The sequence below is a fragment of the Mesorhizobium sp. C264A genome (genome assembly GCF_040324515.1).
In the GTDB taxonomy this organism is placed as follows: domain Bacteria; phylum Pseudomonadota; class Alphaproteobacteria; order Rhizobiales; family Rhizobiaceae; genus Mesorhizobium.
The window spans coordinates 2,930,587-3,041,105 of sequence record NZ_JAMYVY010000001.1 but is presented as its reverse complement, the minus strand read 5'-3'; the positions used below and the strand labels follow the sequence as shown (position 1 = coordinate 3,041,105).

Sequence of the window (110,519 nt, the reverse complement as noted above, 5' to 3'; positions counted from 1 at the left end):
TCCGCGATCCCGAGCGTGTCACCCCGGTCGACGACCGGCTGGTGGTTAGTCCCGCCGACGGTGTCATCTCGGCGGTCGGCCCGGCCGTGCCGCCGCGCGAGCTTGGCCTCGGCAACACCGAGATGACCCGCATCTCGGTGTTCATGAACGTCTTTTCCTGCCATGTGAACCGCGCTCCGGTGCGCGGCCGCATCACCAAAATCGAGCACCGGCCGGGCAAGTTCCTCAATGCCGAACTCGACAAGGCAAGCTCGGAGAACGAGCGCAACGGGCTGGTCATAGACAGTCCCAACGGCATCGTTGTCGCCGTGCAGATTGCCGGCCTGGTGGCGCGCCGCATCGTCTGCTGGGCCGAGACGGGCGGCTCCATTGCCGTCGGCGAACGCTTTGGCCTGATCCGCTTCGGCTCGCGCGTCGACGTCTTCCTGCCGTCGACCGCGGTGCCGCGCGTCGCCGTCGGCCAGACGGCGGTCGGCGGCGAAACCGTGCTCGCCGAATTCGGCGGCGTCGCCGCAACCCCGCTCGTCAGGATTTCGTAAGCGGTGGGCGCGCCGTTCAAAAAGTTCGAGGCCCATGGCAGCGGCGGCCCGCGCATCCGCGAAATTCCGATGCGCATGGTGCTGCCCAATCTGGTCACCGTGCTTGCCATCTGCGCCGGCCTGTCCGGCATCCGCTTCGGCTTCGAGGGCCGTTTCGAGCCGGCCGTGGTGATGGTGCTGCTCGCCGCCTTCCTGGACGGCATAGACGGGCGCCTGGCGCGCATGTTGAAGGCGACATCCAAATTCGGCGCGCAGATGGATTCGCTGGCCGACATCGTCAATTTCGGCGTCGCACCGGCACTGGTGCTCTATGCCTTCCTGCTCGACCGCGCCGGCTCATTCGGCTGGATCGCAGCCCTTCTGTTCACCATCGCCTGTGGCCTGCGGCTGGCGCGCTTCAACGTGCTCGACGAAGACCATGACCGGCCGATCTGGCAGAGCGAATACTTCGTCGGCGTGCCGGCGCCGGCCGGCGCCGTGCTGGTCATGCTGCCGCTCTATCTGTCCTTCCTGCGGCTCGGTCTCGAGCCGGACCGCCTGACGGCATTCGTCGCCACCGGCTTCACTGTGCTGGTCGCTTTCCTGCTGGTCAGCCGGCTGCCGGTCTATTCCGGCAAAAGCCTGAAAGTGCCGGGCGACAAGGTGCTGCCGATCATCCTGGCGGTCGTTCTCTACGTCCTGCTGTTGATGACCTATCCCTGGTACACGCTGACCGCCTCTGTCGCAGGCTATCTCATCTTCCTGCCTTTCAGCGTGCGGGCGTATTCGAAGCGCGCCAAGCGCGAGGGCGAAAAAGTGCCGCCGTCGGATATTGGGTAGTTGTTATCTCCCCCCTTGAGGGGGAGATGTCGCCGAAGGCGACAGAGGGGGTCGGTACGCCCCGGACGCGACCTCGTTTGAGCGAAGAGGACGTCGGCGCTTCACGCGAGGCGACCCCCTCTGGCCTGCCGGCCATCTCCCCCTCAAGGAGGGAGATACGCTAAGCCGCCAGGCCCAGCCCCAGCTTCTCGATCGCCAGGTTCCGCGTCGAGACATAATCCGTCTTGCCGGAACCCAGCACCGGGATCTCCCCGACCTTGACGATGTCGTTGGGCACCATCAGTTCGGCCGCACCTGCCTTCTTGCCGAAGGCGCGCAGTTCTTCCGGATCGGCGTCGTCGGCGGTGGTGACCAGCACGATGCGCTCGCCGCGCCTCTTGTCCGGCACCGCCACCGCGGCGTGGCGCTCTTCCGGCCACAGCGACTGCACCAGCATCTCGACGGCGCCCAACGACACCATCTCGCCAGCGATCTTGGCGAAGCGTTTTGCCCGGCCGCGAATGGTGATGAAGCCTTCGCGGTCGACCGAGACGATGTCGCCGGTGTCGTGCCAGCCGTCCAGCGGCTGCAATTCGCCGGGCCGGTCAGCGGTCATGTAGCCCATCATCAAATTCGGCCCGTCGAGCCACAGGCGGCCGGCACCCTCGATACCCTCGACCGGTTCGAGCTTCATGCGCATCGCCGGCAACAGCCGTCCGACCGTGCCGTCGCGACCATGGATGGCGGTGTTGACGGCGACGACGGGAGCGGCCTCCGTCAGCCCGAACCCCTCGATGATCGAGGCATCGAAGCGCTCGCGATAAACGCGCCGCGTCTCCGGCTTCACCGCTTCCGCGCCGGCGACGACGAAGCGCAGGCTGGAGAAATCGCCATCCTTGGCGGTGCGGGCATAGTTGGCAAGGAAAGTGTCGGTGCCGAACATGATGGTCGGCTTCACCTTGCGGGCGATCTCCGGGATGATCTTGTAGTGCAGCGGTGACGGGTAGAGGAACAGTTTCACCCCGGTCACCAGCGGCAGGATGGTACCGCCGGTCAGGCCGAAAGAGTGAAAAACCGGCAGCACGTTGAGCAGGATGTCGGACGGCGAAATGGTAATGCGCGCCTCGGCCTGCATGGCGTTGGCGTGGAGATTGCGGTGCGACAGCACCACGGCCTTGGGCGTGCCTTCCGAGCCTGAGGTGAACAGGATTGCGGCGGGCTTGGCCGCATCCTGCCGCTGCAGCGGGAACCGCCACAGCACCGCTGCTGCGAGCTTTTCCAGCGTCGTGACGCTTGCGCGCACATCCTCCAGCCACAGCATTTTGGCGCCGCCGGCCTCGATGGCGGCGATGATGTCGGCAAGCGCCGCCTTCTCGACGAACGCGCGCGAGGAAACCACCGTTCGGATGACTGCCGCGCGCACCGCGGCGGTTACGCTGGCCGGCCCTGCCGTGTAGTTGATCATCGCCGCTACCCGGCCGGCCGAGAGCAGGCCGACGAAGGACAGCACCACGCCATTGGCGTTGGGCAGCAAAACCCCGACCGCTTCGCCGGGCGCCGCCACCGCCTCGAAACGGCGGCCGAGCACGCGCGCGCCGATGAACATTTTTCGATAGCTGAGCGAGCCGCTGATCACATCCTCGATGATCGGATGCGAGGCGCCGGTGCGATCCGCGGCATCGCGCATGGCCAGGAACAGGCCGCGATCGAGGTTGCTGCCATAAAGCCGCGCCTCGGCGATGCGGTCGAACAACGCATTGGTGTTGGAAGCCTGGTCGGGGTTGCGCGCCACCAGTTCGGCAATCGTCATTGGCTCCAGCACGCTGATCGAGAGTTTTGGGAACCAGTGGCGCGGCGCCCGGTTCTTTGGCGTCAAGGAAACCGGCAGGTCGCGCGAGCCGGTGACGAAGATCGGCACGATGCGGGCGTCGGCCTGCATGGCAATGCGGGTGACGGCGCGGAACAGGCGAAACGTCTTCACATCGGGCTCGACGTCATCGGGCAGGTAGACGGCAAGCCGGCCTTTACCCTTCAGCACCCTGACCAGCCGCCGGCTGACGAAGAGATGCTCGGCGTTGAAGGCGATGGTGCGGCCAAGCTCGCGCCAAGGCTCCATCCAGGGCGAGCGCGCCGAGGCCTCGTCGAGAATGTGCAGCGTGTCGTCGGGCAGCAGCGACAGCATCAGCGCCGGCTCGAAGCGTGACTGGTGCGAGACCACATAGATCACCGGCGTCGGCGCGTTGCGGGCAATGCGGATGCGCCGGTCCTCGATCCGGTAGGCAAGCTTGAACGGCACATAGAGCAGCGCCTGGGTAAAGCGCAGGTCGAGACGAAAGGTCTCGATCGCGCCAATCAGCAGCCAGGCCAGCACGAGGCCTGCAAGCAGCGCCAGTGTCAGGATCATGCCGCGTCTCTCCCAACGTTCCGGTATCGCGGCTCTTCGTCCGCTTCGCAGGAGAGGGTAACGCAATGGGGGGCAAGGTCAATGTAGAGCCTCTTCCTTCTCCCCGTTCACGGGGAGAAGGTGCCCCGAAGGGCGGATGAGGGGCGGCGCTGCGCTTTCACGTTGGCTCAAGCCGCCTTGATCCGCCCGCTGATGAACCGGAACTCCTGGCTCTTGCCGCCATACCCATAAGCTGCGGCCGGAACCTCGTGCACGAAGGCATAGCTCTCCTCATGCACGCCACCGAGCAGCTTACCAAAGGTGTCGAAGATCGCCTTCAGATAAGCCTCCAGTTCCAGCTTGGTGTTGGTGCCGTCGACCACCTTGATGTCGAGCCAGAACGTATTGGCGCCATGCTCTGCCAGCGACGTGCCGCCGGCGAACCAGTGCTGCGGGTCGATATAGGTGAGAGCGACGGCGGTGATCGTCGGGTCCTTGCGCAGATGGGTTGCGGTCAGGCCGGTGATTTCCTTGGCGATTGTGGCGGACAGCTTGGCGTCGGGCTTGCCGGTGACGCTGATGTTGATGATGGGCATTTTTCTCTCCTTCGTTTGAGCGGCGTCTGTTTGCCGTTGGAGAGACAATGCCATCATCTTTGAATCAAAAAAATCGAATTGTTTCGAACAAAAGGTTCTGTATTATCGAAGCATGCAAGCTCTCGATCCCGATCTGCTCAAAACCTTCCTTGCCTTTGTCGATGGCGGCTCGCTGGCTCAGGCTGCGTCTGCTGTCGGCCGCTCGCCCTCGGCGGTGACCGCGCAAATGCAGCGTCTGGAGGAGATCGTCGGCGAACCGCTGCTGGTGGCGCAGGGGCGCGGGCGCGGGCTGACGCCGGCCGGCGAGGATCTTGTCGGTCATGCCCGCCGCATTCTTGCCGTGCACAGCGAGGCCTGGCTGGCGCTCAAGGGCGCGCGTGCCGCTGGTCGCGTCGCCATCGGCACGACACAGGATTTCGCCGATAGCGGCCTGCCGGAGCTGCTGCGCGCCTTCGCGACCAGCCATCCGCGCGTCAGGGTCGAACTCCGCGTCGGCCGTTCGGCCGAGCTTGGCGAGGCGCTGCAGGCCGGGCAGCTCGATCTGGCCGTTGTCATGCGCAAGACGCCGGCCAATGACGAAGTCGGGCTGTTCAGTGAGCCGATGCTGTGGCTGTGCTCGCAAAAAGGGCTTGCCGTGCGGGAAGAGGAATTGCCGCTGGCGCTGCTCGACCCCTATTGCGGCTTTCGCGAAGCAGCACTCGCGGCCCTCGATGCTGCCGGCCGCCGCTACCGCATTGCCGCCGGCAGCGCCAGCCTTGCCGGCTTGCGCACGGCGGTCAATGCCGGCATCGCGCTGACCTTGCGCACCGCCCGCTTTGCCCATTCAGGCATTGCCGAAGCACCGCGCGAATTCGCCCTGCCGCCGGTGCCGACAGCGCAATTCGCGATAAAACTCGGCCAGGGCGCCGAGCGGCCGGCGCGCGATCTTGCCATCCTGCTCAGCGACAACCTCGCCTTGCCCGGCTTTGCCGGCTGATGTCCAAAGAAAAAGCCGACCTTCACGGTCGGCTTTGAGGAGGACGGGTCGAGGGGTTTGGGGGGACTTGGGGGGTGACCCGTCGCACATAAAACTGCCTGATCCGCATGATGGTTCCATGACTTGGAAAATAATTATTGGGTTGCCGCACTTTTTCTCGCGGCCAGCCAGTCGCGCCCCGCATGGGCGAAAACCGCGCAGAGTACTATGGCGCCGCCGATCAGGCTGGCGGCCGGCGCGATCTCGCCGAGGAACAGGAAGGCGAACAGGATCGCAAACGGCACTTCGGCGGCACCGAGAAGGCCGGACTCAGGCGCCGGGATCAGCCGCGAGCCTTCCGTCCACAGGATCGACGCCGCTGCGAACGATCCTCCGAAGGCGACGAGCAGCACGGCGTCGCGAGCAGAAATCGCCAGGGGGTCGGTGACGAACCAGCCGAGCACGAACAGCAGAAGCGCCGAGACTGCGCCCGCCCACACCACCGGCGTGTCGCGGAAGGCGCGCACCATGATCATGTAGAGCGCGCTGCCGGCGGTCATCAGCAGCGCGAGCCCATCGCCAAACAGATGACCGCTGCCGAAGCCGGAGCCGACCATCATCGCCACGCCGCACAGCGAAACGGCGGCGGCGGCAAGCGTCTGCGCCCGGAACGGCTCGCGCACCAGCACGAAGGCGAGCAGCGCGGTGATGAAGGGCGCGGTGGCGTAGATGACCGCGACATTGGCGACATAGGTGAATTTGAACGCCGAGATGAAGGCGATGCTGGCCGCGGCGCCCTCGAGGGCCAGCAACCAGCCGCGCCAGCCAAGCCGCAAGCTTTCCCGCCCGCCGGAGCGGCGCCGGCGCCACAGCACATAGAAGGTGATCAGGATCGCGCCGACAAAGCCGCGCCAGCAAGTGATGGTCAGCGGGTCGGCGTGGATCGATTTGGTCAGCACGCCGGTGAGGGCGAAGAAAGCCGCCGAGGCCGCCACCAGCATGATGCCGAGCGTACGCTCGGCAGCGGTATCTGTGGTGCCTGGGCCGTCGAGCGCTTCCGTCATCTCAGCAGTCTATCCGTCTTCTCCTGCCACCATGCTGTCAGCACGGGGTACTCATAGCCGCTTGCGGAAATGCTCGTTGCCGATGATCAGCAGGCCGGCGCCGACGATCAACGCCGCCCCCAGAAACACCTCGCGACGCGGCACGTCGCCCCAGATCGCAAAGCCGAGTCCGAAGGCCCAGACCAATGAGGTGTATTCGAACGGCGCCACGATCGACACCGGCGCCCGCTTCATGCCTTCGAACAGCATAAATTGCGCCACGCCGCCGAGCGCGCCGACGCTGGTCAAAAGCAGCAACTGGCGCCAGTCCGGCATCTGCCAGACCAACAGCGCCGGCACCGCGGAAAACACCAGGAAGTAGAAATTGTTGAGCACAAGCTGGATCAGCGTGCGCTCGGCCAGCGCCGTCTTGCGCAACAGCACCACGGCAATGCCCCACAGCACTGCCGCAGCCAGTACCAAGAGCATCGGCACGGACAAGCCGAGACGAGTGGGATCACAGGCGATGAAGACGCCGACGAAGCCGATGAACACCGCCAGCCAGCGCAACAGCGGCACCTTTTCGCCAAGCATCACCACCGACAGCACGGTGACGATGATCGGGGCGGCGTAATAGATGGTGGTGAGTTCGGCCAGCTGCAGGGAGCGGGCCGCGTTGTAGTAGCAGAGCCAGGCGCCGAGCGTGAAGGCGCTGCGCACCAGCATCGGCCGCACGATGGGCGAGCGCATTGTGTCGGCAAAGATGGGCGGTCCGCCGATTGCAGCACAGCCGATAAGCACAGCGATCGAGCGGAAGAACATGATCTGCCAGACGCTGATGCCGACGACCAGAAGCTTGATCGCGGCGTCCTGCGTCGAAAACAGGAAATAGGCGCAGCCGGTGAACAGGATGCCGGCAAGCACCCTTTCGCGGGTTTCCAGAATGGCAATATCGGCCATGCGGCGTGTCCGGCGCTGTCAAGAGGACGAAGAAGAAGCCTGCCCCAATCAGGCTCCCATTGCAGGCTACACGGGCGAAAGCCTGCAGGGCGCTACGCCAGTGGCAAGCTTGCGTTGGCGCAGCCTGGCCGACAGCGTGGGCACGCCGTTCACTGTGTTGCCTGGTAGAGCTCCGAAGCGGCCTCCTTCAGGGCGCGCCGGCCGCCCGGCCTGAGATACATCATGTGGCCGCCCTCGATGACGTCGAGACGGATGGGTTTTGCCCCGCCGAGCGTCGGGATTTGGCTCACCAGATAGCGTGAGGCCAGATAGGGAGTGACCAGATCGGTGTCGCCGTTGACGATCACCACGCCGAGCCCCGGGTTGAGCGAGCGCGCCCGCTGCAGATCGTCCATCACCCCGGCATAGCCTTGCCGCGAGCCGCCATAGTCCCAGGCGTGGGTCACATCGCCATTGAGCAACCTGTAGCTGACATCGGTGCGAAAATTCAGCTCGTCGCGCGCATAACCGACAAAGGCCGAGGTCAGCGCCGGCACGCTGCGGTCGAGCACCGGATCCGGGCCGGCGCTGCGGGCGCTCTCCGGGGCGATGTCGCTGGTGGCGATGGTGCCGTCATACGGGCTGAGCACTTTGCCACCGGCGCGCTGGAATTCGCGCGCGAACAGGCCGGTCGGGATGCGGGCGGAATTGCGCTGCACGAGGTCGAGCGGCAGGCCGGTGATCTCGGCCACGCGCTGGCTGGCCAGCCGCCCGCCCTGTTCCAGCCCGCCGGTCAGAGCCGTGAGGTAGTCGCCCAGCGCATACTTTTCGACCTCGGCGAGCTTTTCGCGCAGTGCTTCGCCGCTGAGGCCTTCGCTGCGCAGGCGCACCGCCGCCATCGAGGGCAGTTCCAGCGCCCAATGCAGCGGCTGGAATTCGTCGGGCAGCACCAGCGTGAACTCCAGTGCAGGCGAGATCAGCACGATGCCGTTGGGGCTCAGGCCGACATCTTCCTGCAGGGTCCTGGCGAGAAGTGCCGCGCGGAACCCGCCATAGCTTTCGCCGGCAAGGAAGAGCGGCGATCCGGTGCGGCCGTTCTGGGCGAGATAGAGCCGGATGAAAGCGCCGATCGAACTGGCGTCCTGGCTGACGCCCCAAAAATCTTTTGTGTCCTGGCCGGGGGCCTCGCGGCTGTAGCCGGTGCCGACCGGATCGACGAAGACGAGGTCGGTCATGTCGAGCCAGCTGTCGGGATTGTCGATCAGCTTTTGCGGCGGCGGCAGGAATTGGCCATCGGCGCCGGTCGCGACGACACGCGGGCCGAGTGCGCCGAGATGCAGATAGGCGGATGCCGCGCCCGGGCCGCCATTGAAGACGAAGGTGATGGGGCGAGCCTTCTCCGCGCCCGCCAGTTGCGGCAGCGTATAGGCGACATAGAAGATTTCCGCGGTGACCTCGCCCTTGCCGGATAGCAGTGACAGCGTGCCGGCCTTAGCCTGATAGTCCAGCTTACGCCCGGCAATGGTGATTGAATGGCTGGTCGTCTGCGGTGCCGGCAGCAGCGACAGCACGCCGCCTGCCGGTGCGGGGCGCTCGGGCGTTTCGGCGAGGACTGGCTGCGCGAAGGCTGCAAGCACCAACAGGGTAAGCGAGATCAGTTTCAGCTTGAACGGCATGATGTCTCCGCGGGAATGACTCTGCTTAGGTATGGCCGGGGCCGGTCGAAGTCAAAGTAACTCTTCGTGAGGTAGCATTCCTTCAGCCCCCTCTGTCCTGCCGGACATCTCCCCCCACAGGGCATAGGCGCTAAGATAGCTTTGGCATGGACTGAAATTTGCGCTTTCGTGGTGGTTCGCGCCAGCGATATCGCAAGGCATGGAGATTGTGGCGCAGGGCCGCCAAGGAAGGTTGAGTAAAGATGGTCGCGATCAGAGAGGCGACGATCTGGCGGGTTGCGCGCCACAGTAGCGGGCGCCCGTCGCTCAAGGGGGAGAGACACCCAACTCCTGCGAGAGGGGTTCGGTCACGAGCGCGATGAGGAAGTGGGCAAGGATCCAAGGCCTTGCGATCCTTGGGTCTTTGGCGGGAGGAGAGCGCAGCCCGATCAGGCTCTTCAGGCGCTTGAAGGCGAGTTCGATGCGCCAGCGCATGCGGTAGAGCTTGAGGACCGTATCGGCGGGAAACTCCTCCCGGTCAAGCGAGGTCACAAGCAGGACGAAGCCGGCCGCAATCAGCGTCTGCGGTTGAACCTTGTTGCCCTTGGCCCTGGCTTCCTTGTTGATTTTGCGCCGCGCTTCTTGTGCCGCGGCCTCGGATTTGCGCAAGGCGATCAGGCGCATCTTCACAGGCTCGCCCTTCTTGAGTGCCAGCCGGGCAGGCGTTTCGCAGACTTCCTCCCGGCAGTTCTCCAGGTAGCCGATGAGATCGAACGCCCTGCCGTTGGCGTCGAGCCATCGCGCGTTTTTCCACGACGCGCGCACAACAACATCGCCGCCTTGCGCCATCACCTTGGCGATCCGCTCGGCCTGCAGATAGGCGCGGTCACCGATGCGGATCTCGCCCGGCACCACCGGCACGCGGTCGATCAACTCGGCCTCGCTCTGGTCGGTGATCTCGATGAAGTCGAACTGCTCGCGCTCAAGCTCGAAGGCGCAGTGCATGCGCCAAAGACCATTGTTCTTCTTCTCATACGCACCGGCCTTGGCAACCGCTGTCGCATCGAGGATGCGAACCAGTCGGCCTTTGGCCAAACCTGCATCCTCGCGCTTCAAAAGGTGCCCAATCAACTGCTGCAGCCATGGTCCTGCATTGCGCAGCCGGCCAAGCAACGCCACGTCCGAAATGTCGGCTATCCCGCTCGCCGCCGCCCAGGCCACGACGCCCCGCATGCCAACCTTGCCAAGGCAGTAAGCCAGTGTCAGGCGCAACAGGTCGCTCGCCGACCTGACGCCGCGCGGGCGCAGGAACGCCTTCGTCTCGCGGGCACTTGCTGCGATCAACTCTTCGCCGCCCAGAAGCTCAATCGTCTCGGCCCAGCCGTCATCAACAAGCGATTCGTGTGTCATCGCAGTGTAGAATCACACCCGATTCCGCAGGGCAATACCTATCTTAGCGCCTATGCCCCACAGGGGTGGAGATTGGATGTCGCGACCGCCTTCGCTAATCGCCGGCGTAGAAAGCGCCATCGGCGAAGCTGCAGATCTCCCCCCTGTGGGGAGGTGGCCGGGCCAGAGGGGGGCGCTGTCTCGCTGGCATATCAGTGCTATCAAAGCGCGACGGACTCGAAAAGGAATGCAACATGGACGCCACCGCACTCAAGGCCATGCAGGCACCGATCAAGGAGGCTTATCGCGACGATTCCTCGCGAGCGCTGATCACGCTTCGCGCCAAAGGCTCCATCGACGACCAGTCGATTGCCTGCAAGGTCGAGACGGGCAGGGCGCTGGCGGTCGCCGGCCTGCATCCGGCGACCGGCGGTTCCGGGCTCGAATTGTGTTCGGGCGACATGCTGCTCGAGGCGCTGGTGGCGTGCGCCGGGGTGACGCTGAAGGCGGTGGCCACCGCACTAGAGTTCAAACTCGGCGCAGCCACCGTCGAGGCCGAAGGCGATCTCGACTTTCGCGGCACGCTGGGCGTGGCCAAGGACGCCCCCGTGGGCTTTCGCGCCATCCGGTTGAATTTCAACCTCGACACGGATGAGCCGCAGGATCGCATCGACGCGCTGATCAAGCTGACGGAACGCTATTGCGTGGTCTTCCAGACCATCAACAGCAAGCCGGAGCTGACGGTGAAGGCGCGCGCCTGATCTCCCCCCTTGAGGGGAGATGTCGCCGAAGGCGACAGAGGGGGTCGGGCCGACTGGACGCGACGCCCTTTGTGCGGAAGGAGGTTGGCACTCTACGCGAGGCGACCCCCTCTGGCCTGCCGGCCATCTCCCCTCGAGGGGCATAGGCGCTAAGATAGGTATTGCCCTGCGGAATCGGGTGTGATTCTACACTGCGATGACACACGAATCGCTTGTTGATGACGGCTGGGCCGAGACGATTGAGCTTCTGGGCGGCGAAGAGTTGATCGCAGCAAGTGCCCGCGAGACGAAGGCGTTCCTGCGCCCGCGCGGCGTCAGGTCGGCGAGCGACCTGTTGCGCCTGACACTGGCTTACTGCCTTGGCAAGGTTGGCATGCGGGGCGTCGTGGCCTGGGCGGCGGCGAGCGGGATAGCCGACATTTCGGACGTGGCGTTGCTTGGCCGGCTGCGCAATGCAGGACCATGGCTGCAGCAGTTGATTGGGCACCTTTTGAAGCGCGAGGATGCAGGTTTGGCCAAAGGCCGACTGGTTCGCATCCTCGATGCGACAGCGGTTGCCAAGGCCGGTGCGTATGAGAAGAAGAACAATGGTCTTTGGCGCATGCACTGCGCCTTCGAGCTTGAGCGCGAGCAGTTCGACTTCATCGAGATCACCGACCAGAGCGAGGCCGAGTTGATCGACCGCGTGCCGGTGGTGCCGGGCGAGATCCGCATCGGTGACCGCGCCTATCTGCAGGCCGAGCGGATCGCCAAGGTGATGGCGCAAGGCGGCGATGTTGTTGTGCGCGCGTCGTGGAAAAACGCGCGATGGCTCGACGCCAACGGCAGGGCGTTCGATCTCATCGGCTACCTGGAGAACTGCCGGGAGGAAGTCTGCGAAACGCCTGCCCGGCTGGCACTCAAGAAGGGCGAGCCTGTGAAGATGCGCCTGATCGCCTTGCGCAAATCCGAGGCCGCGGCACAAGAAGCGCGGCGCAAAATCAACAAGGAAGCCAGGGCCAAGGGCAACAAGGTTCAACCGCAGACGCTGATTGCGGCCGGCTTCGTCCTGCTTGTGACCTCGCTTGACCGGGAGGAGTTTCCCGCCGATACGGTCCTCAAGCTCTACCGCATGCGCTGGCGCATCGAACTCGCCTTCAAGCGCCTGAAGAGCCTGATCGGGCTGCGCTCTCCTCCCGCCAAAGACCCAAGGATCGCAAGGCCTTGGATCCTTGCCCACTTCCTCATCGCGCTCGTGACCGAACCCCTCTCGCAGGAGTTGGGTGTCTCTCCCCCTTGAGCGACGGGCGCCCGCTACTGTGGCGCGCAACCCGCCAGATCGTCGCCTCTCTGATCGCGACCATCTTTACTCAACCTTCCTTGGCGGCCCTGCGCCACAATCTCCATGCCTTGCGATATCGCTGGCGCGAACCACCACGAAAGCGCAAATTTCAGTCCATGCCAAAGCTATCTTAGCGCCTATGCCTCGAGGGGGGAGATTGCGCTACTGCGCCGCCGGCTCTTCCGCATCACCCTCATCGGTGAAAGGCGAGGCGCTCGGCACGCAGTTCACCGCCCAGCCGGCCGGCGTCGGCTGCTTCTGATATTCGGTGATGGCGTTGGTGCACTGTTCGCGGGTGTCGAAGGTGCTGGGCAGCACCACCATGCCGCCTTGCGGGCCGGCGATCACCAGGTACCAGACCAATGCTACGCTGGGAGCAGCCATGGGAATTCCTCGCTTTGCTGGGTGTCGGAGTCGGGTCGACCCTAGCAACTCCCGGCTGATGGCGAAAGCAGGGCGATGGGGGAGCGGCTCGCCGGACCATCACAGACCCGTGAACAGAACCGCTCCCGAGCCCGCTTAGTTCGCGGCAAAGCAGTAGAACAGGCCGTCGCCGCCGGTGCCTTTCAGCGCCTCCTGGCTGCAGCCGCCGCGCGAGGCATGCGAGGAGTTCCAGGATTTCGCCGCCGCCGACTCGTCAAGGCCGGTGCGGTCGTGGTGGCCCATCATCGCCGCGCCCTCCGCCCCGCTCAAGGTCCAGTCGCCGCAGGTCTGGTCGGCGAGCTTGGTGCCGTCGGGCTTCGAGCCGGTCAATATGTCGTGCCGGTTCGGCTTGTCGCCGCGGCCGTTGACCACCTCGCCCTTTTCGTTGAGCGCCGTCTGCTTGGTGATGGCGTTGGCGTCGCTGTGCAGCGAGGCGACGTCATCGGCAATCTTCTCGCCCTTGGCGTTGACCCAGGGACCCTTGCCGATACGGTCGCGCGCATCGACATTGGCGCTCGAGAGATAGGCGTGCCATTCCTTGCCGGTAACCCCAGCCGCTTCCGCCAGCGAGGCGCAATGCGCGTCGGCACCCTTGAGACCGCCGAGATCGGCGCCTTTGCCGGAACCGACGCTGGTGACGAAGAAACTCATCTTGGCGTCTTGCGCCAGCGCCACGCCAGCTGTGGCGGCAATCGCGGCGGCGGCAACGAGAAGAAGTCTACGCATGTCGGTCCTCCGGTTTCGAATGTCCTACATTCGAAGAAACGTAACTGGAGGCCTGTTTAATCCCGCTACAACCCGGTTTATTCCGGCTGCCGGTAGGCGACGAAGCGGTTGTTCTTGACCTGGAAGATCAGCCCCGTCTCTTTCAGCTCGGGGCTCGCCAGCGGCACGATGCGTTTTGCCACCTCTGAGGGGTGCGGCAGCGTTTCCGGATCCTCGCCGGGCGCGGCCTGTGCACGCATGGCGGTGCGGGTGGCGCCGGGGTCGACGGCATTGATGCGGAGCGCCAGGCTCTGCGTCTCATGCGCCCAGGAACGCGTCATGGCTTCCACAGCCGCCTTCGACGCCGCATAGGGCGCCCAGAAGGCGCGCGCCGAATGCGCGGCCCCGGACGACATGAGAATGGCGCGGCCGGCGTCGGACAGCCTGAGCAGCGGGTCGACCGAGCGGATCAGCCGCCAGGTCGAGGTGACATTGATGGTCATAACCTTCTCGAAGGTTTTGGCCTCGACATGGCCGATCGGCGAGATGACGCCGAGCACACCGGCATTGGCCACCAGAATGTCGAGCTTGCCCCAGCGCTCGTGAATGGCGCCGCCCAGCCGGTCGATGCCGGCCATGTCTGAGAGGTCGAGAGGCACCAACGTCGCTTCGCCCTTGCCGGTTTTCGCGCGCTCGGCCTTGATCTGGTCGTCGAGTTCTTCCAGCCCGCCGACGGTCCGGGCTACCGCAATGACATGCGCGCCGGCGGCGGCAAGTTCCTTGGCGATGAAGTAGCCGATGCCGCGCGAGGCGCCGGTAACGACCGCGACGCGGCCGGAGAGGTCGAGGGTCATGCGAGCGCTTTCAAGGATAGCAGTTGGGCTTTACGCCCCGTTGTTCGCCAGCAGCGACAGCGTGCGCACATTGTCGTGGCCTTCGAAGTCGAGCAGGCGGGTCGGGTACTGGCCGGTGAAACAGGCGTCGCAGAATTGCGGCTGCTCATTGTCGCGGCTGGCTTCGCCGACGGCGCGGTAGAGCCCGTCAATGGTGAGGAAGCCGAGCGAATCGACACGGATGAACTCGGCCATTTCCTCGATCGACATGCGCGATGCCAAAAGCTTCGACTTCTCCGGCGTGTCGACGCCGTAGAAGCACGACGCGCTGGTCGGCGGCGAGGCGATGCGCATATGCACTTCCTTGGCGCCGGCGTCGCGCACCATCTGCACGATCTTCTGGCTGGTGGTGCCGCGCACGATCGAATCGTCGACCAACACCACGCGCTTGCCCTCGATCATCCGGCGGTTGGCGTTGTGCTTGAGCTTGACGCCCATATGGCGGATCGAATCGCCGGGCTGGATGAAGGTTCGGCCGACATAGTGGTTGCGGATGATACCGAGTTCGAAGGGGATGCCTGCCGCCTGGGAGAAGCCGATTGCCGCCGGCGTGCCGGAATCCGGCACCGGCACGACGATATCGGCCTCGACCGGGCTTTCCTGCGCCAATTCGGCGCCGATACGCTTGCGCACTTCGTAGACATTGCGGCCTTCGACCGAGGAGTCCGGGCGGGCGAAATAGACATATTCGAAGATGCAGAAGCGGGTCTTCTGCGGCTCGAAGGGGAACAGGCTCTCGATGCCCTTCGAGGTCACCACGACCATTTCGCCGGGCTTCAGGTCGCGCACGAAGCGGGCGCCGATAATGTCGAGCGCGCAGGTTTCGGAGGCCAGGATCCAGGCGCCGTCCAGGTCGCCGAGCACCAGCGGGCGGATGCCGAGCGGATCGCGGCAGCCGATCATCTTCTTGGAGGTCATCGCGACCAGCGAGAAAGCGCCTTCGACCTGACGCACGGCGTCGATGAAGCGCGAATTCAAATCGCGTTCCTTACTGGTGGCAACGAGATGCAGCAGCGTCTCGGTGTCGGAGGTCGACGAGAAGATCGCGCCCTGCTTCTGCAGCGCGCGCTGCACGGTCATGGCGTTGGTGAGATTGCCGTTATGGGCGACGGCAAAGCCGCCATCGGCGAGTTCGGCGAAGAAGGGCTGGATGTTGCGCATGCCGGCGCCGCCGGTCGTGGCATAGCGCGTGTGGCCGATGGCACGGTTGCCTTGCAGGCTGTCGATGACGTGCTGCTTGGTGAAGGTGTCGCCGATCAGGCCGACATGGCGTTCGACATGGAACTGCGTGCCGTCATAGGAGACGATGCCGGCCGCTTCCTGGCCGCGATGCTGCAGCGCATGCAGGCCTAGCGTTACGATGGCCGCAGCGTCCTGCCGGCCGAAAATGCCGAACACCCCGCATTCGTCGTGGAAATGATCGTCTGCTTCGGCGGAAAGCACGTCGTCCGCGTCTGCCTTCGAAACTGCCATGGGGCTCAAGCTCCGCTAAAATGGCCATATAGTGCGATAGCGCCGCGAAAGCAACGTAGTCAGGCCGGAACTGCCGGGATGGCGCCTGTCCGGCACCATCCGTCCGTATCAGTTTGCCGGCGCGGCCGGAGCCGGAGCAGCGGGCGCGGGTGCGTTATCGGCCGGAGCGTCGGTCTCGTCGTCGGGCGCCGGCGTATCGTCACCGGTTGCCGGAGCATCCGCCGCCGGTGCATCGGCCGCCGGAGGCGTCTCGGCTGCCGGCTGATTCGGATTGAGCTTCTTCAGGATGGCGTTTTCCGGATCTTCGGGCAGCAGGCTTTCCAGCTTGGCGCCGATGGTCTCGAGCAGCGGCTTCGACTTGGCGTTGGCGATCCAGGCAGGGGCCTTGGCGCCGGCCAGCCAGTTGAAGAACAGTAGCGCCACGGCGACTACGAGGACGCCGCGCGCGGCGCCATAGAGGAAGCCCAGCGTACGGTCGAGCGCGCCGATCCTGGAATCGATGATCCAGTCGGCAAGCTTCATGGTGATGACGGAAACGACGATCAGCGCGATGAGGAAGACGATGCCGGCGGATGCCGCCATGGCGATCTTGTCGCTTTCGACATAGGGCTGAACGTAAGGCAGCACCGGCTTGTAGAAGAAGAATGCCGCCGCGGCGGCAGCCGCCAGGACACGACGGACAGGATTTCGCGTGACAGGCCGCGAACCATGGCGAGCATCGCCGAGACCAGGGTGAAGCCGACGAGAATTCCGTCCAGCAGCGTAATCGGCATGTCTTTCGCCCCACTCAGATTGTCTTTTCACGGCTCGGGCGAGCCGCGTCAATCTTCCACGTCGACACGGCTGCGCCGTGAGCCGGCTATGCGTGCGACGAGATCGGCAAGTTCGGTCGGCTGGAAAGCGCCGGCCCCGATCCCCCGACAACCTCCTCGCTGCCCAAGGGCAGAACCGCACTTCCAAAACCCAGCTTTTCGGCCTCTTTAAGGCGCTGCTGCGCATGCGCAACCGGCCTCACTGCGCCCGACAGGCTGATTTCGCCGAAATAGACGCAATCGGCGGGAAGGGCAAGACCGGTGAGCGACGAAACCAGTGCAGCGGCAACCGCCAGATCGGCCGCCGGCTCGGAAATCCGGTAGCCGCCGGCGACGTTGAGGTAGACATCGTGGGTGCCGAAGCGCACGCCGCAATGGGCTTCGAGTACGGCAAGGATCATCGACAGCCGTGCGCCGTCCCAGCCGACGACGGCACGGCGCGGCGTGCCCAATGTGGACGGCGCCACCAGTGCCTGGATCTCGACCAGCACCGGACGTGTCCCTTCCATGCCGGCAAATACCGCGGCACCCGGCGATTTTGCGTGGCGTTCGCCGAGGAACAGCTCCGACGGATTGGCGACCTCGCGCAAGCCCTTGTCCGACATCTCGAAGACGCCGATCTCGTCAGTCGGCCCAAAACGGTTCTTCACCGTGCGCAGGATGCGGTAGTGATGGCCGCCTTCGCCTTCGAAATAGAGAACGGCGTCGACCATGTGCTCGACGACGCGCGGACCGGCGATCTGGCCTTCCTTGGTGACATGGCCGACCAGCACGATGGCAGCACCGGTGGATTTGGCGTAGCGGATCATCGCTTGCGCCGAGGCGCGCACCTGGGTGACGGTGCCGGGCGCCGAGTCGGCCATGTCGGTCCACAGCGTCTGGATGGAATCGAGGATGACGAGGTCCGGCCTTCTGCCGTCGGCTATTGTTGCCAGGATATCCTCGACATTGGTCTCCGCGGCAAGTTCGACCGGCGTGTCGGCGACGCCAAGCCGCTGCGCCCGCAGCCGGATCTGCGCGACAGCCTCTTCGCCCGAGACATAGACGATGCGGTGGCCTTTTGACGCCAATGCTGCTGCGGCCTGGGTAAGCAGCGTCGACTTGCCGATGCCGGGATCGCCGCCGACCAGCAGCGCCGAGCCGCGCACGAAACCGCCGCCGGTGGCGCGGTCGAGTTCGCCAATGCCGGAGATGATCCGCGGCGCATCCTCGATGTCACCGGACAGGCTGGTCAGCACCACGGCGCGGCCCTTGCGCGCATTGCGCGTGTTGGCCGGTCCCGAGCCGATGCCGCCGGACGTGCCTTCCTCGACGAGTGTGTTCCACTCGCCGCAGGCATCGCATTTGCCGGCCCAGCGCTGATGCACCGACCCGCAATTCTGGCAGATGAACTGGACGCGCGATTTAGCCATGGAGTGATGCTGCCTGCAAATGACCGAAGGAGGGTGATCTTGCACACCCCCCTCTGTCCTGCCGGACATCTCCCCCGCAAGGGGGGAGATTGGCTATCGTCGCTGCTTTCGCCAATCCCCAACGTCGCAAGATGAGCGCCATTCGCAAAGCTGCTGATCTCCCCCCTTGCGGGGGAGATGGCCGGCAGGCCAGAGGGGGGTGTGACGGAGCGCTGCGGTAGGCCAAAAAGCTACTCGAACCTCTCCGCAATATGATGCTCTTCGGCGAGGTCGGAAAACCGTGTGAACTCGCCATGGAAGGCGAGGCTCACCGAACCTGTCGGGCCGTGGCGCTGCTTGGCGACGATGACTTCGGCCTTGCCGCGCATCTCGTTCATCTCGTGTTCCCACTTGATGTATTCGTCGGTGCCGGGCTTCGGTTCGCGGTTCTTCAGATAATATTCCTCGCGGTAGACGAACATCACCACGTCGGCGTCCTGCTCGATCGAGCCGGATTCGCGAAGATCGGACAGCTGCGGGCGTTTGTCTTCGCGGCTTTCGACCTGACGCGACAGCTGCGACAGCGCGATGATCGGAACGGAGAGTTCCTTGGCCAGCGCCTTGAGGCCGGTGGTGATCTCGGTGATTTCCTGCACCCGGTTCTGTGAGGACTTCGCGCTCGATCCCTGCATCAGCTGGATATAGTCGATGACGATGAGGTCGAGGCCGCGCTGACGCTTCAGCCGCCGCGCCCGCGCCGACAGCTGCGCGATCGAGATACCGCCGGTCTGGTCGATGAACAGCGGGATCTTCTGCATGGTCTGCGAGCAGGCGACCAGCTTTTCGAAATCCATCTCCGAAATCTCGCCGCGGCGGATCTTTGACGACGAAATTTCCGTCTGTTCGGAAATGATGCGGGTGGCGAGCTGCTCGGACGACATTTCCAGCGAGAAGAAGCCGACGACGCCTCCATTGGCTGCCTTGAACGAGCCGTCGGCCTGCTGCGCCGGCTCATACATCTCGGCGATGTTGAAGGCGATGTTGGTGGCGAGCGACGTCTTGCCCATGCCCGGACGGCCGGCAATGATGATCAGATCCGACGCCTGCAGGCCACCCATGCGGCGGTCGAGATCGCGCATGCCGGTGGCGAGGCCCGACAAATGGCCGTCGCGCATATAGGCGGCGTTGGCCATGTCGACGGCGGTCTTGACCGCGTCGGTGAAGCTCTCGAAGCCGCCGTCGTAACGGCCGGTTTCGGCCAGTTCGAACAGCCGCCGCTCGGCATCCTCGATCTGTTCGGACGGCGCCATGTCGACCGGCGCGTCATAGGCGATGTTGACCATGTCCTCGCCGACGGTAATCAGTGCCCGGCGCGTGGCCAGATCGTAGATGGCGCGGCCATAATCGGTGGCGTTGACGACGGTGACGGCTTCGACCGCCAGACGAACCACATATTGCGCCACCGTCATGTCGCCGACCTTCTCGTCGGCCGGCAGGAAGGTTTTCAGCGTGATCGGCGTCGCCACCTTGCCCATGCGGATGAGCTCGGCTGCGACCTCGAAGATTTTCCGGTGCAGCGGCTCGTAGAAATGGCCGGCCTTGAGGAAGTCGGAGACGCGGTAGAAGGCATCGTTGTTGACGAGGATGGCGCCGAGCAGCGCCTGCTCGGCCTCGATGTTGTTCGGCGCTTCACGATAAAGCGGTTGCTGCTCCGCCACGCCGAATTTTCGCGCTGCCTCTGCCATGATGTCCCCGATTTTGATCCCGGCTTCTCGATATCAGAACGAGATAAATCGGTGCTGACCTTTCTGCATCACCGCACGACCAATCAACCTCGATGCCCCGTTGTTCACAGGGGCGGCAAACCGTCCACAGAAGAGTGTTTCCGCGCCCCGATTCCGGTTGACTCAGAAAGGCGCTGACTTCTATCCGAGTCGTTGGAACAGAGCAAGAACAATCTCGGTGATTACCCGCTTCTTCCGTCCAATGTATCGCCCCAGTCCAGCCGCCGCGCTGCCTTGAACAGCTCGCCCTCGCGCTTGGTGAAAAGTGTCTCGCCGGCGCCGCCATCCGGCTGGCACAGTTTGAGCAGCACCTTGCCGGAGCCCGATTTCGGCGGCGCAATCACGCGGGGCGGATGTACAGGCGCGGGTTGCCGCGACGCCGCGACGTAGATGAATTTCTCGTCCTCCCACGGCACGTCCGCGTCTTTGGCCAGGCGATGAAGGCGCGAGCGGGCGACGCGGCGCGAAAAATGGCACCAGTCGGGCGGCTCAAGCGGGCAGGGCGCCTCATGCGGACAAGGCGCCAGCACATGCGCCCCGGCCTCCAGCAATTGCCTGCGCACTGCCAGGATGCGCTGCCAGCCTGCCGGCGTGCCGGGCTCCACGATCAGCAGTGTGTCGCCGGTCAAATGCCAGAGCCGGACGACAAGCTTCGGCAGCGATGCCGGCGCGATCTCGTCCAGCACATAGGCGCAGGTGACGAGGTCGGCAGGCTTGAGATCGGCAAGGTCGATGGTCACGTCGCCGGCCCGCCAGTCCATCCTGGTGGCGATGGTATCAAGGGCGAGCGACTGGCCAACCTTGCGCACCGCGGCGCTTGCTTCAACCAGAACCGCCTCTTCGAGGTCGGGCCACAGATCTGTAGTGGCCCAAAGCACCGTGCCAGGACCGGCGCCGACATCGAGCAAGCTCGTTGGCTGGAAATCGGGCCGCGCATAGGCGAGTTCGTCGAGACCGGCCCGTACCGCCGCGTAGGTCGCCGGCAGCCGCGTCGCCAGATAGGCTTTTACCGCCATCTCTTCGGCCATGTGCGGGCGGCCGTCGCGCAATTCGGCGCGGTAGCGGTCAGACAGCGTCTTCGCCGCCTGGCGCAGCACCGCCAGCGGTGTCGTTTCGAGCAGGCGCTCGACGCCTTGTCGCAGCGAAGCGGGGAGTTCCACGCTCAGGCTCCGCGTGGCGAGAGCACCGAGGCGCCGGCGAACTCGACAAGGGTGGTGGCGATGGTGGGCAGGCAGATCATTAAAAAAGGTCTCGCGAGAACGAGACCTTTTTCAGTGTCAGAGCCGTCGATGGCAAGCGGCAATACGCAATCGAGGCGTTATTCGCGATCCGCCACCTTGCGACGGCGCGCTGGCTTGGCCGCAACGGACCTGACAGCAACGGACCTGGCAGGCACGGACCTGGCGACAGCAGGCTCGGCGGCCGCCGCCTCCTGACGATGCCCCATTTCGCGCATTTCGAGCGCCTTTTCACATTTGGCCATGTAGTCGCGCGTCATCGGCAGCGTGTCGTTCTTCTTGGCGATCTGGATCTGGAAGATCACCAGATCCTGCCAGCGGAAGGCGGCTTCCGAAGCCGCCAGATAGAACTCCCACATCCTGCAGAAGCGCTCGTCGTAGATGGCCTTGGCCTTGTCCCGGTTGGCGGCAAAGCGCTGGCCCCAATGCTTCAGCGTATCGGCATAGTGCAGCCGCAGAATCTCGATGTCGGTGACCACAAGCCCCGACTTCTCGATCGCCGGCATCACCTCCGACAGCGAGGGAATGTAGCCGCCCGGAAAAATGTACTTGCGGATAAAGGCGCTGGTCGCCCACGGCACGCCGGAGCGGCCGATCGTGTGCAAGAGCATGACGCCGTCGGGCTTCAACAGCGTCGCCGACTTGTCGAAGAAGGTGCGGAAGTGGTTGACGCCGACATGCTCGAACATGCCGACCGAGACGATGCGGTCGAAGCGTTCGTTGAGTTCGCGGTAGTCCTTGAGGTCGAAATGCACGCGGTCCTGCAAGCCTTGCGCATGCGCCCGGTCGGTGGCGACGCCGTGCTGCTCGGTCGACAGCGTCACGCCTTGGACGTCGACATCGAAAGCCTTGGCGAGATAGAGGCCGAGCCCACCCCAGCCGGAGCCAATATCGAGCACGGTCTGGCCGGCCTTCAGCCTGAGCTTGGCGGCGATATGGCGTTTCTTGGCCATCTGCGCCTCGTCGAGCGTCATGTCCGGCTGTTCGAAATAGGCGCAGGAATACTGCATGTCGTCGTCGAGGAAGAGCCGGTAGAGGTCACCCGACAAATCATAGTGGCGCTGCACGTTGCGGCGCGCCCGTGATGCGGTGTTGATCTGCTGCAGGCGGCGAAAGGCGTGGCGCAGACCCTCGATGGCCTTCGACCAGGTGGCGTCGATACCGCCGCTGCCCATGTTCTGGAAGGCGATGCGCATCATACCCAGTACGCCGCCCTCGATGATGTCGAGTTCGCCGTCCATATAGGCTTCCGGCACGGCCAGCATCGGATCGAAGGTAATGGCGCGCTCGGCATGCGCGGTCTTGATGTGCATATGCACCGGCTCGCCGCTGCCGTCGCCGAAAACCACTGTCGAGCCCTTCGGCCCGGTGACTTTCAGATTGCCCGTACGCACCAGGCGGTCGAGAACGCGCTTCAACAGAATATTCATCACCAAATGTCCCCTCACGGTCAGACTGGCGGACCAATTCTGCAACAATATATAGGGGTTCGAAAAGTTCCATTTGGCACAAAAATGCCCGGGCGAGAGGCCCGGGCATTGGTCCAGAAAGGCTGGATGACGAGGAAGTGATTGGAGCGCTGCTCCCCTCGCTTCCCGATCAGGCCCCGTGCGGGATCAGGCGTTGTCTTCTTCGCCGCCTTCGAACTCGGTGTTCGGGTCGAAGAAGTTCTCCGGCCGTGCGTTGTCGTTGATGTCGTCGCCATAGATGGCTTCGGCGGTGGTCAGCGTCTCGCCCTTGGCCTGGCGCTCGGCTTCGTCGGCCGTGCGGGCGATGTTGAGGCTGATGGTGACCTCGACTTCCGGATGCAGCGCAATCGCCACATTGGTGACGCCGATGGTCTTGATCGGCTGGTTGAGCTGGATCTGGTTGCGGTTGACCGAGAACCCTTCGGCGGTCAGCAGGTCGGCGATGTCGCGGGTCGACACCGAACCGTAGAGCTGGCCGGTCTCGCCTGCGGAACGCACGGCGATGAAGCTCTTGCCGTCGAGCTTTTCGGCAACCTGGCTGGCTTCCGACTTGCGCTCGAGGTTGCGCGCTTCGAGCTGCGCGCGCTGCCCTTCGAACTTCTTCTTGTTGGCTTCGTTGGCGCGCAGCGCCTTGCCCTGCGGCAAGAGGAAGTTGCGGGCAAAGCCGTCCTTGACCTTGACGGTATCGCCCATCTGGCCGAGGCGGGAAACGCGTTCGAGAAGAATCACTTGCATGGTCTTGTTCCTTCGTCTGGGCACCGACCGCGGGATCGGCGCCGAATTGAATGGAACAGGTCAGGAAGCTCTGAGCGCCTTGGCGCCGGTGTCGCTGTCCTGCCTGTCGCGGCAGTTAGAGGCTTTTCACCTCAACTCGGGATTTCAATGCACGTCGCCAAGAGTGGGCCCGGTTTTGGGACAACGACATGCATCATCAAATTACCCCTGCGGCGCCCGTCGCCGTGGGAGAAGGAAGCAGGCGGCGAACCGCCTGCTTCGGAGATCTTAGCGAACCACGTAGGGCAGCAGGCCGAGGAAGCGGGCGCGCTTGATCGCCTTGGCGAGTTCGCGCTGCTTCTTCTGGCTGACGGCGGTGATGCGCGACGGCACGATCTTGCCGCGCTCGGAAATGTAGCGCTGCAGAAGACGCACGTCCTTGTAGTCGATCTTGGGCGCATTGGCGCCAGAGAACGGGCAGGTCTTGCGGCGGCGATGGAACGGGCGCCGGGTCGGGATCTGATTGATGTCGACCATTATTCTGCACCTCCTTCAACGCCTTCGCGCGGACGGCGCGGACCACGATCGCCACCGGCATCGCCAAATGAGCGCGGCGGACGATCGCCACGGTCGCCGCGATCACGGTCGCCGAACGAGCGCGGACCACGATCGCCACGGTCGCGGTCGCCGAAGCCGCCGCGTTCCGAGCGCTCTTCGCGCTTCTGCATCATGGCCGACGGGCCTTCCTCATGCGCCTCGACCTTGACGGTCAGGAAACGCAGCACGTCCTCGGACAGGCCCATCTGGCGCTCCATCTCGTTGAGCGCTGCCGGCGGGCAGTTGAGGTCCATAAGCGTGTAGTAAGCCTTCCGGTTCTTGTTGACCCGGTAGGTGAGGGACTTCAGTCCCCAGTTCTCGACCCGGCCGACGGACCCGCCATTTGCGGAGATGACGCCCTTGTACTGTTCGACAAGCGCATCGACCTGCTGCTGCGAGAGGTCCTGCCGGGCAAGGAACACATGTTCGTATAGAGCCATAGTGGTTCAGTGCCTTTCTTCGTTTCTCTCCCGGATCCTCGCGGCAAAAGCCTCTGCAACTTCTCTGACCCGCTGATCCCGAGGGGGCGGGGAAGAAAGGAGCATTTCGAGACGGTCGAGAGCGGAGACACGGGAGGCGGAAGCGCTTCTGGCTTCACACGAAGGTTTTGGGTAAAACCTCCGGCCCTCCGTTCAGCCCCCAGCAAGGACCGGCAGATTGCGGGCGTCTATAAAGCAAATTGGCTGGAAGGCAAGGGTAACGCATGCTCCGGACAGCGTCCTGGCGTCGCAGGGTTGGAAAAATACCAGGCATCAACTCGTATGCGGGGTACCACCGTTGATCGTTTCGGGGAAGAAGTCCGGAGCCGCCTTACGCTTGCCGAACATCATGTCGTATTGCAGCAGGCGGAAGTCGTTGATCGCCGGATCAACGTCCTTCTGCCGCGCCCAGTCCGGCGTGGCCTCACCTGACGGTGTCAAAAGCAGATTGCGGTCGACGACGCGATAGCGTTCGCGCAGCGCGCCCAGGAAGCCGGTGTAGTAGGGGTGCGTGATCCCGGCCGTTGTCAGGATGTGGTAGGGCAGGAAGGCCGGGCTCACCGCGCCCATATCCTGCGCCGGACCGGTGCGGTTAGACCAGATGACCAGCGGCGTCTGATGATGCTCCAGTGCCGCCTCCGGCGTCGGTTCCTTGCGCGGCGCGACATTGTCCTTCAGGTAACCGGTTTCGACATAGACGGGGCCGAGCGGCGGCAGATGGTCGCCGAAGAAGGCGATGACCGTCGGCCGCTCGCGCTTCTTCGCCCATTCGATCAATCGTTCGAGGCCACGGTCGGCATCGGCGGAGCCTTCGGCGTAGCTGAGCAGCGATTCCCGCGCCCATGTGCTGATCGGTGCCGCGACCTTGTGGGTCGGATTGTAATAGCGGTACGGCTCGTAGGGACCGTGGTTCTGCAGGCTGACGGCGAAGAAGAACACCGGCCGCTCGCTGGCGTCGGCCTCTGCGATGATCTCGTCGGTCATCGACGCATCGGAAGCCAGCGGCCCGCGCTTTTCCAGTGGCGGCAGCGTCTCTTCCGAGCGGAAATCGTTGAAGCCGAAATCGGCATAGACGGCGCCCCTGTTCCAGAACCAGTTGGTGCCCGGATGGATGGCGCGCGCCCGGTATCCCTCGCTTTTCAGGAAGGTCGCCAGCGACGGCGTCGGTGTGCGCACATATTGCTGGTAGGGGATCGAGCCCGCCGGCAGGAAGGCATTGGAAAAGCCGGTCAGCGCCTCGAATTCGATGTTGGCGGTCATGCCGCCGAATTCCGGCGAAAACATATAGCCGGAACGCAGCGCCCGCACATTGGGGATCGGGTCAGGCGTGATTGTGACGCCGGGCAGCTTGGTCGGATCCCAGAAAGATTCGCTCATCACCACGATGATGTCGGGTTTCTCATCCGGTACCGAGGCCGCCACAGCAGGCCTGTCGATCGCGTCGATCGCCTTGTCGGAATAGCCCGCCGGCGCCGAGACATGCGCCATCGGCACGTTGAGCGCGAAGGCCAGCGCAAACCCGTTGGAGGCGTAGTTCTCCTTCTGGTCCCACATGATCGGGATGATCTGCAGCCGGTCGCGGGTCCACGAGAAGGTGGCGTAGTCCATGATTGAGACGAAGAAGGCGAGCAGCGGCACTGCCAGCGTCAGCCGCGCCAGCCGCCCTTTGCGGCTGAGGATCGGAACCTTGCGGCGCCACAACCGCCAGCCATAGATCAGCAGCGACAGGCCGGCGACGATGCCGACCGCCATGGCGAGCGCCGTCCAAGGCCGTTCGCGCACCAGGAGCGGCATCAGTGCCATGATCTGGCGCGAATAAAGAAAATCGGTTGGGTAGAGCGGATCGCCGAGATAATGCGACTTCTGATGCCCGACAAAGGCCAGCGCCAGCGTCAGCGGCGCCACGATCATCAGGCTCTGGTGACTGCGGCCAAGCACGGCGTCCAGTCCCATCAGCACCAATGCAAAGACAATGATGGTGGTCCAGCCCGGCTTGAATGGCTGCAGGAAGAAGTCGACCGTGCCGAAGAAGTCGCCGCGCACGATCCATTCGATGGCGAACACCAGGATGGCGGAGGCAAGCAGCGTGACCAGACCGTAGCGGATGACCGGCCATCTGCGCCCCGGCAGGTAGCCGGTGGACGGATCGTCTTCCAAGAACTGTGGCGCGGGTACGGCCGCGCCCTTCCTGATCCTAGCCACGTCTCTTCCCCCGGCCCAAGCAACGCGTATTTCCACTCGCGCCACCGTTCTGTCATAGAACTGTCATGCAAAAGCTAGCGCCTGTGGCGAAAATAAGAAGAGCCAGCAAACGATTCGTGAGCGGTTTTCATCAGGTGTGATCGGCAAAAAGCCTTTGGGAACAGGGACTCGGGGTCAGCTCCGGTTCAAGCGAGAGCCGAAATACCCCCTCCGGGCTTGACTTGGCGGTCCGCCTTGCGTCACAGGCAGTAAAAATCAGCCGCTGGAGAGCGCCCAAATGGCCGTCGCATTCACCTTTCCGGGACAGGGCAGCCAGGCTGTCGGCATGGGCAAGGACCTCGCCGACGCCTTCCCCGAGGCACGCAGGGTGTTCGAGGAAGTCGATGATGCGCTGGGCGAAAAGCTGTCGAAACTGATCTGGGAAGGCCCGGAAGAGGCGCTGACCCTGACTGCCAATGCCCAGCCGGCGCTGATGGCGGTCTCGCTGGCGGGAATCCGCTCGCTGGAAGCGCGCGGCTTTTCGCTGAAGGACAAGGTTGCCTACGTTGCCGGTCATTCGCTCGGCGAATATTCCGCCCTTGCCGCGGCCGGTTTCGTTTCGGTCGCCGATGCTGCCCGGCTGCTGCGCATCCGCGGCAACGCCATGCAGGCGGCGGTGCCGGCCGGCGAGGGCGCCATGGCGGCGATCATCGGACTGGAACAGCCCGACGTCGAAGCCGCTTGCACCGAGGCCGCAACGGGATCCGGCAAGGTCTGCCAGATCGCCAACGACAATGGCGGCGGCCAGCTGGTGATCTCCGGCGCCAGGGCGGCGGTGGAACTCGCCGCGAAACTGTGCACCGAAAAGGGCGCCAAGCGGGCGCTGATGCTGCAGGTCTCCGCACCCTTCCATTCGGCGCTGATGGCGCCGGCGGCCGATGTCATGCGCGAGGCGCTGGCCGGCGTGACCAAGAATGCACCGGTCGTGCCCGTCGTCTCCAACGTCACTGTAGCCCCGACCAGCGACCCCGACGAGATCGCGCGCCGCCTGGTCGAGCAGATCACCGGGCGCGTGCGCTGGCGCGAAACGGTGGAGTGGTTCGGCGCCAATGGCGTCGCCACGCTCTATGAGATCGGCGCCGGCAAGGTGCTTTCCGGCCTGGCGCGGCGGATCAACCGCGACATCGCCACATCGGCCGTCGGCACGCCGGCCGAAGTCGAGGCGGCGCTGGCCGCGCTTGCATAATCCACTGGCGATTCAACCCCTCCCGTGGGAAGGGTGTTCTCTTAAGATCAGGAGACGAAAATGTTCGAACTGACCGGCCGCAAGGCGCTCGTCACCGGCGCATCGGGCGGCATTGGCGAGGCGATTGCCCGGGTGCTGCATGCGCAAGGCGCCATTGTCGGCCTGCACGGCACCCGCATCGAGAAACTGGAGACCCTGGCCGGCGAACTCGGCGACCGGGTAAAGCTGTTCCCGGCCAATCTTGCCGACCGTGACGAGGTCAAGGCGCTTGGCCAGAAGGCCGAAGCCGAACTCGAAGGCGTCGACATACTGGTCAACAATGCCGGCATCACCAAGGACGGCCTGTTCGTGCGCATGGCGGACGCGGATTGGGACAGCGTGCTGGAGGTGAACCTCACCGCCGTGTTCCGGCTGACCCGCGAGCTGACCCATCCGATGATGCGCCGCCGCCATGGCCGCATCATCAACATCACCTCGGTGGTCGGCGTCACCGGCAATCCTGGCCAGACCAATTATTGCGCCTCCAAGGCCGGCATGATCGGCTTTTCCAAGTCGCTGGCGCAGGAGATCGCCACCCGCAACATCACCGTCAACTGCGTCGCCCCGGGCTTTATCGAATCGGCCATGACCGACAAGCTCAACGACAAGCAGAAAGACGCGATAATGGCCGCGATCCCGACGCGCCGCATGGGCACGAGTGTTGAAGTGGCGTCGGCCGTCGCCTATCTCGCCTCCAACGAGGCAGCCTACGTCACCGGCCAGACCATCCATGTCAACGGTGGCATGGCCATGATCTGACAGGATATTGCCGGGTGATAAGAAGACATGGCCGGCTTGTGAAAAGAGACCATTTCGCCTTGGACCTCAGCCATTTTTCGTGTAATGCGGCCCGCAACCCGGCGGTTCGGGCAAAAACCGGTCCGGCATCGTTGCGTTTCCGGCAGGACCATCTTTCAGCTTGATTAGCGGCATTCTGCCCGCTAACGAAGACAGACAAACAAAAGACGAGGATGCCCCAAATGAGTGACACCGCAGAGCGCGTCAAGAAGATCGTCATCGAACATCTTGGCGTCGATGCCGACAAGGTGACGGAGCAGGCGAGCTTCATCGATGATCTGGGCGCGGACAGCCTCGACACGGTCGAACTCGTCATGGCCTTCGAAGAAGAGTTCGGCGTCGAGATTCCGGACGATGCGGCCGAGACCATCCTGACCGTCGGCGATGCCGTGAAGTACATCGACAAGGCTTCAGCCTGACACTATCCGCAGTCATCACCGGGGAGGACCTGCGATGAGGCGTGTCGTCGTCACGGGCCTTGGCCTGGTTTCGCCGTTCGGCATGGGCTTCGAGCACAGCTGGAAGGAACTTCTGACCGGCCGCAGCGCCGCCAAGCGCGTCACCGAGTTCGAAGTGGGAGATCTTGCCTGCAAGATCGCCCACGTCATTCCGCGCGGTGACGGCACCAACGGCACGCTCAATCCCGAAGCCGTGCTCGAGCCCAAGGAACTGCGCAAGATCGGCGACTTCATCCTTTACGGGATTGCGGCCGCCGACGAAGCGCTGAAGGATTCCGGCTGGGAGCCCAGCACCGAAGCCGAGCGCTGCGCCACCGGCGTCATGATCGGCTCCGGCATTGGCGGCCTCGAGGGCATCGCCGAGAACGCTATCATCCTGAAAGAGCGCGGACCGCGCCGTATCAGTCCATTCTTCATTCCCGGCAACATTATCAACCTGGTATCTGGCCAGGTATCGATCCGGCATGGGCTGAAAGGCCCCAACCACGCCGTCGTCACCGCCTGCTCGACCGGCGCGCACGCCATTGGCGATGCCGCCCGGCTGATCATCTTCGGCGATGCCGACGTGATGCTGGCCGGCGGCGCGGAATCGCCGGTGACCAGACTATCGCTTGCCGGCTTCGCTGCTTGCCGGGCACTGTCCACCGACCGCAATGACACGCCTGAGAAGGCCTCGCGTCCCTATGACCGCGACCGTGACGGCTTCGTCATGGGCGAGGGCGCCGGGGTCGTCGTGCTGGAAGAACTCGAACACGCCAAGGCGCGCGGCGCCAAGATCTATGCCGAGGTCACCGGCTACGGCCTGACCGGCGATGCCTATCACATCACTGCACCGGCCGAAGACGGCGACGGCGCCTTCCGATGCATGACGGCGGCGCTGAACCGGGCCAAGCTGACGCCCGCCGACGTCGACTACATCAACGCGCACGGCACCTCGACCATGGCCGACACGATCGAACTCGGCGCCGTCGAGCGGCTGGTCGGCAACGCCGCCTCGAAAATCTCGATGTCGTCGACCAAGTCGTCGATCGGCCATCTCCTGGGTGCGGCGGGTGCCGCCGAGGCGATCTTTTCGATCCTCGCTATCAGAGACAACATCGCGCCAGCCACCATCAATCTTGACAACCCGGAACGCGAAACCGCGATCGATCTTGTTCCGAACACGCCACGGCATCGCCAGGTCGACGTGGCGCTGTCCAACTCCTTCGGCTTCGGCGGCACCAACGCTTCGCTGGTATTCCAGCGTTATACAGGCTGATTGCGGTATCGACCGGCGCGCCAGCGGTCTGTCGTCAATTTTGCCATATTCAAGCCTACTCTGCCGCTGGGGATTCGTCGCATCGGCCTGAAACCGAAGGCGCTTTTTTTAAAAGCACGATGCGTAGGCTTGAAATGTTAGGGCACGCTGTGCGTCCAATCGGGCGCATGGTCGCTCTAAGAGATCAGATGGTAGGGCGCTAATGAACACCAATCCGGGCGGCAGCGGACAATTCGGACAAAACCAGCAGACCGGCCCGATCGTGCCGAAGACCGCGGCCGAAGCTTTGCGCCCGGAAGCCGGCACACCACCACCAAAGCGCTCGCGCGCCTCGCGCAGCCAAGTCGTGGTGTTCATGAACTTCGTCATCTCCGCGGTGATGTTGATGATCCTCGCCGCCGGCGTTTCGCTCTATTTCGGCAAGCAGGCATTCAACGAACCGGGCCCGTCGGTGGCCGGCGACACCTTCCTGGTCAAGCCGAGCACCGGCGTCCAGGATATTGCCGACCAGCTCGAACGGCGTGGGCTGATCAGCGATGCCCGCATCTTCCGCATCGCCGTGCGGGTCTATGGCAATGATTCAGCGCTGAAGGCAGGCGAATACGAGATAAAGCCGCGCGCCTCCATGCGCGACATCATGGAGCTTCTGAAGAGCGGCAAATCGGTGATGTATTCGCTGACCATTCCCGAGGGCCTGACGGTCGAGCAGGCGCTGCAGCGCATCGCCGAGCAGGATGCGCTGACCGGCGACATGCCGGCCGCCAAGCCGGCTGAGGGCAGCCTCGCCACCGACACGCTGCGCTTTACCCGCGGCGCCACGCGCCAACAGATGGTCGACAAGCTGCTCGCCGACCAGAAGAAGCTGGTCGACGAGGTCTGGCAGCGGCGCGCGCCCGACCTGCCTCTGGCCAATGTCGACGACTTCGTCACCTTGGCCTCGATCGTCGAAAAGGAAACCGGCCGGGGCGACGAGCGCTCGCGCGTTGCCGCCGTCTTCCTCAACCGTCTGGCCAAGGGCATGCGGCTGCAATCCGATCCGACCATCATTTACGGCCTGTTCGGCGGCAAGGGCAAACCCGCCGACCGGCCGATTTATCAATCTGACATCCAGAAACAGACGCCTTACAACACCTATCTGATCAATGGCCTGCCGCCGACGCCGATCGCCAATCCCGGCCGCGCCGCGCTCGAAGCCGTCGCCAACCCGTCGAAGACCGATGATCTCTATTTCGTCGCCGACGGCACCGGCGGCCACGTCTTTGCCACCACGCTTGCCGAGCACAATGAGAACGTTGCCCGCTACCGGGCACTGCAGAAGAAGCAGGCTGAAGACGCCGCCAAGGGCGCCAAGACTCCGGGCCAGACCGATGCGCCGGCGGATGGCGACGACAACGGTGACGCAAGTGGCGATGCCGGCGATACGGGTGCCGCCCAGTAGCAGGCCGGCGCTTTCAGACGGATCGACCTTAAGCGACGCGGACAGAGGCGGACGCGCTGCTGCTTTGAACGAGTAGCGGGGTTCGAAGCGTTTTCGGTCTTGCTCGGGTGCCTCTGAATCTCGATTTCAGCCCTGCGAGATCGAAACGACAGCGGAAATCAACATCTTGCCGGTATTGCGATTCTGACATTCGCGCTGCCCGTGATATCGAACGCATGCGCAATTGTTAGAATCGGACCATCAGGGAGACACGAGCCGCATCATGAATTTGCAGAGCATGACCGGATTTGCACGCACTGTTGCCGAACATGACGGCGCCTCGATCGCCTGGGAGGTCAAGTCGGTCAACGGCAAGAGCGTCGAGGTCAGGTTGCGGCTGCCGCAAGGTTTCGAGCGGCTCGAACCGACTGTGCGGCAGACGCTGCAGAAGCGCTTTTCGCGTGGCAATTTCCAGGCGACGCTGACCGTCGGCCGCGCCGCCGGCCAGCAGGCGCAGCCAGTGGTCAACGAAGCCTTCCTCAGGGATCTGGCGGGCTTGGCCAAGCGGCTGCAGGACCAGTTCGGTGTTGGTCCGGCAACTGCCGACGGTCTGCTTTCCCTGCGCGGCGTGCTCGATATCCCTGAAACCAGCGAAACCGAGGAGGTGCGGGCAGCACTCGACGCGTCAATCCTGTCGGCGCTGGAAACGGCGCTTACAGGCCTCGAGCAGGCACGCCAGAGCGAGGGCGAAGCGCTGCGTTCGCTGCTTTCCGGCCATATCGACGCCATCGAGGCGTTGACGCTTCAAGCCGAGGCCGACCCGTCGCGCGAGCCGGCGGCAATCCGCGAGCGGATCGCCGAACAGGTGCGGCTGCTGATGGATGCGTCGGCCAATCTCGATGCCGGCCGGCTGCACATGGAAGCGGCGTTCCTGGCTACCAAGGCCGATATCCGTGAAGAGATCGACCGGCTGAAGACGCATGTGGCGTCGGGCAGAGCGCTGCTGGCAAATGGCGGCGCCATCGGCCGCAAGCTCGATTTTCTGGCGCAGGAATTCAACCGCGAATCGAATACGCTGTGTTCCAAGTCGAACGCCGCCACTGTCACCGCCATCGGGCTGGAACTGAAGGCGGTGGTCGACCAGTTTCGCGAACAGGTCCAGAATCTGGAGTAAACCCGAATGGGTGGCAAGGAGCCGATGGTTGCCAGGGATCTCGGATCCCGCATTCGCCGCCGCGGGCTGATGCTGGTCCTGTCGTCGCCGTCGGGCGCCGGCAAGTCGACGATCGCGCGCAACCTGCTGGAAAGCGACGGCAGCCTGGAATTATCGGTCTCGGTCACCACCAGGCCACGCCGCGGCTCGGAGATCGAGGGCGTCCACTATCACTTCCGCACCACGCGCGAGTTCGAGCGGCTGCGCGATTCCGACGCGTTGCTCGAATGGGCCGAGGTGCACGGCAATTGCTACGCGACGCCGCGCGAGCCGGCCGAACTGGCGCTGGCGCAGGGCCGTGACATGCTCTTCGACATCGACTGGCAAGGCGCCCAGCAGCTCAAGGAGAAGATGCGCGCCGACATCGTCTCGATCTTCATCCTGCCGCCGTCGATGAAGGAATTGAAGTCGCGCCTCAAGCGCCGCGCCGAGGACCAGGAGCACGTGATCGAGACCAGGCTGAAGAACGCCCGCAACGAGATCGAGCACTGGAAGGAATATGACTTTGTCATCGTCAACGACGATCTCGACCGCGCCTTCGCCGAAGTGCGTGGCATCGTGACGGCGGAAAGGCTGCGGCGCGACCGGCGGCCCGGGCTGTTCGATTTCGTCTCGGGGTTGCTGGACGAGAAGACTGAGTAGCTCGTCCACCGCTGGCAATCTAAATTAGCCGCATCATCTGCCTGGCAGATCGTCCGGCCAACGCAGCGCTCCGTGAAGCACGCGCGGGATTCGAATCGTGCTGTTGGTCAGCTGATAGGCCGCGACATATGGCGTGCCGACGATGACGATCTCTCGTGTCCCTGCACGCCTGCCGATCCGGCCGCTTTGGGGAAGTCCGAAGACGGTTGATTGCGGCGACGATCCGCTCATCGGTGGCGATCGCGGCCGCAGGATTGTCGGCCTCGATATGCGCGAAGATGCCGTCGCGATCTGAAAGCGCGAATGGCGACCAGACGATCTTCAAGATTTAGGTTCACCCGAACGCCGCGCCGCGGCGCGTCTCTCGGCAAAATGCGCCTCGACTTGATCATCAGGAATGTCTGGTCGGGTGTCGTCGAGCGCTTCGCGAACCTTGGCGCGAAACCATAAATCATACGCCTCGTTGTTTGTGACGAGATCGATGGGCAGCGCACCCTCGTTGGCGGTTCGGGTGAGCAATATCCGCACCGCATCCGAGACCGTCAGCCCCATGCTTTCGAGCACCGCCGAAGCTCGATCCCGGATGTCGGCGTCGATACGCGTCTGGACCAGTGCATTTGCTGGCATGGCAATCTCCTTCGACGTCAATGCAATTCGTTTGAATGACGATTGCTAGGCCGCGCCAGTGCCGCCGGTCAAACCGCGTTTGTCAGCCGCACGAATTCCTCGACGCTGAGCGTCTCCGCACGCCGGGTCGGATCGATGCCGGCGCGCGTCAGCAGTGCCTCGCCACCCAGGCTCTTCACGCTCTGCCGCAGCATTTTCCGGCGCTGGCCGAAAGCGGCTTCGGTGACGCGACCGAGTTTTTTCACGTCGGTTGACAAAGGGCTGGCGCGCGGCACCAGATGCACCACCGAGGACGTTACCTTGGGTGGCGGCGTGAACGCTTGCGGCGGCACGTCGAAGGCGATCCTCGCCTCGGTCCGCCAGCCCGCCAGGACGCCGAGCCGGCCATAAGCATCGCTGCCGGCACCGGCGACAATGCGCTCGGCCACCTCGCGCTGGAACATCAGCGTCATCGATTGATAGAAGGGTGGCCAGTCCGCCACGGTCAGCCAACGGATCAACAGCTCGGTGCCGATATTGTAGGGCAGGTTGGCGGCAATCCTCACGGGGCCGCTGCCTTGTGACGCGGCTTTGGCAAGAGTGGCAAAATCCGTCTTCAACGCGTCGCCGCTGATCACCTCGAGCCGGCCCGGATAGTGGTTGGAGACCTCGGCCAAGGCGGCAAGGCAGCGTTCGTCGCGCTCGATGGCGACAACGCGACGGGCACCGGCAGAGAGCAGCGCCCTGGTCAGCCCGCCGGGGCCGGGGCCGACCTCGATGACCGTGCTGTCGCTGAGGTCGCCGGCTACCCGCGCGATCTTGCCGGTCAAATTGAGGTCGAGCAGGAAATTCTGGCCAAGCGCCTTCTTTGCCTGCAGTCCATGGCGCTCGATCACCTCGCGCAGCGGCGGCAGCCCGTCAATGCTCATGAATTTTGGGCTCATGATTTTTGGCTCATGCAACTGCGGGCTTTGCGCCGGTATCGGCCAGCCGGCGGGCCAGCTTCAGCGCCGCGATCAGGCTGTCGGGACGTGCGATGCCCTTGCCGGCGATGTCGAAGGCTGTGCCGTGATCGGGCGAGGTGCGGATGAACGGCAGGCCGAGTGTGACGTTGACCGCCTCGTCGAAGGCCAGCGCCTTGGCCGGGATCAACGCCTGGTCGTGATACATGCAGATCGCCACGTCATAGCCGGCGCGGGCGCGCGCATGAAACATCGTATCGGCCGGCAGCGGCCCGAAGGCATCGATGCCTTGCGCCCGCAACATGTCGACCGCAGGACGAATGATGCGCTCGTCCTCTGTTCCCATGGCGCCGCTTTCGCCGGCATGCGGATTGAGGCCGGCAAGCGCGAGCCTCGGCCTGGCGATGCCGAAACGGCGTGCAAGATCGCCGGCGGTGATGCGCGCGATGGCAACGATCAGCTCCGTCGTCAGCGTCTTCGGCACCTCGGCCAGCGCGATGTGGATGGTGACCGGAACGGTGCGCAATTCGGGGCCGGCGAGCAGCATCACCGGCGTCACCGTGCCGCCGGTGTGGAGCGAGGCCAGATGCGCCAGATATTCGGTGTGACCGGGAAAGCCGAAGCCGGCATCGTAAAGCGGCTTCTTCGCGATCGGACAGGTGACGACCGCGGCCGCGTGACCGGCAAGGCAGTCGGCGACGGCGCGATCGATGGCCTCGATGATACCGGCGGCATTGGCCGGGTCGGGCCGGCCGGGATCGTCGGCGAAGTGGGCCGCCAGCGGCACCACGGGCAAGGCGTGTTGAAAGACACCAGCCGCTTGGGCCGGCACCGTCTCGGCGATTGCCACCGCCGCGCCGAGCCGGCGCGCCCGCGCGGCAATCAGCGCCGGATCGGCGAGAAGATAGAAGGGCGCGGCACCGGAACCGCGGGCGCTCTGCCACGCGGCAATGGCGATTTCCGGACCGACGCCGGATGGATCGCCGACGCTCAGCGCCAGCGGAAGCTCTGTCTCACGCACGGCTGGGCCGGTTCAGCGCGTAACGATCTTGGCTTTCGCCTTCAGCTCTTCGACATATTTGGCCGAGAGCTCGTCGGCGTTCTTGTCGCCGCTGCCTTCGCTCTGGAACACCATCTGGGCCGCCTTGTCGTCGGAAACCTCGCGCGACGAGCAGATGCCGATGAACTCGATGCCGCGATCGGTCTCGCGCACGGCCGTGGCGCCGCCCAGCTTGGTGGCCTTGATCTGCTCGGCCCAGTCCGGCGGCAGTTGTGGCGCCAGCAATCGGGGGAGGTCGCGAACGGTGACGTCGATCAGGCCCTTGGCGAATTCACGCGTGGTGTTGCAGCCATTGAAGCGGGCGCGCATGGCTTCGGCCTCGCGCTTGCGTTTGGCGAGTGTGGCACTGCGCTCGGCCTTCGGCACCACGAAGATCACCTGCTGCAGCATGTACTCGGTGGCGCTTGGCTTGGCGCCGCCTTTTTCGAGCATGCGCTTGACCAGATCCTGTTCGCTCACCTCCCCGCCGCCGCCGCCGTAGCGTGCGCTCAGCGCCTGGTTCCACGCCATCTGGGAGCGGATGAATTCCTTGAAATGCTCCTTGGTCACGCCGGACTGCGCCATGACACCGTCGAGCTGCTTGAGCTGCATCTTGTTGCTCGAGGCAAAGCGCTGATAGGCAGCCTCTACCTGGGCGTCGGAGATGCGGATGCCGAGACGCCTGGCCTCCGCCATACGCAGCGTCTGGTCGATCATTTCCTGACCCGCGTCACCCTTCTTGCGCTGCAGTTTCAGGAAGGCAGCCCGGTGCGCGATGTCGCCGGTGGTGATCGGCATGTTGTTGACGACATACTTGATTTCACTGGCGAAGGCCGGCGGTACCATCGTGGTGACAGAGACCGAGGTCGCCGCGAACAGGAGCGCGAATCCTGCCGAAAACAGGTATTTCCTCATCGAAAGCATCCAATTCTAGCCCGGTTTTGGCCGATTCCAGCCCGATATTGGCGAAATCCGTGCCCGCTTTATGCGGCAAAACGATGTCGTCAGCCGGCTCTACTGGATGGAGTCGATCGAGCTTTGGGACGAGCCGAAATCGCCGAGCGTGCGGAACGACAGGTTGAAGCCGACATTCTGCGACACTTCCTTGGTGTTGATGTCGCGTGATTCCGAGTACGTCATCAGGTAGGTGAAGCAGGAATCATTGTAGGCAAAGCCGACGCCGTCCTTGACCAGCACGCTTTGTTGCAGGTCGTAGGTGCCGGTGCCGAAGACGCGCCAGTTTTCGGCAAGGTGCGTCGAGGCGCCGAGCGTGACTTCGTGGCGGTCGGTGGTGAAACCATAGAGCGGCTGCGCCTGGATGAAGGCGTATTTGGCGCTCAGCGAAACCGGCAGCCCGGAATAGGCGGCCTTCACCTCGGCACGGCGAACTTCGAAGGTCTGCTCGTCGAAGCGGCCGCTGAGCGAACCGGAGAAGCCGCTCGGGCTGCTGAAGCCGACAAGGCCGACATAGTCGGAGGTCGAAGTCTCCAAGCCGGAATCGGCGCCCGCATTGACCAGATCCGGTGAATCGAACGAGTTGCGCCCGCCCAACTGGTAGGATTGGCCGAAGATCGCGTTGGTGCCCCAGCCATTGTCGTAGGCGCCGGAATAGCGGAACCCGACATTGGCGCGGCTGCCGCCTTCGACGCGGTCGTAGCCGGAGAACTTGTCGCGCTCGAACAGCGTCGTGGCGTCGAAGACGAAGCTCTGTGCATCCTCGTTGGGAACGGCGAGCCCGCCGACATACTGCTCATTCGGGCGCATGAAGACCTGCGCCATCGGCTCGACGATATGGCTGGAGCCGGTCATCGAGAACAGCACCGGCCAGCGCATTTCAAGTCCGGCGGTCGCCATGTACCGGGCGAAGGAAGACCGCATGTCGTCGGCGGCACCGACATTCGTTGCCATCTGGTTTACCGCAGTCAGCGAAGCCGAAGAAGCGTTGAGATAGTCGACGTCGCCCTGCAGAGCCAGAAGGGGCGTCAACTGCAATCCGCCGTCCGTGGTGAAGGTACGCTTCCATTCGGCCTCGGCGGTGAGGCGACCGGATTCGCCCTCGATGCCGCGCACGCGCTGGACGCCTGAGCCCGGCACATAGGGGGTAAAATAGGCCTGATCGAGATCGTCGCGGCGGATGATGCGCGCATTGACGTTGAACGACAGCTGGCCGCCGGCCACCGACATGTCGGGGATGTAGGCATAGTCGAGCGACGGCAACACCCAGGGCTGCTTGTCGCTGCGCGATGCGACGTTGCCGTCCGGTGTGTTCTCCTGAACCTGGAAGCGCATGGCGCGCACATCGAAATAATTGCGGTCGTTTAGGCCGGTCAGGTAGACCGACGATTGATGCACGGCGTCGTTGTAGCCTTCGATCGTATAGGTACGCGAAAAATTCTTGTCGGTCTGAAGCAGGATATCCCAGCCGAAGTCCCAGCGCGGATTGATGGCGAACTGGCCCTTGGTGCCCATCATGCCGCGGAACTTGTTCGGATCGCCTGCTGGCCCCGAATTGACATTGTAGCCGCCGGGGAAAGCCGCGAAATCACGGAAAGCGCCAGGGTCCTGCTGGTTGATTCCGGCAAGCTTCAGCGTGTACTGGCCATTGTTGAAGCGCTGGCGCCACTCGGCCTCGCCGAGGAAACCCTGCTTGGTGTAGCCGCTGCCGGTAACGGTGAGGTCGTAGGTCGGCGACAGGGCAAAATAGTAGGGGACTTTGACGCCGACGCCGAGACGGTTGTTGTAGCCGATGCTGGGGATCAGGAAACCGCTTTTGCGCTTGACCGTAGGGTCGGCGATCTCGAACGCCGGCAGGTAAGCCAGCGGGAAACCGAAGAATTCGAAATTCGCATTCTCGAAGCGAACCGTCTTCTTTTCGCCGTTCCAGATGATCTTCCTGGCTTTGATCCGCCAGGTCGGCGCCTTGTCCGGCTTGTCTTCGCAAGGCTCGCAGGCCGTATAGACGCCGTTGTGGAACGTCGTCAGCACGCCGCCCATGCGCTCGGCGCTTTCGGCGGCGAAATAGGCTTTTTCGGGCGTTTCGACGCGCAGCGCATTGACGAAACCGTCAGCGAAATCGTCGGTAATATCGATATGCTGCGAGTTGATCTTGGTGCCGTCGCTGTTGACGATCTCGACATTGCCGCTGGCAACCAGCCGCTTGGTGTTTCGATCATAGACGACGCGCTGGGCGACGAGCTTGTTGCCGCCATAGTCGATCTGGACGCCGCCGATGGCGGTGACCGTCTGGTTGTCATTGTTATAGACGAGCGTGTCTGCCGCCAGCAGCATCTGGGAGCCGGACGGAACCTTCGTTGCCACGTCGGTAACGTCCTGCGCCAGCGCAGGGGCCGTCAGCACGCCGCAGGCGAGCAGGCATGCCAAGGCGCTCGCCGAATAGAGGCGCGCCAAACCGGCCTGCCTATGGCTGCGCAAAGCCGCCTCCCTCACTAGCCGTCTTCCTTGTATAGCAGGAATGTCACCCCAAAGAACATAGCCACGACAACCGGAACCCATGCAGCCACGGCTGTGGGCACGAATCCCGCAACGCCGAATGCCTTGACCAATACCGAAACGACATAAAGCAGAAAGCCGGCGAGGACGCCACCCAGAATCATCGTTGCCGACTGCCCCATCCTCGCAAATCGCATTGAAACTGTTGCCGCAATCAGCGTCATGGCCACAAGCAGGAACGGTAACGCCACCAGCGAATCGAACTGCATGGCGAAGGCATTTGCCTTGAGGCCGAAGGAGCGGGCAACCTCAATCTTGCCGGGAAGGTCGTAAAACGGGATGGTTTCGGGGCGCGCCAGCCGTTCCTGCACGAATTCCGGCTTGAGGTTGGTCGGCAACTGGTCGGTCGTTTCGGAACGGATGTTGCCGTCCTTGAACACCTTGACGTCCTGCAATTCCCAGTAGCCGTCGCGCAGAAAGGCCCGCGCCGCGTCCTTGCGCTCGACGATATTGCCCTGCGGATCGAGGACGAAGAACACGGTGTCGGCCATTTCCAGGCCCTGGTTCAGGATGGCGCGGGCGCCGATGATGGTGTCGCCGGAGTTGGTTTTCTGGCGGATCCACGGCGTGGCATCGGCCGCCACCACGTTCGAATTGCCGGATCGCAGCTGGTTTTCCATCTGCTCCGACCATGAGAAGCCATGCGCGGCGATCGGATTGAGCACGCCGACCGACAATATGCCGAATAACAGCGCACCGATGCAGCAGGGCAACAGAAACTGCCAGGCCGACACTCCGGCCGAGCGCGCAATCACCAGCTCGTATTTTCGGTTGAGCGAGACCAGCGTCGCCATCGCCGAGAACAGGCCGACGAACGGCACCGTCTGCAGCATGATCATCGGCATCCTCAGCGCCGAGATCGCGACCGCCGTGCCGTAGGTGAAGCCCGGCAGGCCGGTGATGCGGCCGGACAGCTCGGTGAAGTCGATCAGGAACACCAGCGCCAGAAGGCCGATGAAGAACCAGATCGTGATCGACACGTAGCGAAAGAAGAAGTAGCGGCCCAGGGTCCAGCCCATCGTCAGGCTCCCTGGCCGGATGTGTAGCGCCGATTGAGGCGCAGCTTGAGCGCCGTCCAGCCATCGCTGACGCGGCCGGCGAAATTCGTCATCCAGTCGGCCCAGCTGCCGGGCAGTTCCATGCTTCGCGAGGTGACGATGAACCAGATGGCGACCGCCGAGGCGATGACCGGCACGCCATAGACCATATAGGCGTATTGCGGGATCTTGTCGGCCTTGCCGGCGGCAAAGAAGCCCAGCCAGCGCACGAACAGCGCAATGGCGATGGCTGTGATCAGCGGGTGGATGCGCGCCTCGCGGTGTGAGCGCGCATCGCCTGCCACGGCCAGCGCGATCAGCGCGAACACCAGCGAATAGGACCATTCGGAAAAGCGTTGGTCGAGCTCGGCCTTGTAGGCGCCGGGCCTGCGCTGGAAGATCTTGTCGTTCGGATCCGGGTTGAGCAGGTATTGCGTCGTTCGGTCCTTGGGCAGGAGCATGATATCGTTCGCCGCCGACATGAAGGCGGAAAGGTCGAAGGCGTAGGACGTGAAGCGGATGACCGACAGGTCGCCGGTCAGCGTCTTGCGATGAATGACGCCGTCATTCATCATCAGCACCTTCTCGTCACCCTTTTCGACGACGCTGCCGCTCTTGGCATAATAGATCAGATTGGCGCCTTCCTCGCGCGAATCGGCCACGAAGATGCCGCCGAGCCGGTTGTCCGGCAGCCGCTCGCCTATCTGCAGGAACAGCCCGTCGTCGATCTTGCGGAACGTGCCTTCCTGGATGATCAGCGACAAGAGATCGGCGCGCGAGGATGCGATCAGCTGGCGGTTCTTCTGCCTGGCATAGGGTTCGACGCCATTGTCGACCGCGAAGGAAAAGACGCTGGCCGCCAGCGCGATCAGCAGGACCGGCCGCACAATCGTCCAGCGCGAGGCGCCGGCGGCGTTGATGACGGCCAATTCCGAATCGGAGTTCATGACGCTGAGCGTCTGGGCAACCGCCACCACCAGGGCGAACGGGACCACGATCGGGATGATGGTGGGGATGATGAGGCCCGCGACCTCGAAAAAAGTCAGCGCCGATTGGCCACTGTCGGTGACCAGGTCGATGCGGGCAAGCACCTGCGTCGTCCAGACAATGGCCAGCGTCCAGATCAGCGCAGCGAGAAGCACCGCCAGTGCGCGACGCATGATGTAGCGTTCAACGACCTTCATGTAAGGCTTTTCTCAATTTGCCGAACGGCATCATGCCCGCGGACAAGGTAGTCGTCCGGCTGCGGCTGTACAACTGGGTGCGTTTGGCCATTTCTTTCAGGCGGTTCGATCCGATTCTCCGTCCCACATCGCCCGTCCCGCAGGCCGGAGTGTCGGCGGCAATGGATAAGAAAGGGAGAACATCGATGGTTAACAACAGGTTGCGGCAGGAAAGCGGGGCCGTGCCGCGACGAATCGTTATCGATTCCGCTGCGCATATGAGCCCTGATTCCGGCAAAGTCTTGCCAAATCAAGGAAAACGACCAAATGTCGCGCATCTTCCCTGAGAATGCATTTTTCCTGAAAATCTGAGCCGTTTCCCGAAAGCAGGACCTGATGACTTTGAGACCATTGATCGCCTTCGCCAAATTTGCCGCACCCAAAAAGGGCAGCATCTTCGTGCTGGCGGCCGACGATGGTGGTCTTGGCGAACCGGCAAAGGCCTGCGACCCGGCAGGAACGCTGGCGCGGGCGTTTCCGGTGGCGGAGTTTTCCGGCAAATTCGCCGGTGTCGTCGAAGTACTGGCGCCGCAGGGAACATCGCTCGACCGACTGGTGGCGGTCGGCGCCGGCAAGGTCGCCGGCCTCGATGGCTTTGCCTGGCTGAAGCTTGGCGGCACCATCGCCGCGTCCCTGCGCAAGGCAGCGGAGGTGGCCGTCATCCTCGATGTGCCGGGCGCAAAGATTGGCGGCAGGCAAGCGGCGAACCTTGCCGCCGGCATCATTCTTCGCAGCTACTCCTTCGACAAATACAAGACCAGGAAAGACAAGGACGATGCCGAGCCGAAGAAACCGGTCAAGGTGACCATCCACACCGCCGATCCTGCCGCGGCGAAAAAGGCCTTCGCCGACGAGGTTGCGGTCATCGACGGCGTGCTTCTGGCGCGCGACCTTGTCAACGAACCGGCCAATACGCTCGGCCCGATCGAATTCGCCGCCCGCGCCAAGGAACTGGAAGCGCTCGGCGTCGAGGTCGAAATCCTCACCGAGAAGGAAATGAAGAAGCTCGGCATGGGCTCGCTCCTCGGTGTCGCGCAAGGCTCGCCACGCGGCGCCCGGATGGCTGTCATGCAATGGAAGGGCGGCAAGGCCAAGGACGCACCGGTCGCCTTCGTCGGCAAGGGCGTCACCTTCGACACCGGCGGCAATTCGATGAAACCGGCTTCCGGCATGGAGGACATGAAGGGCGACATGGGCGGCGCCGCGGCCGTCATCGGGCTCATTCAGGCGCTAGCCGCGCGCAAGGCCAAGGCCAATGTCGTCGGCATCGTCGGGCTGGTGGAAAATGCCGTCGACGGCCATGCCCAGCGCCCCGGCGACATCGTCACCTCGATGTCGGGTCAGACCATCGAGGTGCTCAACACCGACGCCGAAGGACGCCTCGTTCTGGCCGACGCGCTGTGGTATTGCAACAACCGCTTCCAGCCGAAATTCATGGTCAATCTGGCGACGCTGACCGGCGCCATCATGGTCGCGCTCGGCCAGCACTATGCCGGCCTGTTCTCCAACAATGACGAACTGTCGGACAGGTTGACGGCGGCCGGCCAGGCGACGCAGGAGCGGCTGTGGCGCATGCCGCTTGGGCCCGAATACGACAAGCTGATCGATTCCAAGAACGCCGACATGAAGAACATCGGCGGCCGCTATGGTGGCGCCATCATCGCGGCGCAGTTCCTGCAGCGCTTCGTCAAGGAAACGCCGTGGGCGCATCTCGACATCGCCGGCACCGCGATGGGCTCTCCGCCGAGCGAGATCAACCAATCCTGGGGTTCGGGCTTTGGCGTCAGGCTGCTCGACCGGCTGGTGCGCGACAATTACGAGGGATAAGGCAGGGCATGGCCGATGTCCTGTTCTACCACCTGACCGAATCGACGCTGGAGGATGCGCTGCCCGGCCTGCTCGAGCGCAGCATCGATCGCGGCTGGCGCGCCGTGGTGCAGACCGGGACCGAGGAGCGGCGCGACGCCCTCGACCAGCATTTGTGGACGTTCAGGGACGATTCGTTCCTCGCGCACGCGACCGACCGTGAAGCCCATCCGGCCGAACAGCCAATCCTGCTCACCACAAGCGACGGCAACCCCAACCAGGCGCAGATACGCTTCCTCGTCGATGGCGCCGCTCCCGCCGCTCTCGCCGGCTACGAACGCGCCGTGTTCCTGTTCGACGGCCACGATGCGGCCCAGGTCGAAGGCGCGCGGATGCATTGGAAGACGTTGAAAGAGGCCGGCCACGCGGTCACCTACTGGCAGCAGACGCCCGACCGGCGCTGGGAACGCAAGGCGTAAGCGCTTTTGCCGGCGCGTCTTGAAAACGACGCTGTTATCGCCGAACGATCCGACTTAGGAATTGCGAAAAGCGCAACTCAAGCGGCGGGCTGAGAATGCGGATCAGGATCATCGGAACGGGGCGGGCCGTGCCGGCTCGATGCGTGACGTCGCGCGCCCTCGATGCGCGGCTGGGGTTTGGCGATGGACATTTCGAGGCCGCGACCGGCGTCATCGAACGCTATGTCTGCGAGGCCGAATCGCAGGTCGACCTTGCTTGTGCCGCAGCCCGTCTGGCGCTTGCCGATGCCGAACTTGAGGCAGGCAGTGTCGATCTGGTCATCGGCGGTTGCGGCGTGCCTTACCAGCCGTTGCCGTCGACGGCGCCGCTGGTCATGCAGCGCCTCGGCCTTGCCGATGGGTCGGCGGCCGCTTTCGACGTCAACAGCACCTGCCTCGGCTTCCTCACAGCCTTCGAGACCGCGTCGCGCCTGATCGAGGCCGGGCAATGCCGGACGGCGCTGGTGTTCTCGTCTGAAATCGCCTCGCGCGCCCTGCCGTGGCAGGACCAGCCGGAAATTGCGGCCCTCTTCGGCGATGGCGCGGCGGCCGCCGTGCTGCAACAGGCCCCAAGCGAGGGTCGGGTCGCGGCCAACCTGATGCGCACCTACCCTTCCGCCTATGAGGCCTGCAGCATCGGCTCCGGTGGCACCCGGTTCGACTTTCATCGTGAGCCCGAGGAATTCGCCCGCCACAGCCTGTTCCACATGGAGGGTAAGGAACTGTTTCGCGTCACGTCACGCCATTTCAACGGCTTTGTAGCGGAGTTGCTCGATCGCGCCGGCTGGCGGCACGACGATGTCGACCTCGTCGTGCCGCATCAGGCAAGCCCTTTCGCGCTCGCCCACATGGCGCGCCAGACCGGCTTCGCCAGGGAAAAGCTCGTCGACATCGCGGCGCGCTACGGCAATCAGATCGCCGCTTCCATCCCCTTTGCGCTCGACGTCGCGCGCCGCGAACAACGCATTGTGCCCGGCGCCAAAGTGCTGTTCCTCGGCACCTCGGCCGGCGTGTCGTTCGGCGGCATGGCGCTGGAAGCATGACCGTGGGACGCGTCCTCGTCACCGGCGCCAGCGGCTTCCTCGGCGCGCATGTCATGGCGCGGCTGGCTGCACTGGGTACACCGGCGCTGGGTCTTGGCAGGGACGCCAAACGCTGCGCGGCGCTCGAAGCCGCTGGTCATCGGGTCGTTCGGCTCGATTTGTCTCAACCGTTCGATGCAGCTGCCGCGCGCGCTCTCTACGGAGTCGATGCGATCATCCACTGCGCGGCACTTTCCGCGCCCTTCGGCAGGTTGGCGGATTTCCAGACGGCAAATGTCACAGCTACCCGCAACCTCAGCGATTTCGCGCGCGGGCAAGGCGTGCGCCGCTTCGTCCATATCTCCAGCCCGACGGTCTGTTTCGCCTATCGCGACCAGCTCGGAGTTTCCGAGAATGCGGCCTTGCCCCCTCCGGTCAATCACTATGCCCGCACCAAGCGGCAGGCCGAGGAGATCGTGCTGGCGGCGCCTGAGATCAGCCCGGTGGTGCTGCGGCCGCGCGGCCTCTACGGTCCCGGCGATCGCACGCTGCTGCCGCGTCTGCTGCAGGTGGCACGGCAGCGCCCGCTGCCGCTGTTTCGCGACGGCAAGGCGCGCATCGATCTCACTTATATAGAGGATGTCGTCGATGCGGTGCTTGCCGCGCTGTCCGCCGGGAGCGCTGCCGAGGGACAGATATTCAACATCTCCGGCGGCGAAGTGGTGCCGGTCCGCCGCATTGCCGAGGCGGCCTGCGCCCGCGCCGGCGTGCAGCCGCGCTGGCGCAGAATGCCGCTCTGGCCCGCCATGCTGACGGCCGGGATAGCGGAGGCGGTAGCGAATATATTGCCCGGCCGCCCGGAACCGCCGGTGACGCGCTACGGTCTTGGCCTGTTCGCCTATGCGCAGAGCCTCGATCTTTCCAAGGCAGGCCGCATCCTCGGCTGGGCGCCGAAAGTGTCGTTCGAGGAAGGGCTCGATCGCACATTCGGCAAGGCGATGGAAAGCAGGAGGGCAGCGTGAAGATCGTCTTCGCCAACAGCGCCTCTGTCAGCGCAGCCGAGCGCCTGATCCTGCGCGGCGGCAGCTGGGCGAAGGTCAGGCTACGTGTCCGCTACGGCCTGATCATGCATCCGCGAGCCGGCCCCGTCCTGATCGATACCGGCTACACGCCGCATGTGACACAAGGCAGTGGGCGCAGCACGGCGCTGCGTCTTTACAGTGCGATCCTCCGGCCCCAGCTCAACGAAGCCGAGCAGCCGCTCGCGGTACTGGCGCGCTTCGGCCTCTCGCCGCAGGACGTGCGCACCGTCATTGTCACGCATTTCCATGCCGACCACATGTCGGGCCTGTCGCTGTTTCCCAACGCTCGGCTTATCGCCAATGACACCGCCTGGGCGCGGGCGAAGGCCAAGACTTCCCGGCAGAATCTGCGCCATGGCGTCTTCAAGGAACTGTTCCCGTCTGACTTCGAGGCCCGACTCGACGGGCTGTCGTCGAAGCGGCGGATCGAACCTCGCGGCGGCGTGCCAGGCGGCGCCGATCTGTTCGGCGACGGCAGCGTCGTCGCAGTCGATCTGCCCGGCCATGCCGATGGCCAGTTCGGCCTTTTGTTCCCCAATCTGGAGCGGCCGCTGCTCTACGCCGTCGATGCGCAATGGCTGATCAGAGCATTGGTGGAAAACCGAACTCCCGGTCTGCCTGCAACCCTGCTGGCCGAGGATGCCGCCGCGATCGAGCCGACCAGCGTAATGTTGCGTCGGTTTCTGGCGACCGGCGGCGAGGTTGTTCTTTGTCATGATCCGGCGGTGACGGCCTACGATGTGGCCGGAGAGAGCGCGTGAACGGGCCGGCCGAAGCGATCCGCTCGTTTGCGCTGACGCAATGGGTTTCGCGCAAAAGCCGCGAGAGTTTCGAGCGCTGGCAGGCGCAAGCCTTGCGCCGCTTTCTCGACCGCGACCTGCCGCGCGCGCCGTTCTACGGCAAGGCGCCGCGTCTTCTCGGCGACCTGCCGGTGACCGACAAGGCGACGGTGATGGGCAATTTCGAGCGCTTCAACATTCATGGCGTCTCGGCCGCCGAGGCCTGGAAGGCGCAGGCCGGCGATAGCCGCATTGGCGAGCTGACTGTCGGCTCCAGCACCGGCACGTCGGGCAATCGTGGCCTGTTCGTCATTTCCGAGGCGGAAAAATACCGCTGGCTGGGCACCATCCTGGCCAAAGCCGTGCCCGATCTGCTCTGGCGCCGGCAGCGCGTTGCGGTGATCCTGCCGCAAAACACCGGGCTCTACGATAGCGCGCGCAAATCGCGGCGTATCGACCTGCGCTTCTTCGATCTGACGCGCGGTCCGGAGAGCTGGCGCGGCGCTCTCGAAGATTTCGCGCCGACGGTGATCATCGCGCCGCCGAAGATGCTGCGGCACTTCGCGGCCGAGGGCTTTAGGCTCAAGCCGCAGCGTGTCTTCAGCGCCGCCGAAACGCTCGACCCGGTTGACCGGCCGGTCATCCAGGCATTCTTTGGTCGTCAGCTCGACCAGATCTACATGGCGACGGAAGGGCTGTTCGCCGTCACCTGCCGCCAGGGCGGGCTGCATCTGGCCGAGGATTCGGTGTTCTTCGAGTTCGAACCGGCCGGCGACGGCCTGGTCATGCCGCTGATCACCGCCTTTCGCCGCCGGACCCAGATCATGGCGCGCTACCGGATGAACGACTTGCTGCGGCTGTCCGAAAAGCCATGCCGCTGCGGCTCGCCGCTGCGCACGCTGGACGAGATCGTCGGCCGCATGGACGACGCTTTCCGGCTCGCCTCGCCGCACGGGCAGCTCCTCGTCACGCCCGACATACTACGCAATGCGGTGCTCAAGGCCGACCGGCGCATCGACGATTTCCGCCTGGTCCAGACCGCTGAAGATGCAATCGAACTCAGCCTGGCCCCCGGGCTTGCCGACGAAGCCGCCACCGCCGCCCATCAGTCCGTGCGCAATTTGCTGGCGGCGCGCCAGGCGACAGCTTCGGTCAGCCTTGTTCGCAGGGACCTGCCGTTGGAGACCGGCCGCAAACTGCGTCGGGTCGAATGCCACCTGGGAGCGGCATCATGAACCGGCTCGCTATGTTGCCACTCGATCAGACGAACCGGGTAGAAAACAACCCGCGTGAGGTCGAAGCCTTCGTTCAGCTTTTCAACGAGGTGCCGGTGCGCGACCTCGTGCGCAATCTGACAGTGGCTGTCGAAACCTTCGAGATCGCCGGCCGCTCCTTTCCGCTGACGCTGAACGACAGAGGCGAAGCGCCGAACTGCTACATCTGCTGCCCGTCCAGCGCCTATATCGACTATGCCATCGACGAGACCCGCAATTTCGTCTCCTCGCCCTTGCTGCAAAAAACGATGCGGATGCTGATCGGCCTGTGCGCGCCGCTGGTCAGGATGAGCGGCCTTGACCATCAGGTTCAGGTCAACAACTGGCTCTATTCGACCAATCCGGTGCCGCTGCTCGATCGCAACGCGGTCGCGGCGATGCGCGACGATCTCACCGCGCGTTTTCCCGATCGCGCTGTTCTCATCCGCTCCCTGAACGAGATCGCCGATCCCTCGACAATCGCAGTGCTGAAGGCGGAGGGTTTTCGAATGCTGGCGGCGCGGCAGATCTACATCTTCGCAGGCGACGGTTCGGCCATGACCAACGACATGAAGCGCGACCGCAAGCGGCTGCCCACGACGCCTTTCGAGCAGGTCGGCAATGGCGACTTCACCGAGGCCGACTATGCGCGCGCCGAAGCGCTCTACCGGATGCTCTATCTCGACAAATACACGCCGCTCAACCCGCACTACACGGCCCGCTATATCGGCGAGACGCACCGTCGCGGCATCCTGCAACTGGCAGGCCTGCGTCGTCCCGGCGGTGAACTGGTCGCCGTCGCCGCTTTGTCTCAGAACGGCAGGACACTGACGCAGCCCATCGTCGGCTACGACACCGGCCTCCCGGTGAGCGAAGGCCTTTACCGCATGATGATGGCGCTGGCGCAGGATCATGCGATGGCGCACAGCCTGTTCTTCAACATGAGCGCCGGTGCCGCCGCCTTCAAACGCTTGCGCGGCGCCGTGGCGACGGTGGAATACAACGCCGTCTATGCTGCCCATCTGCCGCGCCGCCAACGCATGGCGGTGCGGATCATGGAATTTGTGCTCGCGAAGATCGGCATTCCCCTGCTCAGGAGATTTGAACTTTGAGCGACACCCGGCAGCAGAAAGACAAAGACTATTGGCAGGCGGTGATGCGGTCTGCCGACATCAAAGCCAAGCCGAAGCGCATCCTGTTCGACGGCGCGCCACTGGTGCTGTTCCGCTCGGCGAAAGGCATTGCCGCCCTCTTCGACCGCTGCGCTCACCGCCTGGTCGAACTCTCGACCGGCAAGGTCGTCGGTGGCGAGATCGAATGTCCCTATCATGGCTGGCGCTACAATGGGGAAGGGCGCTGCACCGCCATTCCCGGCCATGTCGTCGACGTCCCGCATTACCGTGTCCGCCGCTACAGCGCGATCGAGCGCGACGGCGTCGTCTTCGTCTCGGCAGGCACGCCTGAGGGCGAGCCCTATCTCCATTGCATGCAAGGCAAGGATGTCGTCGTGAAGCGGGTGCGAAGCTCGGCGCGATCGACGGTGCTCGACGCCGCCGAGAACATTCTCGACGCCACTCACACCCACTTCACCCACAAGGGTGTGCTGCGCGGCCTGACCACAAAGCGCCATCTCGTGCGCGTCGAGGTGACCGGCGGCAAGGGCTGGGTCGAAAGCTGCTACACCGGCGAGGACCGCCAACAGGGGCTGGTCAGCCGGCTGCTGGAAGGCGAGCGCGCCAGGACCATCGGCCGCTACCGCCATCCCGGCATCGTCGAACTCGAATATTGGGGCAAGGGCGGCTTGGCGCTGGCGACCACTTTCCATTTGCGTCAGGCGGACGAACGGACCGTCGAAGGCGTCGGCTGGCTGATCGGCCCGCGACAGGGCCTGTTCGGCGAACTCAAGGCGCTTGCTTTCCGGCCGCTCTTTGCCTTTGCCCTGCAGCAGGATCGCCGTGTGCTGAAATCGGCCAGCGACAACGCCGGTATATCGCCGCAGGTTCAGCCGGCGATCGGCCCGCTGGATTTCCTGCGCCGCGACATAGCGGCGATCATCGACGGCAAGATGCCACCGGCGGCGGCAGAGCCGCGGGTGCACCAAATCGAGTTGTAATCTAAAGTTCACGGCACTTGATTCCAGTTCTGCTGTAAATTATAGTTCACGGATGATCGAAGTTCGATCCACTGACGAATTCCGAAAATGGCTCAGAGGGCTCACGGACATTCGCGCCGTAAAGAAGATCACCCAACGGATTGTCCGCGTTCAGGCTGGGCTGTTGGGAGACGCCAAGTTCTTCGATGGCATAGGAGAATTGCGCGTAGATTACGGTCCGGGATACCGCGTGTACTTCGTCCGGCGCGGCAACACGGTCATTATCCTGCTCTGCGGCGGTGACAAAGGCTCGCAGGACAGGGACATCGGAAAAGCAAGGAAAATGGCAAAGGAAGTTTGATATGACCCTCAGAACCACACCATTCGACGCCGCCGAATATCTTGATGATGCTGAGTCTCAAGCCGAACTGCTCGCTGATGCGTTCGAGACCGGGGACGCGACTTATATTGCGCACGCCCTCGGCATTGTCGCGCGCGCCCGCGGCATGACAAGCATAGCGAAGGACGCCGGCGTGACCCGAGAGGCACTCTACAAGGCGCTGAGCGAAAAGGGCGATCCGCGCCTCAGTACATTGCTGGGCGTAACCAAGGCGCTTGGCCTGCAATTGTCCGCAAAGCCAGTTAATCCCGTTTAGGCAACCTTAGCAGGACTTACGCACTCAGCTGAAAACGGGAAGTTCCGCTTCAACTCGACTGGTCCTGCTCCGGCCCATTCCACTCGATATCGCGCGTCGACGCAGCCTGAAGGCTGATGCGCTGGCGCAGTGCTGTGCCGGCGATCTCGGCCAGCGTGCGCCACTGCGCCCGCTTCGGCGCGGGGTCGCCCGGCCAGTCGAGCAGCTCATCGGCATCGTGCATAGCCTGGCGAAAGCTGCCGAGACCACCGGAGCGCAGTGCCGCCGGCATCCCGTAGATCCACATCGCAAGCCTCACCGTCTGCGGCGCAGTCACGTCGGGCTTCACCTCGGCGCCATCCTCCAGGACCGCGTCGGCGAAGCGCCGCGGATCGCGAAAGAAGTGCAGGCCGCTCACGGCGCGCGGATTGCACTCCAGTGGCAGCACCCTGCCGTTGTTCTCGCGCATCAGGTCGAAGGATATCTGGCCGGTCCAGCCGGCGCCGGCGACGAAGGTTTCGACGAAGCGCCGCGCCGCGATATCCTCGACCGGCTCGAAACAGATGCCGGCGCCCTTGCCGGCGCGATAGAGCGAACGGTAGAGCGCCAGCGCTTTGAGTTCACCCTCGATCGCCACCGCATAGGCGCTGATCTCTTCACCGGCGATGTAGCGCTGCGCCACCCAAGGAGCGGCGGGCGAGGGGCGGACGGCGTCGAGTTCGTCCGGCGATGGCCGCAGCAGTACGTCACGGGCAAAACGTGACCACACAGGTTTGAACACCAATTCGCGCGATTGGCCACGAACGCCGTCGAGATCGGCCTCGCTTTGCAGCAGTATCGTTTCCGGCACGTCGAGCCCAAGGCTCTGCGCCAGCCGGATGAAGGCATGCTTGTCGTGAACGCGGGCGAGCATCGCCATCTCGGGTGCGAAGAGGCGGGCCGGCATGGCGCGGTGCTGCCAGAGACGACCGAGATAAAAGACTTCCTCGCAGGTCGGGATAACGAGTTCGATGCCTTCCGCGCGGACAAGCGCTTCCACCGCCTTGGCATAGGCGTCGGCGGCAAAGCGCGGCGGCGGCAGGCGATGGTAGGCGGCGCAGGCCGTGCTCGCTGCGGCGATCGGCCGGGCCGGGCTGTCGGCCAGGATCACCCGGCGACCGGCGCCATGCAGCAGCCGCGCCAGGTGCAGCGCCACCGGCGCGCGGGCGCCGGTGATCAGCACGGTGCTATTGGGCATGAGCCACCGGCATCGGTTGGAAAAGACGAGTCGATGCTTCTGCGGAAGGCTTCATTCGCCATAAGTGCCACATGGCTTGCGTGCCGCCAACGCACTCCACAAAGGTGGCTCCGCTGCGTCAGCCATCGCTTTTTGGCCTTCGGGGCGTTATTGGCAATCTGTCGAACACCCGGATCTCCTCAATGCGCTTTCTGTTTGTCCTGATACTGCTTGCCGGCGCCGCCATTGGCTTCGTCTATCCCTGGGCCATGAGCAATTTCTCCGGCCACGAGATCGGCACCTGGCGCGTCTACGACCAGGGACGGTTTAGGCCTGTGACGGTGACGCTGAAAGCTGGCGACGCGCCGGTCAGAGTGCTGGTCGACCTGACGGCAAAGGCCGAGCGCATTGTCTCGCAGCAGCGCACTGTGCTGACGCTCACTGCCGCCACAGCCGGCCGCACGGTGCTTGCCTCGACGCTGCAATTCAACCACGCCGACAATCCGCGCCAGGTCAGCCCACAACTGCCCGACAAGATCTTTCGCGACGAGGCCGGCGTGATCGAAACCGTCAGTCCCGGCGCCTATCTCTTCACCGCCGGCCCGGGCGACGCCGACGATATCCCGATACGCGCGGTGGATCTGATACTGCGCTCCGGCGCCGGTGAGATCGATCAACGCGCACGGCCGGTCGGCTATGGGCTGATGGCAGTCGGCCTGATCGGCTTCCTGCTTACTCTGGCTTTCGGCGGTCGCCGGCCGGAGAACTCGAACTCGAAGCCGCCACCGCCGCGTTGGGGCAGAGGCTCCTCGACATGAGCGCGGCATGAACTACCGTCACGCCTATCACGCCGGCAATTTCGCCGACGTCGTCAAGCATGTCGTGCTCAGCCTTCTGCTCGACTATCTGAAGCAGAAGGACAAGGCGTTCCGTGTCGTCGACACTCATGCCGGCATTGGCCGCTACGATCTTTCGTCGGCGGAAGCGCAAAAGACCGGCGAATGGCAAGGCGGCATCGGCCGCCTCATCGACGCCCCGATCGAAAAATCGGCGGCTGCGCTGCTTGCCCCCTATCTTGAAGCGGTGCGTTCGCTCAATCCCGATGGCGGGGTGAAGAAATATCCGGGCTCGCCATTGATCGCCAGGCACCTCATGCGAAAGCAGGACCGGTTGTCGGCGATCGAACTGCACGGCGCAGATGTCGCCAGGCTGAAGACGCTGTTTGCCGGCGATTTCCAGACAAGGGTGATCGAACTCGACGGCTGGCTGGCGCTTGGCGCGCATCTGCCGCCAAAGGAAAAGCGCGGCCTGGTGCTGATCGATCCGCCGTTCGAGGAAGCCGGCGAATTCGACCGCCTGGTCGACGGCATGCAGAAAGCGCACAGGCGCTGGCCGGGTGGCATCTACGCGCTGTGGTATCCGATCAAGGATCGCAAAGCGATCATCGCCTTCCGCAAGGCGCTCAAGCAATCCGGCGTCCCAAAATTGCTCGACATCGAGTTCGAGATCCGGCCGGCATCGCGTGAACCAAGCCTCGACGGCAGCGGCATGGTGGTGGTCAACCCGCCCTTCACGCTGGAGCGCGAACTGCGCATCGTGCTGCCGGTCCTGCACAGATTGCTGGCGGTCGAAAAGCCGGCGCACTGGTCGCTGGAATGGCTGGCCGGGGAGTAGCGACGCTTCGCAGCGGGCGACGCCCGCGGCAAAGACACAAAGTCGCTAGAGGTTTTGACGGTGGCGCCATCCGCGAATGCTCAGCTGTGTTCAACGAACCGAAACCATGGAGATGCACATCTAATCGGCTCGGCGTTGACGCTAATCCCAGAATCAGATAGATAGATATCTAATTATTAGACTTCGAATCGAATGCCAAGATCGACAGAAGAGGAACTGGTCAACGCGATAGGCTTCGCGATGTCGCGCTGGCAGGATGCCGTCGAAACGTTCGATGGGACCGTCGTCGAAATCTATGTGCTGAGCGCTGCCGAGCGCCGCTGTCTCGGTGCGATCAATCACGGCCGGCGGGGCCGGCAAACCTCGTAGCGAGGGAGACAAATCTCACGCCGGCGGCGGTCACGACGTTGATCGACCGGCTGGAAAAGCGCGGCTTCGTCAGCCGTCAGCCGGATCCCGATGACAGGCGCAAGGTCATGGTCGCGGCGGGCAAGAAGACCGAGGAACTCGTCCGGCGCTGCTACCATCCGATCCTCGAGGCGTGCGCCGCATTGCTGGAGAATATTCGGCGGCCGAGATGCAGTTTTTGCTCGGCTTATCAAGAGGTCGAAGCGATGCAGAAGGCGCAGACCGAGAGGGTGCGCGGCAAAGCAAAACCGGTGCGTTGAGAGAAGGCATCGGAGGATGGTCCGGCGAAACGCCGGTCCGGTTTCAAGTGTGTACTGTCAAGGAGACCCTATGCCCCGCATGATCTTCGTCAACCTGCCCGTCGCCGATCTCGCTGCGTCGATGGCATTCTACAAAGCCCTCGGTTTCGACAACAACCCGCACTTCACCGACGACACCGCAGCCTGCATGGTGCTGAGCGAAACGATCAACGTCATGCTGCTCACCCATGCCAAATGGCGTCAGTTCACCGATCGCCCCATCCCGCCGGCCACCTCGAGCGAGGTCATGCTTGCCGTGTCCTGCGACAGCCGCGCGGCGGTCGATGCGATGAACGAGGCGGCGGCGAAAAATGGCGGCGCCGCCGACATCAACGCCCAACAGGATTATGGCTTCATGTACAATCGCAGCCTGGCCGATCCTGACGGCCACGTCTGGGAAGCGATGTGGATGGACCCGGCCGCCATACCGCAGGGCGACGCCAAGCAAGGCTGAACCGGGTTTCGGCGGCCCGCCGGCCATGGGCAGGCCGCTTTTCCTAATGGGCAAGGCGAGCTTTTTCAAAGGTCAGGACGTGGTTTCGCAGCTTCGCACCGGAGAAACCGGTTGCGGAGCGGGAAACCATCGGCAGCGCGACCGCTTGACCGCGCGCCGCCGAATCCGCAAAGTGGGCGCAGTCGACCTTTGAGAGGCTGCCATGACTCGCTTTGCCAAATCCGCTCTTGCTGCCCTGATTTCGCTTTGCACGCCGCTGGCCGCACCCCTCGGCCAGCCAGCACAGGCCGCCGACCTTTCCGTCTATTCCGACGAGGACAGCGGCGTTTGCGGCGAGGCCTGGGTGCTAAGCAAGATCTCCAGCCGCTTCTCCTACCAGGTGCATCACGTGCCGCATCTGCCGGATGTTTCGATCACAGATTTCCAGCGCATCCACCAGCATCGCTATCTCCCGGCCAGCGAAGAATGGCCGATCGGCCGCCGCTATTGCGGCGCCACCGTCAGCCTTTCCGATGGCCGCGCCCGCACCATCTGGTACTTGATCGAGGAAGGCCAGGGTTTTGCCTCGATCGGCGACAATGTCGAATTCTGCGTCTCGGGCTTCGACCGCTGGATGGTCTACAACGGCCGCTGCCGCGTCCTGCGCTAAGGTCGGATAAGAACCGCCGTTGCACCTGCCATCTCCTGCAAGGGGGAGATCTGATGTCGCTCCGGTTTCGCCAATCTCCGAACTGCTGCCGCTGCCTCACATCGCCTTCCCACCAGATACGTAAGCGCAGATCAGCTCGACCAACTGCTTCTGCAGTTCCGGCGCGTCGAGCATGTCTCGCCGCGCGGCATTGTGGATGACGCCCTCGACCGCTGAGGACAGCACCCGGGCCACGGTCTCATTGTCCTTTCTGCGCCTGCGATATTGCGCCACCGCCGCCGTGTAGTGATCGAGATAGCGCGATTGGAACGAGGCATGGGCGGCGCGTGAGCCGCGATCGCCCGGCGCCTCGTCGAGCAGCACCTGATGCAGCGTCGGATGGATGCTGTGCGCATCGATCATGCCGCGCACCAGCTCCTGCGCGAATCGCTTGAGCGGCTTGTCGCCTTCTGCTGATTCGGCGATCACCGACAGCACCTGATCGAAATGTCGCCGGCGAATTGCTTCGACCAGCGACAGCTTGTCGGGAAAATATTGATAGAGCGAGCCGATGCTGACGCCGGCCGCATCGGCCACCTTGTTGGTGGTGAAGCCGGCCCAGCCGAGCGCGCTCAGAACATGAGCACCGGCTTCGATGAGCGCCTCGACCGTCGCTCTCGAACGCGCCTGGCGCGGCTGCTTGCGCATGCGTGAGCGCGGCTTTGCAATGCGAGTAGACATGTCTGCTCCAGCAGCCAAGAATATAGATAACATACTCACATTTTTTGCAAAGGATATAGACCATGGACGCGCTGGATTTGCTCCGCAGCCTCTTCGTTTATCAAGCCTGGACGAACGGTGAATTGCTGGAGAAGCTTGCGGGCCTCGACCAGCAGGAGCATATCGATCAGCGCCACACGGCGACCCGTCTCATCAACCACAACCTTGTCGTATCGAAGATATTCGCCGCGCATCTTTCCGGCACGCGTCATGGCTATGCGTCCAACAAACCGAGGACACACCGGCACTCGATGAATTGAGCGCTGATGTCGCTGCGATGGATCGTTGGTATCTCGACTATATCGAAGCCGTCTCGCCAAAGCTCATGTCAGAGCCTGTGGCTTTCACCTTCACCGACGGCGACAGGGCGATGATGTCACGCCAGGAAATGCTGACACATGTCGCCACGCATGGCGGCTATCACCGCGGCGAGATCGGGCGGATCCTGATGCAGATCGGCATTGCGCCGCCGTGGGATACGTTTGCCGTCCACCTCCACCACGCCGAGCCCTCGCGCCGGCTGCAGGTGCGCGAGCGGGTTGGCGCTTAGGGGCCTGCACCCCTTGGCTTCCAAGGGATCGCGGCTTCCCGGGAGGAGGATTCCCCGATCTTTCGTTTCCCATTTCCGTTGGGCATCTCTTGCGCCGAAGCTGGCGATCTCCCTTCTCGTCTGGGAAACGTCCAACACAACAGGCTGTCCCTTCAAGTACTGTCTTTCCTGGCTTCCATCCAACCACTTTCGATATACGAGTAAAAAGCTCGCGTTTAGTTTAGTGCTGTTCCTGCAACCGTGGGGATGAAGCAAGATCAGCCTCTGCTGTGCGATGATTGTTGCCATCCGATAGGCCGCCGATGACCGCGTGAGATCGACGGCGTTGCAAGACAATGTGAGCTTGACGAGAAGATCGTGTGAGTCGCGATATCAGAGATTTCTCTCGCAAATAGTTCGCTGCGAAGCGGGAAGATTCTTTGCCGATTTCTGTGCCGATCATTGCGATCTTGCTCTCAGCGTAACCGAAACTTAATCTGCAAAATTCTATGTAATGCTTCGCTGGCTAGATACGCACGAGTCAGATATGCATTAGCTCGCCGGGTCACTCACGGCCATCGGCACAAACGCAAGGGGCATCGCATGGCAAAGACCACGACGAAGGCGCCGGCGGCGAAAGCGCCGGCAAAGAAAGCGGCACCGAAAGCTGCCGCGAAACCTGCAGCAGTAAAGAAGGCAGCACCGAAGGCAGCGGCAAAGCCGGCTGCCAAGGCAGCGGCAAAGCCGGCAGCTAAGGCAGTAGCAAAACCCGCCGCCAAGGCAGCAGCGAAACCCGCCGCCAAGAAGCCGGCCGCCAAGGCTGTGGCGAAGCCTGCTGCGAAGGCAGCAGCCAAGCCCGCCGCCAAGAAGCCGGCAGCCAAGGCAGCGGCAAAACCCGCCGCCAAGGCTCCGATGAAGGCCGCCGCCGCCAAGTCGACGGCCGCTGTGAAGAAGGCTGCACCGGCCAAAAAGCCAGCCGCCAAGAAGAAGTAACAGCGGTCCATCTCAAAGCTCCCGGGAACTTTGCCGACTGGCAGATTCCCGGGAGCTTTTTTGTTGTGATTTAGGTCTTGTTTTGATGCATGTCGTTCTCTCGAAATTGACGCCACTTCTGTAAGACATGCATGGCGATTTCATTGTCGGCGGATTGGCCGCCTGGTTTTGCCCTTCTGGCAGTTGCTCCCTCAGGGAAGATCGGCCAACACTAAGGCGGTCGCATTCGATGGGGTTCAGGCGACACGCTCTAGACCTTTGTTTTACGCGCGTCGTTCTCAAGACCGGAATCGCATTTTTGAGCGACATGCACTGGCCGTCCGAAAACAGGGAACCGATCATGCCGAAGCTGCTCTACGCGTCCTCATCCCCCTACAGTTCCAAGGTGCGCATGGCAGCACTCCATGCCGGCATTGCCGTCGAGCTCGTGCCGGTCAAGACCGAGGACAAGCCTGCTGAACTGATGTCAGCCAATCCTCTCGGCAAGATTCCGGTGCTGGTGCTCGACGACGGCCGCTCGATCCATGACAGCCGCGCGATCACTCAGCATCTCAACCGCGCTTCGAAGAGCCTGTTGTTGCCGCGCAATGCCGACAAGCGCCTCGAGGCCGAAGTGCTGGAGGCGCTGGCCGACGGCATATGCGACTGCGCGCTGTCGATGGTCTATGAGCGGCGCACGCGTCCGGAGGAGATGGTCTATCAACCCTGGCTCGATCGCCAGTGGACCAAGATCACCGCCGCACTCGATTTCCTCAACGCCAATCCGCCGAAGCTGCCGAAGAAGATCACGCTTGGCCAGCTGGCGTTGCGTGCCTGCCTCGGCTACCTCTCTCTGCGCTTCGCCGGCAAATGGGAAAAGGGCCGCGGCCGCCTGACCCGCTGGGCAGCGCGTTTCGATGAGAAGTTTCCGGGGCTGAAGGTGGCTGTGCCGGCCTGACGGGCGAAACAAAAAAAGCCGGGCGCGAGGCCCGGCTTTCTTGTGTCGTGGCTTGAACGACAGTTAGAACTTCATACCGACGCCGAAGGTGACGCGGTTGTCGCTCTCTTTGACCTTGGTGCCGACACTGTCGAAGCTCTTGGAACCGAAGTCGGTGTAGCGGTACTCGACACGGCCGAACACATTGTCGGTGATCTTGATGTCGGTGCCGACGCCGGCCGTCCAGCCGAGCATGGTGTTGCTGTCGCTGTCGCCGGGGACCGAGACCTTCTGGTTCTTCAGGGCGCCGCCGCCGGTGCCGTAGAGCAGGATTTCCGGGGTCACGGCGTAACCCAGACGGGCGCGCAGCGAGCCTTCGAAGCCGCCCTTGGAATTGACGCCGCCGCTGTCACCCTTGACGCCATTGTAGCCGAGATCGGCTTCAGCACCGTACACGAAGTTTTCCTGCTGCCACTGGTAGCCGCCGAAAACGCCGCCGACAAAGCCCTTGGTCTTGATGTCGGGGCCGCCGTCCTGGACTTTGGCATGACCGCTGAAGCCGTAGCCGGCGCTGAGACCGGCATACGGGCCGGCCCAGGAAGCGACGGGGAGCTCGGCGATCGGGGCCGGCGCCGGGGGCTCTTCCGAGACGACATCGGCAGCAAAAGCGGTACCGCTGAGGGCGAAGAGCCCGAGCGCAACCGCGAGCGGCGCGAATTTGAGATTGGTTTGCATTGTTGTTTACTCCTTAAGCCACAAGACACGTAGGCTTGTTTGTCCTGAGCGCCATCAACCCGTCCGGGGGGTGAAACGGATCTGGCACTCAACGGTTCCGAATGTCGTGTCAAAATGCGGCGGCAGCGAACCTGAAAATGGGTCATTCCCCGGCACGAATGAGGCCGAAGCTTGACGTTGCATCTTCGCAACAGCGAAATGTCAGTACGCAGGCGATGCTGCACTGCACTCGGCTTGGTGCAACGGGTTCAGCGTCCTATATTGCGGTCCTGCCGACCCGAATCCGGGGCGGTGCCGGCGGCGAAAAAGCCGTTTCGCCACATTCCTGCCCCAGGTGGAAACGGCATTTAACCCCTGGACGCGTCACAATGTGCCGCTAGCCGAATTGAGGCGCAGATTGAGGATTGACAGATGATCGAAGCCGCCGGAACGGCGCTGGTGACGGGCGGGGGGAAGCGGATCGGCAAGGCGATCGTCGAGGATCTGGCCGCGCACGGTTTTGCCGTCGCCATCCACGCCAATCGCTCGACCGCCGAGGCCGACGCGCTGGCTGCGAGCATCAGGGACGGAGGCGGCCGCGCCGGCGTGGTAGCCGCCGATCTGACCGACATGGATGCGGTTGGCGATCTCGTCGGCCGCGCCGCGGCAGCGCTCGGCCCGGTCACGCTTCTTGTCAACAATGCGTCGCTGTTCGTCGACGATAGCGTCGAGGACTTCGACTGGGCGGCATGGGACCTTCACTTCGCCATCCATGTGAAGACGCCGGCGCTGTTGGCGCAAAACTTCGCCCGCGCCTTGCCGCAAGGGCAGGAGGGGCTGATCGTCAACATCATCGACCAGCGCGTCTGGCGGCCGACGCCGCGCTATTTCTCCTATGCGCTGTCGAAGTCGGCCCTGTGGACGCAGACCGAAATGCTGGCACAGGCGCTCGGTCCGCGCATCCGCGTCAACGCCATCGGTCCCGGTCCGGCGCTGAAGAATGCCCGCCAGGACGATGATGATTTCCAAAAGCAGGTCGATGGCCTGATTCTGAAGCGCGGCCCGCAATTGGCCGAATTCGGCGCCACCATCCGCTATCTCTGGGAGGCGCGCTCGGTGACCGGCCAGATGATCGCGCTCGACGGCGGCCAGCATCTTGCATGGCAGACGCCGGATGTGACAGGCATGGTGGAATGAGTCCCGCAGACCAGAAACACAAGACGCGCGCCGGCGCCGCCGACGATATGCCGCCCGACATCGAGCTTGAGGATGAAGCGGTCGAGGAGATCGTCGAGCCCGAGGCCACCGGGCCCGATGTCGCCTTCACAGCGATAGACTGGGCGCCGCATGCCGGCGACGCCGACGGCATGGTCGGCGCGGAGGTCATCCAGACATTGGTCAAGCGGCTGCCCAATGCGCCCGGCGTCTACCGCATGATGAACGCTGCCGGCGACGTGCTTTATGTCGGCAAGGCGCGCAGCCTGAAGAAGCGGGTGACCAACTACGCGCAAGGCCGGTTCCACACCGCCCGCATCGGCCGCATGGTGCGCGAGACATCGACGATGGAGTTCGTCGTCACCCGCACCGAAATCGAAGCGCTGCTGCTCGAGGCCAATCTCATCAAGCGCTTGCGGCCGCGTTTCAATGTGCTGATGCGGGACGACAAGTCGTTCCCTTACATCCTGTTGACCGGCGATCACGTCTCGCCCGGCATCTACAAGCATCGCGGTGCGCGCTCGCGCAAGGGCGACTATTTCGGACCTTTTGCGTCGGCCGGCGCGGTCGGGCGCACCATCAATTCGCTGCAGCGCGCCTTCCTGCTCAGGAGCTGCACCAACTCCTTCTACGAAAACCGCACCCGGCCGTGCCTGCTCTACCAGATCAAGCGCTGTGCCGGTCCCTGCACCGGCGAAATTTCGCATGGCGACTATGCCGAGCTGGTCAGCGAGGCGAAGGATTTTCTGTCGGGCCGCAGCCAGAAGGTGAAGACCGAAATCTCTGCCGCCATGCAGCAGGCCTCGCAGGAGCTCGATTTCGAGCGCGCCGCCATTTATCGCGACCGGTTGGCTGCACTGTCCCATGTGCAGAGCCATCAGGGCATCAACCCGGCCACGGTCGACGAGGCCGATGTCTTTGCCATCCATCAGGAGGGCGGCCAGGTCTGTATCCAGGTGTTTTTCTTCCGCACCGGCCAGAACTGGGGCAACCGCGCCTATTTCCCCAAGGCCGATCCGGCACTGGAGGGGGCGGAAGTGCTGGGCTCGTTCCTGGCGCAGTTCTATGACGACAAGCCGACGCCACGGAACATCCTTCTGTCGCGAGGCGTCCAGGATCAGGAACTGTTGGCCGAAGCGCTGTCCACCCGCGCCGGCCGTAAAGTGTCGATCTCGGTGCCGCAGCGCGGCGAGAAGAAGGATTTGACCGACAACGCGCTGCAGAATGCCCGCGAGGCGCTCGGCCGCCGCCTGGCCGAAACCTCCACGCAAGGCCGGCTGCTCGCCGGCTTTGCCGAGACCTTCGGCCTGCCGAAGCCGCCGGTGCGCATCGAGGTCTACGACAATTCGCACATTATGGGCACCAACGCCGTTGGCGCCATGGTCGTCGCCGGGCCGGAAGGGTTTGTGAAGAACCAGTACCGCAAATTCAACATCCGCTCGACCGAGATCACGCCCGGTGACGATTTCGGCATGATGCGCGAGGTGATGGAACGGCGCTTTTCGCGGCTGCTGAAGGAACATGGCGATGTCGTTCCCGATGACGCGGCAGCCGGTGGAGCAGGCGACGACATCGAGGAAGACATCTCCGGCAGCGTCCCGGCCTGGCCGGACGTCATCCTGATCGATGGCGGCCAGGGCCAGATGAGCGCGGTGCGCAAGATCCTCGCCGACCTCGGCATCGAGGATCGCGTGGCGGCCATCGGCATCGCCAAGGGCCAGGACCGCGATGCCGGCCGCGAGCGTTTCTTCGTCAGAGGCAGGGACTCGTTTTCGCTCCCCGTCCGAGACCCCGTGCTCTATTTCGTTCAGCGGCTGCGCGACGAGGTCCATCGTTTCGCCATCGGTTCGCACCGCGCGCGGCGCAAGAAGGAATTGGTCAAGAGCCCGCTCGACGAGATCGCCGGCATCGGTCCCGGTCGCAAGCGCGCGCTGCTGCTGGCCTTCGGCACTGCCAAGGCGGTCAGCCGCGCGGCAGTCGAGGATCTGGTCAAGGTCGACGGTATTTCAGAGCAGGTCGCCAAGCTCGTCTACAATCATTTCCATGAGAGCTGAGCGCCGGTGACGCCGCTGTCCCGATCAAATGGCAGCAGCCGTTCTTTTCTCGCAGGCCACTCGAATCCCGGCAATCGCGCGCTATTTTCGTCTGGCCAATCGAATCTCGCCTGTTGACCCCCTACATCCGGTTCTGATTTGAGTACGCAGGCAGAAAGAGTCCCTGAGATATGGCCAAGCGCGCGTTCAACCTGCCTAACATGCTTACCTATGCCCGCATCGTCGCGGTGCCGCTGGTGGTGCTGTGCTTTTTTCTCGAGGGGCATCTGAAATCGAGCGACTTCGCCCGCTGGTCGGCGTTGATCATCTTCCTGCTGGCTTCGATCACCGACTATCTCGACGGCTATCTGGCGCGCGCCTGGCAGCAGACGTCCAACATCGGCAAGATGCTGGATCCGATCGCCGATAAACTGCTGGTCGCCACCTGCCTGCTGCTGCTCGCCGCCGACACCGACCGCCATGCCGGCATCGCAGGCTGGTCGTTGTGGGCGGCAATCATCATCCTGTGCCGCGAAATCCTGGTTTCGGGGCTGCGCGAATATTTGGCGGCATTGAAAGTCTCGGTGCCGGTGACGCAGCTCGCCAAATGGAAGACCGCCATCCAGATGGTCGCCATCGCCTTCCTGCTGGCTGGGCCTGCCGGCGACAAGATCTTCCCGCTGACCACGCAGACCGGACTGGTGCTGCTGTGGATCGCAGCCCTCGTCACGCTCTACACCGGCTACGACTATTTCCGCGCCGGCCTCAAGCACATCATGGACGAGTGAGATGATCACCCGGCTCATTTATTTCGCCTGGGTGCGCGAACGGATCGGCAAGCCGGAAGAGGATGTCGAACTGCCCGCCGGTATCGAGACGGTGGCCGACCTCCTGCGCTGGCTGAAATCGCGTGGCGAGGAATATGAGCACGCGCTGCAATATCCTGATGTGATCCGCGTCGCCATCAACCAGGAACATGTCGAGCATCGCGAGAAGATAGCCGGCGCGCGCGAGATCGCGCTGTTTCCGCCGATGACCGGGGGCTGACACCATGTCCGGCGCGCCGACGGTGCGCATCCAGCGCGACGATTTCGACGTTGCCGCCGAGATCGCGAAACTGACCGGGGGTCGCGCCGACATCGGCGCCGTGGTGTCCTTCTCAGGACTTTGCCGCGACGAGCAGGGCCAGCTGTCGGCGCTGGAACTCGAGCACTATCCAGGCATGGCCGAGGCCGAAATCAGCCGGATCGCCGGCGAGGCGCTTCAGCGCTGGCCGTTGCAAGGCCTGACCGTCATCCATCGCCACGGCAAGATCGCACCGGGCGAAAACATCGTGCTGGTGGTGGCGGCGTCCTCGCACCGGCAGGCGGCGTTCGAAGCGGCCAATTTCCTGATGGATTTCCTGAAATCGCGTGCACCCTTCTGGAAGAAGGAGCACCGCGTGGACGGCACCGATGGCGGCTGGGTCGAGGCCAAGGACGCCGACGACCAGGCTGCGGCGCGCTGGAAGGCGCGGCCCGAATAAATCTCGGCGCAGCCATGTATTGACCGCATTCCCTTGGCCAAATCGCATCGGCAAAAAGGGAGCAAGGGCATGCTGGACAGGATCGCCGAATTCTTCGTCTTCGGTTTTGTGCCGCTGGTTATCGGCGTTCTGGCCGTTCCCGAGCCTTCCGTCGCCGCCGAGAAAACCCTGAAGGGCGAGGTGATGTATCGCGAGCGCATCGCGCTGCCGCCCAACGCCGTGCTGTCGGTTCAACTTGCCGATGTATCGCTGGCCGATGCGCCGGCCGCCATTGTCGGCGAGCGCAAGGTAGCGCCGGCCGGCCAGGTGCCGATCAAGTTCGAGATCAGCTTCGATCCAACGGTGATCCGGCCCAACATGACCTATGCGCTGCAGGCGCGCATCATCGCCGACGACAAGCTGCTGTTCGTCACGGACTCGCGCTATCAGGTCGATCCGCTCAGCGAGGCGCCGCAGGCCATTGTGCTGAAAATGGTGGCGCCGAGCGACAAGCCGACCTCGGCCTCGCTGTTCGGCCAGAGCTGGCTAGTCGAATATATCGACGGTATCGGCGTGATTTCGGAGCCGCAGGCGACGTTCCGGGTCAGCGAAGCCGGCAAGGCGGGCGGCAGCGGCCCGTGCAACGCCTATTTCGCCACCGCCAAGGTCGATGGCGAGACCATCGTCATCAGCGACATCGGCTCGACCTACAAGGCCTACGCGCCGGAGATCATGGCCGAGGAAAAGGCGCTGTTCGAGGCGCTCGCCAAGGCGGCGTCATACCGTGTCGATGGCGGCAAGCTGATCATCGCCGACAAGGACGGCCACGATATCTTGCGCTTCAACGCAGCGAGCTAAGAATCAAGACTGCGGCGGCGGGGGCGCCGGCGTCAGGCCGAACCGGCGCATCAGGTCCATCAGCCTGGTGCGGTCTGGCGGGCCGCCAGTGCTGAAGATGGCGAAGGCCTCGCGAAAATATTCCGGGCCGATCGCCGCCGGTGTCACCACGCACAGCACCTTGGCGGTCGCGGCGGTGTCGTTGTCGAAGCGATGGACCGCGCCGCGCGGAATGCACAGCGCCTGCCTAGGCCCGATATCGTGCCGGTGTCCGTCGACGGTCAGCGTCAGCACGCCTTCGATCCCGTACATCGTCTCTTCATAGTGATCGTGGCTGTGCGCCGGGGCGGGCAGGCGCTGCGAGCCGGCGACCGTCAGTTCGAAGGCGGCGATGCTGCCGTTCGACTGGTCGCCGGTAAGCAGGAAGCGCACGGCAAGGCCGCCATGGCTGATTGTCTCGTCGGCCGGATTGACGCTGATCTGGCTAGCTCTGTCTAGCATTTCATCCTCCCACGTGGTAAATTGAATTTACCGAAATGAGTAAACTCAATTTACCAGAGTGTCAATGCCATTATCCGCGGAAGAACCGCCAAAGAAGCCACCGCTGATCGGTGCACTGCTGCGCGTTCCGGCCATGGCCATTCACCGCAAGCTGATCAGGGATCTCAGGGCGTCGGGTTTCGAGGACCTCAGCCCGCCGCATATGGCGGTGATCCAATATCCCGGCCCGGATGGCCTTCGGCCGAGCGCGCTCGCCGAGCGCGCCGCGATGAGCAAGCAGGCCATGAATCAACTGCTGAAGACGCTGGAAGCGATGGGTTATATCACTCGCTCGGCGGCACCCGATGAGAGCGGCGGGACCGTCGTCCACTTCACCGACCGCGGGCGCGCCGCATACCAGAAGATGGCCGACATCCTGCTCGACGTCGAACGGGAATGGGCCGAGGAACTGGGCGAGAAGCGTTTCACGGAGCTGAAAACGCTGCTCGGCGACCTCTGGGATACGCCGCTGATCCGTTGAAAGCGGCATGAAGCCGAAGCCGGGACCTGACCAAAGAAAAAGGCCGGCGAAGTGCCGGCCTCTTGCATACATTGGTTCGCGTCGGCTCAGCCGACGATCTCGGTGTCGGAGAACCAGTACTTGATCTCCTGCGCGGCGGTTTCCGGCGCGTCGGAGCCGTGCACGGAATTCTCGCCGATTGACAGCGCGTGCACCTTGCGGATGGTGCCTTCGGCGGCGTTGGCGGGGTTGGTCGCGCCCATCACTTCGCGGTTCCTGGCAATGGCGTTTTCGCCTTCCAGAACTTGCACGATGGTCGGCGCCGACGACATGAATTCCACCAGTTCGCCGAAGAACGGACGATCCTTGTGGACGGCGTAAAAGCCTTCGGCCTCGCGGCGGCTCATCCACACGCGACGCGAGGCAATGACGCGCAGGCCGGCCTCTTCCAGCATCCTGGTGATGGCGCCGGTAAGATTGCGCCGGGTCGCGTCCGGCTTGATCATGGAAAAGGTGCGTTCGAGCGCCATGGGGTCGTCCTTGTCTTGAGATGGAAAGTCTTGAGATCGGAATGTGGAGTGGCGGGCTCTATACAAGCCGCCCGGCCCATTGCCAAGGGGACGCGCCCCGGCAGCGTTATTCGGCCGCGACCGCCCGCATGGCTGTTCGCAACGCTCTGGTCAAAGGCAAGGCTTGCGGGAAAATGGTGATTGCGCAGGCACGCACGGTTTCGAACGGAAATCAGCGGAACGGAAAGACATCGGACCATGTTTGACGGGACGCGCTGGCCTACCACCAGCCTATGATTATCGGCATTTTTGCTGCCGTGGGCCTTGTTCTGCTGCTCTTTCTGGGTCGCCGCACAGATACGAACTTCGGCTTCGGCCCCGAATGGCAATGCACGCCGATGCCGAAGGGCGACCCGATCTGCGTCAAGCTCATCGCCAAGGAAGAGACGAAGTGATGGGCAGCCTTACCGCCTGATCACCACCGGCTGCCGCCGCTGCTCCCAGCCCTCGCGTTCCAGCGTCGGCAGATCATGCTCCTCGCTGGCATAGCCGAGGCAGAAATAGCCGATCAGCGTCCACTCAGGCGGGGTGTCGAGGATTGCGGCCATCTCGGCGGCGTCGAGGATCGACACCCAGCCCATGCCGATGCCTTCCGCCCGCTCCGCCAGCCACAGTGTGTGCACCGCCATGACGGCCGAATAGTCGATGGTCGCCGGCATGGTCATGCGGCCGAGCCCGTGGCCCTGTTGCGTCGTGCGGTCGGCGAAAACCGCGAACTGGCAGGGCGCTTCATTGAGACCGGCGAGCTTCAGCTGGGCATAGAGCGCGGCGCGCTCGCCCGAAAAGCATGCCAGCGCCTCGGCATTGCAGCGCTCGAAACAGTCTCTCACCGCGCCCCGCCGCTCGGCGCTGTCGACCACCACGAAGCGCCACGGCTGGCTGAGACCGACGGACGGCGCGATGCTGGCAAGCTCCAGCAGCCGCTCCAGCGTACCCTCGGGCAAAGCCGTCCGCTCGAAGCGCCGCACATCCCGGCGCCAGCGCAGCAGCGTGACCAGCCCGGCGCGAAAATCATCGGTGAAATCGGGGGGTGGTGGCATGGCGATCAGGAGACTTGTGTGGGGAATAGGCAGTAGGCAGTAGGCAGTAGGCAGTACAGCGCTCGGACCCTATTGCCTACTGCCTACTCCCTAAGCTGCTGCCGCCGCCTCCCTTCCAGCAATGCGGGCTGAACGGACGGGTCGCGTCGTGTCCGACGAGTTCATTGAACAGAATGGTCATTGGCGGCTGCGCCCTCGCGGTCTAATTAGTCGCCTGCGGCTGAAGCGGAACTCGTCGGCGGGAAAAAGATGAAACAGCATTTCATGATGTTCGCGGCCTACAATCAATGGGCCAATGGCCGCATCTACGATGCCGTCGCCGCACTTGAGGAAGAAGAGTTCAACCGCGATGTCGGCGCATTTTTCGGCTCGATGATGGGCACGCTCAACCATCTGCTGGCCACCGACCGCATCTGGATGAAACGCTTCACCGGCGAGGGCGACGCGCCGGCAAAACTCGACGCCATCCTGCACCGCGCGTTGCCTGGCTTGAAGCTGGCGCGTGAGGCCGAGGACAGGCGGATCGTCGACTGGGTCGGCGGTTTGACCGAAAAGGCTTTGTCCGGCCGCTTCTCCTACATGACCGTTTCCGACATGCGCACCGTCTCGCAGCGGCTGGCGCCGGCGCTGGGACACGTCTTCAACCACCAGACCCATCACCGCGGCCAGGCGCACGCCATCCTGACCATTCTCGGCCGGCCTTCGGTGCAGCTCGACCTAGCCTTTTTCCAACGCACCGACGAAGGCCGCGCCTACGCCTGATCTCCTGACCGCGCTTCCCGTTTAAACGCACGGGAGCGTTACCGGTACATTTGCGCCGACCATCCATCCCCGACGCCAGCTCTGAATTCCAGCCGGGTTGTGAGGACCCTGTCGGCACAACGCTGCCCGGTGACGGGGCCAGGTGGCTGGGCTGTCGGTGGCCCGCCTTTTGTGGGCCTTCGGCTCCAGGCCGCCGCAGCCACAACCCGCTCCAACTCCGGTGGAATTTCTGTTTAGAGAATTAAACAAAGTTTAAATGTTGAAGCAAAAACATATTTTTTTTTAGCAGACCAGTGCACGCCTTGAGAACTACAATCCTTATTCTTGAAAAAAATAAAGAAACTATAAGGAAGACTCGTGCGTAGCTTTGAGTGCATAAGCATATGTCTGCTTTGATTTGCTGGCATGTTGCAGTGCACAAAGCAGAACGGCAACAAGGAGAGTGTCATGGTTAATATCACTCGGAAAATCGCTAGAACACTGGCGGCGGGTGCAATTATCGTTATTTTTGCCGCTCCCGCGAATGCAGGCGGCGGAATTGGCGTCGGTGTCGGCGCATCTATCGGTGGTTCTGGCGGTATCAATGCTGGTGTTGGCGCTTCGATCGGCGGCAGCGGCGGGGTCAAGGCCGGTGCCGGCGCCTCGGTTGGCGGCAGCGGCGGTATCAAGGCGGGTGCTGGCGCAACGGTCGGCGGCAATAGCGGCGTTACTGCGGGCCTCGGCGCCTCAGTCGGCGGTAGCAGCGGCATCAAGGCCGGCGCTGGCGCGACGGTCGGCGGAGCCGGTGGCATCAAGGCCGGTGTTGGGGCCACGGTCGGCGGCAGCGGAGGTATCAATGCCGGTGTCGGCGTCAACGTCGGCAGCGGCATCAACGTCGGTGTCGGCGTCGGCATTGGCGGAACGCCGGGCACGCCCGGTACGCCCGGTACCCCCGGCACTCCAGGAACTCCTGGAACACCAGGCACCCCTGGGATACCCGGTGTCGTCGCCAGCATGTCGAACAGCCAGCTGACACGTATGAAGAAGCGCTGCGTCGATGTGCTCGCCAGCGAGGGCACCTACGACAGCGATCTGCGGCAGCTATGCCTTATGATCTCGCGTCGCTGAGACAGGTTTCGCCGGGAGTGTCGAGCCAGCCGTGAGGCTTTACGGCACTCTCCTACCGCATGGCCCAGACTTCCCGAGGGACATGCGCTGACGAGAAGCCTCCGGCCAGTCGGAAAGCCCGCCGCGCAAGTGGCGGGCTTTTTGTCGCCACTCACAAGGCAACCGATCGCGCCTTTCGATTGCCGGAGCTTTTTATCGTTTAACGGAAACGGTGAAACGCGCTATCCCTTTGTCTTGGTAATTCTCAGGGAAAGCGCCCACGCGCTTCTCCCGGGAAAGCTGCTCACACTTTCCTGGAATTGTTCTGGTTAACCACATTCGAATTGCAGGTAAGATTTTAGGGTTTCATTTGTGTTCCCGCTGCAAAATGGCGAACACAGTGGGAGAAATGGCATGCGGGTCGATCTTTCGCCCACGAGCTTGGGCAGGGTCATAGCAGTCACGGTTGTCGGCACGGCGATCTGTATCGCGGCGGCCTTCCTTGTCGATTCCTACAATTTTCCGTCGCTGTCGCCCGAAGCGTTGCGCTGGGCGCAGCTCACCGACCTGTTGCTGCCGCTCGTGCTGGGTGGATCGTTCTTCTCTTTCCTGATGTACAAGATGCGCCAGCTGGCGATCGCCCAGAAGGATCTGAGCATCGTCGCGGCGACCGACAGCCTGACCGCGGTGTTCAACCGCGGCGCGTTTTCGATGCTGGTCGAGGCCTATCTCGAACAGGCGCGCAGCCAGGCCGTCGTCGATGCCGGCGCCCTGCTGATCGTCGACGCCGATCATTTCAAGACCATCAACGATCGATTGGGCCACGATTGCGGCGATCAGGCGCTCAAGCTGATTGCGCAGACGATCAAGGCCCAGCTGCGCGGCGCCGACATCGTCGGGCGCATCGGCGGCGAGGAGTTCGCCATCTTCCTGCCTGGCGCCGACCCGTCGCAGTCCTGGCTGGTTGCCGAGGGGATCCGGCGGCGCATCCGCGAGGTCGAGTTTGCCCCGGATGGACGGCCCTGTCCGCTCTCGGTGAGCATCGGTGGCGTCGCCTTCAGCGGACCCACCACCTATGCCGACATGTTCCTGACGGCCGACCGGCACCTCTACAAGGCCAAGTCCAACGGCCGCGACCAGGTCAGTTTCGAAACGACCGGGCCGCGCAGCCTGCTCGCCGGCGACCCGACGTTGCATTGAAATGCGGGGGCCAGGCGAGGCTCCGGTCGGGCGCAGGCGCTTTCCAAACGGATCGCGGCAATGCGACCTGGAATACGCAACGGCGCCGTCAGCTTCCATGGTGTCGACTGCAGCAGGCCTCGTTCCTTAACGCAAGTGTCTCGGTCTGCTGGTTGGCGCTGCGATCCGTTGGCCTACCGCATCGATATGATGCCTTCAGATGTACCTAGTCCTCGCTTGCTGCGTCCGCCGCTGCTTGCGGGTTGGCCGTCCATTTCTGCTTCGAGGTGTGATCAACGCGATGGCGAAACGGTGGCTGCAGCGTCGCTCGCTATCGCGCGTGGTACCCGCCTCGGCGGCTTGTACCGTTATCCAGTGCTCATAGATCGGATGAGTCAGGAATCCAGAAGTCGGCCTAAACTTGTTTAACGGGCATTTACTTAGAGAAGAAATAATTCGTAGAGTGGCGTCGGATTGTTCCATCAATTCAAGTGATGATATATTCAATTTCCCGATCAACCATAATGGATTTGTGTCTGACGTCTCAAGCGTCAGTTGATATTTCAGATGGGAAAAAAATATGCAATAAAACTCAAAGGATTTAACACGGCATCTAGGCCGGGGGGGCTTTTTTACTCCTCCAGTTCGCCTCAGGGTATGGATGCGTGACGCGGCACCTTGTAAAGGATGAAGACATCGATCTCGTCAGTTCCGATCATCCACAAGCGATTTCTTTCCTGGCGAACGAATTTAAGGTTAAAGCCATTCAGTCGCGATCGATACCGGAGGAGGCAGTTTTTGGCCGGCTCTATGATGCAGTCTTTGCGCTTTCATTCTTTTCCACATGCCGATAACAACTGGTCGCGATGGCTGGTTCGTCTGTTCAGCTTTGTGCGGCCTGGTGGCATTCCGATTTTCACAACTCACGGCTCGCGATCCATGCCTTTTCTTCAATGGAGACGCCACCGAGTGAATTTGGCTTTCGGTTTGCATTGAACAGTGAACAGGCCGACATCGCGGTTGAGGAATACGGCATGGTGGCCATGGATCTTGGGTTCGTGATCAAACTATCTCAAGACGCTTCCAATGCCGAGTTACTCCAAGATGAAGTGGACGCTTGGTGGGATCACCAAGACGTGTTTGTCGTTCGACGTCTGCCGGCAAGTCCGAGTGATCTTTTTTGCTGGGCAGGCCTGGTCCCGGCCGTCTCAGACGGCGTAGCCGCCATAACCGTGTGCGACCGGCTTGACCGAGACGGTCGGCTGGACCGCGGGCCAGAGGATGCCTGCCGTGACCGCAAAGGTGATCAGGGCATCGCGTGCGGCCTCGGTCGAGATTTCGCCGGCGCGCGCCGCCTCGCAGGCCCTCACCGCCGCGCCATAGCTCAGGCGCCGGCGTGACGGCGGAAATTCGGTCAGGAAATCATGCATCTCGAACAGCGAGGCGAGCATGCGTTTGTGGCCGGCGCCAACGCTAACGGCAACCGGGGTGAAGAACATCGCGTCGTGCATTCTGGCCTCTCTGGATGGGCGGAAAGGCGGCGGTCGCCGCTCTCCGATCGCGGGTTGGACGCCAGAAAACGCGGCTGGCGGCCCGAGGTTCCCTGAGAGATGCCGTGACAGGCCGATTTGCTCTTGAGGTCGCTCCCTGCCGGCATTCGCGGTTGCGGCTATTTCCACATGCCGCGCATGCGGGCGCCGAGGTCGATGCGGACTTCAGGTCTGTGGCGCGGATCGTCCTTGGCGTGGACGCTCGCCCACGACGTCTGCTCGAAGGCGCCGAGGATCGAGGCCGGGATGAAACGGGTTCGCGAGGCATAGACGTGGCGGTCGCCGCGCGCTGCCTGGCCGTGGGTGAAGAAGCGCTGCGGCGTCACCAGATGCAGGCCGTCCTTGGCCCGCGTCATCGCGACGTAAAGCAGCCGGCGCTCCTCCTCGATGTCTTCCTTGGTGCCGACGCCGAGATCGGCCGGGATGCAGCCATCGACGGTGTTGAGCACGAAGACGTTCTTCCATTCCTGGCCCTTGGCCGAATGAATGGTCGACAGGATCAGATAGTCCTCGTCGCGGTGCGGCGGCCCGGCCTGGTCGCTGGTCGCATCCGGTGGATCCAGCGTCAGCTCGGTCAGGAAGCGCTCGCGCGAAGCATAGCCGGAACCGATCTGCTCGAGCTGCATGAGGTCGGCCCGCCGCGTCGTCGCATCCTCGTGCATGCGCTCAAGATGCGGCTCGTACCACAGCCTGACCTGTTCGAGATCGGCCGGCCATTTCCCCGACCGGGCGCGCAGGCCGGAATAGAGCGCAACGAAGGCCGGCCAGTCCTCAGCCGCGCGTTGCGGCGGCCGGTAGCGGGCCAGCCCCATTTCCTCGTCGAGCGATGTCGCCATGGTCTCGACGATGGTGCTCGCCGCCGAAGGGCCGATGCCGGGCAGCAGCTGCAGCACGCGGAATCCGGCGACGCGGTCGCGCGGGTTCTCGGCAAAACGCAGCACCGAAAGCACATCCTTGACATGGGCGGCGTCGAGGAATTTCAGCCCGCCGAACTTGACGAAGGGGATGTTGCGGCGCGTCAATTCGATCTCCAGCGGGCCGCTGTGGTGCGAGGCGCGAAACAGCACCGCCTGCGATTTCAGCACCGTGCCGGCCTCGCGCTCGGCAAGGATGGCCTGGCAGACATAGTTCGCCTGCTCCGCCTCGTCGCGCACGCTGACCAGTTTCGGTTTTTGCGAGGATTTGCGCTCCGACCAGAGGTTCTTGGTGAAACGCTCCGATGCCTCCGAGATGACCGCATTGGCTGCCGCCAAAATGGTCTCGGTCGAGCGGTAGTTGCGCTCCAGCATGATGACATCGGCGGCTCGCGCGAATTGTTGCGGGAAATCGAGGATGTTGCGCACTTCCGCGGCGCGAAACGAATAGATCGACTGCGCGTCGTCGCCCACCACTGTCAGTCCGGCGCCGTCCGGCTTCAGCGCCGAAAGGATCGAGGCCTGCAGCCGGTTGGTGTCCTGGTATTCGTCGACCAGCACATGGTCGAAACGCGAGCCCAGATGCGCCGCGATCTCCGGCTCGGCGGCCATTTGCGCCCAGTAGAGCAGGAGGTCGTCGTAATCGAGCACGTTCTGCGCCTGCTTGGCCTCGACATATCGGGCGAACAGAGCCTTCAGTTGTTCGGCCCAGCCGGCACACCACGGAAAGGCCGAACCCAGCACCTCGCCAAGCGGCGCCTGCGCGTTGACAGCGCGCGAATAGATCGCCAGGCAGGTGCCCTTGGTCGGAAACCGGCTTTCGGTCTTCGAGAATCCAAGTTCATGCCGGGCAAGATTCATCAGGTCGGCGGAATCCTCGCGGTCGTGAATGGTAAAGGCCGGGTCGAGGCCGATCGTCAGCGCATAGTCGCGCAGCAGCCTGGCGCCGATGCCGTGAAACGTACCGGCCCAGGCCAGCGCGTCGGCGATGACGGACGCGTCTCGGCCCAGGACCTCGCCGGCGATGCGTTCGACCCGCCTGGCCATTTCGGTGGCGGCGCGGCGCGAGAATGTCATAAGCAGAATGCGTCTGGGATCAGCCCCCTTGACGATCAGATGCGCAACCCGGTGGGCGAGCGTGTTGGTCTTGCCGGAGCCGGCGCCGGCGATCACCAGCAGCGGCCCGGCGACCTGGCCGTCGCCATGTTCGACGGCGAGCCGCTGCTCGGCGTTGAGCTTCGCCAGATAGGCGGGCTGCAAGGACGAATCAATGATGGCGATGGTCATCGCCTATCAAGCATCGTTTCCGCTTTGTTCGCAACGGGCCGAAGTCGCCCTTATCGCCGTGGCGCGACACCCGTCGCCGCCGACGGGCGCCGCAAGGTGGCGCGTTCGTCGCCAGGCACCGGCAACGGATCGAAATTGTCGGGCACGTCCTTGATGATCTCCTTGGCGATGCGATAGGTCGCGTAAGCGAAAAGGCCGGTAATGAACAGACGGATCATGGCGCGATCTCCTTTGGGCAACCAACCTCAGAGCCGCCGTTTGGTTCCAGCCGACGCGGCGTCGTTTGCGAGCGTGCAACCAAAGCCGAACCACCTCGTTGCCTTACGAAGGAGAGGGCAGACCTAGGAGGTCGCCATGAAGAGGCTTCTGATTCTGTTGGCCGCCAGCTTGGCGCTCGCCGCCTGCGACGGCGACATCCAGCCAACCAAAGCCCCTGTGCTCGATCAAACCCCGCAGACGGATTCGGCGCCAAAGCCGGCGGCCGGCGGCGATCAGCCCGCGCAATGATCGTTTTAGCGGGACGACAAGGCTGAAGGTGGCCTTCGGGAGAAGAAGGCCGGCGCCGCTTGGGAGGTGAGCTGATAGCGCCGGCCAGGCGGATATCAGGTCCGCCGCAACAACCGAAGATAGCTGAGTCTCTCGCCTGCGTCATGAGGTGGCAGTTTTCGTGCCGGTTCTGCTCGTGCAGTCTGCGCAAAACCAGCAGAAAAGGCCACAAATCCCGCAAGGCCGCGGAAAGAATCCGACCTCAGGCAATGGCCTTGCGCAGCACCGGGCCGCCGGCAATCCCGGCGTCCAGTTGGCACTGCGTCAGCGCCGCCTCGGCCATGATCCACTGCTTGAACAATTCCACCTTGCGCGTGTAGGGCGCGGTGACCGGGCAGACGAAATACCAGCCGGCGGTGTTGGGGTGATGCACGGCAAACGGCGCCACCAGCCGCTCTGCGCGGATCTCGCTCGCCATATAGGCGCGGTTGGCGACTGCAAAGCCCATGCCGGCATTGGCCGCCTCATAGGACATCATGCAGGAATCGAAATAGATGCTCTTGGTCTCGCCGAGCACGGAACTCGCGCCGGCAAAACCCAGCCACGACTGCCAGTTCTGCGTGCAGGTGTCGGAATGCAGCAGCGTGAAATGCCTGAGGTCGTCGGGCGTCACCTTTGACGGCGGCCTATCGCCGAGAACCTCGTGGAACAGCTTCCTGCTGCACACCGGCGTCAAATCCTCCTTGAACAGCAGGTCCGCCTTGAGGTCGGGAAAGCTGCCGTCGCCATAGCGGATCTCGAGGTCGAACTCGGAGGTGGCGAACTCATTGGTGGCGTAGGAGGTCGAGACCCGCATTTCGATTTCGGGATATTGCCGCTGGAACAGCGGCAGGCGGGCAAACAGCCAGCGCGCCGCGAACGTCGGCAGCACCGAAATCTTCAGCACATGCGCCTGCGACTGTCCGGTCGCCTCCATGCTGGCCGCCACGATGCGCTCCAGCGCCTCGCGAACGCGCGACACATAGGTCTCGCCTTCGGGTGTCAGCGACACCGCATTGCCGCCGCGCTGGAAGATCTTGAAGCGCAGCTGTTCCTCGAGGCTTTTGACGCGCTGGCTGACGGCGGAAGCAGTAATAAACTGCTCTTCGCCCGCGCGCGTGAAGTTACGGTGCCGGGCGGCACTTTCGACAATCTTCAGCGAATTTAGGTTGACCTGACTGAGCAGACGCACGCGTTTCGACCTTAAGCTGGGCTTACACTAGCACCAGCATTCCTAATTTTACAGGGGTGGGGAAATTAATCGACAGTTTACCAAGTGATGCCCCCATCCTGGAGAAGTAGAATGAACGCCCATACCATACCTGAACTGCGCTACGCGATGAGCCGAGAAGCCATTATCGGCCATGAGACGGCCTGGAAAGTGTCGGGTTTCGGCGTTGCGCAGTATCTGCATGGCTACGACCCGACGCTGCTGGCGGCGATCGAAGAGGCGGCGTTGAAGCTCAAGGCCAGCCACGCCGTGCACAAGCACCTCGACCTTACCTTCATCACCGGCGCCGACCGTTTTATCCCGGAGATCAAGGAACTGCTGCATGACAAGCTGCGCCTGGAACGTCTGTCCGACATGATGGGCACCAAGCTCGAGCCCTATCCGCTGTCGATCGTCGGCTCGACCGTCACTTTCATGAATCCCAAGGACGGCGCCGTCGATTGGCATTGCGACGGTGTCCCGGTCACCGAACTCATTCCGCTGTCGATCAGCAATCCGCTGGTCGGCGGCCATCTCGAAATCTACTGCGACGATTCCGAGACCGGCCGCGCCATCCTTGAATCCGGCCGCGAGATTCCGCGCAACCAGGTCATGCGCATCGACCACAAGATGAACTACGCCACGCTCGGCCAGTTTCTCGGCGTCCTGCACCGCACCGCGCCGATCCAGCTCGGCTCGCGCGTCACGCTGGTCCTCAACCAGCGCTCGGTGGCCAAGCCTTATGTCGACGACAATCGCATGTTCTATCTCGCAGCCGACAATGATCACGATCGCGAGTGGGTCAACGAGCTCGCCGAAGACGTCTGGACGAACCAGCTGCCGGCCTATCGGCGCTTCGAGGAAGAACGTCCCGTTGCGGCGGCGGCCGATGCGCCGGTCCCGGGCGGGTCAAGGGAATCCTGGTAGCCAGAGCATAGAAGTGGACGCCGGTTTGGCCGTCGGTAACATCATGGTCGGCGATAAGGACAAGGCACCGTCTCGGCGATTCCGGGATGGATCGGGCTCGCCATCGGCCCTGGTCTTCGCCGCCGGCGCGGTCGCCCTGTGGTCGACCAACGCGCTGGTCGGCAAATCGCTGCTGGCCAGCCATCCGGTGTCGCTGGTGCAGTTGCTGCAATTTTGTGGAGCGGCTCTGGTGTTCGCCGTCATCCATCTGGCGAGCCGGAAGGGGGACACGCAAGACGCAGCCTTTTCCAAGGGTGCTGACGGCACCCTGGCGCCGGTCGCGGTCGGCTTTATTGGCCTGGTCGGCACCATGGTGCTGCAATACATCGCCTTTGCCTCCATGCCGGTGATCGAGGCCAATCTCGTCGCCTACACCTGGCCGCTGATGGTCGCGGCGGCGGTCATCGTGCTGGGCAAGCGGCAACGCCCCGTGCTGCTGGGGTTGACTGCCGTGCTCGGCTTTGTCGGCGTGGCGCTGGTGATCTCGGGTGGTCGCGGCCAGCCTTTTCTCCAAGGCAGCATCGTCGGCTATCTCGCTGCCTTCGGCTCGGCGCTGTGCATGGCCTTCTATTCGATTGCGGTCGCCCGCCTGGCCACACCGTCGGAGCGTTTGCTTTTGCCTTCGGCGTTGGTCGGCGTCGGCCTGACCTTGCTGTGGTGTATTCACGACGGCGCTGCCTGGCCATCCAGTGAGCACCTCCTGCTTGGCCTCTATCTCGGTGCCGGCCCGATGGGGCTGGGATATTATTTCTGGTCGCGCGCCTTGAAGCTTGAAGGCGGCGGCAAGGTTGCGGTCATCGCCTATCTGACGCCGATCGCATCGACGCTGCTGCTGACACTTTCGGGCGAAAGGCTGACGCTGACCGCGATAGCCGGTGCGGTCCTCGTCATCGGCAGCTGTATTGCGGTGGGCATAGAACGCTCGGAGGCTGAACATGCTTGACGACGATGAACGCCTCGCCAGACAGGAAGCATTCTGGCTGCTCAAGGAGTTCGGCGCCGAGGCGCCGCTCTACGCCGCCATGAAGGCCGAAAAGGCGATAGAGCAAAAAGATTTCGGCCGGTGCGCCCGCTGGAAGCGCATTCTGGACATACTGGCCGACTCTAAACCTGCGGCGTCCGTGCAGTTGAAATCTGCTGGCGCGAAGTCGGCCGTTTCCAAGTATTAGATTTTCTAATTTGCAACGTTGCAACCTGTTGTGGAAACATCCTCCTGTTCCGATTCTTGATCGTTTATTGAGACTTTAGCGACCCGTTGGGGGGTGCAGCTAGGTCGATACATCAAGAGAAGTCTTAAAAAAAGCCGGCAACTTCATGACCGGCGGGAGAAACAGAATTGCACACCATCGACAGCAAGACCGCTATTGAACTGACTGCTGACATCGTCTCGGCCTATGTCGGCAACAATCCTCTCCCTGCGTCTGGCCTGCCGGATCTGATCGCCAGCGTCAGCGCATCGGTGCGCAAGCTGGGCAGCATTGCCGCCGTGGAAAGCCCCGCGCTGAACCCCGCTGTCAATCCGAAGCGGTCGGTGTTTCCCGATCACATCGTCTGTCTTGAGGACGGCAAGAAATTCAAGTCGCTGAAGCGCCACCTGATGACCGACCATGGTCTGAGCCCGGAGGAATATCGTGGCAAATGGGGCTTGCCGTCGGACTATCCGATGGTGGCGCCGAACTACTCCGCGACCCGTTCGGCACTGGCCAAGTCCTCGGGCCTCGGCCGCAAGCCGGCCGTTCCGGCCGCCGCGGCCAAGGTGACGAAGCGCAAACCCAAAGCCTGAACCAGGCAGCCTCTTAAAGTCGGTCTGCAGTTAGCAGTGATGGACGGCGCGCTTTGGGCGCGCCGTCTTCATGCCTTATGCCCCCGCCAGCGCCCAGGCCCTTGCGAAGCGCCGCCCTCCCGTGCAAAAGCCCCGGCATGCTTATCATCAACGATCTTTCGCTCCGCATGGCCGGACGCTTGCTTCTCGATCATGCCTCGCTGACCTTGCCGGCCGGCACCAAGGCCGGCCTCGTCGGCCGCAACGGCACCGGCAAGACGACGCTGTTCAAGGCCATCACCGGCGACTTTCCCTCCGAGACCGGCTCGATAAGCCTGCCCAAGAACACCCGCATCGGCCAGGTGGCGCAGGAAGCGCCCGGCACCGAGGAGCCGCTGATCGAGATCGTGCTCAAGGCCGACCTCGAGCGCACCGCATTGCTCGAGGAGGAAAAGACCGCCACCGACGCGCACCGCATTGCCGACATCCATATGCGGCTGGCGGATATCGATGCGCATTCGGCGGAATCTCGCGCGGCCACCATCCTCGCTGGCCTTGGCTTCGACGACGCCGCGCAGCGCCGCCCGGCCTCGTCCTTCTCCGGCGGCTGGCGCATGCGTGTGGCGCTCGCCGCGGTGCTGTTTGCCGAGCCCGACCTTCTGCTGCTCGACGAGCCGACCAACTATCTCGATCTCGAAGGCACGCTTTGGTTGGAAAACTACGTGTCGAAATATCCGCACACGGTGCTTCTGATCTCGCACGATCGCGACCTGCTCAACCGCGCCGTCAATTCCATCGTTCATCTCGACCAGAAGAAGCTGACCTTCTGGCGCGGCGGCTACGACCAGTTCGAGCGCCAGTACACCGAGCAGAAGGAGTTGCAGGAGAAGGGCCGCGTCAAGCAGGAAGCCGCGCGCAAACACATGGAGTCCTTCGTCGAACGCTTCCGCGCCAAGGCTTCGAAGGCGAGACAGGCGCAGTCGCGCATCAAGGCGCTGGAGAAGATGAAGCCGATTGCCGCGATCGTGAACGACACGGTGAGGCCGTTCTCTTTCCCCGAACCGGTGAAAACGGTGGCGTCGCCGATCATTGCCTTGAACAACGTCAATGTCGGCTACACCGAGGGCCAGCCGATCCTGAAGAAGATGACGTTGCGCATCGATGCCGACGATCGCATCGCGCTGCTCGGCGCCAACGGCAACGGCAAGTCGACCTTCGCCAAGCTTCTCTCGGGCCGGCTGAAGCAGGAAACCGGCACCATGACGGTGGCGCCGGGCCTGAAGGTGGCGATCTTCGCGCAGCATCAGCTCGACGATCTCAGGCCTGATGAAAACGCCTACGAGCATGTCCGCCGGCTGATGCCGGAGGCGCCGGAATCCAAGGTACGTGGCCGCGTCGCCCAGTTCGGTCTCACCACCGAGAAGATGAACACCGCCGCCAAGGACCTGTCCGGCGGCGAGAAGGCGCGCCTGCTGATGGCCTGTCGGCCTTTGAGGGGCCAAACTTGTTCATCCTCGACGAACCGACCAACCATTTGGACATCGACAGCCGCGAGTCCCTGATCCATGCGCTGAACGAGTTTCCCGGCGCCGTCATCCTCATCTCGCATGACCGCCATCTGCTGGAAGCGACCGCCGACCGGCTGTGGCTGGTCAAGGACGGGGCGGTCAACCCGTATGACGGCGACCTTGAGGACTACAAGACGCTGGTCACCGGCGTGTCCGGCGACCGACGCGGCAAGCGCGAGGCCGAGAAGGCATCCAAGGCCGATCGCCGCCGCGATGCAGCCGCGCGCCGCGCCGCCTTTGAGCCGCTGGCCAAGGAAATACGCGCCACCGAAGCGCTGATGGACCGCATCCGCAAGCGCATCGACCTGATCGAGGACGAACTCGCCAATCCGGCGGTGTACGAAAAGGATCCGTCGACCGCGACCCGGCTCGCCAAGGAGCGCTCGCAGCTGGCACAGCAGCTTGCCGGTCACGAGGAGAAGTGGCTAACCATGTCGGCCGAGTATGAGGAAGGCACGGTGGAGTGATTACCCTCCCCCGTTGTGGGGAGGGTCGATCCGCGAAGCGGAGCGGGGTGGGGGTCCGCGCCGCACCCCACCCCGTCGCTGCGCGCCGACCCTCCCCATCAAGGGGAGGGTAAGATCTGGCCCTACACGCCGCCCGCGAAACCCGCTAAAAACGCCGCATGAACCAGCACGCCAAGCTCAGAATCGGCCACTCCGCCTGTCCGCATGATTGCCCTTCGACCTGCGCGCTCGAGGTCGAACTGCTCGATGGCAACCGCATCGGCCGTGTCCATGGCGCCAAGTCCAATACGTATACGGCTGGTGTGGTCTGCGCCAAGGTCGCGCGCTATGCCGATCGTGTCCATCATCCGGACCGACTGCTGAAGCCGCTGATGCGCGCCGGCGCCAAGGGCGACGGCGTCTGGAAGGAATCCAGCTGGGAAGCGGCACTCGACGTCGTCGCCGAGAACTTCATCGCGGCCGAGGAAAAATACGGCTCCGAGACCGTCTGGCCTTATTTCTATGCCGGCACGATGGGGCTGGTGCAGCGCGACGGCATCGACCGGCTGCGCCATGCGAAAAAATACTCCGGCTTCTTCGGCTCGATCTGCACCAATCTGGCCTGGACCGGCTGGATGATGGGAGCGGGCGCCTTGCGCGGTCCCGATCCGCGCGAGATGGCGAAGTCCGACTGCGTGGTGATCTGGGGCACCAATGCCGTGGTCACGCAGGTCAATGTCATGACCCACGCCATCAAGGCGCGGAAGGAGCGTGGCGCCAGGATCGTCGTCATCGATGTCTACGAGAACGCGACGATGAAGCAGGCCGATATAGGCCTTGTGCTGAAGCCCGGCACCGATGGCGCGCTGGCCTGCGCGGTCATGCATGTGCTGTTCAGGGAAGGCATGGCCGACCGCGCCTATCTCGAAAGATGCACCGACGATCCGAAGGGGCTGGAAGCGCATCTGGAGACGCGCACGCCGGAATGGGCTTCCGCCATCACCGGTCTTGCCGTCACCGAGATCGAGGCTTTCGCACGCCTCGTCGGCACGACGAGGAAAACCTATTTCCGCCTCGGCTATGGCTTTGCCCGCCAGCGCAACGGCGCGTTCAACATGCACGCGGCATCCTGCATCGCCGCCGTCACGGGCGCCTGGCAATATGAGGGTGGCGGTGCCTTCCATTCCAATTCCGGCATCTTCAAGCTCAACCAGGATGTGCTGGAAGGCGCCGCGATGCGCGATCCCAATATTCGCCATCTCGACCAGTCGCGCATCGGCCCGGTGCTGACCGGTGCAGCGGACGCGCTCTATGGCGGCCCGCCGGTGACGGCGATGCTGATCCAGAACACCAACCCGGTGAATGTCGCGCCCGAGCAGCGGCTGGTGAAGCAGGGTTTCCTGCGTGACGACTTGTTCACCTGCGTGCACGAGCAGTTCATGACCGACACGGCAAAGCTCGCCGATGTCGTTTTGCCGGCAACGATGTTTCTCGAGCATGACGACGTCTACAAGGGCGGCGGCAACCAGCACATCACGCTTGGTCCCAAGCTGATCGACCCGCCGGAAGGGCCGCGCACCAACCATTTCGTCATCGAGCAATTGGCGCAGCGTCTCGGCGTCTCCGACCGGCCGGGCTTTGGCCTGACCGAGCAGCAGCATATCGACATCATCCTGGGCAAGCGCGGGCTGGGCTCCTTCGCCAGCCTCAAGGAAGACAAATGGGTCGACCTGCAGCCGGATTTCGAGGCGGCGCATTTCATCGATGGTTTCGGCCATGCCGACAAGAAATTCCATTTCCGCGCCAATTGGAGCGGGCAGGCGGCGCCCAACCGGCCGCCGAAAAGCATGGGCCTGTTCGGGCCGGTGGCGGAGCTCCCGGAATTCCCCGACCATGTCGACCTGATCGAGGTCGCGGATGCCGAGCATCCGTTCCGGCTCGCCACATCGCCGGCGCGCAATTTTCTCAATTCGACATTCGCCGAGACACCGGTGTCGAGAGCCAAGGAAGGCCGGCCGGAACTCCTGGTGCATCCGGACGACGCTGCCGCGCTTGGCTTGGGCGACGGCGACCGTATCGAGGTCGGCAACCGGCGCGGCGAGGTGGTGCTGCACGCAAAGCTGTTCGAAGGCCTCAAGCGCGGCGTGGTGATCGCCGAGGGCATCTGGCCAAACAGCGCCCATGAGCGTGGCGAAGGCATCAATGTGCTCACCGGCGCCGACGCACCAGCGCCCTATGGCGGTGCGGCCTTCCACGACAACAAGGTCTGGCTGCGGCCGGCGGGCTAAAGCAATTCCAGGAAAAGTGTGAGCGGTTTTCCGTCCGGAATTGCGTAAAAGAGACTGGCTATCCCGGCAGAGGCACCGTCAGCCCCACCTTGACACGGTCCATGGCAACGAAGGTGCGGAATTTTCGGACATTCTTGCTGTCGAAGAACAGTCTGCGCGTCAGGGCCTCATAGGCCCCCATGTCGGCCGCGGTGATGACTAGGATGAAGTCGGCCTCGCCGGTGACGTAGTAGCATTGCTGCACTTCGGGCTCTGCCGAGAATTGCCGCTTGGCCGCGTCGATCAGGTCCGAGCGTTCGCTCTCCAGTTCGACCTCGACGAAAATGGTGATGGGATGGCCGACCGCCGCCGGGTCGACCACGGCGACATTGCCCGCAATGACGCCGGACTGTTCCATGCGCTTGATGCGCCGCTGCACCGCCGGCGCCGACAGGTTGACGGCTTCGCCGATCAGCCGCTGCGGCATCGTGTTGTCCCGCTGCAGGATGGCAAGGATGGCGAGGTCGAAACTGTCGAGTGAAGGCGATCGAGGCAAAGCGCTATCCTGGCGAAACAAACTTGCATTTCGAAGCGCCAATAACAGCGCTATTTGCGCCTCGGCTGCAATATGATTTCGTCACACCCAAAGGAGGCCACCCGTGTTCCTGCTCAACAGCAATGCCTTGCACCGTCGGCCGCTCGATCCGGTCGATGCCGAAACGCTGGGGAATGCCGGTGCCGATACGGTCGAGCGCTTTCTTGCCCATCGCGACAATCACCTGGCAACTCCGTTGCATGCATTGCCGACGCTGGCCGGCGAACTCGGCCTCGGCTCCGTCCACATCAAGGATGAAGGCTTTCGCCTCGGTCTCGGCAGTTTCAAGGCGCTCGGCGGCGCCTATGCCGTTTTTCGACTGGTGCTGGAGGAGGCGAGCCGATCGCTTCATCGGCCCGTTGACGTGGCCGATCTCAACCGGTTCGACGTCCGGGCGGTCGCTGCCGGCATGACGGTTGCCTGCGCCACCGACGGCAATCATGGCCGCTCGGTCGCGCAAGGTGCACAGTTGGTAGGCGCGAAAGCGGCAATCTTCGTTCACGCCGGCGTCAGCGAGGCGCGCATTGCAGCAATAGCCCGCTATGGCGCCGAGATGATCCGCGTCGACGGCAATTATGACGACTCGGTCAGGCAGGCCGCCGAGGTTTCAGCGGAGCAAGGCTGGACCGTGGTGTCCGACACCTCCTGGCCGGGCTACGAGCGCATCCCCGGTCTGGTCATGCAGGGCTATACGGCGATCGTGCGCGAAGCGTTGGGCCAGTTGCCGCAGCCGCCGACCCATGTCTTCGTGCAGGCCGGTGTCGGCGGCATTGCCGCCGCCCTGGCCGGCCATCTCGCCATCGTGCTCGGTGACGCCAGGCCGACCTTCATCGTCGTCGAGCCGGCCCGCGCCGCCTGCGTTGTCGCAGCCGCCCGGGCGGGCCACGTGGTCAAGGTCGCACACGACCAGCCGACGGTGATGGCGATGCTCGAATGCTACGAGGCCTCGCAAGTTGCCTGGCGCGTTCTGGCGCGGGTTGCCGATGCCTTCATGACGGTGGATGAGGAGGAGGCGGTCGCGGTGATGCGGCGGCTGGCACGGCCGGCTGGCAATGATCCAGTGATCGTCGCCGGCGAAAGCGGCGGCGTCGGTCTGGCCGGGCTGATCCGGGCGGTGGCCGACCACAAGGCCGCTCTCGGGTTCGACGACAAATCCCGCGTGCTTGTAATCAACACCGAAGGCGCCACAGACCCGCACCGCTATACCGAGCTGGTCGGGCAGAGCCCCGCCGATGTGCTGGCCGGCAAGCTGAAGGCCGAGGCATAGCCATGATCGGGATCGATGCACAGCGTCTGCTTGGCCGCATCCGGGAACTCGCCGCCGTTGGCCGCGACAGTGAGGATAGGCTGATCCGGCTCGCCGCCTCCGACACAGACAAACAGGGCCGTGACCTCTTTGTCGGCTGGCTCAGGCAGGCCAGGCTGGAAGTCGCCATCGACCGGGTCGGTAATATCTTCGGCATCTGGCAAAGCCCCGACAATGCCGGGCAGGCGCCGCTGCTCATCGGTTCGCATATCGACACCGTTATCGATGCCGGCATCTATGATGGCTGCTACGGCGTGCTGGCCGGGCTGGAGGTGATCGAGACGCTGCAGGCTTCGGGCTTTTCGCCGTCGCGCCCGGTTGCGGTCGCCTCTTTCACCAATGAGGAAGGTGTGCGCTACACGCCTGACATGATGGGCTCGCTATGCCATGCCGGTGGCGTCAGTGCCGAGGCCGTGCTGGCCGCCATCGGCACGGATGGCAGCGTGCTCGGCCAGGAGCTCGCCCGCATCGGCTATGCCGGCGACCGCGAACCCGGCTTCCTCAAGCCGCATGCCTATCTCGAACTTCATATCGAGCAGGGGCCGGTGCTGGAGCGTGAAGGCGTGCCGATCGGCGCGGTCGAGAATTTGCAAGGCATTTCCTGGCAGCGCATCACCATCGACGGCGCCGCCAACCATGCCGGCACCACGCCGATGTCGATGCGCAGCGACGCCGGCCACGCCGCCGCCCGCATCATCACCTTCCTGCACGATCGGGCCAGGGCTTCAAATGGGCCAACCGTGGCCACGGTCGGCACGATGCGCTTCGAACCCAACGCCATCAACGTCATTCCCGCGCGCGCCGTCTTCACCATCGACCTGCGCGATCCCGACGAACAGCGCCTGCAGGCGCATGAGGCGGCCCTTGCTGCCTATCTCGAGGAGCTTGAGGTTTCGGAGAACGTATCGATCTCGGTCGAGCGGCTCGCCCGCTTCGAACCGGTGCTGTTCGACATCGGCATCGTCGAACTGATCGAGGCGGCCGCGAAGAACCGCGGTCTCGGCGTCAGGCGCATGACATCGGGCGCCGGCCATGACGCGCAGATGATGGCCCGCCTCGCGCCGGCGGCAATGATCTTCGTGCCGAGCGCCGGTGGCATCAGCCACAATTCGCGCGAACACACTGAAGATGCCGAGCTTGTCGCCGGCGCCAACATCCTGCTTGATGTCGCCAGTGAGCTTGCAAAAGAGGTCGGGGAGAAAAATGGCTGAACTCGATCGTGATGCGCTGAAGCGGGAGATGACGGGCTGGCGGCGCGATTTGCACGCGCACCCCGAGTTCGGTTTCGAGGAAAAGCGCACCGCTGGCTTTGTCGCCGCGAAGCTGCGCGAATTCGGGCTGGACGACGTTGCAGAGGGGGTCGGCGGCACCGGCATCGTCGGCACGTTGAAGCGCGGCAGCGGCAACCGGGCGATTGCGCTCAGGGCCGACATGGATGCGCTGCGGATCACCGAGCAGTCCGCGACAGCCTATGGCTCGCAGAACCCCGGCATCATGCATGCCTGCGGCCATGACGGCCACACCACCATGCTGCTCGGCGCGGCAAAGCTGCTCGCCGCCGAGGGCGGTTTCGACGGCACCGTGCGTTTCGTTTTCCAGCCGGCCGAGGAGTGGGGCAAGGGCGCGCTGGCAATGCTCGATGACGGGCTGCTGCAGCGCTTCCCCTTCGACGAGATCTTTGGCCTGCACAACATGCCGGGCCTGCCCATTGGACATTTCGAGACCCGTGCCGGCCCGTTCATGTCGGCGGAGGACAATTTCGAGATCGTGCTCAAGGGGATCGGCGGCCATGCGGCGCGGCCACATTCGGGCAATGAAACACTGGTCGCCGCCTGCGCGCTGGTCACCAATCTGCAAACCATCGTCTCGCGCCGGCTGAGTCCCGCCGACATTTCGGTGGTTTCGGTGACCGAGCTGATCACCGACGGCACCCGCAACGCATTGCCCGGCCTCGCCCGCATCCTCGGTGACGCCCGCAGTTTTCGTCCCGAGGTCAGCGCCGAGATCGAGCGCCAGATGCGGGTCATCGCGGCGGGCACCGCCGCTGCCTACAATGTCACCGCCGACGTGACCTATAGCAGGGAATTCGTGCCGCTGCAGAACGATGCCGACCTGGTGGACGCGGCCTTTGTCGCCGCAAGGCGCGTGCTGGCCGATGGAGCCGCCAGCATCGCGGCGGAGCCGATGACCGCCTCGGAGGATTTCGCCCGCTTCCTCGATCACGTACCGGGCTGCTTCGTCTTTCTCGGCAATGGCGAGACCTCGCCGCCGCTGCACAATTCCAGCTACGACTTCAACGATGACGGGCTGTTGCATGGCACGGATTTCCATATCGCGATCGTCAGGCAAAGACTGGGCGGCGCGATCGGGAAATGACGCCTGATCGCCTTCGCAACTGGCCCAAGCGGCACTGCTATCGCCAGCCAGCTCCCGGGTTTAGGGAGATGGCCTGTTGCCGGAGATCGCACGCCGATGGCCAGGGTTTCGCTTCTGGGAATACCGCATGACGAGAACTCGTCCTATCTCAAGGGCGCGGCCGCAGCGCCGTCCCTGATCCGGCGGGAACTCAAAAACGACGCGCACAGCTCGTGGAGCGAAACCGGCTTCGATGTGGCGGACCGTTTCGTCGACCACGGCGACATCGACTTTTCAGGCGACGGCGATCCGTGGGAGCGAATCGAGGCCGAGGTCGGCCGCGCGCTGGATGCCGGCCACCCGTTGATCAGCCTCGGTGGCGATCATGCCATCGCCTGGCCGGTGCTGCGTGCCGTGCGCCGCCGCCATGCCAGGCTAACGATCGTCCAGATCGACGCTCATCCCGACATCTACGATGCCTATCAGGACAACAGGCGATCGCACACCTCGTCCTTCGCGCGCATCCTGGAGGAGGGGCTGGCTGACCGGCTGATCCAGATCGGCCTGCGCACCCTCAATGATGAGCTTCGTGACCAGCTCAAGCGCTTCGGCGTCGAAATGATCGAGGCGCGGCATTTCAGCGAGGATCTGCAGCTCGATCTCAAGACGCCGGTCTATCTCTCGGTCGATCTCGACGGCCTCGACCCGGCTTGTGCGCCCGGCGTGTCGCACCGCGAACCCGGTGGTCTTACAACCCGGCAAGTGATCAACCTGATCCAGCGGATCGACCAGCCCATCGTCGGCGCCGATGTCGTCGAATACAATGCAAGCCAGGATGTCTCCAATCTCACCGCGCTGGTTGCCGCCAAGCTGGTCAAGGAGATCGCCGGCATGATGCTCAAGACGCATGGCGCCGGCTGAATCAATCTGGCAGGGCGGCATGGTAGATCATTTTTGTGACTCGCATTTCCAGTGAAAGCCGCCATGCCGCATCTGTTGAAGATAGCCATAGCCGGTGCGCTCGGCCGCATGGGCAGGGAGATGGCGCTGGCCGTCGAGACCGATCCCAGGCTGGCGCTCGTCGCCCGCTTTCACAGGCCGGGCAGCATCGGTGAGGGGCTGGTCGAGCGCGACGAAGCACTGGCGCTTGCGGATGTCGTCATCGATTTCACCACGCCTTCGGCCTCCGTCGATCTTGCACAAGCTTGCGCGGCCCGCGGCGGCCCGGCGCTGGTCATCGGCTCGACCGGCTTCGAGCCGGCCGATCTCGCCGCCATCGCTGCTGCTTCGAAGTCCGTCGCCATCGTCCGCTCCGGCAGCTACTCGCTCGGGCTCAACATGCTGGCCGGGCTGGTCGAGCAGGCGGCGCGAGCACTTGGTCCCGACACCGACATCGAAATCCTGGAAGCGCATCACCGCATGAAGGTCGACGCACCGTCGGGCACGGCGCTGATGCTGGGCGAGGCGGCCGCTCGCGGACATGGCGTCAGGCTGGACGATGTGGCGAAACGCATCCGCGACGGCGTTACAGGTCCACGCCCTGCCGGCGAGATCGGCTTTGCCGTGCTGCGCGGCGGCAGCATCGTCGGCGAGCACAGCGTGAGCTTGCTGGCCGAGGGCGAGACGCTCACGCTTTCCCATTCGGCCGGCGACCGCTCGATGTTCGCGCGCGGCGCCATTGCGGCAGCACGTTGGGTCGCCGTCCGGCCGCCCGCGAATAGGACATGCGCGACGTACTAGGTTTCACGACCTTCGAGATGCAAAGGGTAACGCAACGAGGGGCGTTGCGAGGTCGGAGCCGCCTGGAGAATAGAATATAGCAACAACTACGCCATTCGGCGCCTTCCAAGACCGAACCGAACGGTTCGGTTCGCACATTTTTGTGATTGGCAATGGCAGCAACGCACACCCATTTCGGGGTGGTCCGAGCGACGCGAATTCCTCCCAAGGCACGCCACTTGACGGACAGAACTGAAAAATCTGGATTACCTGAAATGACCAAGATCGCACTTACCGCTGCTGCCATCCTCCTTGCCACCGGCACCGCTTTCGCAGGCAGCGACCACTACGGCTCCGACGGCGTCAACCAGCCTGCTGTGACAGCGCCCGCCGGCAACATCGATCACAGTTATACCGCCTCAATCCGCAAGCCGGCCAGCCTCGGCGATTTCACGATCAAGGGCGACTCGAACCAGCCGCAATCCGGCCAGGGCATCTGGGGTCGTTGATTTTCTGAGAAATCGACGACCACAAAGAGCGGTGGGCCTGGCCCACCGCTCTTGGTTTTATGTAATTGACTCTGGGCCGCAAAGATCTTGAATCAATCCGCCAGCAGTTGGTCTTATGTCCTTGATTGCGTGGTCTTTTCAAAACACGGTTTGCGGCTGTCACCTGCGGCTAGCCCGTTAGGCAGCTTGGTCTAGCTTTATATCCTTCGGCTTGATGCAATGCGTCAACCGGGCCGCGCCGAAGCCGAGATCCGCCCAATCGCCGTCGATGACAAAGCGGGCAAGGGCGCCGGTCGGGAGTTTCTCTTCAAGTTTCCTTAGAGCAGCCACACCCGATCGCGGACCGGCGAGCCGGCGGGCAAAGTCCTCCAGGCCGGGATTATGGCCGAGCACCAGGAGACAGCTAGCCGATGCGACTGCCTGCTGCACCTCGGCCAGAATGTCGCCAGCCGTGGCTTCGAAAAGCGCCTCGGCGAACTCCACCGTTACGCTCGCCGAAAGTTCCGCCGAGACCAGCCGCCATGTCTCGCGCGTGCGCAGCGCCGGCGACACCAGCGCCAGGTCAGGCAGCCAACTGCGCCGGGCCAGTTCGCGCCCCATCAGCGGCGCCGTCTTCAGCCCGCGCGGCCCGAGCGGCCGGTCGAAATCAGCAAGCGCCGGGTCGTCCCAGCTCGACTTGGCGTGGCGCAGCAGGAGCAATTGTCTCGGTGTCGCCAATGTCGGCCTACGGCGTGATCCGCGCCAGATGTTCGAGATCGCGTTCTTCGCGCAGCGGGTCGGGCGCCATCACCACGGAAGTTCCGTTTTCGGCATCGTCGGCGAAATGGGCCAGCACGGTGCGACCGCCTTCCATGTGCGCCTTGCCGTCAGCGACCAGCCCGAGCGCCAGTGCATAAAGCCGGTGCTCGGCCTTCAGCACTCTGGCGGCCAGCGTGTCTTCGTTGTCGCCGACCATCACCGGCACCGCTGCCTGCGCGATGATCGGGCCGTCATCCATCTCTGATGTGACGAAATGCACCGTGCAGCCATGAATGCGAATGCCGGCGCGCAGGGCGCGCGCATGCGTATCGAGCCCTTTGAAGGCCGGCAGCAGGGCAGGGTGGATGTTGAGCATGCGCCCTTGCCACTTCTCGACCAGGCCGCGGGAGAGAATGCGCAGATAGCCGGCCAGCGCCACGATCTCGGCATTGAACGCAATCAGCGCGGCGTCGATCGCCGCATCATGGGCTTCCTTGCTGGCATGGTCGGCGCGCACGATGACCTTGGTCGGGATACCGCGCGCGGCCGCGATGCCGAGGCCGGCGGCGTTGGCCCGGTCGGAAATGACGCCAACGATCTCGGCGGGATAGGCCGGGTCGCTCGCCGCCGCGATCAGCGCCGTCATGTTCGAGCCGCGTCCCGAGATCAGAACAACCGTGCGTTTCCTGCTCATAGGCCGATCGAGCCCCGATAGATGACGCCGGCGTCGCGGCGCGGAACGATGCGGCCGATCGGCGTCACAGTCTCGCCGGCCTCCTGCAGCACGGCTGCGACCTGTGCCGCCTGGCCGGAGGCGACGACGAGGATCATGCCGATGCCGCAGTTGAAGGTGCGCATCATCTCCTCCGGCGCCACGCCGCCAGTCTTCGCCAGCCAGGAAAACACCGGCGGCACATCGATGGCATTGAGATCGAGTTCTGCGGAAAAGTCCTTCGGCAGGACGCGCGGAATGTTTTCGGGAAAGCCGCCGCCGGTGATATGGGCCAGCGCCTTGATGCCATGCGTGTTGCGGATCGCCTTCAAGATCGACTTCACATAGATGCGGGTCGGCTCGAGCAGCGCTTCGGCAAGCGTCGCCTCATCGTTGAACGGCGCCGGATCGCTCCAGGCAAGCCCGCTGACGCCAACGATGCGGCGCACCAGCGAAAAGCCATTGGAATGCAGGCCCGAGGAAGCCAGGCCAAGCAGCACGTCGCCTTCGACGATATCGTCGGTCGGCAGCAACTGGCCGCGTTCGGCAGCACCGACGGCGAAACCGGCAAGGTCGTAATCCTTGTCGTTATACATGCCGGGCATTTCGGCGGTCTCGCCGCCGATCAGCGCGCAGCCGGCCTGTCGGCAGCCGATTGCTATGCCGCCGACGATTGCCGTCCCCTGGTCGGGGTCGAGCTTGCCGGTGGCGAAATAGTCGAGGAAGAACAGTGGCTCGGCGCCCTGCACGACGATGTCGTTGACGCACATGGCGACGAGGTCGATGCCGATCGTGTCGTGCTTGCCGGCATCGATGGCGATCTTCAGCTTGGTGCCGACGCCGTCATTGGCGGCAACCAGCACCGGATCCGTGAAACCCGCCGCCTTGAGGTCGAACAGGCCGCCAAAACCGCCGATCTCGCCATCGGCGCCCGGCCGGCGCGTCGCGCGCACCAGCGGCTTGATCTTCTCGACCATGAGGTTGCCGGCATCGATGTCGACGCCCGCCTCGGCATAGGTGAGCCCGTTCTTGCGCTTGGCCCGGTCGCCCTTGCTCATCGTCGGCGCATCCCTGTTTCGCTCGGCGGCTCTTCGCATGAATGGTTTCGGGGGGCAAGGATGACGACAGGATACCGGGCTTTTGCCCAAGATAAATACGTGGACAGTCGCCCCTTCACCGCTGGTCCTTGCAGCCACAATCCATCTCCATCATCTATCTGCAGAACAAGCATGGCGGGACATGCCTTTGACCATTCCCAACCTCATCACCATCCTGCGCTTCGTGCTGGTGCTGGCGATGCTGAACATGCGCTGGGACTGGGCCTTTGCCGGATTTCTCGTTGCCGGAATTTCCGATGGCGTCGACGGCTTCATCGCCCGCCGCTTCAACCAGCATTCGAAACTCGGCGCCTATCTCGATCCGATGGCCGACAAGGTGCTTCTGGTCTCGGTGTTCGTGGTCATGGGCTTCATCGGGCAATTGCCGCTGTGGCTGGTGGTGACCATGGTGTCACGCGATGCGCTGATCATCTGCGCCGTGCTTTTGTCCACGGTCATGGCGCATCCGGTCGAGATGAAGCCGCTCTATGTGTCGGAGGCCAACACCGCCGCCCAGATCGTGCTGGCGCCGTGGTGCTGGGCGAACTTGCCCTTGGCCTCCACCTCGACCCGCTCAGGCCTGCGCTCATATTGCTGTCCGGGGTCTTGACCGTGGCTTCGGCCGCGGCCTATCTCGTGGCTTGGCTGAGGCATATGAGCGGCTATGGCGAAGGCTCCACCCAGGGTAGTTTACAAGAATGCCGCGACTGCCGCGTTAGCAGACGCGGCTGCGTCCCTGGCGTTTCGCCGCCAGATTTTCTTCTGGCTGGGTACGGCAATCTTCCTGGCGCTGTTCCTCTACATTTTTTCCAGCATCCTGTTGCCGTTCGTTGCCGGCATGGTGCTGGCCTATTTTCTCGACCCGGTCGCCGACCGGCTGCAACGCCTCGGCCTCTCCCGGCTGATGGCGACGGTGGTCATCCTGATTGCCTTCATCGTCCTTTTGGTGCTGGCCTTCGTCATCCTGGTTCCGGTACTGGCCACGCAGATGGCCGATTTCGCCAGCAAGCTGCCGGAATATCTGACCCGGCTGCAGTCGCTGATCACCAGCTTCGATCCGAAATGGCTGGAGCAGAAATTCGGCGTCAATGCCAATGGCCTGCGCGACGGGCTGAATTCGCTGCTCACTTCCGGTTTCGGCCTGCTGAGCACCGTCTTCACCTCGATCTGGAGTTCCGGCGTTGCTCTGGTGTCGGTGGTCAGCCTGTTCGTGGTCACTCCGGTTGTCGCTTTCTACATGCTGCTCGACTGGGATCGCATGGTGGCGGTCGTCGACAGCTGGGTGCCGCGCGATTATGTCGGGACGGTCAGGGCGATCTCCAGGGACATCAACACCGCGACCGCCGGCTTCGTGCGCGGCCAGGGCACGCTGTGCCTGGTGCTCGGCGGCATGTATGCCACCGGCCTGACGCTGACCGGGCTGAATTTCGCCATCCTCATCGGCGTCTTCGCCGGGCTGATCTCGTTCATCCCTTATGTCGGCTCGCTGACCGGACTGGTCCTGGCCGTCGGCGTCGCCTTCGTCCAGTTCTGGCCGGACTGGACCATGATCGTTGCTGTCGCCGTGGTGTTCTTCATCGGCCAGTTCATCGAAGGCAACATCCTGCAGCCCAGATTGGTCGGAAAAAGCGTCGGCCTGCACCCGGTCTGGCTGATGTTTGCGCTGTTCGCTTTCGGCGCCCTGTTCGGCTTCGTCGGCCTTTTGATCGCCGTTCCTGCTTCGGCGGCGGTTGCCGTGCTGGTGCGGTTTGCCATTGCCCGCTATCTCGAATCGCCGCTCTACAAGGGACACTCCACCGAGCCCGTCCCGCCGCTGCCCGCCGCTCGCGGCGGCGGCCACCGGTCGCCGCGCGGCTGAACGTGACGGATCATAAGACCGAACCGCCGCGCCAACTGCCGCTCGACCTTGGCCACGGCACCGGCTACTCGCGCGACGAACTGGTGGTGTCGGCCACCAACCGCGAGGCGGCAGCCCTTGTCGATCGCTGGCCGGACTGGCCGTCGCCGGTGATCGTGCTCGCTGGCCCGGCCGGTTCCGGCAAGACACATCTGGGCTCGATCTGGCAGGCGCGGGCCAACGCTGTGGCGGTCGATGCCCAGCGCATCGGCAATGCCATCACCGGGCTTGGCGGCAGGCCCGCGCTGATCGACGATGTCGACAAGACAGCCATCGACGAGGCGGGCCTGTTCCATCTCATCAATGAAGTGCGCGGCGCCGGGGCCACCTTGCTGTTGACGGCGCGGCGCTTCCCCGCCGCCTGGAGGGTGACGTTGCCCGATCTTGCCTCGCGGCTGAAGGCGGCGGCAACCGTCGAGATCCATGAGCCGGACGATTTGCTTCTGGCCGGTGTCATCACCAAACTCTTCGCCGACCGCCAGGTCGAGGTCGAGCCGCATGTCGTGCAATATCTGGTGCGCCGCATCGAGCGCTCGCTGGCCACCGCCATGCGCGTGGTCGAGCGCCTCGACCGCACCGCGCTCGAGCGCAAGACGCCGATCACCAGGGCGCTCGCCGCCGAAACCGTCAGCGCAATGGACGAAGGGCAGGGCGAGTTCGAGGTGTAGGCAGTGGAAGGAGAAGACTCCGCTCCTGTCCCATTTCGAGAAGAAACCTCTGGCACCCATCTTGCAACACTGCGTTTGCCGGCTGACCCCGGTCCTGATCGCGTTCCTGATCGGGTTGTAGGCTCGCCGGGAGTGATGATTGGGGTTCTCGCCCGGCGAGCTTACCTTCAGATAGAATCGCCGCAAGGCCTACGATTGCGCGCCAGCTGTCATTCAGACTTCACCAAACCGCAAGATCTTATCGTCCTGCATTGAAATGGACCATTAGATGGTCTACTTCTTGAATATGGACCAGAGCATGGTCCATAAAGGAGTGGTCAATGCAGGTATCCGTTACAGACGCCAAGGGGCAGCTCACCGAACTGGTCCGTCGTGCCGAGGCGGGTGATGAAGTTATCCTGACCCGTCATGGTCATGCAGCCGTGCGCCTTGTTCCCATGAAGGCTGTCCCTGACAGGAAAAGCCGCCGGGCATTACTGGAGGCAATGCGAGCATCCGGCGCTGCCAAGGCAAAGACCGGGTCGGATGCCGCGCGGAGCCAGGACTTCCTCTATGGCGACGATGGCCTGCCCGAATGATCGTGGTCGATACCTCGGCCCTGATGGCGATCGTTCTTGCCGAACCTCAATCCAGTGCCTGCATAGCGGCGCTGGAAGCCGAAGACGATATTTTGATCTCGGCTGGCACAGTGGCCGAGGCGCTGATCGTGGCGGACAGGCGCAATGTCGGTGAGGAAATGGCCGGCCTGATCGGCGGGCTCGGCTTCGAGGTCACGGCGGTGACACCAGCCTCTGGCCGGCGCATAGCCGAGGCGTATGGGAAATGGGGCAAGGGTATTCATCCGGCCGGGCTCAATTTCGGCGATTGCTTTGCCTATGAAGTGGCAAAGGATCGAGCCTGCCGCTTGCTCTATGTTGGCGACGATTTTTCGAAGACCGATATCGAGAGCGCTCTATAGAGCTACGTTTATGCCCACAACGCCGCCAGATACCGGACCAGCAGATAGACCACCGTATGCGCTGCCACGTAGCACGCGGCAACGACGACAAAGAACAGCACGCTGGCGGGCCACGAGCGGGGAGGGCCTTGCCTCTTGCTCGGCCGGTTGTTCCAGATCCACAGGGCCGCACAGATAATGGCCCAGACGACGACGAACGGAACCGTGATGCCGATGTAAGCGAAGTACGCAGGGCCAATCAGCGAAAGCCATGCCTCGAGACCAAGCATCCAGAATCTCCCCTTTGGAAGCGAGGGGATTATCCCTGCGTCGGATTTTCAGCCAAACCCGCCGAAGGGTGCTGTTCGATGATACGGGCGCCTGATGCATGTCGCTCAAGTGGCCCCGGTTTTGAGAGAACCACATGCATCAAACAAGACCTCAAGCGCGTCGCGTGAGTCCGTTCAAATGAGACGCGCTTTAGGTCAGATTGGTGCTCCGGCCGCCAACTCGGCCGTAGCAGGTCTAAAGCGATCGGATCAGCCGCAGACCCTGACCTCTTCGACGACCCTGTGGTGATGGCGCCAGTGCCTGACCAGTTCGATATGGCAGCGGTGATGGCGGTGGTGGCGCCTCCATTGGCCATCCTGGTTGTCGCTGTAGTCGTCGCCATAGTCGTCGCTATAGTCTTTGTGGCGCTGGTGATGGCGAAGAACCTGTATATCGCCATCGTCGGACGAATATTGATCGCCGTCATCGGACTGGATAGTCAGACTGGCGGCTTGCGCCGGTGCGATCAAAGCCGCCGTTCCGGCGAACGCGATCATGGAGGCGACGAGAAGGGTTTTCATTGTTGGCTCCTTGGGTTGAACATACACAACTCTCGGAGCGAACTGGTGTTCCAATGTAGGGTCCGATCGGCGAGCGGCTGCTGCTTGGGCAATGCGTGCCGCCATGCGCTACCGGCGAGGCAGCCATTGGCGACCTTGGGAGTGACCTTGGGCAAGGACTGGCTTTGTGGGAAAAAATGGTCGGAGTGGAGAGATTCGAACTCCCGACCCTCTGGTCCCAAACCAGATGCGCTACCAGGCTGCGCTACACTCCGAGGCCCTGCGGCGTATACGGTTCCGGACCCTGTCGCGCAACCCCTAAATCGTCAAACGGGGCTTGGCGGTCTGCGCTCCCGTGCAATCCTGGCTGCGATCGCCTTGGCCTGGATGCGGGCATTGGCGAAGCAGCCGCGGATGCTTGGCCGCATGCCGGTGAACCACAGGCCCGGCAGTTTCGGATCGCTGTCCGCGCCGTTGAACAGCGGCACGCCCTTTTCGTCGAGCACGCCGAGCTTGCCCAACATGGCCTCGAGCCCGGTGCGGTAGCCGGTCGCGGCGATGACGATATCCGGCTGGATCGTCGCGCCATCGTCGAAAACGACCGTGTCGCGGGTAAATTCCCGCACGGTTGGCAAGACGATGATCCTGCCGTCCTTGATGGCATCGACGGCGCCGTCATCGGTGGCGATGGCGGTATAATCCGACGCCAGCCGGCTTGCGCCGCCCGAAGGCGTCGGCGGCACGCCGTAGGCCGTGAGGTCGCCGAAGGCCCATCGCTGCGTCGCCGCCATCACCGCATCGGCGAGCTTGAACGGCAGCCGCGCCAGGATCGGCGAAAACCGATGGACGGCGATCTGGCCGAGGCGCTTGGGCAGCAGTGCCGGACCGTTGCGCGCCGACAGCCAGATCTGTCCGGTGCCGGCTGCCGCCAGGTGATTGAGCACGTCGAAGCCGGAATTGCCGGCGCCGACGACCAGCACTTTCTTGCCCGCATAGGCCTTGGCGTCGCCGAATGCGGCCGAATGGATGATGCGTCCGGCAAAGGCCTTCATGCCTTTCCAGGCCGGAATGAAGGGCTGCCGGTCGCGCCCGGTGGCGATGACGACATGGCGCGCCAGCCGCGGCCCGGCACTGGTCCGCACAAGCCAGTGGTCGCCCTCGAAGCCTATCTCCTCGACCGCGATGCCGAACTCGACCGGCAGCCGGTGCATGGCGCGGAATTCGTTCAGATGGCCGATGATGGTGTTTCGGTGCGGAAAGGCAGGGGTGCCGGCGGGAAAGGAAACGCCCGGCAGCGCCGAAAGGTCGCGGTGCGTGTTGAGATGCAGTCGCTCGTGCCGCCCGTGCCATGGCTCGGCCAGCCGGGCTTCCTTTTCCAACACCATCACAGGCACGCCGGTCTTGAGCAGCGCATGGGCTGCGGTCAAGCCGGCTGCCCCGGCGCCGATCACGATCGCGCCGTCGAAAATCGCTTGGCTGTCGGCCTCGGCGTGCAAAATCCCTGCGTCCATGCCTCTTTGTGTCACCATCATGACCATGACTTTTGATGCTACGCCAGTGTATCGGGCCGATGCCGCTGCCGAAGCGGCCTGGTTGCAGGCCGCTTCGGCCTTGCCGTCGGCAGTGTTGCACAGTATTGACTGAAATAAGGCGGCGCTACCGCCAACGCAGCTACGAGGTGCCCATGTCCGCGCGAATTTTCAGCCCAGCCAAAACCGCGATGCAGTCCGGCAAGGCCAAGACCGGCCATTGGGTGCTGGAATTCGATCCCGCCCAACGCAAGAAGATCGACCCGCTGATGGGCTACACCACATCGGGCGACATGCTGAGCCAGATCAGGCTGACCTTCGACACCAGGGAAGAGGCGGTGGCCTATGCCGAAAAGCAGGGCCTGGCCTTCCGTGTCGAGGAGCCGAAAGAGACCAAGCGCCGGCAGATTTCCTATGCGGAAAATTTCCGCTATGACCGCAGGATACCCTGGACGCATTAACCGGCGGTCAGCGCCTGGCACATAGACACCAGCCGGCCAAGATATCAAATGCCGGCCAGCGGTCCCGTAGCTCAGCTGGATAGAGCACCGGCCTTCTAAGCCGATGGTCACAGGTTCGAATCCTGTCGGGATCGCCAATTTTGCCGGGTCCATTCCGGACACATAGGTTACGGTTTGTACCTGGCATATGGGTAGCACTCTGAAGGTGTACGAACGAAACAGAACGACCGAGCGCTGCCCTTCCCATCCTGGCGCGTTGCTCGACGACATCGTTCCCGCCGCCGGCAAGACCAAGGTGGAAATCGCCAATCTGCTCGGAATCTCGCGCCCAGCAGCTCTACGATATCATCCGTGAGAAGAAGCCGGTATCGCCTGCCGTGGCCGCCCTTCTTGGCAAGATGTTCGGCGATGGTGCCGCGATCTGGCTCAGGATGCAGGCCGCGTATGATGCCTGGCATGCGGAGCGCGAAGTTGACGTTAGCGCCATCCCGACCCTGCATGCTGCCTGAAGGTAGAGCGCGTTCGCTGACGGCAGCGGTCCCGTAGCTCCGCCGGATAGAGCACCGGCCTTCTAAGCCGATGGTCACAGCTTCGAATCCTGCCAATAATTTCAATACCTTAGGTGAGGCGTCGCGGCGCCGGAGACTGAAGGTCGTCCTTGTTAGCCATCTACCGGTAAAGTTTCGGGTATTTGGCCCTCTCGCTTTGGCAACTTGCCGATCTCTGGGCCGCCATTGCGAAAGCCCTCTCATAGGTATGGATGGCCATGTTGAACTTTCGGGGGTCTGGGGTCAGGTGTTTGTCCCGCCCATCATACAAAAGGACCGGGACGGCGAAAATTGCTTTTCCGTCTTCCGTTGGCCTCAACGCCGGACATCTTTGCCTTACGCCAACGAGGTCACCGGCCATTCTGGCGGCCGAATTTAACCTTGCATCGGACATCCGAGCCAGGAAGTTGATGTTTTGCTGTTCCCCTTGTCCGGCCGAGGCAGCCGACAATGCGAGAAAATTCCTGCGGTGAATACAGCGAAAGCTAGACGTAGTTTCATTGTGCCCTCCCAAGTTGAGCACAAGAGAGCACGTTTGGACTTGACAGGATAGCCGCGTGTCCAGTGCAAGTTACTGTACGGAACCTTTGCCATACGTCGACTATCAGCCAGTTGTGCGGCCAGTCAGGATAGTCGGAACGCGGCGCGCCTTCGGGTGTTATAGGAGATGGCACCGAAAACCCCGACCATTGCGCGCATCTGGCGCGGCAGGACCTCGCCCGGCAGGGCCGACGCCTATGAGCGCTACAATTACGAGGCTGGTATCAAGCCGCTGATCGAGAAAGCGCTTGGCGTGCAGACTTTTCGCGAGGACACGCCGACGCATTCGGAATTCATCACCATCTCCTATTGGGAGAGCGTCGAGGCGATGGCCGCCTTTACCGGCGGCGATCCGCAAAGCATCCACCATCTCGACCGCGACAAGGAGTTCCTGATCGAATTGCCGAAGGGTGTCCAGGTGCTGCGAATCCGTTCCAGCCACGGACTGGTTGGCGGCAGCTGATGTTTGCGGGCTTTGACGCCAGGACCGTTCAAATGGAGGAGACATCGATCTTCGTCAGGGCCGGTGGCTCAGGGCCGCCGTTGCTGCTCCTGCATGGCTTTCCCGAAACGCATGTGATGTGGCGGGACATCGCCGTGGCCCTGGCGCCGCATTTCAGCGTGGTCGCCGCCGATCTGAGAGGCTACGGACAAAGCGGCTGTCCGGCTTCCGGAGCCAATCATGCCGCCTATTCCAAACGAGCGATGGCGCGCGACATGGTGCAGGTTATGGACGTTCTCGGTTTCGACCGTTTCATGGTTGCCGGCCACGACCGTGGCGGTCGCGTCGCCTACCGGCTGGCGCTCGACCATCCCGAAACCGTGTCGAAAGTCGCCGTTCTCGACATCGTCCCCACGGCCTCCGCCTGGGATCGGGCCGATGCCAGGTTGGCGCTGGCCTTCTGGCCGTGGAGCCTGCTCGCCCAGCCGGAACCGCTGCCTGAGCGCCTGTTGTCCGCAGCACCCGACGCAGTTGTCGACAATGCGATCGCCGGCTGGGGCTCGGCTCCAGATGCTTTTCCCGCTGAGGTCAGGGCCGCCTATATCGAGGCGCTGCGTGATCCCGCCCATGCCCACGCCATCTGCGAGGAATATCGCGCCGCCGCAGGCATCGACCGCGAGCACGACGCGCAGGACCAGGCTGATGGCTGTCGCATCAGATGCCCGCTGCTTGCGCTCTGGAGCGGCGAGGGCGGGTTGGAGAACTGGTATGCGGAGGAGGGCGGCCCGTTGGCGATCTGGCGGCAATGGGCTGATAACGTCGGAGGCGGCTCGGTCAAGGGTGGGCATTTCTTCCCGGAAGAGCACCCCGAAGACACGGCTGCAAGGCTGTCGAGATTCTTCGCAAGCTGACTACGGGCCGATTGCTAAATCCGGCCCTGTGTAGTCCTGTGTCGACTATCTCAGATGCCCGAGGGATTGCAGGATCAAAGTGCTCGAAAGACCAAGCAGGGCGATACCGTACAACCGGTCGATCCACACGGCGTTTGGCCCAGCCAGAAGCCTTGCAGCCCGCGCGCCAAGGGCTGCGTAAAACGTCAGCACAAACACATCGGCAAGCGCGGCGATAATGGCCAGGATGCCATACTGGATCGCGATCGGCTCATCCACGCGGACAAAATGCGGCAGGATCGCGGGGAAAAGCAGCCAGGCCGCCGGATTTGTGACCGCCACCAGGAAGCAGCGCCCAATGAGTGCCTTGGCTGAATGCCGTGTTTCGGGAACGTTAGGGTTGAACGAAGGTCGGGACGCGGTGCGCAGGGTACCGATGGCGACGAAAAGCAGATAGCCCGCGCCGAACATCCTGAGAGCCGAGAGATAGAATTCCGAAGCCAGCAGAAGAGCGCCGAAGCCCAGCGCGACGATGCTGATAAGAACGAAATCAGACAGTACGACGCCGGCCATGCCGAGAAACGCGCGTCGAAAACCGTAGCGGGAGCCGTTGGTGATGGCGAGCACGACGTCCGGTCCCGGAACCGCCATTCCGAGCACCGACACGAAGGCAAATGTCACCAGCGGCAGGTTTCCCATGACGCCGCGTAATGCACCCGGCGCTCACCGTCCGTAACGCCCTTCACACAGCGGCTTGGCTATCGCCGATTGTTGTTGGCCACCTTGGCTCAGTGCCCGCCGCGCATCTTCACCACCACAGTCCTCACCGCCAGGACCAGCACGGTGATGATGATCAGGATCACCGAAAGGGCTGCGATCGCCGGGTCGATGTTGTCGCGCAGGCCCATCCACATCAGCCGCGGCAGCGTGATGGCGTTGACCGAGGTGATGAACAGGGTCACGCCGATCTCTTCCCAAGACAGCACGAAGGAGAGAAGTGCAGCGGTGACGATGCCGAACTTGATGTTGGGCATGATGATGCGCGTCGCGCGTTCCCACACGCCGGCGCCAAGGCCGCGCGCGGCAAGGTCGATGCGGCGGTCGAGCTGGCTGAGCGAGACCAGGATCAGCACCGTGGCGAAAGGCACCGTCATCACCGAATGCGCCATGGCGACGCCGAGCCATGTGTCATAGCCAAAGAACGAGCTCATGCCCGAGATCGACGTCAGCAGGAAGTAGAGCGTGATCGCCGAGACCACCGGCGGCACCACCATCGGCAACAGCACGAAGCCGACAAGGGTGGCCGTGAAGCGCGGCTGGAACATCCAGACGCCAAGGCTGAAGCACAGCGCCAGCACGGTGGAGATGACGCTGCTGACGATGCCGATGCGGATCGACAGCAGGATGGCGTCGAGCCAGCGCGGATCCTCGATCAGCGCGCGGTAGTGGCGCAGCGACAGTTCGCCCGTCGGCATAGCCAGCATGCGGCTTGGCGTCAGCGACACCGGGATGACCGCCAGCAGCGGCAGCAGCAGGAACAGTGCCACCAGCACGGCGAGGATCAGCGAGACGGGACCGGGGCGATAGGTCGGCATCAGATCAGTTGCTTCGGTCTGACATAGCGGAACAGCAGCGCCATGAGCGCGCCGACGAACAGCACCAGCACGACGCTGATCGCCGCGCCCAGTCCCCAATCGGGACTCTGGAAGATGCGCAGATAGATCAGCTCGGCGATCATCACGCTGCGGCCGCCGCCGAGGATCGCCGGCGTGACGAAGAAGCCGAGCGAGAAGACGAACACGATCATCGCCGAACCGATGATGCCGGAGCGCGTCATCGGCACGAACACGGTCCAGAAGGTGCGCATACGGCTGGAGCCGAGCCCGCGCGCCGCGAGCAGCACGCGCTCGTCGAGGCTGCGCATGGCGGAGGCCAGCGGGAACACCGCGAAGGGAATGAGGAAATGCGTCATGCCGACGATGACGCCGAACTCGTTGCGCACCAGCGCCAGCGGCTCGGAGATGAAGTCGATCGATTGCAGCCAGGTGTTGATCAGGCCGCGGTTGGATAAAAGCGCCACCCAGCCGAAGGCGCGGGTCAGCACCGAGATCCAGAAGGGGACGAGAATGCAGAATTCAGCGATTATGCGCTGTGCCGGGCTGCCGCGCACCCACACCATGGTGATGGCGTATGCCGCCGCCACGGAAACCACGGTGACGATCAGCGCGATGCGCAGCGTGCGGATGAACACAGACTGCACCAGGGCATCGGTGGCGAGCGCGCCATACTGGCCGAGCCCCGGTGTCGGCAAGGTGACGCTCCACTTGACGACGCCGAGGAACGGCCAGGCGTAGGCCAGCACAAGGAACAGGAGCAGCGGCGCCATCAGCACCGCCGCGCCCATCCTGTCGGAGAGGGTGCCTCTCATCGAAGCTCGTGCCCGGCCTGGTCAGGCCGAGATGATCTTGGTGTATTCGTCGAGTGCTGCCCCGTAATTCTTGGCGTACCAGTCCATGTCGAGCGCGATCTGCTTCTTCATGTTTTCGGGATCGACCGGGTTGATGCGCTTCTTGTCGGCGGGGATCAGCGCATCGGCGGCCGGATTGGCCGGACCCTGTCCGAGCTTGTCGAACATCACCAGCTGCTTTTGCGGATCCTGGGCGCTGGCGATGAACTTCATCGCTGCGTCCTTGCCGCCGGGGTTGCCCTTGAGCACGGCCAGCGCGCCGGGCGAAATCAGGCCCTGATCCCAGATGAACTTGATCTTGCCGCCCGAGTCCTGCTCGATCAGCGAGGCGCGGGTCGACCACACGATCGCCATCGAGGCTTCGCCGTTGAGCAGCACGCTCTGGCTCTCGGCGCCGCCGCCCCAGTAAGCCACGACGTTTTCCTTGAAAGCGGCGATCTTGTCATGCGCTCGCTTCAGGTCGAGCGGGTAGAGCGAGGCCGGCGCGATGCCGTCTGCAAGCAGCGCTGCTTCCCAACTCGACACGCCCCATTTGTAGAGCGAGCGCTTGCCCGGAAACTTCTTCACGTCGAAGAAGTCGGCCATGCCGGTCGGCGCGTCCTTGCCGTATTTCTCGGAATCATAGGCGATGACATAGGAGAAGAAATAGGTCGACGCCGCGTATTCCCAGCCGAACCCCTCGCGCATCTTCTTCTTGTCGACGATGGCGTAGTCGATCGGCTCGAGCGCACCCTGCGCGCCGAGCGTGATGGCCGAGAACGGGTCGACGTCGACAAGGTCCCAGGTCGGCGCGCCGCTCTTGAACTGTGCGGCAATCGCGCCTTCGGTCGGGCCCGAACCGTCCATCTTGACGGCGATGCCGGTTTCCTTGGTGAAGGCCTGGCCGTAGGCGGCGTCATAAGCGGTAAGGGCATCGCCACCCCAGTTGACCAGCACCAGCTCCTTGGCCTGCGCAAAGGCACCGGTCGAGCGCAGCAGCATCGGTGTGCCGGCCAGCACGAGGGCTGCAAGCTGGGTGAATTGCCGGCGCGAAATCTCGCCGCGCACAGCCCGGGCGGTCAGCCCGTCCATGGCTTGTTTTTTGCTTTGGTTTGTCATTTTAGTTCCCCTTTTTCGTTTTGGTTCCGGTGGTTATGGCGCGCTCCAGATTCTTTGCTGGAAGACTTCGCCGTTCTCGTCGTCATCCTCCGTCCGGAAGGAGGAAACCCTTTTCCGCCGGCCATGTCAGCCAGACGGAATTGCCTTTGCTGAGTGCAGCCGCCGCGACCTCGTTCGGCACCGAGACGGTCACCTTGGCGCCCTGGCGTGTCGTCAGATCGAGTTTGGTCGCCGCACCCAGATAGGTCGAGCCGATGGCGGTGGCGGCAATGCCGTTCTCGCCGGCGGCGGCTTCGCGCGCGATCGACATATGTTCGGGCCGGATCGCCAATATGGCATCGCCACGGACTTTCTCGGCCTTGCAGAGCATGTTGACCGCGCGGTCCTCGCAGAGGCCCGTCGAGCCATTGTCGGCGGGCTTGACCCCCTTCAACGGCAGCATGTTGATCTCGCCAAGGAACTCGGCGACGAAGCGGTTGTCCGGCCGGTCGTAGACCTCGTCCGGCGCTCCGACCTGCAGCAATTTTCCGTGGTTGAAGATGGCGACGCGCGACGACAGCGCCAGCGCCTCGCTCTGGTCGTGGGTGACGAAGACGAAGGTGGTGCCGGTCTCCTGATGCAGCCGCTTCATCTCGGCCTGCATCTGGCCGCGCAGGCTCTTGTCGAGCGCCGAGAACGGCTCGTCGAGGAGCAGCACGCCGGGTTCGAACACCAAAGCGCGGGCCAACGCCACGCGCTGCTGCTGGCCGCCGGAAAGCTGCGCCGGCAGTTTCGTCTCATGGCCCTTGAGGCCGACGCGCTCGATCATCTCGGCAACGCGGCGCTTGATCTCGGAAGCCGATTTCTTGCGTACCTTGAGCGGGAAGGCGATGTTGGCCTCGACCGACATGTGCGGGAACAGCGCATAGCCCTGGAAGACCATGCCGGCGGCACGCTGTTCGGCCGGCCGCTCGGTGATGTCGATGCCGTCGCTGAAAAGCTTGCCGGCGGTCGGTTGCACGAAGCCGGCGAGGATCATCAGGAATGTGGTCTTGCCCGAGCCGGAGGGACCGAGCAGCGTCAAAAACTCGCCGCGGCCGATATTGAGCGTCAGGTCGTCCAGCGCCCGGAACGAGCCGAAGCTCTTGCCGATCCCGATTGCCTTGATCTCTGCGGCCCGGCCGGGTTGCTGCATCCTGCCTCTTCCTTGGTCGTGGCTTGAGCGTAGGGCAGGGCCCCGGCTCACCGCAACCGAATAGTTTTCGCCTGATCGGCAAATTTGATTCACGGATGGGAGGCTAGTACGGGCTGATCCGGTTCTCCGACAGCTTCGACCTCAACCACCCATTGAATGCTTCCAGCACCGGGTGGCTGGCCTTGGCATGTTCCGACACCAGGAAATACGAGCGCGGCGAGGGGATCGCGATATCGAAGGGGCGCACCAGACGGCCTTCGCTCAGCGCCCGGCGGCTGGTCAACTCGTCGCCCATGGCGATGCCCTGGCCGGCGATCGCCGCGGAAAAAACGAGGTTCATGTCCGAGAAGAAGATGCCGCCTTCGGTGTCGGGGTTTTCCACCTTGGACAGCGCCAGCCAGCGCGCCCAGTCCTCGGTGTCGCCGAGATGCAGGAGATTGGCGCGCAGCACGTCGGCCGGTTTTGAAAAGCCGCCGACCTTGTTGAGCAGTGTCGGGCTGCAAAGTGGCGTGAACGAGATTTCGCACAGCAACTCCACCGAGCGGTTCGGCCAGTTGCCGACGCCGAAGGCAATGAAGGCATCGGCGTCCGGATTGCTGACATCGTCCAGCCGTCTGGGCGTCAGGATCGACAGCGCCACGTCCGGATACATCTGCCGGAACTCGCCGATGTGCGTGCACAGGAACAGAGAGGCGAAGCCCGGCGTGCAGGAAACGGCGAACGAACCGCCGACGCCCGTGCCGGCCTGGCGCGTCACCGCATCGCCGAGCACCGTCAGCGCCTTTCTCACATCGGCGGCATAGCGCTGGCCGCGCGGTGTCAGCGCCACGCCCTTGCCGATGCGCTCCAGCAGGTCGAAGCCGAGGTCGCGTTCGAGCAGCCGCAACTGATGGCTGACGGCGCTGCGGGTCAAATGCAGTTCATCGGCTGCGCGCCAGACACTGCCGTGACGGGCAAAACTGTCGAGGGCGCGCAGCGCCTGTGTGGAAGGTATTCGCAAGAGGCCTCAGGTGAACCGAATTTGCATGAACCGGAAAAACATATCACTTTTTGCAATGCCGCTTCACTGCTTTCTTGGGCCGCATGGAGAAACCGGTGACGACCTCGGCGCAAGCCACCGCGCTTGCCTGTCTCGATAGCATCCAGCCGTCGCTGTCGGCGTGGACGCGCACCATTTTCGATTTCGGCGAAACAGCCTGGCGCGAATACCAGTCGGCGGCCTGGTATGTCGCGCGGCTGAAGCATGAGGGCTTTTCGGTCGAGGAAGGGTCGGCCGGCATGCCGACCGCCTTTTGCGCCCACTGGACGAATGGCCCGGGGCCGACCATCGGCATGTACGGCGAATACGACGCCGTGCCTGGCAACTGCCAGGACGCGGCAACGGTGAAGCGATCGCGGCCGGGCCTCGGCAGCGAGGCCGGCGGCCACACCGATCCGCATTCCGGGCTTGGCATTGCCGGCCTCGGCGGACTTCTCGCCACCAAGGCTGCAATGCAACGCCACGGCATCGAGGGGACGTTGCGCTTCACCGGCGAGCCGGCCGAGAAGGTCAGGGGCTCGAAGCCGATCCATGCGGCCAAGGGCTACTATGACGGCCTTGCCGGCATGATCTCCTTCCACCCCTTCTATATGCTGCCGCTCTGCAACACGGCGCGCTGGGACACGCATTGCGGCGCCGCCTATGCGATGATCTACCGTTTTGTCTGCGACGAACCCGAAAACTGGGTTCGCGCAAGCGATGGCGCGCCGATCCCGCAGGCGCATTCGGCGGTGCGGGCGCCCGGCGCCAACGACGCACTGATGACGATGTACATGACCTCCAAGGCGCTGCGCGATTCCATGCTGCCTCACCAGGGCGGCTGGTCGATCAGCGAGGCGATCCTCACCGCCGGGCAGGCGACCGCCGACAATCTGCCGGCGGGGCTGGCCGAGATCCAGTACATGATCCGCGTGCCGACCATTGCCATGGCAGAGCAGGTCACCGCGGTGCTCGACCGTAATGCGGCCGCGGCCGCGGCGATCAGCGGTTGTCGCTATGAGCGCCATTGGGTGTCGAAGTCGAGGCCGGGCCTCGCCAATCACGCCATGGCGGGGATTGCCTATGAGGCGCTGTCCACCGTTGGCGCTCCGAGCTGGGACGAGGCGGCGAAAGCGATCGGTCGCGAGGTCCAGGTCAATGCCGGCGGCACCGCGACCGACAACCCTTTCATCGACGAGATGGAGCGGCTGGTTGCGCCGCAAGAGGCCGAGGCAATCCTGCGCCGCGATTTGCCTCCGTCGCAGATCAACTCGACCTCCGACGACTACACCGACATGTCGTGGCACACGCCGACCGCACGCTTCTATGTCGCTCGCCCGGCGCTGCGCTCGGCGAATGGCCATGCCTATCCATCCTGGGCGATGAACGCGCTGGGCGGTATCTCGGCCACCATTGACCCGATGGTCATTTGCGCCGCCAAGACGGTTGCGCTTGCAGCCCTCCGCCTGCTCGAGGACAAGTCCGCGCGTGATGCAGCCATGGACGAATTCGTCACCCGCACCGGCGGCGGCATTGGTGGCTCCAACTGGATCGCGCCGCTTTGCGACTATGACCCGCCGATCAATTTCCGCTGGCCGGAATATGTCACCACCGCGCGCGGACGCGATTGGTGGATTCCGAGCAGCCAATCCAATCAAGCTGCATAGTCAAATCGAGGAGAACCTTATGACCGTCCATGATCGCATCATCGCCGAACCGTTCTCGCTGCAGCGCCGCAATCCCGCCGGCGGCACCAAGCCGCTGACATCATGGGGCTTTGCCAACGAGACCGACGTGCTGACAGACGTGTTGCTCGGCTCGCCAAACTTCCTGCGCCACCTCTCGACCAGCTCGCTCTCGCGCAAGCATTTGCGCGAAGCGCCCTGCAACGTTCAGATCGCCCAGGCGCAGCACAAGGACCTCGTCGCCGCCTATGAGCATTTCGGCGTCAACATCCACTGGCACGAGCCGACGCCGGAACTGCCGATGCAGGTCTATTCCAGAGACTCCAGCGTCATGACGCCCTACGGCGCCTTCATCACCGCCATGGCCAATTGGTGGCGGCGCGGCGAGAACTATGCCGCCATCCGCACCTATGAAAAGCTCGGCATACCCATCTACGACATGGTCACGGCTGGCACCTTCGAAGGCGGCGACTTCAACGTCATCGAGGAGGGCGTGGTGCTGATCGGCTGCGGCGGCGCCCGCACGCAGGAAGAGGGCGCCCGCCAGGTGCAGGACTGGTTCGAAAAGGAAGGCTGGGAAACGCGCCTCGCCTTCATCGACGAATATTACGTCCATATCGACCTGATGGTGGTGCCGGTCGCCGAGAAGCTCACCGCGGTGTGCCTCGCCTGCACCGAGCCCGGCATCGTCGACTGGCTGAAGGGCAAGGGCCACGAGATCATCGACGTGCCCTTCCAGGACACGATGGCGCTCGGCTGCAACTTCATGTCGCTCGGCAAGGACAGGGTGATCGCGCCGACGTCGAGCCAGTCGCTGATCGGCCAACTCAAAGCGCGCGGCTTCGAGGTTGCTGCCGTCGACATGAGCGAGATTTCCAAGACCGGCGGCGGCATTCACTGCATGGCGCAGGCGCTGAAGCGCGAGCCGGCGTAACGGCACGAATTGCCGCCGGGACCTGTGACGGACTGCTGCCAGATTTGACAAAACAGGCCTGGCAGAGGAAATTGATGCCATTAGAGGAGGGATTCTGTGAAGAAAACTTACGAAAAGCCGAGTCTGGCCAAAGCCGGCAAACTCGGATCGCTGGTCGCTTCAAACCCGTCGAAGCCCGCCCCCTGAGCGCAACCAGCCGCTGAAGGCCGAAATTCGGTCGTCCTGGTTATCGGCGACCGGATCGCGCTGTATGATTGAAGGGAGCCCGCCGGCTTTGAACGGCGGGCTTTTTGCTTTGCGCCAGAGCGCTGCCGCGTCTGCCGGCCAGTCCAATCTGCCCGAACCTGAATTGAACTTGCTCCGGGCGTTTTCCAGATGCGCCCGCATCGCTTGGCCGGCCGCTTCCGGGTCGCGGCGCTCGATCGCCTCGAACACCGCCTGGTGGCCGGCAAAACTCGTGCGGTTTCGATCTCCGTGTTGGCCACGTGGATGCGCTGATTGATCAGCCATTCGACCTAGCCGTTGATTTTGAAACCAAGCCAGCTTCCCCAAAAGATCATGCCCAAACAAAGCCATAGCGCGAAGACCACATGCGCGCCGTTCCCGCCCGCCCGGCGATCAGGGAGTGGCTGGCGTGAGATGGCCGCGCTGACGACGGAACGAGATCGCCTCGTCTGGCCGGCCGGACTCGCGACGGCGTGGTCCGGCCGGAGTTCCATCTGCTATGCGGGTATCAATACGGCGATGCGATGCACGCCGACCTCCTTGCTTGTATTCGTCGCTTCATCGGTCTTGCCCTTGGAGCAGGTGTACATATCACCCGTCTTGAGCTTGAATTCCTTGTCCGCTTTCTTGATCGTGAATGC

Annotated in this window: 114 protein-coding genes, 2 tRNA genes and 6 pseudogenes (2 of these 122 only partly in view); 69 read left to right on the top strand and 53 right to left on the bottom strand. The window is 63.5% G+C overall.

All coding sequences use genetic code 11. From position 1 onward, the window contains the following. Positions 1-539 carry the 3' portion of a phosphatidylserine decarboxylase gene (locus tag NKL04_RS15040; RefSeq protein WP_348528079.1) on the top strand. It extends 520 nt beyond the left edge of the window, so the window shows 539 of its 1,059 coding nt (coding positions 521-1,059); its start codon lies off the left edge, out of view; it ends in the stop codon at positions 537-539. Positions 540-542: 3 nt separating this feature from the next. Then, positions 543-1,358, top strand: coding sequence for a CDP-diacylglycerol--serine O-phosphatidyltransferase (gene pssA / locus NKL04_RS15035; RefSeq protein WP_023672701.1), 816 nt, complete (start codon positions 543-545; stop codon positions 1,356-1,358). Positions 1,359-1,518: 160 nt separating this feature from the next. Here the strand turns inward: pssA and NKL04_RS15030 are convergent, their stop codons facing one another. Then, positions 1,519-3,741: an AMP-binding protein gene (locus NKL04_RS15030; RefSeq protein WP_023703216.1), complete on the bottom strand. Its 2,223-nt coding sequence runs from the start codon at positions 3,739-3,741 to the stop codon at positions 1,519-1,521. A 167-nt stretch (positions 3,742-3,908) separates the two neighbouring features. Beyond that, positions 3,909-4,316, bottom strand: a complete 408-nt coding sequence (locus tag NKL04_RS15025; RefSeq protein ID WP_023703217.1) for a tautomerase family protein — start codon at positions 4,314-4,316, stop codon at positions 3,909-3,911. Between the two features lie 112 nt (positions 4,317-4,428). Between NKL04_RS15025 and NKL04_RS15020 the strand changes: the two genes are divergently transcribed. Beyond that, entirely contained in the window at positions 4,429-5,292 is an 864-nt protein-coding gene (locus NKL04_RS15020; RefSeq protein WP_023693978.1) for a LysR substrate-binding domain-containing protein, read from the top strand. Between the two features lie 134 nt (positions 5,293-5,426). Here NKL04_RS15020 and NKL04_RS15015 read toward each other — a convergent pair whose 3' ends face one another. The 4 genes from NKL04_RS15015 to NKL04_RS15000 all read right to left on the bottom strand — a co-directional run bounded on the left by NKL04_RS15015 (position 5,427) and on the right by NKL04_RS15000 (position 10,318). Further along, complete coding sequence (locus NKL04_RS15015) at positions 5,427-6,335, bottom strand: DMT family transporter (RefSeq protein WP_023689124.1); 909 nt, start codon at positions 6,333-6,335, stop codon at positions 5,427-5,429. Positions 6,336-6,386: 51 nt separating this feature from the next. Continuing rightward, positions 6,387-7,274 (bottom strand): DMT family transporter, encoded by an 888-nt coding sequence (locus NKL04_RS15010; RefSeq protein ID WP_023703218.1) that lies wholly within the window; start codon positions 7,272-7,274, stop codon positions 6,387-6,389. A gap of 149 nt (positions 7,275-7,423) precedes the next feature. Beyond that, positions 7,424-8,929 carry a S10 family peptidase gene (locus NKL04_RS15005; RefSeq protein ID WP_023703219.1) on the bottom strand — a complete coding sequence of 502 codons (1,506 nt, stop codon included), beginning with the start codon at positions 8,927-8,929 and terminating at the stop codon, positions 7,424-7,426. A 306-nt stretch (positions 8,930-9,235) separates the two neighbouring features. Further along, positions 9,236-10,318, bottom strand: coding sequence for a transposase (locus tag NKL04_RS15000; RefSeq protein WP_023701472.1), 1,083 nt, complete (start codon positions 10,316-10,318; stop codon positions 9,236-9,238). A 233-nt stretch (positions 10,319-10,551) separates the two neighbouring features. On the opposite strand from NKL04_RS15000, the gene NKL04_RS14995 reads away from it, so the two are divergent. Further along, positions 10,552-11,058 carry an OsmC family protein gene (locus NKL04_RS14995; protein ID WP_023702954.1) on the top strand — a complete coding sequence of 169 codons (507 nt, stop codon included), beginning with the start codon at positions 10,552-10,554 and terminating at the stop codon, positions 11,056-11,058. A gap of 196 nt (positions 11,059-11,254) precedes the next feature. Beyond that, the gene (locus tag NKL04_RS14990; protein WP_023701472.1) at positions 11,255-12,337 is read left to right on the top strand and encodes a transposase; all 1,083 of its coding nucleotides are present in this window, start codon (positions 11,255-11,257) and stop codon (positions 12,335-12,337) included. A 204-nt stretch (positions 12,338-12,541) separates the two neighbouring features. Here NKL04_RS14990 and NKL04_RS14985 read toward each other — a convergent pair whose 3' ends face one another. The 13 genes and pseudogenes from NKL04_RS14985 to NKL04_RS14925 form a co-directional block, all read right to left on the bottom strand. Next, positions 12,542-12,763: a hypothetical protein gene (locus tag NKL04_RS14985; RefSeq protein WP_023689120.1), complete on the bottom strand. Its 222-nt coding sequence runs from the start codon at positions 12,761-12,763 to the stop codon at positions 12,542-12,544. A gap of 135 nt (positions 12,764-12,898) precedes the next feature. Beyond that, positions 12,899-13,528 carry a hypothetical protein gene (locus tag NKL04_RS14980; RefSeq protein ID WP_023693974.1) on the bottom strand — a complete coding sequence of 210 codons (630 nt, stop codon included), beginning with the start codon at positions 13,526-13,528 and terminating at the stop codon, positions 12,899-12,901. Between the two features lie 77 nt (positions 13,529-13,605). Then, positions 13,606-14,361 (bottom strand): SDR family NAD(P)-dependent oxidoreductase, encoded by a 756-nt coding sequence (locus NKL04_RS14975; protein ID WP_023702953.1) that lies wholly within the window; start codon positions 14,359-14,361, stop codon positions 13,606-13,608. 30 nt (positions 14,362-14,391) lie between these two features. Next, positions 14,392-15,873: an amidophosphoribosyltransferase gene (gene purF, locus NKL04_RS14970; protein WP_023672714.1), complete on the bottom strand. Its 1,482-nt coding sequence runs from the start codon at positions 15,871-15,873 to the stop codon at positions 14,392-14,394. Positions 15,874-15,981: 108 nt separating this feature from the next. Continuing rightward, positions 15,982-16,646: pseudogene (locus tag NKL04_RS14965) on the bottom strand (CvpA family protein). Positions 16,647-16,694: 48 nt separating this feature from the next. Further along, positions 16,695-18,097, bottom strand: a pseudogene (radA, locus tag NKL04_RS14960) (DNA repair protein RadA). Between the two features lie 230 nt (positions 18,098-18,327). Continuing rightward, positions 18,328-19,821, bottom strand: a complete 1,494-nt coding sequence (locus tag NKL04_RS14955; protein WP_023672717.1) for a replicative DNA helicase — start codon at positions 19,819-19,821, stop codon at positions 18,328-18,330. 221 nt (positions 19,822-20,042) lie between these two features. Beyond that, on the bottom strand, positions 20,043-21,020 hold the full coding sequence (locus NKL04_RS14950) for a small ribosomal subunit Rsm22 family protein (protein ID WP_023672718.1): 978 nt from the start codon (positions 21,018-21,020) through the stop codon (positions 20,043-20,045). 158 nt (positions 21,021-21,178) lie between these two features. Beyond that, positions 21,179-22,528: a cyclopropane fatty acid synthase gene (locus NKL04_RS14945; protein ID WP_023672720.1), complete on the bottom strand. Its 1,350-nt coding sequence runs from the start codon at positions 22,526-22,528 to the stop codon at positions 21,179-21,181. A gap of 186 nt (positions 22,529-22,714) precedes the next feature. After that, complete coding sequence (gene rplI / locus NKL04_RS14940; protein WP_023672721.1) at positions 22,715-23,302, bottom strand: 50S ribosomal protein L9; 588 nt, start codon at positions 23,300-23,302, stop codon at positions 22,715-22,717. A gap of 267 nt (positions 23,303-23,569) precedes the next feature. After that, positions 23,570-23,818, bottom strand: coding sequence for a 30S ribosomal protein S18 (rpsR, locus tag NKL04_RS14935; protein ID WP_006203718.1), 249 nt, complete (start codon positions 23,816-23,818; stop codon positions 23,570-23,572). Beyond that, positions 23,818-24,318 carry a 30S ribosomal protein S6 gene (gene rpsF, locus NKL04_RS14930; RefSeq protein WP_023672722.1) on the bottom strand — a complete coding sequence of 167 codons (501 nt, stop codon included), beginning with the start codon at positions 24,316-24,318 and terminating at the stop codon, positions 23,818-23,820. Before rpsF ends, rpsR begins: the two co-directional genes overlap by 1 nt. Positions 24,319-24,630: 312 nt before the next feature. Further along, positions 24,631-26,559, bottom strand: coding sequence for an LTA synthase family protein (locus tag NKL04_RS14925; RefSeq protein WP_023695600.1), 1,929 nt, complete (start codon positions 26,557-26,559; stop codon positions 24,631-24,633). Positions 26,560-26,836: 277 nt separating this feature from the next. Between NKL04_RS14925 and fabD the strand changes: the two genes are divergently transcribed. The 7 genes from fabD to gmk all read left to right on the top strand — a co-directional run bounded on the left by fabD (position 26,837) and on the right by gmk (position 33,609). Then, the gene (gene fabD, locus NKL04_RS14920) at positions 26,837-27,784 is read left to right on the top strand and encodes an ACP S-malonyltransferase (RefSeq protein WP_023695599.1); all 948 of its coding nucleotides are present in this window, start codon (positions 26,837-26,839) and stop codon (positions 27,782-27,784) included. A 60-nt stretch (positions 27,785-27,844) separates the two neighbouring features. Next, positions 27,845-28,582 carry a 3-oxoacyl-[acyl-carrier-protein] reductase gene (gene fabG, locus NKL04_RS14915; protein ID WP_023685686.1) on the top strand — a complete coding sequence of 246 codons (738 nt, stop codon included), beginning with the start codon at positions 27,845-27,847 and terminating at the stop codon, positions 28,580-28,582. A gap of 221 nt (positions 28,583-28,803) precedes the next feature. After that, positions 28,804-29,040 (top strand): acyl carrier protein, encoded by a 237-nt coding sequence (locus NKL04_RS14910; RefSeq protein ID WP_006203723.1) that lies wholly within the window; start codon positions 28,804-28,806, stop codon positions 29,038-29,040. A 34-nt stretch (positions 29,041-29,074) separates the two neighbouring features. Next, positions 29,075-30,337, top strand: a complete 1,263-nt coding sequence (fabF, locus tag NKL04_RS14905) for a beta-ketoacyl-ACP synthase II (RefSeq protein ID WP_023702951.1) — start codon at positions 29,075-29,077, stop codon at positions 30,335-30,337. Between the two features lie 202 nt (positions 30,338-30,539). Beyond that, positions 30,540-31,775 carry an endolytic transglycosylase MltG gene (gene mltG / locus NKL04_RS14900; protein ID WP_023702950.1) on the top strand — a complete coding sequence of 412 codons (1,236 nt, stop codon included), beginning with the start codon at positions 30,540-30,542 and terminating at the stop codon, positions 31,773-31,775. Between the two features lie 262 nt (positions 31,776-32,037). Further along, positions 32,038-32,928 (top strand): YicC/YloC family endoribonuclease, encoded by an 891-nt coding sequence (locus tag NKL04_RS14895; RefSeq protein WP_023695597.1) that lies wholly within the window; start codon positions 32,038-32,040, stop codon positions 32,926-32,928. 6 nt (positions 32,929-32,934) lie between these two features. Next, entirely contained in the window at positions 32,935-33,609 is a 675-nt protein-coding gene (gene gmk / locus NKL04_RS14890; RefSeq protein WP_023672729.1) for a guanylate kinase, read from the top strand. 19 nt (positions 33,610-33,628) lie between these two features. On the opposite strand, the gene NKL04_RS14885 is transcribed toward gmk, so the two are convergent. The 8 genes from NKL04_RS14885 to lptF all read right to left on the bottom strand — a co-directional run bounded on the left by NKL04_RS14885 (position 33,629) and on the right by lptF (position 41,947). Continuing rightward, on the bottom strand, positions 33,629-33,934 hold the full coding sequence (locus NKL04_RS14885) for a type II toxin-antitoxin system RelE/ParE family toxin (protein WP_502903340.1): 306 nt from the start codon (positions 33,932-33,934) through the stop codon (positions 33,629-33,631). Then, entirely contained in the window at positions 33,931-34,236 is a 306-nt protein-coding gene (locus NKL04_RS14880) for a type II toxin-antitoxin system RelB/DinJ family antitoxin (protein WP_023689109.1), read from the bottom strand. The genes NKL04_RS14885 and NKL04_RS14880 overlap by 4 nt, the downstream gene beginning before the upstream one ends. 68 nt (positions 34,237-34,304) lie before the next feature. Next, the gene (rsmA, locus tag NKL04_RS14875; RefSeq protein ID WP_023695595.1) at positions 34,305-35,144 is read right to left on the bottom strand and encodes a 16S rRNA (adenine(1518)-N(6)/adenine(1519)-N(6))-dimethyltransferase RsmA; all 840 of its coding nucleotides are present in this window, start codon (positions 35,142-35,144) and stop codon (positions 34,305-34,307) included. A 25-nt stretch (positions 35,145-35,169) separates the two neighbouring features. Continuing rightward, positions 35,170-36,198, bottom strand: a complete 1,029-nt coding sequence (pdxA, locus tag NKL04_RS14870; protein ID WP_023702948.1) for a 4-hydroxythreonine-4-phosphate dehydrogenase PdxA — start codon at positions 36,196-36,198, stop codon at positions 35,170-35,172. Between the two features lie 12 nt (positions 36,199-36,210). Further along, positions 36,211-37,140: a peptidylprolyl isomerase gene (locus NKL04_RS14865; protein ID WP_023702947.1), complete on the bottom strand. Its 930-nt coding sequence runs from the start codon at positions 37,138-37,140 to the stop codon at positions 36,211-36,213. 90 nt (positions 37,141-37,230) lie between these two features. After that, positions 37,231-39,663, bottom strand: coding sequence for an LPS-assembly protein LptD (locus NKL04_RS14860; protein ID WP_352723800.1), 2,433 nt, complete (start codon positions 39,661-39,663; stop codon positions 37,231-37,233). Next, positions 39,663-40,745, bottom strand: coding sequence for an LPS export ABC transporter permease LptG (lptG, locus tag NKL04_RS14855; protein WP_023702945.1), 1,083 nt, complete (start codon positions 40,743-40,745; stop codon positions 39,663-39,665). The genes NKL04_RS14860 and lptG overlap by 1 nt, the downstream gene beginning before the upstream one ends. Positions 40,746-40,747: 2 nt before the next feature. Continuing rightward, positions 40,748-41,947, bottom strand: coding sequence for an LPS export ABC transporter permease LptF (gene lptF / locus NKL04_RS14850; RefSeq protein WP_023702944.1), 1,200 nt, complete (start codon positions 41,945-41,947; stop codon positions 40,748-40,750). A gap of 32 nt (positions 41,948-41,979) precedes the next feature. Here lptF and NKL04_RS14845 point away from each other — a divergent pair, with 32 nt between their 5' ends. From NKL04_RS14845 to NKL04_RS14795, 11 genes are all read left to right on the top strand, one after another. Next, complete coding sequence (locus NKL04_RS14845; protein ID WP_155923279.1) at positions 41,980-42,273, top strand: hypothetical protein; 294 nt, start codon at positions 41,980-41,982, stop codon at positions 42,271-42,273. A gap of 49 nt (positions 42,274-42,322) precedes the next feature. Further along, on the top strand, positions 42,323-43,813 hold the full coding sequence (locus NKL04_RS14840) for a leucyl aminopeptidase (protein WP_031209896.1): 1,491 nt from the start codon (positions 42,323-42,325) through the stop codon (positions 43,811-43,813). A gap of 8 nt (positions 43,814-43,821) precedes the next feature. Next, the gene (locus NKL04_RS14835) at positions 43,822-44,271 is read left to right on the top strand and encodes a DNA polymerase III subunit chi (protein ID WP_023702942.1); all 450 of its coding nucleotides are present in this window, start codon (positions 43,822-43,824) and stop codon (positions 44,269-44,271) included. A gap of 143 nt (positions 44,272-44,414) precedes the next feature. Next, positions 44,415-45,353 (top strand): 3-oxoacyl-ACP synthase III family protein, encoded by a 939-nt coding sequence (locus tag NKL04_RS14830; protein ID WP_245271483.1) that lies wholly within the window; start codon positions 44,415-44,417, stop codon positions 45,351-45,353. Continuing rightward, positions 45,350-46,354 (top strand): NAD-dependent epimerase/dehydratase family protein, encoded by a 1,005-nt coding sequence (locus NKL04_RS14825; protein WP_023702940.1) that lies wholly within the window; start codon positions 45,350-45,352, stop codon positions 46,352-46,354. The genes NKL04_RS14830 and NKL04_RS14825 overlap by 4 nt, the downstream gene beginning before the upstream one ends. Continuing rightward, positions 46,351-47,175 carry an MBL fold metallo-hydrolase gene (locus NKL04_RS14820; RefSeq protein WP_023702939.1) on the top strand — a complete coding sequence of 275 codons (825 nt, stop codon included), beginning with the start codon at positions 46,351-46,353 and terminating at the stop codon, positions 47,173-47,175. Before NKL04_RS14825 ends, NKL04_RS14820 begins: the two co-directional genes overlap by 4 nt. After that, the gene (locus tag NKL04_RS14815) at positions 47,172-48,428 is read left to right on the top strand and encodes a F390 synthetase-related protein (protein WP_023689100.1); all 1,257 of its coding nucleotides are present in this window, start codon (positions 47,172-47,174) and stop codon (positions 48,426-48,428) included. The genes NKL04_RS14820 and NKL04_RS14815 overlap by 4 nt, the downstream gene beginning before the upstream one ends. Further along, positions 48,425-49,558, top strand: coding sequence for a GNAT family N-acetyltransferase (locus NKL04_RS14810; RefSeq protein WP_023702938.1), 1,134 nt, complete (start codon positions 48,425-48,427; stop codon positions 49,556-49,558). Before NKL04_RS14815 ends, NKL04_RS14810 begins: the two co-directional genes overlap by 4 nt. Then, positions 49,555-50,559 carry a Rieske 2Fe-2S domain-containing protein gene (locus NKL04_RS14805; RefSeq protein WP_023702937.1) on the top strand — a complete coding sequence of 335 codons (1,005 nt, stop codon included), beginning with the start codon at positions 49,555-49,557 and terminating at the stop codon, positions 50,557-50,559. Before NKL04_RS14810 ends, NKL04_RS14805 begins: the two co-directional genes overlap by 4 nt. 52 nt (positions 50,560-50,611) lie before the next feature. Next, positions 50,612-50,899, top strand: coding sequence for a type II toxin-antitoxin system RelE/ParE family toxin (locus NKL04_RS14800; protein ID WP_023672746.1), 288 nt, complete (start codon positions 50,612-50,614; stop codon positions 50,897-50,899). 1 nt (position 50,900) lies between these two features. Next, the gene (locus tag NKL04_RS14795; protein ID WP_023672747.1) at positions 50,901-51,194 is read left to right on the top strand and encodes an addiction module antidote protein; all 294 of its coding nucleotides are present in this window, start codon (positions 50,901-50,903) and stop codon (positions 51,192-51,194) included. A 49-nt stretch (positions 51,195-51,243) separates the two neighbouring features. Here the strand turns inward: NKL04_RS14795 and NKL04_RS14790 are convergent, their stop codons facing one another. Next, a complete protein-coding gene (locus tag NKL04_RS14790; protein WP_352723799.1) occupies positions 51,244-52,410 on the bottom strand; it encodes an ATP-grasp domain-containing protein in 1,167 nt (388 codons plus the stop codon). Between the two features lie 182 nt (positions 52,411-52,592). Here NKL04_RS14790 and NKL04_RS14785 point away from each other — a divergent pair, with 182 nt between their 5' ends. From NKL04_RS14785 to NKL04_RS14760, 6 genes are all read left to right on the top strand, one after another. Beyond that, on the top strand, positions 52,593-53,207 hold the full coding sequence (locus NKL04_RS14785) for a hypothetical protein (RefSeq protein ID WP_023701909.1): 615 nt from the start codon (positions 52,593-52,595) through the stop codon (positions 53,205-53,207). Positions 53,208-53,214: 7 nt separating this feature from the next. Further along, positions 53,215-54,063, top strand: coding sequence for a 23S rRNA (adenine(2030)-N(6))-methyltransferase RlmJ (locus NKL04_RS14780; RefSeq protein WP_023701908.1), 849 nt, complete (start codon positions 53,215-53,217; stop codon positions 54,061-54,063). Between the two features lie 192 nt (positions 54,064-54,255). Next, complete coding sequence (locus NKL04_RS14775) at positions 54,256-54,432, top strand: hypothetical protein (protein ID WP_023701907.1); 177 nt, start codon at positions 54,256-54,258, stop codon at positions 54,430-54,432. Then, positions 54,384-54,731, top strand: a complete 348-nt coding sequence (locus NKL04_RS14770) for a MarR family transcriptional regulator (RefSeq protein WP_084568580.1) — start codon at positions 54,384-54,386, stop codon at positions 54,729-54,731. Before NKL04_RS14775 ends, NKL04_RS14770 begins: the two co-directional genes overlap by 49 nt. 70 nt (positions 54,732-54,801) lie before the next feature. Then, on the top strand, positions 54,802-55,224 hold the full coding sequence (locus tag NKL04_RS14765; protein ID WP_023684718.1) for a VOC family protein: 423 nt from the start codon (positions 54,802-54,804) through the stop codon (positions 55,222-55,224). A gap of 202 nt (positions 55,225-55,426) precedes the next feature. Continuing rightward, positions 55,427-55,873: a hypothetical protein gene (locus tag NKL04_RS14760; protein ID WP_023673457.1), complete on the top strand. Its 447-nt coding sequence runs from the start codon at positions 55,427-55,429 to the stop codon at positions 55,871-55,873. A 96-nt stretch (positions 55,874-55,969) separates the two neighbouring features. Here the strand turns inward: NKL04_RS14760 and NKL04_RS14755 are convergent, their stop codons facing one another. Continuing rightward, on the bottom strand, positions 55,970-56,593 hold the full coding sequence (locus tag NKL04_RS14755; protein WP_031193538.1) for a TetR family transcriptional regulator: 624 nt from the start codon (positions 56,591-56,593) through the stop codon (positions 55,970-55,972). A gap of 62 nt (positions 56,594-56,655) precedes the next feature. On the opposite strand from NKL04_RS14755, the gene NKL04_RS14750 reads away from it, so the two are divergent. The 4 genes from NKL04_RS14750 to NKL04_RS14735 all read left to right on the top strand — a co-directional run bounded on the left by NKL04_RS14750 (position 56,656) and on the right by NKL04_RS14735 (position 59,091). Then, entirely contained in the window at positions 56,656-56,892 is a 237-nt protein-coding gene (locus NKL04_RS14750) for a hypothetical protein (RefSeq protein ID WP_348529205.1), read from the top strand. Then, on the top strand, positions 56,889-57,182 hold the full coding sequence (locus tag NKL04_RS14745) for a DinB family protein (protein WP_348529204.1): 294 nt from the start codon (positions 56,889-56,891) through the stop codon (positions 57,180-57,182). The genes NKL04_RS14750 and NKL04_RS14745 overlap by 4 nt, the downstream gene beginning before the upstream one ends. A gap of 582 nt (positions 57,183-57,764) precedes the next feature. Then, positions 57,765-58,154: a hypothetical protein gene (locus tag NKL04_RS14740; RefSeq protein WP_023673454.1), complete on the top strand. Its 390-nt coding sequence runs from the start codon at positions 57,765-57,767 to the stop codon at positions 58,152-58,154. Positions 58,155-58,494: 340 nt separating this feature from the next. Then, positions 58,495-59,091, top strand: a complete 597-nt coding sequence (locus NKL04_RS14735) for a glutathione S-transferase family protein (RefSeq protein WP_023689091.1) — start codon at positions 58,495-58,497, stop codon at positions 59,089-59,091. Positions 59,092-59,154: 63 nt separating this feature from the next. Here the strand turns inward: NKL04_RS14735 and NKL04_RS14730 are convergent, their stop codons facing one another. Then, positions 59,155-59,805, bottom strand: a complete 651-nt coding sequence (locus NKL04_RS14730) for an outer membrane protein (RefSeq protein WP_023673452.1) — start codon at positions 59,803-59,805, stop codon at positions 59,155-59,157. A gap of 411 nt (positions 59,806-60,216) precedes the next feature. Between NKL04_RS14730 and NKL04_RS14725 the strand changes: the two genes are divergently transcribed. From NKL04_RS14725 to NKL04_RS14700, 6 genes are all read left to right on the top strand, one after another. Then, positions 60,217-60,981, top strand: a complete 765-nt coding sequence (locus NKL04_RS14725) for an SDR family oxidoreductase (RefSeq protein ID WP_023701905.1) — start codon at positions 60,217-60,219, stop codon at positions 60,979-60,981. Next, positions 60,978-63,053, top strand: a complete 2,076-nt coding sequence (gene uvrC, locus NKL04_RS14720; RefSeq protein ID WP_023701904.1) for an excinuclease ABC subunit UvrC — start codon at positions 60,978-60,980, stop codon at positions 63,051-63,053. Before NKL04_RS14725 ends, uvrC begins: the two co-directional genes overlap by 4 nt. 170 nt (positions 63,054-63,223) lie before the next feature. Beyond that, positions 63,224-63,820 carry a CDP-diacylglycerol--glycerol-3-phosphate 3-phosphatidyltransferase gene (gene pgsA / locus NKL04_RS14715; protein WP_023673449.1) on the top strand — a complete coding sequence of 199 codons (597 nt, stop codon included), beginning with the start codon at positions 63,224-63,226 and terminating at the stop codon, positions 63,818-63,820. A 1-nt stretch (position 63,821) separates the two neighbouring features. Next, the gene (gene moaD, locus NKL04_RS14710; RefSeq protein WP_023673448.1) at positions 63,822-64,079 is read left to right on the top strand and encodes a molybdopterin converting factor subunit 1; all 258 of its coding nucleotides are present in this window, start codon (positions 63,822-63,824) and stop codon (positions 64,077-64,079) included. A gap of 4 nt (positions 64,080-64,083) precedes the next feature. Next, complete coding sequence (locus NKL04_RS14705; RefSeq protein ID WP_023673447.1) at positions 64,084-64,557, top strand: molybdenum cofactor biosynthesis protein MoaE; 474 nt, start codon at positions 64,084-64,086, stop codon at positions 64,555-64,557. 69 nt (positions 64,558-64,626) lie between these two features. Further along, positions 64,627-65,394, top strand: a complete 768-nt coding sequence (locus NKL04_RS14700) for a YbaY family lipoprotein (RefSeq protein ID WP_023701903.1) — start codon at positions 64,627-64,629, stop codon at positions 65,392-65,394. Between the two features lie 3 nt (positions 65,395-65,397). Here NKL04_RS14700 and NKL04_RS14695 read toward each other — a convergent pair whose 3' ends face one another. Further along, positions 65,398-65,874 carry a cupin domain-containing protein gene (locus NKL04_RS14695; RefSeq protein WP_023701902.1) on the bottom strand — a complete coding sequence of 159 codons (477 nt, stop codon included), beginning with the start codon at positions 65,872-65,874 and terminating at the stop codon, positions 65,398-65,400. Positions 65,875-65,938: 64 nt separating this feature from the next. On the opposite strand from NKL04_RS14695, the gene NKL04_RS14690 reads away from it, so the two are divergent. Next, entirely contained in the window at positions 65,939-66,394 is a 456-nt protein-coding gene (locus tag NKL04_RS14690; RefSeq protein WP_023701901.1) for a MarR family winged helix-turn-helix transcriptional regulator, read from the top strand. Positions 66,395-66,480: 86 nt separating this feature from the next. On the opposite strand, the gene ndk is transcribed toward NKL04_RS14690, so the two are convergent. After that, positions 66,481-66,903, bottom strand: coding sequence for a nucleoside-diphosphate kinase (gene ndk, locus NKL04_RS14685; protein WP_023701900.1), 423 nt, complete (start codon positions 66,901-66,903; stop codon positions 66,481-66,483). A 272-nt stretch (positions 66,904-67,175) separates the two neighbouring features. Between ndk and NKL04_RS14680 the strand changes: the two genes are divergently transcribed. Beyond that, a complete protein-coding gene (locus NKL04_RS14680; RefSeq protein ID WP_023695572.1) occupies positions 67,176-67,337 on the top strand; it encodes a hypothetical protein in 162 nt (53 codons plus the stop codon). Between the two features lie 9 nt (positions 67,338-67,346). Here NKL04_RS14680 and bluB read toward each other — a convergent pair whose 3' ends face one another. Continuing rightward, positions 67,347-67,982, bottom strand: a complete 636-nt coding sequence (gene bluB / locus NKL04_RS14675; RefSeq protein WP_023701899.1) for a 5,6-dimethylbenzimidazole synthase — start codon at positions 67,980-67,982, stop codon at positions 67,347-67,349. Positions 67,983-68,231: 249 nt separating this feature from the next. Here bluB and NKL04_RS14670 point away from each other — a divergent pair, with 249 nt between their 5' ends. The 3 genes from NKL04_RS14670 (at position 68,232) to NKL04_RS14660 (ending at position 71,030) form a co-directional block, all read left to right on the top strand. Next, on the top strand, positions 68,232-68,744 hold the full coding sequence (locus tag NKL04_RS14670; protein WP_023684734.1) for a DinB family protein: 513 nt from the start codon (positions 68,232-68,234) through the stop codon (positions 68,742-68,744). A gap of 447 nt (positions 68,745-69,191) precedes the next feature. Next, positions 69,192-69,851, top strand: a complete 660-nt coding sequence (locus NKL04_RS14665) for a hypothetical protein (protein ID WP_023701898.1) — start codon at positions 69,192-69,194, stop codon at positions 69,849-69,851. Between the two features lie 393 nt (positions 69,852-70,244). After that, positions 70,245-71,030, top strand: coding sequence for a GGDEF domain-containing protein (locus NKL04_RS14660; RefSeq protein WP_023701897.1), 786 nt, complete (start codon positions 70,245-70,247; stop codon positions 71,028-71,030). A 1,187-nt stretch (positions 71,031-72,217) separates the two neighbouring features. On the opposite strand, the gene NKL04_RS14655 is transcribed toward NKL04_RS14660, so the two are convergent. The 3 genes from NKL04_RS14655 to NKL04_RS14645 all read right to left on the bottom strand — a co-directional run bounded on the left by NKL04_RS14655 (position 72,218) and on the right by NKL04_RS14645 (position 74,978). Further along, a complete protein-coding gene (locus NKL04_RS14655; RefSeq protein WP_023738644.1) occupies positions 72,218-72,520 on the bottom strand; it encodes a DUF982 domain-containing protein in 303 nt (100 codons plus the stop codon). Positions 72,521-72,678: 158 nt separating this feature from the next. After that, a complete protein-coding gene (locus tag NKL04_RS14650; protein ID WP_352723796.1) occupies positions 72,679-74,760 on the bottom strand; it encodes an ATP-dependent helicase in 2,082 nt (693 codons plus the stop codon). Between the two features lie 50 nt (positions 74,761-74,810). Further along, positions 74,811-74,978 carry a hypothetical protein gene (locus NKL04_RS14645; protein WP_023701895.1) on the bottom strand — a complete coding sequence of 56 codons (168 nt, stop codon included), beginning with the start codon at positions 74,976-74,978 and terminating at the stop codon, positions 74,811-74,813. 136 nt (positions 74,979-75,114) lie between these two features. Between NKL04_RS14645 and NKL04_RS14640 the strand changes: the two genes are divergently transcribed. After that, complete coding sequence (locus tag NKL04_RS14640) at positions 75,115-75,267, top strand: hypothetical protein (RefSeq protein ID WP_023701894.1); 153 nt, start codon at positions 75,115-75,117, stop codon at positions 75,265-75,267. A 241-nt stretch (positions 75,268-75,508) separates the two neighbouring features. Here NKL04_RS14640 and NKL04_RS14635 read toward each other — a convergent pair whose 3' ends face one another. Next, the gene (locus tag NKL04_RS14635; protein ID WP_023670266.1) at positions 75,509-76,477 is read right to left on the bottom strand and encodes a LysR substrate-binding domain-containing protein; all 969 of its coding nucleotides are present in this window, start codon (positions 76,475-76,477) and stop codon (positions 75,509-75,511) included. A 111-nt stretch (positions 76,478-76,588) separates the two neighbouring features. Between NKL04_RS14635 and NKL04_RS14630 the strand changes: the two genes are divergently transcribed. The 6 genes and pseudogenes from NKL04_RS14630 (at position 76,589) to NKL04_RS14605 (ending at position 83,525) form a co-directional block, all read left to right on the top strand. Then, complete coding sequence (locus NKL04_RS14630; protein WP_023701893.1) at positions 76,589-77,422, top strand: hypothetical protein; 834 nt, start codon at positions 76,589-76,591, stop codon at positions 77,420-77,422. 13 nt (positions 77,423-77,435) lie between these two features. Next, positions 77,436-78,404, top strand: a complete 969-nt coding sequence (locus NKL04_RS14625) for a DMT family transporter (protein WP_245271445.1) — start codon at positions 77,436-77,438, stop codon at positions 78,402-78,404. Further along, positions 78,397-78,630, top strand: coding sequence for a hypothetical protein (locus NKL04_RS14620; protein WP_023684750.1), 234 nt, complete (start codon positions 78,397-78,399; stop codon positions 78,628-78,630). The genes NKL04_RS14625 and NKL04_RS14620 overlap by 8 nt, the downstream gene beginning before the upstream one ends. Positions 78,631-78,797: 167 nt before the next feature. Beyond that, entirely contained in the window at positions 78,798-79,244 is a 447-nt protein-coding gene (locus NKL04_RS14615) for a Ros/MucR family transcriptional regulator (RefSeq protein ID WP_023670270.1), read from the top strand. Between the two features lie 137 nt (positions 79,245-79,381). Continuing rightward, positions 79,382-81,258 (top strand): annotated as a pseudogene (locus NKL04_RS14610) (ABC-F family ATP-binding cassette domain-containing protein). 158 nt (positions 81,259-81,416) lie between these two features. Beyond that, positions 81,417-83,525 carry a molybdopterin-containing oxidoreductase family protein gene (locus NKL04_RS14605; RefSeq protein ID WP_023701890.1) on the top strand — a complete coding sequence of 703 codons (2,109 nt, stop codon included), beginning with the start codon at positions 81,417-81,419 and terminating at the stop codon, positions 83,523-83,525. Between the two features lie 58 nt (positions 83,526-83,583). Here NKL04_RS14605 and NKL04_RS14600 read toward each other — a convergent pair whose 3' ends face one another. Then, positions 83,584-84,060: an Lrp/AsnC family transcriptional regulator gene (locus NKL04_RS14600; protein ID WP_023684753.1), complete on the bottom strand. Its 477-nt coding sequence runs from the start codon at positions 84,058-84,060 to the stop codon at positions 83,584-83,586. Positions 84,061-84,163: 103 nt separating this feature from the next. On the opposite strand from NKL04_RS14600, the gene NKL04_RS14595 reads away from it, so the two are divergent. From NKL04_RS14595 to NKL04_RS14570, 6 genes and pseudogenes are all read left to right on the top strand, one after another. Continuing rightward, positions 84,164-85,366: a diaminopropionate ammonia-lyase gene (locus NKL04_RS14595; RefSeq protein ID WP_023701889.1), complete on the top strand. Its 1,203-nt coding sequence runs from the start codon at positions 84,164-84,166 to the stop codon at positions 85,364-85,366. Between the two features lie 2 nt (positions 85,367-85,368). Further along, positions 85,369-86,616 (top strand): Zn-dependent hydrolase, encoded by a 1,248-nt coding sequence (locus NKL04_RS14590; RefSeq protein WP_031209579.1) that lies wholly within the window; start codon positions 85,369-85,371, stop codon positions 86,614-86,616. Beyond that, entirely contained in the window at positions 86,609-87,781 is a 1,173-nt protein-coding gene (locus NKL04_RS14585; protein ID WP_023701887.1) for an amidohydrolase, read from the top strand. The genes NKL04_RS14590 and NKL04_RS14585 overlap by 8 nt, the downstream gene beginning before the upstream one ends. 96 nt (positions 87,782-87,877) lie before the next feature. Next, on the top strand, positions 87,878-88,681 hold the full coding sequence (gene speB / locus NKL04_RS14580; RefSeq protein WP_023701886.1) for an agmatinase: 804 nt from the start codon (positions 87,878-87,880) through the stop codon (positions 88,679-88,681). A 63-nt stretch (positions 88,682-88,744) separates the two neighbouring features. Further along, positions 88,745-89,505, top strand: a pseudogene (gene dapB / locus NKL04_RS14575) (4-hydroxy-tetrahydrodipicolinate reductase); the annotation flags it as partial. Positions 89,506-89,754: 249 nt separating this feature from the next. After that, positions 89,755-89,988, top strand: a complete 234-nt coding sequence (locus tag NKL04_RS14570; RefSeq protein ID WP_023701885.1) for a DUF680 domain-containing protein — start codon at positions 89,755-89,757, stop codon at positions 89,986-89,988. A 177-nt stretch (positions 89,989-90,165) separates the two neighbouring features. Here NKL04_RS14570 and NKL04_RS14565 read toward each other — a convergent pair whose 3' ends face one another. Genes NKL04_RS14565 through purM form a run of 3 tightly spaced genes read right to left on the bottom strand, consistent with a single transcriptional unit; the run spans position 90,166 to position 92,496 of the window. Then, positions 90,166-90,705, bottom strand: coding sequence for a SixA phosphatase family protein (locus tag NKL04_RS14565; RefSeq protein ID WP_023701884.1), 540 nt, complete (start codon positions 90,703-90,705; stop codon positions 90,166-90,168). A 7-nt stretch (positions 90,706-90,712) separates the two neighbouring features. Then, a complete protein-coding gene (gene purN / locus NKL04_RS14560) occupies positions 90,713-91,420 on the bottom strand; it encodes a phosphoribosylglycinamide formyltransferase (protein ID WP_023689060.1) in 708 nt (235 codons plus the stop codon). Beyond that, the gene (gene purM / locus NKL04_RS14555) at positions 91,417-92,496 is read right to left on the bottom strand and encodes a phosphoribosylformylglycinamidine cyclo-ligase (RefSeq protein WP_023743830.1); all 1,080 of its coding nucleotides are present in this window, start codon (positions 92,494-92,496) and stop codon (positions 91,417-91,419) included. The genes purN and purM overlap by 4 nt, the downstream gene beginning before the upstream one ends. 187 nt (positions 92,497-92,683) lie before the next feature. Between purM and NKL04_RS14550 the strand changes: the two are divergent. The 5 genes and pseudogenes from NKL04_RS14550 to NKL04_RS14530 all read left to right on the top strand — a co-directional run. Beyond that, positions 92,684-93,225: pseudogene (locus NKL04_RS14550) on the top strand (CDP-alcohol phosphatidyltransferase family protein); the annotation flags it as partial. After that, positions 93,200-94,393, top strand: a complete 1,194-nt coding sequence (locus NKL04_RS14545) for an AI-2E family transporter (RefSeq protein ID WP_352723794.1) — start codon at positions 93,200-93,202, stop codon at positions 94,391-94,393. The pseudogene NKL04_RS14550 and the gene NKL04_RS14545, both read left to right, overlap by 26 nt. A 2-nt stretch (positions 94,394-94,395) precedes the next feature. Beyond that, a complete protein-coding gene (gene hdaA, locus NKL04_RS14540) occupies positions 94,396-95,100 on the top strand; it encodes a DnaA regulatory inactivator HdaA (protein WP_031209584.1) in 705 nt (234 codons plus the stop codon). Positions 95,101-95,420: 320 nt separating this feature from the next. Then, positions 95,421-95,678, top strand: a complete 258-nt coding sequence (locus tag NKL04_RS14535) for a type II toxin-antitoxin system Phd/YefM family antitoxin (protein ID WP_023701880.1) — start codon at positions 95,421-95,423, stop codon at positions 95,676-95,678. Continuing rightward, positions 95,675-96,058: a type II toxin-antitoxin system VapC family toxin gene (locus tag NKL04_RS14530; protein ID WP_023701879.1), complete on the top strand. Its 384-nt coding sequence runs from the start codon at positions 95,675-95,677 to the stop codon at positions 96,056-96,058. The genes NKL04_RS14535 and NKL04_RS14530 overlap by 4 nt, the downstream gene beginning before the upstream one ends. An 8-nt stretch (positions 96,059-96,066) precedes the next feature. Here NKL04_RS14530 and NKL04_RS14525 read toward each other — a convergent pair whose 3' ends face one another. The 4 genes from NKL04_RS14525 to NKL04_RS14510 all read right to left on the bottom strand — a co-directional run bounded on the left by NKL04_RS14525 (position 96,067) and on the right by NKL04_RS14510 (position 98,378). Beyond that, entirely contained in the window at positions 96,067-96,327 is a 261-nt protein-coding gene (locus NKL04_RS14525) for a hypothetical protein (RefSeq protein WP_023701878.1), read from the bottom strand. Positions 96,328-96,576: 249 nt separating this feature from the next. After that, complete coding sequence (locus tag NKL04_RS14520) at positions 96,577-96,888, bottom strand: hypothetical protein (protein ID WP_023701877.1); 312 nt, start codon at positions 96,886-96,888, stop codon at positions 96,577-96,579. A gap of 177 nt (positions 96,889-97,065) precedes the next feature. Continuing rightward, a tRNA-Pro gene (locus tag NKL04_RS14515) sits at positions 97,066-97,142 on the bottom strand. A 51-nt stretch (positions 97,143-97,193) separates the two neighbouring features. Next, on the bottom strand, positions 97,194-98,378 hold the full coding sequence (locus tag NKL04_RS14510) for a flavin-containing monooxygenase (protein ID WP_023701876.1): 1,185 nt from the start codon (positions 98,376-98,378) through the stop codon (positions 97,194-97,196). A gap of 173 nt (positions 98,379-98,551) precedes the next feature. Here NKL04_RS14510 and NKL04_RS14505 point away from each other — a divergent pair, with 173 nt between their 5' ends. The 5 genes and pseudogenes from NKL04_RS14505 to NKL04_RS14485 all read left to right on the top strand — a co-directional run bounded on the left by NKL04_RS14505 (position 98,552) and on the right by NKL04_RS14485 (position 101,298). Continuing rightward, positions 98,552-98,857, top strand: a complete 306-nt coding sequence (locus NKL04_RS14505) for an ETC complex I subunit (RefSeq protein WP_023670294.1) — start codon at positions 98,552-98,554, stop codon at positions 98,855-98,857. Positions 98,858-98,917: 60 nt separating this feature from the next. After that, positions 98,918-98,994: transfer RNA gene (locus NKL04_RS14500), tRNA-Arg, on the top strand. 50 nt (positions 98,995-99,044) lie between these two features. After that, a pseudogene (locus tag NKL04_RS14495) lies at positions 99,045-99,366 on the top strand (HigA family addiction module antitoxin). A 706-nt stretch (positions 99,367-100,072) separates the two neighbouring features. Next, positions 100,073-100,408 (top strand): antibiotic biosynthesis monooxygenase family protein, encoded by a 336-nt coding sequence (locus NKL04_RS14490; protein WP_023738659.1) that lies wholly within the window; start codon positions 100,073-100,075, stop codon positions 100,406-100,408. Further along, positions 100,408-101,298, top strand: a complete 891-nt coding sequence (locus NKL04_RS14485) for an alpha/beta fold hydrolase (protein WP_023684769.1) — start codon at positions 100,408-100,410, stop codon at positions 101,296-101,298. The genes NKL04_RS14490 and NKL04_RS14485 overlap by 1 nt, the downstream gene beginning before the upstream one ends. 45 nt (positions 101,299-101,343) lie before the next feature. Here NKL04_RS14485 and NKL04_RS14480 read toward each other — a convergent pair whose 3' ends face one another. The 6 genes from NKL04_RS14480 to NKL04_RS14455 all read right to left on the bottom strand — a co-directional run bounded on the left by NKL04_RS14480 (position 101,344) and on the right by NKL04_RS14455 (position 107,016). Continuing rightward, positions 101,344-101,928: a LysE family translocator gene (locus NKL04_RS14480; RefSeq protein WP_280790913.1), complete on the bottom strand. Its 585-nt coding sequence runs from the start codon at positions 101,926-101,928 to the stop codon at positions 101,344-101,346. 137 nt (positions 101,929-102,065) lie between these two features. Further along, entirely contained in the window at positions 102,066-102,872 is an 807-nt protein-coding gene (locus tag NKL04_RS14475) for an ABC transporter permease (RefSeq protein WP_023689053.1), read from the bottom strand. Further along, positions 102,872-103,705: an ABC transporter permease gene (locus NKL04_RS14470; RefSeq protein ID WP_023701874.1), complete on the bottom strand. Its 834-nt coding sequence runs from the start codon at positions 103,703-103,705 to the stop codon at positions 102,872-102,874. Before NKL04_RS14470 ends, NKL04_RS14475 begins: the two co-directional genes overlap by 1 nt. Before the next feature lie 21 nt (positions 103,706-103,726). Further along, a complete protein-coding gene (locus NKL04_RS14465; protein ID WP_023701873.1) occupies positions 103,727-104,842 on the bottom strand; it encodes an ABC transporter substrate-binding protein in 1,116 nt (371 codons plus the stop codon). An 82-nt stretch (positions 104,843-104,924) separates the two neighbouring features. Beyond that, complete coding sequence (locus NKL04_RS14460) at positions 104,925-106,016, bottom strand: ABC transporter ATP-binding protein (RefSeq protein ID WP_023701872.1); 1,092 nt, start codon at positions 106,014-106,016, stop codon at positions 104,925-104,927. 103 nt (positions 106,017-106,119) lie between these two features. Beyond that, positions 106,120-107,016: a LysR substrate-binding domain-containing protein gene (locus NKL04_RS14455; protein ID WP_023684774.1), complete on the bottom strand. Its 897-nt coding sequence runs from the start codon at positions 107,014-107,016 to the stop codon at positions 106,120-106,122. A gap of 83 nt (positions 107,017-107,099) precedes the next feature. Here NKL04_RS14455 and NKL04_RS14450 point away from each other — a divergent pair, with 83 nt between their 5' ends. Next, positions 107,100-108,701: a zinc-binding metallopeptidase family protein gene (locus tag NKL04_RS14450; RefSeq protein ID WP_031193513.1), complete on the top strand. Its 1,602-nt coding sequence runs from the start codon at positions 107,100-107,102 to the stop codon at positions 108,699-108,701. Between the two features lie 19 nt (positions 108,702-108,720). Beyond that, positions 108,721-109,653, top strand: coding sequence for a dimethylarginine dimethylaminohydrolase family protein (locus tag NKL04_RS14445; protein WP_023695542.1), 933 nt, complete (start codon positions 108,721-108,723; stop codon positions 109,651-109,653). A gap of 159 nt (positions 109,654-109,812) precedes the next feature. On the opposite strand, the gene NKL04_RS14440 is transcribed toward NKL04_RS14445, so the two are convergent. Next, a complete protein-coding gene (locus NKL04_RS14440; protein WP_084568579.1) occupies positions 109,813-110,229 on the bottom strand; it encodes an FCD domain-containing protein in 417 nt (138 codons plus the stop codon). A gap of 146 nt (positions 110,230-110,375) precedes the next feature. Continuing rightward, positions 110,376-110,519, bottom strand: the end of a protein-coding gene (locus tag NKL04_RS14435) for a hypothetical protein (RefSeq protein WP_023684778.1). The gene runs 279 nt beyond the window's last position; the window shows 144 of its 423 coding nt (coding positions 280-423); its start codon lies beyond the right edge, outside the window; its stop codon occupies positions 110,376-110,378.

Bases quoted from the DNA above. Each gene is read 5' to 3' on its own strand.
- NKL04_RS15030 (WP_023703216.1), bottom strand. From the start codon at position 3,741: ATGATCCTGACACTGGCGCTGCTTGCAGGCCTCGTGCTGGCCTGGCTG.
- NKL04_RS15025 (WP_023703217.1), bottom strand. From the start codon at position 4,316: ATGCCCATCATCAACATCAGCGTCACCGGCAAGCCCGACGCCAAGCTG.
- NKL04_RS15020 (WP_023693978.1), top strand. From the start codon at position 4,429: ATGCAAGCTCTCGATCCCGATCTGCTCAAAACCTTCCTTGCCTTTGTC.
- NKL04_RS15015 (WP_023689124.1), bottom strand. From the start codon at position 6,335: ATGACGGAAGCGCTCGACGGCCCAGGCACCACAGATACCGCTGCCGAG.
- NKL04_RS15010 (WP_023703218.1), bottom strand. From the start codon at position 7,274: ATGGCCGATATTGCCATTCTGGAAACCCGCGAAAGGGTGCTTGCCGGC.
- NKL04_RS15005 (WP_023703219.1), bottom strand. From the start codon at position 8,929: ATGCCGTTCAAGCTGAAACTGATCTCGCTTACCCTGTTGGTGCTTGCA.
- NKL04_RS15000 (WP_023701472.1), bottom strand. From the start codon at position 10,318: ATGACACACGAATCGCTTGTTGATGACGGCTGGGCCGAGACGATTGAG.
- NKL04_RS14995 (WP_023702954.1), top strand. From the start codon at position 10,552: ATGGACGCCACCGCACTCAAGGCCATGCAGGCACCGATCAAGGAGGCT.
- NKL04_RS14990 (WP_023701472.1), top strand. From the start codon at position 11,255: ATGACACACGAATCGCTTGTTGATGACGGCTGGGCCGAGACGATTGAG.
- NKL04_RS14985 (WP_023689120.1), bottom strand. From the start codon at position 12,763: ATGGCTGCTCCCAGCGTAGCATTGGTCTGGTACCTGGTGATCGCCGGC.
- NKL04_RS14980 (WP_023693974.1), bottom strand. From the start codon at position 13,528: ATGCGTAGACTTCTTCTCGTTGCCGCCGCCGCGATTGCCGCCACAGCT.
- NKL04_RS14975 (WP_023702953.1), bottom strand. From the start codon at position 14,361: ATGACCCTCGACCTCTCCGGCCGCGTCGCGGTCGTTACCGGCGCCTCG.
- purF (WP_023672714.1), bottom strand. From the start codon at position 15,873: ATGGCAGTTTCGAAGGCAGACGCGGACGACGTGCTTTCCGCCGAAGCA.
- NKL04_RS14955 (WP_023672717.1), bottom strand. From the start codon at position 19,821: ATGGCAGAGGCAGCGCGAAAATTCGGCGTGGCGGAGCAGCAACCGCTT.
- NKL04_RS14945 (WP_023672720.1), bottom strand. From the start codon at position 22,528: ATGAATATTCTGTTGAAGCGCGTTCTCGACCGCCTGGTGCGTACGGGC.
- rplI (WP_023672721.1), bottom strand. From the start codon at position 23,302: ATGCAAGTGATTCTTCTCGAACGCGTTTCCCGCCTCGGCCAGATGGGC.
- rpsR (WP_006203718.1), bottom strand. From the start codon at position 23,818: ATGGTCGACATCAATCAGATCCCGACCCGGCGCCCGTTCCATCGCCGC.
- rpsF (WP_023672722.1), bottom strand. From the start codon at position 24,318: ATGGCTCTATACGAACATGTGTTCCTTGCCCGGCAGGACCTCTCGCAG.
- fabD (WP_023695599.1), top strand. From the start codon at position 26,837: ATGGCCGTCGCATTCACCTTTCCGGGACAGGGCAGCCAGGCTGTCGGC.
- fabG (WP_023685686.1), top strand. From the start codon at position 27,845: ATGTTCGAACTGACCGGCCGCAAGGCGCTCGTCACCGGCGCATCGGGC.
- NKL04_RS14910 (WP_006203723.1), top strand. From the start codon at position 28,804: ATGAGTGACACCGCAGAGCGCGTCAAGAAGATCGTCATCGAACATCTT.
- fabF (WP_023702951.1), top strand. From the start codon at position 29,075: ATGAGGCGTGTCGTCGTCACGGGCCTTGGCCTGGTTTCGCCGTTCGGC.
- mltG (WP_023702950.1), top strand. From the start codon at position 30,540: ATGAACACCAATCCGGGCGGCAGCGGACAATTCGGACAAAACCAGCAG.
- NKL04_RS14895 (WP_023695597.1), top strand. From the start codon at position 32,038: ATGAATTTGCAGAGCATGACCGGATTTGCACGCACTGTTGCCGAACAT.
- gmk (WP_023672729.1), top strand. From the start codon at position 32,935: ATGGGTGGCAAGGAGCCGATGGTTGCCAGGGATCTCGGATCCCGCATT.
- NKL04_RS14880 (WP_023689109.1), bottom strand. From the start codon at position 34,236: ATGCCAGCAAATGCACTGGTCCAGACGCGTATCGACGCCGACATCCGG.
- rsmA (WP_023695595.1), bottom strand. From the start codon at position 35,144: ATGAGCATTGACGGGCTGCCGCCGCTGCGCGAGGTGATCGAGCGCCAT.
- NKL04_RS14865 (WP_023702947.1), bottom strand. From the start codon at position 37,140: ATGCTTTCGATGAGGAAATACCTGTTTTCGGCAGGATTCGCGCTCCTG.
- lptG (WP_023702945.1), bottom strand. From the start codon at position 40,745: ATGGGCTGGACCCTGGGCCGCTACTTCTTCTTTCGCTACGTGTCGATC.
- lptF (WP_023702944.1), bottom strand. From the start codon at position 41,947: ATGAAGGTCGTTGAACGCTACATCATGCGTCGCGCACTGGCGGTGCTT.
- NKL04_RS14845 (WP_155923279.1), top strand. From the start codon at position 41,980: ATGCCCGCGGACAAGGTAGTCGTCCGGCTGCGGCTGTACAACTGGGTG.
- NKL04_RS14840 (WP_031209896.1), top strand. From the start codon at position 42,323: ATGACTTTGAGACCATTGATCGCCTTCGCCAAATTTGCCGCACCCAAA.
- NKL04_RS14835 (WP_023702942.1), top strand. From the start codon at position 43,822: ATGGCCGATGTCCTGTTCTACCACCTGACCGAATCGACGCTGGAGGAT.
- NKL04_RS14825 (WP_023702940.1), top strand. From the start codon at position 45,350: ATGACCGTGGGACGCGTCCTCGTCACCGGCGCCAGCGGCTTCCTCGGC.
- NKL04_RS14810 (WP_023702938.1), top strand. From the start codon at position 48,425: ATGAACCGGCTCGCTATGTTGCCACTCGATCAGACGAACCGGGTAGAA.
- NKL04_RS14800 (WP_023672746.1), top strand. From the start codon at position 50,612: ATGATCGAAGTTCGATCCACTGACGAATTCCGAAAATGGCTCAGAGGG.
- NKL04_RS14795 (WP_023672747.1), top strand. From the start codon at position 50,901: ATGACCCTCAGAACCACACCATTCGACGCCGCCGAATATCTTGATGAT.
- NKL04_RS14790 (WP_352723799.1), bottom strand. From the start codon at position 52,410: ATGCCCAATAGCACCGTGCTGATCACCGGCGCCCGCGCGCCGGTGGCG.
- NKL04_RS14785 (WP_023701909.1), top strand. From the start codon at position 52,593: ATGCGCTTTCTGTTTGTCCTGATACTGCTTGCCGGCGCCGCCATTGGC.
- NKL04_RS14780 (WP_023701908.1), top strand. From the start codon at position 53,215: ATGAACTACCGTCACGCCTATCACGCCGGCAATTTCGCCGACGTCGTC.
- NKL04_RS14775 (WP_023701907.1), top strand. From the start codon at position 54,256: ATGCCAAGATCGACAGAAGAGGAACTGGTCAACGCGATAGGCTTCGCG.
- NKL04_RS14765 (WP_023684718.1), top strand. From the start codon at position 54,802: ATGCCCCGCATGATCTTCGTCAACCTGCCCGTCGCCGATCTCGCTGCG.
- NKL04_RS14760 (WP_023673457.1), top strand. From the start codon at position 55,427: ATGACTCGCTTTGCCAAATCCGCTCTTGCTGCCCTGATTTCGCTTTGC.
- NKL04_RS14755 (WP_031193538.1), bottom strand. From the start codon at position 56,593: ATGTCTACTCGCATTGCAAAGCCGCGCTCACGCATGCGCAAGCAGCCG.
- NKL04_RS14750 (WP_348529205.1), top strand. From the start codon at position 56,656: ATGGACGCGCTGGATTTGCTCCGCAGCCTCTTCGTTTATCAAGCCTGG.
- NKL04_RS14740 (WP_023673454.1), top strand. From the start codon at position 57,765: ATGGCAAAGACCACGACGAAGGCGCCGGCGGCGAAAGCGCCGGCAAAG.
- NKL04_RS14735 (WP_023689091.1), top strand. From the start codon at position 58,495: ATGCCGAAGCTGCTCTACGCGTCCTCATCCCCCTACAGTTCCAAGGTG.
- NKL04_RS14730 (WP_023673452.1), bottom strand. From the start codon at position 59,805: ATGCAAACCAATCTCAAATTCGCGCCGCTCGCGGTTGCGCTCGGGCTC.
- NKL04_RS14725 (WP_023701905.1), top strand. From the start codon at position 60,217: ATGATCGAAGCCGCCGGAACGGCGCTGGTGACGGGCGGGGGGAAGCGG.
- uvrC (WP_023701904.1), top strand. From the start codon at position 60,978: ATGAGTCCCGCAGACCAGAAACACAAGACGCGCGCCGGCGCCGCCGAC.
- pgsA (WP_023673449.1), top strand. From the start codon at position 63,224: ATGGCCAAGCGCGCGTTCAACCTGCCTAACATGCTTACCTATGCCCGC.
- moaD (WP_023673448.1), top strand. From the start codon at position 63,822: ATGATCACCCGGCTCATTTATTTCGCCTGGGTGCGCGAACGGATCGGC.
- NKL04_RS14705 (WP_023673447.1), top strand. From the start codon at position 64,084: ATGTCCGGCGCGCCGACGGTGCGCATCCAGCGCGACGATTTCGACGTT.
- NKL04_RS14700 (WP_023701903.1), top strand. From the start codon at position 64,627: ATGCTGGACAGGATCGCCGAATTCTTCGTCTTCGGTTTTGTGCCGCTG.
- NKL04_RS14695 (WP_023701902.1), bottom strand. From the start codon at position 65,874: ATGCTAGACAGAGCTAGCCAGATCAGCGTCAATCCGGCCGACGAGACA.
- NKL04_RS14690 (WP_023701901.1), top strand. From the start codon at position 65,939: ATGCCATTATCCGCGGAAGAACCGCCAAAGAAGCCACCGCTGATCGGT.
- ndk (WP_023701900.1), bottom strand. From the start codon at position 66,903: ATGGCGCTCGAACGCACCTTTTCCATGATCAAGCCGGACGCGACCCGG.
- NKL04_RS14680 (WP_023695572.1), top strand. From the start codon at position 67,176: ATGATTATCGGCATTTTTGCTGCCGTGGGCCTTGTTCTGCTGCTCTTT.
- bluB (WP_023701899.1), bottom strand. From the start codon at position 67,982: ATGCCACCACCCCCCGATTTCACCGATGATTTTCGCGCCGGGCTGGTC.
- NKL04_RS14670 (WP_023684734.1), top strand. From the start codon at position 68,232: ATGAAACAGCATTTCATGATGTTCGCGGCCTACAATCAATGGGCCAAT.
- NKL04_RS14665 (WP_023701898.1), top strand. From the start codon at position 69,192: ATGGTTAATATCACTCGGAAAATCGCTAGAACACTGGCGGCGGGTGCA.
- NKL04_RS14660 (WP_023701897.1), top strand. From the start codon at position 70,245: ATGCGGGTCGATCTTTCGCCCACGAGCTTGGGCAGGGTCATAGCAGTC.
- NKL04_RS14655 (WP_023738644.1), bottom strand. From the start codon at position 72,520: ATGCACGACGCGATGTTCTTCACCCCGGTTGCCGTTAGCGTTGGCGCC.
- NKL04_RS14650 (WP_352723796.1), bottom strand. From the start codon at position 74,760: ATGACCATCGCCATCATTGATTCGTCCTTGCAGCCCGCCTATCTGGCG.
- NKL04_RS14645 (WP_023701895.1), bottom strand. From the start codon at position 74,978: ATGATCCGTCTGTTCATTACCGGCCTTTTCGCTTACGCGACCTATCGC.
- NKL04_RS14640 (WP_023701894.1), top strand. From the start codon at position 75,115: ATGAAGAGGCTTCTGATTCTGTTGGCCGCCAGCTTGGCGCTCGCCGCC.
- NKL04_RS14630 (WP_023701893.1), top strand. From the start codon at position 76,589: ATGAACGCCCATACCATACCTGAACTGCGCTACGCGATGAGCCGAGAA.
- NKL04_RS14620 (WP_023684750.1), top strand. From the start codon at position 78,397: ATGCTTGACGACGATGAACGCCTCGCCAGACAGGAAGCATTCTGGCTG.
- NKL04_RS14605 (WP_023701890.1), top strand. From the start codon at position 81,417: ATGAACCAGCACGCCAAGCTCAGAATCGGCCACTCCGCCTGTCCGCAT.
- NKL04_RS14590 (WP_031209579.1), top strand. From the start codon at position 85,369: ATGATCGGGATCGATGCACAGCGTCTGCTTGGCCGCATCCGGGAACTC.
- NKL04_RS14585 (WP_023701887.1), top strand. From the start codon at position 86,609: ATGGCTGAACTCGATCGTGATGCGCTGAAGCGGGAGATGACGGGCTGG.
- speB (WP_023701886.1), top strand. From the start codon at position 87,878: ATGGCCAGGGTTTCGCTTCTGGGAATACCGCATGACGAGAACTCGTCC.
- NKL04_RS14570 (WP_023701885.1), top strand. From the start codon at position 89,755: ATGACCAAGATCGCACTTACCGCTGCTGCCATCCTCCTTGCCACCGGC.
- purN (WP_023689060.1), bottom strand. From the start codon at position 91,420: ATGAGCAGGAAACGCACGGTTGTTCTGATCTCGGGACGCGGCTCGAAC.
- purM (WP_023743830.1), bottom strand. From the start codon at position 92,496: ATGAGCAAGGGCGACCGGGCCAAGCGCAAGAACGGGCTCACCTATGCC.
- NKL04_RS14545 (WP_352723794.1), top strand. From the start codon at position 93,200: ATGGCGAAGGCTCCACCCAGGGTAGTTTACAAGAATGCCGCGACTGCC.
- NKL04_RS14535 (WP_023701880.1), top strand. From the start codon at position 95,421: ATGCAGGTATCCGTTACAGACGCCAAGGGGCAGCTCACCGAACTGGTC.
- NKL04_RS14530 (WP_023701879.1), top strand. From the start codon at position 95,675: ATGATCGTGGTCGATACCTCGGCCCTGATGGCGATCGTTCTTGCCGAA.
- NKL04_RS14525 (WP_023701878.1), bottom strand. From the start codon at position 96,327: ATGCTTGGTCTCGAGGCATGGCTTTCGCTGATTGGCCCTGCGTACTTC.
- NKL04_RS14520 (WP_023701877.1), bottom strand. From the start codon at position 96,888: ATGAAAACCCTTCTCGTCGCCTCCATGATCGCGTTCGCCGGAACGGCG.
- NKL04_RS14510 (WP_023701876.1), bottom strand. From the start codon at position 98,378: ATGGACGCAGGGATTTTGCACGCCGAGGCCGACAGCCAAGCGATTTTC.
- NKL04_RS14505 (WP_023670294.1), top strand. From the start codon at position 98,552: ATGTCCGCGCGAATTTTCAGCCCAGCCAAAACCGCGATGCAGTCCGGC.
- NKL04_RS14490 (WP_023738659.1), top strand. From the start codon at position 100,073: ATGGCACCGAAAACCCCGACCATTGCGCGCATCTGGCGCGGCAGGACC.
- NKL04_RS14485 (WP_023684769.1), top strand. From the start codon at position 100,408: ATGTTTGCGGGCTTTGACGCCAGGACCGTTCAAATGGAGGAGACATCG.
- NKL04_RS14480 (WP_280790913.1), bottom strand. From the start codon at position 101,928: ATGGCGGTTCCGGGACCGGACGTCGTGCTCGCCATCACCAACGGCTCC.
- NKL04_RS14475 (WP_023689053.1), bottom strand. From the start codon at position 102,872: ATGCCGACCTATCGCCCCGGTCCCGTCTCGCTGATCCTCGCCGTGCTG.
- NKL04_RS14470 (WP_023701874.1), bottom strand. From the start codon at position 103,705: ATGAGAGGCACCCTCTCCGACAGGATGGGCGCGGCGGTGCTGATGGCG.
- NKL04_RS14465 (WP_023701873.1), bottom strand. From the start codon at position 104,842: ATGACAAACCAAAGCAAAAAACAAGCCATGGACGGGCTGACCGCCCGG.
- NKL04_RS14460 (WP_023701872.1), bottom strand. From the start codon at position 106,016: ATGCAGCAACCCGGCCGGGCCGCAGAGATCAAGGCAATCGGGATCGGC.
- NKL04_RS14450 (WP_031193513.1), top strand. From the start codon at position 107,100: ATGGAGAAACCGGTGACGACCTCGGCGCAAGCCACCGCGCTTGCCTGT.
- NKL04_RS14445 (WP_023695542.1), top strand. From the start codon at position 108,721: ATGACCGTCCATGATCGCATCATCGCCGAACCGTTCTCGCTGCAGCGC.
- NKL04_RS14440 (WP_084568579.1), bottom strand. From the start codon at position 110,229: ATGGCTTTGTTTGGGCATGATCTTTTGGGGAAGCTGGCTTGGTTTCAA.